Source organism: Peribacillus sp. NPDC101481 (assembly GCF_044767165.1).
GTDB lineage: Bacteria > Bacillota > Bacilli > Bacillales > DSM-1321 > Peribacillus.
Window position 1 is genome coordinate 286,495 of sequence record NZ_JBIWNJ010000002.1, and the last position, 115,343, is coordinate 401,837.

Annotated in this window: 108 protein-coding genes and 2 pseudogenes; 81 read left to right on the forward strand and 29 right to left on the reverse strand. The window is 40.3% G+C overall.

Annotated elements, in window-relative coordinates; translation table 11 throughout:
• The 4 genes from ACIROD_RS11365 to ACIROD_RS11380 form a co-directional block, all read left to right on the forward strand.
• A partial coding sequence (locus ACIROD_RS11365) for a PTS sugar transporter subunit IIB (protein WP_402940820.1) occupies positions 1-242 on the forward strand: 242 nt, incomplete at its 5' end.
• Between the two features lie 17 nt (positions 243-259).
• Complete coding sequence (locus tag ACIROD_RS11370; protein ID WP_048883161.1) at positions 260-526, forward strand: PTS sugar transporter subunit IIB; 267 nt, start codon at positions 260-262, stop codon at positions 524-526.
• A gap of 31 nt (positions 527-557) precedes the next feature.
• The gene (locus ACIROD_RS11375; RefSeq protein ID WP_230177169.1) at positions 558-1,826 is read left to right on the forward strand and encodes a PTS ascorbate transporter subunit IIC; all 1,269 of its coding nucleotides are present in this window, start codon (positions 558-560) and stop codon (positions 1,824-1,826) included.
• A gap of 119 nt (positions 1,827-1,945) precedes the next feature.
• Positions 1,946-2,791, forward strand: a complete 846-nt coding sequence (locus ACIROD_RS11380; RefSeq protein WP_402940825.1) for an HAD family hydrolase — start codon at positions 1,946-1,948, stop codon at positions 2,789-2,791.
• 292 nt (positions 2,792-3,083) lie between these two features.
• On the opposite strand, the gene ACIROD_RS11385 is transcribed toward ACIROD_RS11380, so the two are convergent.
• Complete coding sequence (locus tag ACIROD_RS11385) at positions 3,084-3,503, reverse strand: hypothetical protein (RefSeq protein ID WP_402940828.1); 420 nt, start codon at positions 3,501-3,503, stop codon at positions 3,084-3,086.
• Between the two features lie 541 nt (positions 3,504-4,044).
• On the opposite strand from ACIROD_RS11385, the gene ACIROD_RS11390 reads away from it, so the two are divergent.
• From ACIROD_RS11390 to ACIROD_RS11470, 17 genes are all read left to right on the forward strand, one after another.
• Positions 4,045-5,070 carry a LacI family DNA-binding transcriptional regulator gene (locus tag ACIROD_RS11390; RefSeq protein ID WP_101224356.1) on the forward strand — a complete coding sequence of 342 codons (1,026 nt, stop codon included), beginning with the start codon at positions 4,045-4,047 and terminating at the stop codon, positions 5,068-5,070.
• A 265-nt stretch (positions 5,071-5,335) separates the two neighbouring features.
• Complete coding sequence (locus ACIROD_RS11395; protein ID WP_101224355.1) at positions 5,336-6,103, forward strand: SDR family NAD(P)-dependent oxidoreductase; 768 nt, start codon at positions 5,336-5,338, stop codon at positions 6,101-6,103.
• Between the two features lie 34 nt (positions 6,104-6,137).
• Positions 6,138-7,325 carry an iron-containing alcohol dehydrogenase gene (locus ACIROD_RS11400; protein ID WP_402940833.1) on the forward strand — a complete coding sequence of 396 codons (1,188 nt, stop codon included), beginning with the start codon at positions 6,138-6,140 and terminating at the stop codon, positions 7,323-7,325.
• A gap of 3 nt (positions 7,326-7,328) precedes the next feature.
• On the forward strand, positions 7,329-8,762 hold the full coding sequence (locus ACIROD_RS11405; protein WP_402942881.1) for an aldehyde dehydrogenase family protein: 1,434 nt from the start codon (positions 7,329-7,331) through the stop codon (positions 8,760-8,762).
• A gap of 62 nt (positions 8,763-8,824) precedes the next feature.
• A complete protein-coding gene (locus ACIROD_RS11410; protein WP_402940836.1) occupies positions 8,825-9,448 on the forward strand; it encodes a cupin domain-containing protein in 624 nt (207 codons plus the stop codon).
• Between the two features lie 2 nt (positions 9,449-9,450).
• Positions 9,451-10,149, forward strand: a complete 699-nt coding sequence (locus ACIROD_RS11415) for an alpha/beta fold hydrolase (RefSeq protein ID WP_402940838.1) — start codon at positions 9,451-9,453, stop codon at positions 10,147-10,149.
• 54 nt (positions 10,150-10,203) lie between these two features.
• On the forward strand, positions 10,204-10,980 hold the full coding sequence (locus tag ACIROD_RS11420; RefSeq protein ID WP_402940841.1) for an HpcH/HpaI aldolase family protein: 777 nt from the start codon (positions 10,204-10,206) through the stop codon (positions 10,978-10,980).
• A gap of 56 nt (positions 10,981-11,036) precedes the next feature.
• On the forward strand, positions 11,037-12,275 hold the full coding sequence (locus ACIROD_RS11425) for an ester cyclase (protein WP_260356787.1): 1,239 nt from the start codon (positions 11,037-11,039) through the stop codon (positions 12,273-12,275).
• A 64-nt stretch (positions 12,276-12,339) separates the two neighbouring features.
• Positions 12,340-13,608, forward strand: a complete 1,269-nt coding sequence (gene hisD, locus ACIROD_RS11430; protein WP_402940844.1) for a histidinol dehydrogenase — start codon at positions 12,340-12,342, stop codon at positions 13,606-13,608.
• A 221-nt stretch (positions 13,609-13,829) separates the two neighbouring features.
• Positions 13,830-15,053: an MFS transporter gene (locus ACIROD_RS11435; protein WP_101224458.1), complete on the forward strand. Its 1,224-nt coding sequence runs from the start codon at positions 13,830-13,832 to the stop codon at positions 15,051-15,053.
• Between the two features lie 439 nt (positions 15,054-15,492).
• Entirely contained in the window at positions 15,493-16,461 is a 969-nt protein-coding gene (locus ACIROD_RS11440) for an ABC transporter substrate-binding protein (protein ID WP_101224349.1), read from the forward strand.
• Between the two features lie 85 nt (positions 16,462-16,546).
• Positions 16,547-17,551 (forward strand): FecCD family ABC transporter permease, encoded by a 1,005-nt coding sequence (locus tag ACIROD_RS11445; RefSeq protein ID WP_402940849.1) that lies wholly within the window; start codon positions 16,547-16,549, stop codon positions 17,549-17,551.
• A complete protein-coding gene (locus ACIROD_RS11450; protein WP_402940852.1) occupies positions 17,548-18,561 on the forward strand; it encodes a FecCD family ABC transporter permease in 1,014 nt (337 codons plus the stop codon). Before ACIROD_RS11445 ends, ACIROD_RS11450 begins: the two co-directional genes overlap by 4 nt.
• 15 nt (positions 18,562-18,576) lie before the next feature.
• A complete protein-coding gene (locus ACIROD_RS11455) occupies positions 18,577-19,368 on the forward strand; it encodes an ABC transporter ATP-binding protein (RefSeq protein WP_230177179.1) in 792 nt (263 codons plus the stop codon).
• Positions 19,369-19,538: 170 nt separating this feature from the next.
• On the forward strand, positions 19,539-20,516 hold the full coding sequence (locus ACIROD_RS11460) for a zinc-dependent alcohol dehydrogenase family protein (RefSeq protein WP_402940856.1): 978 nt from the start codon (positions 19,539-19,541) through the stop codon (positions 20,514-20,516).
• Between the two features lie 189 nt (positions 20,517-20,705).
• A complete protein-coding gene (locus ACIROD_RS11465) occupies positions 20,706-22,016 on the forward strand; it encodes an amidohydrolase family protein (protein ID WP_402940859.1) in 1,311 nt (436 codons plus the stop codon).
• 138 nt (positions 22,017-22,154) lie between these two features.
• On the forward strand, positions 22,155-22,421 hold the full coding sequence (locus tag ACIROD_RS11470; protein WP_402940862.1) for a hypothetical protein: 267 nt from the start codon (positions 22,155-22,157) through the stop codon (positions 22,419-22,421).
• Positions 22,422-22,472: 51 nt separating this feature from the next.
• On the opposite strand, the gene ACIROD_RS11475 is transcribed toward ACIROD_RS11470, so the two are convergent.
• Positions 22,473-23,426, reverse strand: coding sequence for a bile acid:sodium symporter family protein (locus ACIROD_RS11475; RefSeq protein WP_101224343.1), 954 nt, complete (start codon positions 23,424-23,426; stop codon positions 22,473-22,475).
• Between the two features lie 275 nt (positions 23,427-23,701).
• Here ACIROD_RS11475 and ACIROD_RS11480 point away from each other — a divergent pair, with 275 nt between their 5' ends.
• The 4 genes from ACIROD_RS11480 to cobT all read left to right on the forward strand — a co-directional run bounded on the left by ACIROD_RS11480 (position 23,702) and on the right by cobT (position 26,906).
• Entirely contained in the window at positions 23,702-24,118 is a 417-nt protein-coding gene (locus ACIROD_RS11480; protein ID WP_101224342.1) for an RrF2 family transcriptional regulator, read from the forward strand.
• A 114-nt stretch (positions 24,119-24,232) separates the two neighbouring features.
• On the forward strand, positions 24,233-24,940 hold the full coding sequence (locus ACIROD_RS11485; RefSeq protein WP_230177184.1) for a nitroreductase family protein: 708 nt from the start codon (positions 24,233-24,235) through the stop codon (positions 24,938-24,940).
• A gap of 251 nt (positions 24,941-25,191) precedes the next feature.
• Positions 25,192-25,728 (forward strand): signal peptidase I, encoded by a 537-nt coding sequence (lepB, locus tag ACIROD_RS11490; protein WP_402940867.1) that lies wholly within the window; start codon positions 25,192-25,194, stop codon positions 25,726-25,728.
• Between the two features lie 131 nt (positions 25,729-25,859).
• Positions 25,860-26,906, forward strand: a complete 1,047-nt coding sequence (gene cobT, locus ACIROD_RS11495; protein ID WP_402940870.1) for a nicotinate-nucleotide--dimethylbenzimidazole phosphoribosyltransferase — start codon at positions 25,860-25,862, stop codon at positions 26,904-26,906.
• Positions 26,907-26,993: 87 nt separating this feature from the next.
• On the opposite strand, the gene ACIROD_RS11500 is transcribed toward cobT, so the two are convergent.
• On the reverse strand, positions 26,994-28,394 hold the full coding sequence (locus ACIROD_RS11500; protein WP_402940873.1) for a sigma-54 interaction domain-containing protein: 1,401 nt from the start codon (positions 28,392-28,394) through the stop codon (positions 26,994-26,996).
• A 247-nt stretch (positions 28,395-28,641) separates the two neighbouring features.
• Between ACIROD_RS11500 and ACIROD_RS11505 the strand changes: the two genes are divergently transcribed.
• Complete coding sequence (locus ACIROD_RS11505; protein ID WP_402940876.1) at positions 28,642-30,315, forward strand: alpha-keto acid decarboxylase family protein; 1,674 nt, start codon at positions 28,642-28,644, stop codon at positions 30,313-30,315.
• 972 nt (positions 30,316-31,287) lie between these two features.
• Positions 31,288-31,491 (forward strand): hypothetical protein, encoded by a 204-nt coding sequence (locus tag ACIROD_RS11510; RefSeq protein WP_101224336.1) that lies wholly within the window; start codon positions 31,288-31,290, stop codon positions 31,489-31,491.
• A 673-nt stretch (positions 31,492-32,164) separates the two neighbouring features.
• Here ACIROD_RS11510 and ACIROD_RS11515 read toward each other — a convergent pair.
• The 5 genes from ACIROD_RS11515 to ACIROD_RS11535 all read right to left on the reverse strand — a co-directional run bounded on the left by ACIROD_RS11515 (position 32,165) and on the right by ACIROD_RS11535 (position 37,831).
• A complete protein-coding gene (locus tag ACIROD_RS11515) occupies positions 32,165-33,322 on the reverse strand; it encodes a C40 family peptidase (RefSeq protein WP_402940880.1) in 1,158 nt (385 codons plus the stop codon).
• 286 nt (positions 33,323-33,608) lie between these two features.
• Positions 33,609-34,445: a TIGR03943 family putative permease subunit gene (locus tag ACIROD_RS11520; RefSeq protein WP_402940883.1), complete on the reverse strand. Its 837-nt coding sequence runs from the start codon at positions 34,443-34,445 to the stop codon at positions 33,609-33,611.
• Between the two features lie 14 nt (positions 34,446-34,459).
• Positions 34,460-35,338 (reverse strand): permease, encoded by an 879-nt coding sequence (locus tag ACIROD_RS11525; RefSeq protein ID WP_241591564.1) that lies wholly within the window; start codon positions 35,336-35,338, stop codon positions 34,460-34,462.
• A 192-nt stretch (positions 35,339-35,530) separates the two neighbouring features.
• Positions 35,531-36,163, reverse strand: coding sequence for a DNA-3-methyladenine glycosylase (locus tag ACIROD_RS11530; protein ID WP_101224332.1), 633 nt, complete (start codon positions 36,161-36,163; stop codon positions 35,531-35,533).
• Positions 36,164-36,265: 102 nt separating this feature from the next.
• Positions 36,266-37,831 (reverse strand): MDR family MFS transporter, encoded by a 1,566-nt coding sequence (locus tag ACIROD_RS11535; RefSeq protein ID WP_402940887.1) that lies wholly within the window; start codon positions 37,829-37,831, stop codon positions 36,266-36,268.
• 284 nt (positions 37,832-38,115) lie between these two features.
• Between ACIROD_RS11535 and proC the strand changes: the two genes are divergently transcribed.
• A complete protein-coding gene (gene proC, locus ACIROD_RS11540) occupies positions 38,116-38,922 on the forward strand; it encodes a pyrroline-5-carboxylate reductase (protein ID WP_402940890.1) in 807 nt (268 codons plus the stop codon).
• Between the two features lie 84 nt (positions 38,923-39,006).
• Positions 39,007-40,374, forward strand: a complete 1,368-nt coding sequence (locus ACIROD_RS11545) for an FAD-binding oxidoreductase (RefSeq protein ID WP_402940893.1) — start codon at positions 39,007-39,009, stop codon at positions 40,372-40,374.
• A 261-nt stretch (positions 40,375-40,635) separates the two neighbouring features.
• On the opposite strand, the gene ald is transcribed toward ACIROD_RS11545, so the two are convergent.
• From ald to ACIROD_RS11575, 6 genes are all read right to left on the reverse strand, one after another.
• A complete protein-coding gene (ald, locus tag ACIROD_RS11550) occupies positions 40,636-41,769 on the reverse strand; it encodes an alanine dehydrogenase (RefSeq protein ID WP_053533925.1) in 1,134 nt (377 codons plus the stop codon).
• A 171-nt stretch (positions 41,770-41,940) separates the two neighbouring features.
• Positions 41,941-42,762 carry an EcsC family protein gene (locus ACIROD_RS11555; protein ID WP_402940896.1) on the reverse strand — a complete coding sequence of 274 codons (822 nt, stop codon included), beginning with the start codon at positions 42,760-42,762 and terminating at the stop codon, positions 41,941-41,943.
• Positions 42,763-42,811: 49 nt separating this feature from the next.
• Positions 42,812-44,068 (reverse strand): PucR family transcriptional regulator, encoded by a 1,257-nt coding sequence (locus tag ACIROD_RS11560; RefSeq protein ID WP_402940899.1) that lies wholly within the window; start codon positions 44,066-44,068, stop codon positions 42,812-42,814.
• Between the two features lie 129 nt (positions 44,069-44,197).
• Positions 44,198-45,196, reverse strand: coding sequence for an inorganic phosphate transporter (locus ACIROD_RS11565; RefSeq protein ID WP_101224327.1), 999 nt, complete (start codon positions 45,194-45,196; stop codon positions 44,198-44,200).
• A gap of 15 nt (positions 45,197-45,211) precedes the next feature.
• Positions 45,212-45,832: a DUF47 domain-containing protein gene (locus ACIROD_RS11570; protein ID WP_063235631.1), complete on the reverse strand. Its 621-nt coding sequence runs from the start codon at positions 45,830-45,832 to the stop codon at positions 45,212-45,214.
• Between the two features lie 238 nt (positions 45,833-46,070).
• Positions 46,071-47,069: an inorganic phosphate transporter gene (locus ACIROD_RS11575; protein WP_101224326.1), complete on the reverse strand. Its 999-nt coding sequence runs from the start codon at positions 47,067-47,069 to the stop codon at positions 46,071-46,073.
• 383 nt (positions 47,070-47,452) lie between these two features.
• Between ACIROD_RS11575 and ACIROD_RS11580 the strand changes: the two genes are divergently transcribed.
• Both ACIROD_RS11580 and ACIROD_RS11585 read left to right on the forward strand, forming a co-directional pair.
• Positions 47,453-48,283 carry an aldo/keto reductase gene (locus ACIROD_RS11580; RefSeq protein WP_230177197.1) on the forward strand — a complete coding sequence of 277 codons (831 nt, stop codon included), beginning with the start codon at positions 47,453-47,455 and terminating at the stop codon, positions 48,281-48,283.
• A 471-nt stretch (positions 48,284-48,754) separates the two neighbouring features.
• Positions 48,755-49,009, forward strand: a complete 255-nt coding sequence (locus tag ACIROD_RS11585; RefSeq protein WP_170946860.1) for a GlsB/YeaQ/YmgE family stress response membrane protein — start codon at positions 48,755-48,757, stop codon at positions 49,007-49,009.
• Between the two features lie 209 nt (positions 49,010-49,218).
• Here the strand turns inward: ACIROD_RS11585 and ACIROD_RS11590 are convergent, their stop codons facing one another.
• A complete protein-coding gene (locus ACIROD_RS11590) occupies positions 49,219-50,130 on the reverse strand; it encodes an RluA family pseudouridine synthase (protein ID WP_402940904.1) in 912 nt (303 codons plus the stop codon).
• Positions 50,131-50,362: 232 nt separating this feature from the next.
• Between ACIROD_RS11590 and ACIROD_RS11595 the strand changes: the two genes are divergently transcribed.
• Entirely contained in the window at positions 50,363-50,776 is a 414-nt protein-coding gene (locus ACIROD_RS11595) for a DUF5365 family protein (protein ID WP_048689759.1), read from the forward strand.
• Positions 50,777-50,844: 68 nt separating this feature from the next.
• On the opposite strand, the gene ACIROD_RS11600 is transcribed toward ACIROD_RS11595, so the two are convergent.
• On the reverse strand, positions 50,845-51,315 hold the full coding sequence (locus ACIROD_RS11600) for a thioredoxin family protein (RefSeq protein ID WP_048689755.1): 471 nt from the start codon (positions 51,313-51,315) through the stop codon (positions 50,845-50,847).
• Complete coding sequence (locus ACIROD_RS11605) at positions 51,315-51,752, reverse strand: disulfide oxidoreductase (protein ID WP_101224324.1); 438 nt, start codon at positions 51,750-51,752, stop codon at positions 51,315-51,317. The genes ACIROD_RS11600 and ACIROD_RS11605 overlap by 1 nt, the downstream gene beginning before the upstream one ends.
• Before the next feature lie 191 nt (positions 51,753-51,943).
• Here ACIROD_RS11605 and ACIROD_RS11610 point away from each other — a divergent pair, with 191 nt between their 5' ends.
• From ACIROD_RS11610 to ACIROD_RS11620, 3 genes are all read left to right on the forward strand, one after another.
• Complete coding sequence (locus tag ACIROD_RS11610; protein WP_137018058.1) at positions 51,944-53,491, forward strand: carbon-nitrogen hydrolase family protein; 1,548 nt, start codon at positions 51,944-51,946, stop codon at positions 53,489-53,491.
• A 150-nt stretch (positions 53,492-53,641) separates the two neighbouring features.
• Positions 53,642-55,372 (forward strand): phospho-sugar mutase, encoded by a 1,731-nt coding sequence (locus ACIROD_RS11615; protein ID WP_402940911.1) that lies wholly within the window; start codon positions 53,642-53,644, stop codon positions 55,370-55,372.
• Between the two features lie 160 nt (positions 55,373-55,532).
• The gene (locus ACIROD_RS11620; protein ID WP_101224321.1) at positions 55,533-56,060 is read left to right on the forward strand and encodes an NADPH-dependent FMN reductase; all 528 of its coding nucleotides are present in this window, start codon (positions 55,533-55,535) and stop codon (positions 56,058-56,060) included.
• Between the two features lie 131 nt (positions 56,061-56,191).
• Here the strand turns inward: ACIROD_RS11620 and ACIROD_RS11625 are convergent, their stop codons facing one another.
• Positions 56,192-56,434, reverse strand: coding sequence for a YhdB family protein (locus tag ACIROD_RS11625; protein ID WP_048689737.1), 243 nt, complete (start codon positions 56,432-56,434; stop codon positions 56,192-56,194).
• Between the two features lie 132 nt (positions 56,435-56,566).
• Between ACIROD_RS11625 and ACIROD_RS11630 the strand changes: the two genes are divergently transcribed.
• From ACIROD_RS11630 to arsC, 13 genes and pseudogenes are all read left to right on the forward strand, one after another.
• Positions 56,567-57,535 (forward strand): M14 family zinc carboxypeptidase, encoded by a 969-nt coding sequence (locus ACIROD_RS11630; RefSeq protein WP_402940915.1) that lies wholly within the window; start codon positions 56,567-56,569, stop codon positions 57,533-57,535.
• Between the two features lie 49 nt (positions 57,536-57,584).
• A complete protein-coding gene (locus ACIROD_RS11635; protein WP_230177204.1) occupies positions 57,585-57,905 on the forward strand; it encodes a DUF3889 domain-containing protein in 321 nt (106 codons plus the stop codon).
• A 238-nt stretch (positions 57,906-58,143) separates the two neighbouring features.
• Positions 58,144-59,025, forward strand: coding sequence for a radical SAM/SPASM domain-containing protein (locus ACIROD_RS11640; protein WP_101224318.1), 882 nt, complete (start codon positions 58,144-58,146; stop codon positions 59,023-59,025).
• Between the two features lie 466 nt (positions 59,026-59,491).
• Positions 59,492-60,334 carry a MurR/RpiR family transcriptional regulator gene (locus ACIROD_RS11645; RefSeq protein WP_101224317.1) on the forward strand — a complete coding sequence of 281 codons (843 nt, stop codon included), beginning with the start codon at positions 59,492-59,494 and terminating at the stop codon, positions 60,332-60,334.
• Positions 60,335-60,397: 63 nt separating this feature from the next.
• Positions 60,398-61,552 carry a M20 peptidase aminoacylase family protein gene (locus ACIROD_RS11650; RefSeq protein WP_402940920.1) on the forward strand — a complete coding sequence of 385 codons (1,155 nt, stop codon included), beginning with the start codon at positions 60,398-60,400 and terminating at the stop codon, positions 61,550-61,552.
• Positions 61,545-62,339 carry a GNAT family N-acetyltransferase gene (locus tag ACIROD_RS11655; RefSeq protein ID WP_402940923.1) on the forward strand — a complete coding sequence of 265 codons (795 nt, stop codon included), beginning with the start codon at positions 61,545-61,547 and terminating at the stop codon, positions 62,337-62,339. The genes ACIROD_RS11650 and ACIROD_RS11655 overlap by 8 nt, the downstream gene beginning before the upstream one ends.
• A gap of 13 nt (positions 62,340-62,352) precedes the next feature.
• Positions 62,353-63,465, forward strand: a complete 1,113-nt coding sequence (menC, locus tag ACIROD_RS11660) for an o-succinylbenzoate synthase (RefSeq protein ID WP_402940926.1) — start codon at positions 62,353-62,355, stop codon at positions 63,463-63,465.
• Positions 63,466-63,616: 151 nt separating this feature from the next.
• Positions 63,617-64,696, forward strand: a complete 1,080-nt coding sequence (locus ACIROD_RS11665; protein WP_402940929.1) for a YkvI family membrane protein — start codon at positions 63,617-63,619, stop codon at positions 64,694-64,696.
• Positions 64,697-64,858: 162 nt separating this feature from the next.
• Positions 64,859-66,274 carry a SpoVR family protein gene (locus ACIROD_RS11670; protein ID WP_101224313.1) on the forward strand — a complete coding sequence of 472 codons (1,416 nt, stop codon included), beginning with the start codon at positions 64,859-64,861 and terminating at the stop codon, positions 66,272-66,274.
• 50 nt (positions 66,275-66,324) lie between these two features.
• Positions 66,325-66,584: pseudogene (locus tag ACIROD_RS11675) on the forward strand (flavoprotein); the annotation flags it as partial.
• A gap of 236 nt (positions 66,585-66,820) precedes the next feature.
• Positions 66,821-67,162, forward strand: a complete 342-nt coding sequence (locus ACIROD_RS11680) for an ArsR/SmtB family transcription factor (protein ID WP_101224312.1) — start codon at positions 66,821-66,823, stop codon at positions 67,160-67,162.
• 18 nt (positions 67,163-67,180) lie between these two features.
• Entirely contained in the window at positions 67,181-68,479 is a 1,299-nt protein-coding gene (locus ACIROD_RS11685; RefSeq protein ID WP_230177208.1) for an arsenic transporter, read from the forward strand.
• A gap of 31 nt (positions 68,480-68,510) precedes the next feature.
• Positions 68,511-68,930 (forward strand): arsenate reductase (thioredoxin), encoded by a 420-nt coding sequence (gene arsC, locus ACIROD_RS11690; protein ID WP_402940934.1) that lies wholly within the window; start codon positions 68,511-68,513, stop codon positions 68,928-68,930.
• Positions 68,931-69,013: 83 nt separating this feature from the next.
• Here the strand turns inward: arsC and ACIROD_RS11695 are convergent, their stop codons facing one another.
• Positions 69,014-69,790, reverse strand: coding sequence for a SurA N-terminal domain-containing protein (locus ACIROD_RS11695; protein ID WP_402940937.1), 777 nt, complete (start codon positions 69,788-69,790; stop codon positions 69,014-69,016).
• A gap of 827 nt (positions 69,791-70,617) precedes the next feature.
• Between ACIROD_RS11695 and ACIROD_RS11700 the strand changes: the two genes are divergently transcribed.
• The 14 genes from ACIROD_RS11700 (at position 70,618) to ACIROD_RS11765 (ending at position 87,651) form a co-directional block, all read left to right on the forward strand.
• Entirely contained in the window at positions 70,618-71,610 is a 993-nt protein-coding gene (locus tag ACIROD_RS11700) for an alpha/beta hydrolase fold domain-containing protein (RefSeq protein ID WP_402940940.1), read from the forward strand.
• 696 nt (positions 71,611-72,306) lie between these two features.
• Positions 72,307-73,665, forward strand: coding sequence for an MFS transporter (locus tag ACIROD_RS11705; protein WP_340874911.1), 1,359 nt, complete (start codon positions 72,307-72,309; stop codon positions 73,663-73,665).
• 61 nt (positions 73,666-73,726) lie between these two features.
• Positions 73,727-74,182, forward strand: a complete 456-nt coding sequence (locus ACIROD_RS11710) for a DUF3237 domain-containing protein (RefSeq protein WP_402940944.1) — start codon at positions 73,727-73,729, stop codon at positions 74,180-74,182.
• 78 nt (positions 74,183-74,260) lie between these two features.
• On the forward strand, positions 74,261-76,471 hold the full coding sequence (locus ACIROD_RS11715; RefSeq protein ID WP_402940947.1) for a helix-turn-helix domain-containing protein: 2,211 nt from the start codon (positions 74,261-74,263) through the stop codon (positions 76,469-76,471).
• 150 nt (positions 76,472-76,621) lie between these two features.
• Positions 76,622-77,479: a 3-hydroxyacyl-CoA dehydrogenase family protein gene (locus ACIROD_RS11720; protein WP_402940950.1), complete on the forward strand. Its 858-nt coding sequence runs from the start codon at positions 76,622-76,624 to the stop codon at positions 77,477-77,479.
• Positions 77,480-77,496: 17 nt separating this feature from the next.
• Complete coding sequence (locus tag ACIROD_RS11725; protein ID WP_230177216.1) at positions 77,497-78,273, forward strand: enoyl-CoA hydratase/isomerase family protein; 777 nt, start codon at positions 77,497-77,499, stop codon at positions 78,271-78,273.
• A gap of 189 nt (positions 78,274-78,462) precedes the next feature.
• Positions 78,463-79,638, forward strand: a complete 1,176-nt coding sequence (locus tag ACIROD_RS11730) for an acetyl-CoA C-acetyltransferase (RefSeq protein WP_402940954.1) — start codon at positions 78,463-78,465, stop codon at positions 79,636-79,638.
• A 255-nt stretch (positions 79,639-79,893) separates the two neighbouring features.
• Positions 79,894-81,441 carry a class I adenylate-forming enzyme family protein gene (locus ACIROD_RS11735; RefSeq protein ID WP_402940957.1) on the forward strand — a complete coding sequence of 516 codons (1,548 nt, stop codon included), beginning with the start codon at positions 79,894-79,896 and terminating at the stop codon, positions 81,439-81,441.
• A 25-nt stretch (positions 81,442-81,466) separates the two neighbouring features.
• On the forward strand, positions 81,467-81,886 hold the full coding sequence (locus tag ACIROD_RS11740; protein WP_402942884.1) for an acyl-CoA thioesterase: 420 nt from the start codon (positions 81,467-81,469) through the stop codon (positions 81,884-81,886).
• Between the two features lie 4 nt (positions 81,887-81,890).
• Positions 81,891-83,597, forward strand: a complete 1,707-nt coding sequence (locus tag ACIROD_RS11745; RefSeq protein ID WP_402940960.1) for an acyl-CoA dehydrogenase family protein — start codon at positions 81,891-81,893, stop codon at positions 83,595-83,597.
• Positions 83,598-83,774: 177 nt separating this feature from the next.
• Positions 83,775-84,839 (forward strand): cupin domain-containing protein, encoded by a 1,065-nt coding sequence (locus ACIROD_RS11750; protein WP_402942887.1) that lies wholly within the window; start codon positions 83,775-83,777, stop codon positions 84,837-84,839.
• Positions 84,840-84,859: 20 nt separating this feature from the next.
• A complete protein-coding gene (locus tag ACIROD_RS11755; protein ID WP_340874923.1) occupies positions 84,860-85,708 on the forward strand; it encodes a fumarylacetoacetate hydrolase family protein in 849 nt (282 codons plus the stop codon).
• A gap of 86 nt (positions 85,709-85,794) precedes the next feature.
• Positions 85,795-87,024, forward strand: a complete 1,230-nt coding sequence (locus tag ACIROD_RS11760) for an FAD-dependent oxidoreductase (protein ID WP_260356816.1) — start codon at positions 85,795-85,797, stop codon at positions 87,022-87,024.
• A 69-nt stretch (positions 87,025-87,093) separates the two neighbouring features.
• On the forward strand, positions 87,094-87,651 hold the full coding sequence (locus ACIROD_RS11765) for a hypothetical protein (RefSeq protein ID WP_402940965.1): 558 nt from the start codon (positions 87,094-87,096) through the stop codon (positions 87,649-87,651).
• Between the two features lie 233 nt (positions 87,652-87,884).
• Here the strand turns inward: ACIROD_RS11765 and ACIROD_RS11770 are convergent, their stop codons facing one another.
• From ACIROD_RS11770 to ACIROD_RS11780, 3 genes are read right to left on the reverse strand one after another with little or no spacing between them, the layout of a single operon-like run.
• Complete coding sequence (locus ACIROD_RS11770; protein WP_402940967.1) at positions 87,885-88,427, reverse strand: TVP38/TMEM64 family protein; 543 nt, start codon at positions 88,425-88,427, stop codon at positions 87,885-87,887.
• A 1-nt stretch (position 88,428) separates the two neighbouring features.
• Entirely contained in the window at positions 88,429-89,106 is a 678-nt protein-coding gene (locus ACIROD_RS11775) for a response regulator transcription factor (RefSeq protein WP_402940969.1), read from the reverse strand.
• Positions 89,084-90,475: a HAMP domain-containing sensor histidine kinase gene (locus ACIROD_RS11780; protein WP_402940971.1), complete on the reverse strand. Its 1,392-nt coding sequence runs from the start codon at positions 90,473-90,475 to the stop codon at positions 89,084-89,086. The genes ACIROD_RS11775 and ACIROD_RS11780 overlap by 23 nt, the downstream gene beginning before the upstream one ends.
• A gap of 882 nt (positions 90,476-91,357) precedes the next feature.
• On the opposite strand from ACIROD_RS11780, the gene chrS reads away from it, so the two are divergent.
• Complete coding sequence (gene chrS / locus ACIROD_RS11785; RefSeq protein ID WP_034315019.1) at positions 91,358-91,834, forward strand: chromate efflux transcriptional regulator ChrS; 477 nt, start codon at positions 91,358-91,360, stop codon at positions 91,832-91,834.
• Positions 91,835-91,869: 35 nt separating this feature from the next.
• On the opposite strand, the gene chrA is transcribed toward chrS, so the two are convergent.
• The 6 genes and pseudogenes from chrA to ACIROD_RS11815 form a co-directional block, all read right to left on the reverse strand.
• Complete coding sequence (chrA, locus tag ACIROD_RS11790) at positions 91,870-92,421, reverse strand: chromate efflux transporter ChrA (RefSeq protein ID WP_101224305.1); 552 nt, start codon at positions 92,419-92,421, stop codon at positions 91,870-91,872.
• The gene (gene chrB, locus ACIROD_RS11795; protein ID WP_402940974.1) at positions 92,421-93,041 is read right to left on the reverse strand and encodes a chromate efflux transporter ChrB; all 621 of its coding nucleotides are present in this window, start codon (positions 93,039-93,041) and stop codon (positions 92,421-92,423) included. The genes chrA and chrB overlap by 1 nt, the downstream gene beginning before the upstream one ends.
• Before the next feature lie 371 nt (positions 93,042-93,412).
• Complete coding sequence (locus ACIROD_RS11800; RefSeq protein ID WP_402940977.1) at positions 93,413-94,285, reverse strand: DMT family transporter; 873 nt, start codon at positions 94,283-94,285, stop codon at positions 93,413-93,415.
• A 533-nt stretch (positions 94,286-94,818) separates the two neighbouring features.
• The gene (locus ACIROD_RS11805; protein ID WP_101224302.1) at positions 94,819-95,031 is read right to left on the reverse strand and encodes a hypothetical protein; all 213 of its coding nucleotides are present in this window, start codon (positions 95,029-95,031) and stop codon (positions 94,819-94,821) included.
• A 98-nt stretch (positions 95,032-95,129) separates the two neighbouring features.
• Positions 95,130-95,408, reverse strand: coding sequence for a hypothetical protein (locus ACIROD_RS11810; RefSeq protein WP_402940980.1), 279 nt, complete (start codon positions 95,406-95,408; stop codon positions 95,130-95,132).
• A pseudogene (locus ACIROD_RS11815) lies at positions 95,405-96,150 on the reverse strand (ABC transporter ATP-binding protein). The gene ACIROD_RS11810 and the pseudogene ACIROD_RS11815 overlap by 4 nt, the downstream one beginning before the upstream one ends.
• A 306-nt stretch (positions 96,151-96,456) precedes the next feature.
• Between ACIROD_RS11815 and ACIROD_RS11820 the strand changes: the two are divergent.
• The 3 genes from ACIROD_RS11820 to ACIROD_RS11830 all read left to right on the forward strand — a co-directional run bounded on the left by ACIROD_RS11820 (position 96,457) and on the right by ACIROD_RS11830 (position 98,040).
• A complete protein-coding gene (locus ACIROD_RS11820; RefSeq protein ID WP_402940983.1) occupies positions 96,457-96,819 on the forward strand; it encodes a group I truncated hemoglobin in 363 nt (120 codons plus the stop codon).
• 126 nt (positions 96,820-96,945) lie between these two features.
• Positions 96,946-97,329 (forward strand): cupredoxin domain-containing protein, encoded by a 384-nt coding sequence (locus ACIROD_RS11825; protein WP_402940986.1) that lies wholly within the window; start codon positions 96,946-96,948, stop codon positions 97,327-97,329.
• A 156-nt stretch (positions 97,330-97,485) separates the two neighbouring features.
• On the forward strand, positions 97,486-98,040 hold the full coding sequence (locus tag ACIROD_RS11830; protein WP_402940989.1) for a hypothetical protein: 555 nt from the start codon (positions 97,486-97,488) through the stop codon (positions 98,038-98,040).
• Between the two features lie 59 nt (positions 98,041-98,099).
• Here ACIROD_RS11830 and ACIROD_RS11835 read toward each other — a convergent pair whose 3' ends face one another.
• Entirely contained in the window at positions 98,100-99,512 is a 1,413-nt protein-coding gene (locus ACIROD_RS11835) for a PQQ-dependent sugar dehydrogenase (RefSeq protein WP_402940992.1), read from the reverse strand.
• Between the two features lie 352 nt (positions 99,513-99,864).
• Between ACIROD_RS11835 and ACIROD_RS11840 the strand changes: the two genes are divergently transcribed.
• The 15 genes from ACIROD_RS11840 (at position 99,865) to ACIROD_RS11910 (ending at position 115,307) form a co-directional block, all read left to right on the forward strand.
• A complete protein-coding gene (locus tag ACIROD_RS11840) occupies positions 99,865-100,443 on the forward strand; it encodes a metallophosphoesterase (RefSeq protein WP_402940995.1) in 579 nt (192 codons plus the stop codon).
• Positions 100,437-100,850 (forward strand): metallophosphoesterase family protein, encoded by a 414-nt coding sequence (locus ACIROD_RS11845; protein ID WP_402940998.1) that lies wholly within the window; start codon positions 100,437-100,439, stop codon positions 100,848-100,850. The genes ACIROD_RS11840 and ACIROD_RS11845 overlap by 7 nt, the downstream gene beginning before the upstream one ends.
• Positions 100,851-100,920: 70 nt before the next feature.
• Complete coding sequence (locus ACIROD_RS11850; RefSeq protein ID WP_402941001.1) at positions 100,921-101,463, forward strand: 5'-nucleotidase C-terminal domain-containing protein; 543 nt, start codon at positions 100,921-100,923, stop codon at positions 101,461-101,463.
• 281 nt (positions 101,464-101,744) lie between these two features.
• Positions 101,745-102,416, forward strand: a complete 672-nt coding sequence (locus ACIROD_RS11855) for a GntR family transcriptional regulator (RefSeq protein ID WP_230177238.1) — start codon at positions 101,745-101,747, stop codon at positions 102,414-102,416.
• Between the two features lie 483 nt (positions 102,417-102,899).
• Positions 102,900-104,366, forward strand: coding sequence for a 4-hydroxyphenylacetate 3-hydroxylase family protein (locus ACIROD_RS11860; protein WP_402941005.1), 1,467 nt, complete (start codon positions 102,900-102,902; stop codon positions 104,364-104,366).
• A 29-nt stretch (positions 104,367-104,395) separates the two neighbouring features.
• The gene (locus tag ACIROD_RS11865; RefSeq protein ID WP_101224293.1) at positions 104,396-105,187 is read left to right on the forward strand and encodes a carbon-nitrogen family hydrolase; all 792 of its coding nucleotides are present in this window, start codon (positions 104,396-104,398) and stop codon (positions 105,185-105,187) included.
• The gene (locus ACIROD_RS11870) at positions 105,184-105,861 is read left to right on the forward strand and encodes a DUF2848 family protein (RefSeq protein WP_230177244.1); all 678 of its coding nucleotides are present in this window, start codon (positions 105,184-105,186) and stop codon (positions 105,859-105,861) included. Before ACIROD_RS11865 ends, ACIROD_RS11870 begins: the two co-directional genes overlap by 4 nt.
• Before the next feature lies 1 nt (position 105,862).
• On the forward strand, positions 105,863-106,579 hold the full coding sequence (locus ACIROD_RS11875) for a cupin domain-containing protein (protein ID WP_101224292.1): 717 nt from the start codon (positions 105,863-105,865) through the stop codon (positions 106,577-106,579).
• 442 nt (positions 106,580-107,021) lie between these two features.
• Positions 107,022-107,843 carry an FAD synthetase family protein gene (locus ACIROD_RS11880; protein ID WP_101224291.1) on the forward strand — a complete coding sequence of 274 codons (822 nt, stop codon included), beginning with the start codon at positions 107,022-107,024 and terminating at the stop codon, positions 107,841-107,843.
• Positions 107,843-108,304 carry a flavin reductase family protein gene (locus tag ACIROD_RS11885; protein ID WP_402942890.1) on the forward strand — a complete coding sequence of 154 codons (462 nt, stop codon included), beginning with the start codon at positions 107,843-107,845 and terminating at the stop codon, positions 108,302-108,304. Before ACIROD_RS11880 ends, ACIROD_RS11885 begins: the two co-directional genes overlap by 1 nt.
• A 131-nt stretch (positions 108,305-108,435) precedes the next feature.
• On the forward strand, positions 108,436-109,209 hold the full coding sequence (locus tag ACIROD_RS11890) for an IclR family transcriptional regulator (RefSeq protein WP_402941011.1): 774 nt from the start codon (positions 108,436-108,438) through the stop codon (positions 109,207-109,209).
• Positions 109,210-109,526: 317 nt separating this feature from the next.
• Positions 109,527-110,870: an MFS transporter gene (locus ACIROD_RS11895; protein WP_402941013.1), complete on the forward strand. Its 1,344-nt coding sequence runs from the start codon at positions 109,527-109,529 to the stop codon at positions 110,868-110,870.
• A gap of 494 nt (positions 110,871-111,364) precedes the next feature.
• Positions 111,365-112,720: an APC family permease gene (locus ACIROD_RS11900; protein WP_101224289.1), complete on the forward strand. Its 1,356-nt coding sequence runs from the start codon at positions 111,365-111,367 to the stop codon at positions 112,718-112,720.
• Positions 112,721-112,747: 27 nt separating this feature from the next.
• The gene (locus ACIROD_RS11905) at positions 112,748-114,373 is read left to right on the forward strand and encodes an amidohydrolase (protein ID WP_402941017.1); all 1,626 of its coding nucleotides are present in this window, start codon (positions 112,748-112,750) and stop codon (positions 114,371-114,373) included.
• A gap of 34 nt (positions 114,374-114,407) precedes the next feature.
• Complete coding sequence (locus ACIROD_RS11910; protein ID WP_101224287.1) at positions 114,408-115,307, forward strand: carbon-nitrogen hydrolase; 900 nt, start codon at positions 114,408-114,410, stop codon at positions 115,305-115,307.
• The last annotated feature ends 36 nt before the right edge of the window (positions 115,308-115,343 follow it).

The window sequence follows — 115,343 nt, forward strand, 5'->3', positions numbered from 1 at the left end:
ATGGATTGGGAAGCAGCTTCATCATGGAGATGAATGTGAAGAAAGCATTGACGGAAATGGGGAAGACAGCCGAGGTGGATCATACGGATCTGGCATCTGCAAAAACGGTTCAGGCTGATATTTTCCTGGGAGCGGCAGATATTGTCGGTCAGCTGGATGATGGAACCCGGACGATCGTCACACTGGAGAACATGATGAGCATCCCTGAAATCAAATCAAAATTGGAAATGCACGTAGGATAAAAAAAGGAGAGATTGATATGAAGAAAATCATGGTAGTATGCGGTAATGGATTGGGAAGCAGCTTCATCATGGAGATGAATGTGAAGAAAGCATTGACGGAAATGGGGAAGACAGCCGAGGTGGATCATACGGATCTGGCATCCGCAAAAACGGTTCAGGCTGATATTTTCCTGGGAGCGGCGGATATTGTCGGTCAGCTGGATGATGGAACCCGGACGATCGTCACACTGGAAAACATGATGAGCATTCCTGAAATCACATCGAAATTGGCTTCACATCTATAAGAAGAAAACATAAAGAAGAGGGGGAGAGGCAATGCTGGAACTTATCATGAATGACATCTTGGGTACACCTTCCATACTTGTGGGGCTGTTTGCCCTCATCGGACTGCTGTTACAGCGGAAATCCAGTGCGGATGTCGTATCTGGAACGCTAAAAACTGTCATGGGCTTCATTATCATCGGAGCGGGAGCGGCGGTGCTCATTGGCGCCCTTGATATATTCAGTAAAATGTTCGATCATGCATTCAACGTACAAGGCGTCATACCGAATAACGAAGCCATTGTCGCAGCCGCCCAAAGTGATTTTGGGACTTCGACTGCACTTATCATGGTATTTGGTATGGTTGTCAATGTTTTGCTAGCTCGTTTCACGCCATTTAAATATATATTTTTAACGGGACACCATACCTTATTCATGGCTTGTTTACTTGCAGTCACCCTATCGGTCGGCGGGCTCAGCGGATTTCCGCTTATCTTGGTCGGCTCCATTCTATTAGGAGTATGCATGGTGATGTTCCCAGCCCTCCTTCAGCCATACGTACGGAAGATTACCGGCAGCGATGATTTTGCCATCGGCCATTTCGGCACAATCGGGTATTTCGTATCCGCGACTGTGGGAAAATGGTTTGGAAATAAGGAAAAAACGACAGAGCAAATCAAGGTTCCTAAATCTTTAGGATTCCTGAGGGATACATCTGTCGCTGTATCGCTTACGATGACGATGTTCTTCGTGATCGTCGCATTGTTTGCCGGACAGAACTATATTGAAACGGAATTATCCGGCGGTTCGAACTTCATCGTATTTTCTTTCATCCAGGCGATAACATTTGCTGCAGGAGTCTACATCATCCTTGCGGGGGTACGGATGTTAATTGCTGAAATCGTTCCTGCATTCAAAGGGATTGCCGATAAAGTGGCGCCGAATACAAAACCTGCATTGGACTGTCCGACCATCTTTCCATTCGCTCCAAATGCAGTGATCATCGGGTTCCTATTCAGTTTCCTTGCTGGACTATTATCCATGTTCCTCCTTCCGGTACTAGGATTGAAAGTAATCGTTCCGGGACTTGTACCGCATTTCTTCACCGGAGCTGCAGCAGGTGTTTTCGGAAATGCCACAGGAGGCAGACGAGGAGCGATGCTTGGATCATTTGCCAACGGACTCATCATCAGTTTCCTGCCGGCGATACTCCTGGTCTTCTTGGGGGATGTAGGGTTTGAAGGGACCACATTTGGTGATTCGGACTTCGGTGTGGTCGGTCTCTTGATCCTGAGTGTCATGAAACTTTTAGGATTATCCTAAACTGTTATACTAATAAGGTACAGAAATAAAAATATATGAATGAAACCAGCAGCCTAACATCTTCTAGATAATGGGCTGTTGGCATTTTCATCATCATTCTGATTTTTGAGGTGATTTTCATGACCAACAAGGCAATTGTGCTCGATTTGGATGGCACGACATTGAACGAAAGAAATAATGTGAATGAGACGCTGGAACAATACATAGGCGAACTCAGGAAAAGCGGTAAACTGATTTTCATTGCAACAGGAAGAACGCTGGAAGAAGTGAGGGACGTTTTGCCGTCCGGCATGGAAGCCGATGGAATGGTGACCGCCAATGGAATGTCCGTATTCATCGGAAAGGAACAAATAGTAGATCACGCCCTGTCGACGGAACTTGTGGAGGAATTGGTAGCAAAAGCAGGAGCAGAAGAGATTTTTTACGAAGTTCATCCGAATGATGGAACACGGATGGCATTACTTAAAGATAAAGACTATATGGTTAAACAAGGTTTGATACCAAAACCTGAGACAGTCGATGAAAATGAATGGCTATCAAGACAGGATGCAGTCGAAGACAAAATAAGATGGTCGGAACAATTGGATATAAGCAGTGTCGCCAAGATCTACTTTTTCAGCAATGAAATGAATACGATTCGAAAATGGAAAGAGGAGTTGGGGAAAATCAAGCAGTACGATGCCTTTACCACAGCTTCCTCCACCCATCATAATGTAGAAGTGACCGTGGAAGGCATCACAAAAGCAACAGGCGTTCAACTGCTGCTGAAACATTTTCAGCTAGCACCCGAAAATATCCTCGCGGTAGGCGATGGCGAAAATGACCTCCCGCTATTTAAACTCGCCGGACATTGCGTTGCCATGAAAAATGCCACTGACCTTGTCAAAGAACAAGCCGATGAAGTGACGGAGTATTCATATCGAGAAGATGGACTGTATCGCTTTTTAAAGGCTAAGTTTCACTGAAACCTGGAAGGCGAGTGCCTTACGTTCCAAACAACGTGTAAGTTTTGACAACTTAATTATGTCTACAAAAGGGGTTCGGAATGGTATCATTCCGGACCTTGATATTAAACAAGATTCCTTAATGGTTTTAAACTGTTTGAAACCCTCAAAGGATTGAAGAAATTTGCGACACTCCTGCCGAATAACTGGCTAGCCGAGACCCCACAGACGCTTACATCGAGGAGGCTTGGCAGACAGTCGGCGGAAAGGGAGCGGATTTCTGCAATCAACTCCGAACGTTTTTTATTTACTTCTACCTAATTTTAACAGTATCGGTATGAGTTTTACCATTATGTTCCCAAACTACGGACACAACTGTGCCTTTTGATGGCTTAGGTCCTAAGGAAAAATCATCTGAAAAAGGATGCAGAACAGTAATTTCGCCATCTTCCGCCCTTCCTTCTTCAAAACTATCGATACGTGTTTTAACTTTATCATTTACTTCAACCACAATGGCTTTTACAGTTGCATTATCGTTATTTCTTTGTTTTAAATGACCTTCCCATCCATATGGTTCGCTGGGATCTATATTTTTCGAATAAGTTACCTTCCACATCCCATTGTCTGAAGTTCCCGATATTACGATACTTGAGTAATACCAATAAACGCAGGCTACAATGAGAGCTAACGGTATTATAACTTTCAAATATTTATTTCTAATCATATAACCCAATGCTTTCCTCCAAATACTTGTTTTATCTATATTTTAACATATTACGGAAAAAATAAGATTTATTATACAAATCATTTTGCTTACTTGTTTACACAGATGAATTCAATGGATTTCTAAAATCAACTGGAACGTGTTTTAATTTGTCTATATTCTAGAAGTTACAGCAGTTTGTAGACAAAAGGAGATCCATCTAAGTTTTTAAGCAAAGTTGATTGGAACGGAAGGTACGAGACTCCCGTGGAAAGCGAGTACCCTACGTTCCACTTAATTAATATCGAGCTTGTCTCCAGTCTGAAGCCAATCATAAAGATCGGCTCTTTTTCCTATAGGATAAGAAAAGCTACAAAAGCTGCTTCATTCACTTTATTTTCCGAAAATTTTAACCTCACACAATCCAAAACCCAAAACTGTTCCTTAACTGGAAGTAAAATTTTAAATATTATGATATATTAAAGGGAAATCATAATGTTTATTTTGTATAAATACGTTAGTTTAGTTTCCTAGGATAACAATTACTAGACGTAGAAAGGATTAATGAAGCATGAAGAGAGTGACGACAGAAGATGTGGCAAAAATAGCGGGTGTTTCACAATCGACCGTTTCCAGGGTGTTGAATGATTACCCCTATATTAAGAAAAACACGCGTGACAAGGTTCTTGCTGTAATTAATGAGCTGGGTTTTACAAGGGATGAAATAGCCAGAAGCCTTGTTGAAAAAAGAACCAAATCAATAGGTTTGATATTAGGGAGCATTTCAAATCCATTCTTTGCTGAAACGGCGGAAGTCATTATAGAAAGGGCACAGGAATTAAAATATGATGTCATCGTTTATAACACGGGGCATAAAGATGAAAACTTGGAACAAGCCATTAATTTGCTGATTGGCAAAAGGGTAGAGGGAATCATTCTTACAAGCGTTAGTAAAAACTATACTGAAAAAATCAAAAAGTTACATGATAATGGATTTCCAGTATTATTATATAATAGTTTCCTCGATATCAAGGACGTTAACTTTATCGTAATGGACAATAATAAAGGTGCCAGGCTCGCTGTTCAGCATCTAATAAAATTAGGACATAAAAAAATTGCGAAAATATCCGGTCCATCCAAATACTTGGCAACATATGAGCGAACGGTAGGTTATAAAGAAGAGCTGATGGAGAACGGATATGAGATTGATGAAGGTTTGATTTTCAATAGCGAATTTTCCTATGACAAGATTTATTCATTTACAAAAAAACTGCTGAAAAAGAAGGACAGGCCGACTGCAATCATTGCCGCATCAGATCAGATGGCTCTCGCAGTCTTAGATGCAGCTTCAAGTCTGAATTTGAAAATCCCTGCTGATTTATCCGTTGTTGGGTTTGATAATATAAGATTGTCCTCTAATGAATTTATAGGGCTGACCACAGTATCTCAACAAATGGATCAAATGTCCTTAACAGCTTTGGAAAAACTAATCTTTCTCATAGAAAATAAAGAAACATCATCTTCATCTATACAAATTTTTCTTAAGCCTGAATTGATGGTCCGTAAAACAACAGGGCCTGCCCCCATGCAAGACTAAGGGTAAAGGCAGGTTTTGGGTTGGGCCTTAAGTGTATTTTTTATTAACACTCCTTATATAGAAATCGGTCACTTTTAATATATAAATTAAAGTTTTTTAGACTTAATATTATTTTTACTATTTACAAAAGTCAGAAAGTTGTTTATATTGTAATTTGTAATCGCTAACAAGTATTTTGCATAATTTTGAATACGTATTCAAAACCAAAATGCCAAATGCCTGAATGTAAAAAAATCGCCTCGATGAGGTAAAGATAGGTGATAGATTGGATATAAATCATTTATTTAATTTAAGCGGTAAAGTGGCTATCATAACAGGCGCAAGTAAAGGAATCGGTAAAGACTTAGCCCATTTGCTTGCGCAGGCCGGAGCCGATATAGCGATAGTTGCCCGCAATAAAGAGCAACTCGAAGAAGCTGCACATGAAATTGGGCAAACCGGTGCAAATGTTTTACCCGTTTCATTTGACTTAACAAAGGTTGAGGAAACGGCGGAAGTAATGGAAGGGATATACAAACACTTCGGTAAGATTGATATTTTAATAAATAATGCAGGAATTAACGTGGCAAAGCCAGCTGAAGTGCTGACATCGCAAGATTGGGATACAGTACTGGACATTAATTTAAAAAGTGTATTTTTTACGAGCCAAGCTGCAGGGAAGTATATGATCGACCAAAAAAAAGGCAAAATCATAAATATGTCTTCGCAAATGGCATTCGTCGGTTATTACAAACGGGCTGCATACTCCTCCAGTAAAGGCGGAATTACACAGCTGACAAAAGCGCTTGCGATAGAATGGGCACCATATCAGGTCAATGTCAATGCCATTGCTCCAACTTTCATTGAAACACCGATGACCAAGCCGATGTTTGAAGATGAAACGTTCAAAACTGAAGTATTGAGCAGAATTCCGCTTGGCAGACTTGCTAAAACGGAGGATTTATTTGGCGGCGTGGTCTATCTGGCATCGGATTGTTCAGATATGATGACAGGTCAAACATTGGTGGTTGATGGCGGTTGGACTGTCTGGTGAGTTTTTTGAATACGTATTCAAAGGAGGGGTAATCATGTCTATTGCTCAAAATATAATCCAAGATTTTCGAATGCCGACAGTTTTCCGGGTTGGTGTTGGGGCATTTACGACGTTAGTAAAGGAAATCGAAGAGCTGGGAGCCAAGAAGGTTGCGATTGTAAGTGACAAAGGTCTGGAAAAAGTTGGCGTTGTTCAAAAAGTGTTGGATCACATTAAGCCCCTATCCGTACCAACCATTACATATACGGAGATTTCGGGAGAGCCGACGTTTCAGCTATTGAAGGAGGCCGTACTAACGCTGGATGCCGAAAAATGTGATGTAATCATCGGAATCGGCGGGGGAAGTGCGCTGGATGTAGCAAAAGCAACAGCAGCTTTATGCGGGAAAGACGATATAACAACTTATCTAAACGGTGAAAAAGTGGTGAAATCGAGAACGGTCAAATGCATTCTTTTGCCGACAACTTCAGGAACAGGTTCGGAAGTGACGATGAATGCCATTTTCGGTGATGAAGAGCAGCAAGTAAAAAGAGGGATCGTAAGCCCGGTATTCCTTCCGGATGTAGCGATCATCGATCCGGAATTAACCATTTCCTGCCCGGCACGAGTAACCGCGGCATCAGGGGTGGACGCCTTTACACATGCCATCGAATCTTATATTGCCATCAAGGCTACACCGCTTACGAAAGTTTATTCAGAGAAAGCAATGAAACTATTTCCTTCGAACATTGCGAGAGCTGTCCATAACGGAACTGATTTGGCTGCACGGACAGGAATGAGCTGGGTAAGTTCGTTAGCGGGTGTGGCTCTAGCAAATGCAGGGGTTGGGGCGGTTCATGCACTGGCCTATCCGCTAGGAGGTAAATATCATATTGAGCATGGTGTTGCAAATGCCCTTTTAATGCCATTTGTTTTTGAAGTGATTGGGAAAACATGCACGGAAGAAATGATGGAGGTAGCGTCCTTTTTACAGCTTGGTGATTTCAAATCACAGCCAAGCGAAGCATTGAAGGCAGTTGTTGATTATATGTATCAGCTTCTGGAGGATCTTGATTTACCTACATCGTTATCAGAACTTGGGATTGAAGAGGACTCATTGCCGCTGCTGGCGGAACAGGCGGCAAAAATTGATCGCTTGCTATCCAATACTCCTTATAAGCTAAATGAACAAAAGATTCTCGGAATCTATCAAAGCGCCTTTAAAGGAAGAGGGGGAAACTAATTGATCACGACAAATTCCGATAAAAAGAGATTATATATTGGCGGCGAGTGGCTGGCAGGAAAGAATCATTACGATCTTCGGTCCCCTTATTCCGGCAAAGTGATCGCGCAAGTGCCTTTGGCAGAAAAGGAGACGGTACTAAAAGCGATAGAATGTGCAGAACAAGGTGCAAAAGAAATGAAAAAGCTAACAGCACTTGAGCGCTCCAATATCTTGGAACGTGCAGCAGGAATTTTCAAGGAAAGGCTTGAGGAGTGTGCATTAATACTCGCTAAGGAAAATGCTAAGCCATTGAAGGCGGCAAGAGGCGAAATTTTACGCACGATTGAAACATACAAGTTTGCAGCAGAAGAGGCAAAACGGATTCATGGTGAAACGATTCCGATGGATGCCGCTAAAAATGGCAAGGGCCGTTTTGCTTATACAAAGCGTGAACCGCTCGGCGTCATTGCTGCCATCACACCATTTAACTTTCCATTTAATTTAGCGGCACATAAGCTTGGTCCCGCGTTTGCTGCAGGCAACTCGGTCATTTTAAAACCGGCTTCACAAACACCGCTAAGTGCATTGGCCGCAGCCGAAATTTTTGAAGAAGCAGGTTTACCTCAAGGCGTCCTGAATGTTGTTACAGGTAAAGGAAGTGACGTCGGCGATGTATTGGTCACTGATCCGAGAATTAAAATGGTCACATTTACAGGAAGTGTCGAAGTCGGCTTGGGGATCAAAGAAAGAGCTGGCTTGAAAAAGGTGACATTGGAGCTTGGTTCCAATTCTGCTGTCATTATCGACAGTGCTGCTGACTTGGATGCCGTTGCACAGCGCTGTGTCGAAGGTTCCTTTGCCTATTCAGGTCAGGTTTGCATCTCTGTCCAACGAATTTATGTACAGGGAGATTTATATGAGTCATTTTTGCAAAAGTTTACCGAAAAGACGAAGCAGCTTAAATTTGGAGATCCGGAATCAGAAGATACAGATCTTTCCGCGTTGATCAGTATAAATGAAGCAAAACGAGTGGAAGGGTGGATCGAATCGGCTAGAAACGCTGGAACGGAAATCGCATATGGCGGTCAAAGAACAGGTGCAATCCTTCATCCAACCATTATCAAGAATGCGGGGTCAACACAGGAGGTAAGCTGCCAAGAAGCATTTGCCCCCATCGTTTCAGTGAATTCCTATAGCAAATGGGATGAAGCCATCGATCTTGTGAATGATTCTTTATACGGCCTTCAAGCAGGCGTCTATACAACTTCGATGCCAAAAGCTTTTGATGCTGTTGAACGGCTTGAGGTCGGAGGTGTCATCGTGAACGACATACCATCGTTCAGGGTTGACCAAATGCCATATGGCGGTGTGAAAAACAGCGGGACTGGTAGGGAAGGTGTTAAGTATTCAGTCGAGGAAATGACAGAATTAAAACTAGCCGTCTTTACCCTCTAAATAGATATGTCATGAAAATTGAGAAATGAAAAAAATCAACGAACACGGAAGGGGAAATTAAAATGTCAGTACAAGAGCCTAAAGTAAAAAAAGCGGTAACGAATGAGGAAATGGAAAACAATTGGATCGTCCGTTTTGATCAAATGAAATCAAAAGGAATACCGTTAATGTTCATTGATAGTATCATTCCGGGTCATCAACGTATCAACTATACATTAATTGGTGATACAGCAAGCGAAAATGATAATTTCACTCCTGAAATTACCGAGCCGCATGGTTTTCAAATCGGAATGGTGAAAGCCCAAAAAGGGAACGGTCCTGCTTACCATACGCATGATTACATTGAATCCTTCCTTCCTCTCTCAGGAAAATGGCGTTTTTACTGGGGGAAGGGCCCTGATGAAATTGATGGCGAAACGATCATCGATCAATGGGACTTAATTTCATTACCGCCAGGCTTATGGAGAGGTTTCGAAAACATCAGTGAAGAAGATGCTTGGATTTTCGCCGTTCTTGAACAACATAAAGTATTTGATGGAAAAGACCCTTACTGGTCGCCAAAAGTGATCAAGGATGCAGCTGAATATGGATTCTTTGCCAATGATTTAGGCAAAATGATTAAACCGGATAACTTTGAAGAAATTGAAAAGGAAATTGCCGATAAATTGAAAATGGGTGAAAAATAAGAATGGCTAAAGTCCCGCTCATTTTGCTTCCTGGTACGCTTTGTGATGAGCGTCTATGGGAAACGGTGAACCTATCAGATCTTGCTGATGTGAAAGTCTGTGATGTATCGAAGGCTGATACTATAGAAGGAATCGCAAAGTCGGTATTGGAAGAGGCACCTGATAAGTTTGCACTTGCAGGTTTATCCCTGGGTGGCATCATTTCTCTGGAAATCATGCGAATAGCACCAAAACGGGTCATAAAGCTAGCGTTGCTTGAAACGAATCCAAACCCTCCAAGCCTTGAACAAATCGAAGGTTGGGAGAGGTTCATCGATATGGCGAATAACGGTCAATTTCTGGATATTACTATCAATCACCTTCTGCCGGTGTTAATCCACCCAGACCGAAGAAATGATGAAGGATTAGTTTCAACGATCATCGATATGGCTGAAAAAGTCGGGATCGAAGGATATATCAATCAGTTAAAAGCAGTGATGACGCGCTCTGACCAACGTCCCATCCTTTCTACTATTTCATGCCCGACCATGATTTTGGTAGGAAGGGAAGACAGGGTGTGCCCCCTGCACATGTCCGAGTTTTTAACGGAAAACATCCCACGCGCGAATCTTGAAATCATAAGTCATTCAGGCCATTTAAGCCCTTTGGAACAGCCTGAAAAAGTAAGCGCTGCATTGAGGGAATGGCTGTCATGTAATTGAAATGCTGGGAACTGGATTGAACAAGATACAGTCTGTAGAAAGAGAGGGAAGACGATGAAGAATAATGCCATAAAGGAAAAAATCAAACGCGGGGAACAAGTTCTTGGTGCATTTTTAGGGATAAATTCCCCGCCATTAGTCGAAATGCTCGGTTATGCCGACTTTGATTTCGTCGTAATAGATGACGAGCATGGTGCATTCAGTGCATCAGAGCTTGAAAACATTATCCGTACGGCAGATTCTATTGGGCTTGTCCCGATCGTCCGGGTTTCATATGACCCTTCCAGTATTCAAAAGGCTTTAGATCGCGGAGCAAAAGGTGTACAAGTACCAATGGTCAATACAAAAGAAGAGGCACTTGAGGTAGTTAAGCGGGCTAAATTCCCTCCATATGGAAATAGAGGAGTATCGTATTCCACCAGACCGGCGCGTTACGGAAAAGATGGCGGAAAACCCTATTTAGATGAGAGTAATGAAAATGTTATGATAATTGTGCATATTGAAACGCTTGCTGCAGCAAACAATTTTGAAGACATTGCAACAGTTCCTGGTATTGATTTGGCATTTATCGGTTCTACAGACCTCTCGGTGAACATGGGATACCAACTAGAAGGGGCAAGTCATCCTGATGTGCAAAAGGTCATCGATGAACTGTTCATAAAAGGGAAAGAGCTCGATATGCCAATTGGTACCGTTGCCAGTAACAGCGCTGCCGCTAATGCGGCTTTTGACAAAGGCGCCCAATATGTCGGGGTCATATTGAATAATGTGATTACTACTGCGTTAAATGATGTTGTCTCTGTAAGCAAGGCCACTCAATCTGTTAAATGACTTTACAAGAAGTACAGCATTTCAACGAAACTATTTAAACGAAAAGGATGGTTATAATGGCAGACAAAAAGACAGGTTCAGTGCAAGTAGCTCCAAAAGAAGAAAAAACAGCAACGAATGCAAGCCAACCGGTCAAGAAAACACCGAACTTCATCTTCTATGCGGATGCTGAAGACGTTAATATGCTCGATACAAAAGATGATTATGATTACATTAATATAGAAGAAACGAATCAAAAGAAACAGAGGATGAACGGCTTTGACCCGGAATACAACAACATCGTTGATTATATTGTGAAAATCACACGTCAAATCTGGAAAGAGAAAGACATCGGACTTATATACGATACGTATAGCACAAGCATATCCGTTCATAAAGGGTTGATCAATAGCCATGGGGTTAACGAAGTCATCTCAGGTACGCTGCAAACCTTGCATGCTTTTCCGGATCGGAAAGGGCTTGGATGGAGTGTAATCTGGTCAGGGGATGATGAAGCAGGATTTTTCACTTCACACCGGGGGCGTTCAGTTGCAACGAACCTTGGAGATAGTTTATACGGTCCTGCCACCGGAAAGAAAGTGATGTTCAGAACAAGCGCTGATTGTATGATCTTAAATAATAAGATATACGAAGAATGGCTTGTGATGGATACATATCATCTTGTCCTGCAACTTGGCTTGGATCCGGTCGAGTTTGCTAAAAAAATGGCTAGAAGTACGCAGAAGCTTGCTCCTTCGATACAGTTTGGATTTAAAGAGACAGCAGAAACGGGGCTTCCTCCCAAACTATTCACTCCATCTTCTGATGAGTTTGAGATAGGGGAGTTCATGCAGCTAGTATTCAATCGAATTTGGGCTCGGCGCTCATTTAATTTTGTTCGGGAATATTATGAGGAAAATGCAGTCGTTCATTATGTCTGCAACAAGGATGTAATCGGAGTAAGTGAAATTCAAGGAATGTTCATGAGCCTCTTTGCCTCCATACCGAATGGGAAAGTGATTCTTGAGAGGGTAACTTGTAATAGACGCGGCTCTGACAGTGATTGGGATGTAGCTGTTCGCTGGAGAATACAAGGAGTGCACGAAGGAACGGGATACTTCGGAGCCCCTAGCGGAAAAGCCATTGATATTGCCGGTATCAGCCACTATAAAATCCGCAATCAAAAAATTTCGGAGGAATGGCTATTGTTTGATGGAATGGAAGTTTTGCGTCAGATCTATTTGCCTGATGAAAACGAATCACAACAAGATGGTGAATCCACAATCGATGACGGGAATTTTACCGGCGTATCATGATTGGCCAGTTGACGGCTGTTCTGCAGCCGTCACTTTACTAAACAACGATTAGGGGGAAAATAGGATGGAATATATGAAAAAAGCGGACGTAGTTGAACAGACCTCTTCACATGAAGTGGAACAAACGGTGAAGTCCATTATTGAAAATGTAAAAGCAGGCGGGGATGATGCCGTACGGGAATATGAAAAAAAATTCGGTGATTCCGATCGTCCTGTCCGGGTTAGTGAAGAAGAGATCGAGCGTTGCATCAATACTCTTCCTGAAGAGGTAAAAGTTCTGATTGATAGAGTCGTGGAAAGAGTATCCGATTTTGCAAAAGCACAGTTGAACTGCCTAACTCCATTCGAAAAGGACTTTGGCGAGGGTATTAAAATGGGTCATAGAATCGTACCGATCGAAAAGGTGGGGGCTTATGTTCCAGGCGGGAGATTCCCGTTATTATCATCAGGACCCATGGTCGTTGCCCCGGCAAAGGTAGCAGGAGCAAAAAGGATCGTTGCAGCAAGCCCGGCCAATTATGAAGGCGGCATCCATCCGGCCGTTTTATATGGCTTGATCCGCTCCGGTGCAACAGACATTTTTGCAATTGGCGGGGCGCAGGCCATTGCTGCCATGGCATATGGAACCGAATCCATCCCGGAAGTGGATATCATCGCTGGACCAGGTAACCGGTTTGTCGCAGAAGCAAAACGTCAGGTGTTCGGTAAAGTGGGCATAGACCTTATTGCCGGACCGAGTGAAGTGATGGTATTTGCTGATGATTCGGCTTCACCTCAGAAAATAGCGGCCGATTTACTTGCCCAGGCTGAACACGATCCGTACGCACGGGCCATTCTTGTCACAACGTCCAGAACGGTTGCCGAAGAAACAGAAAAAGCAATCGAAGGATTTTTGAAAACATTCTCACCATCTTCCCCTGCACACGAATCATGGGAAAAAAGAGGGGAAATCATTTATGCAGATTCATTACAAGAAGGACTGGATATTTGCAATGATTATGCCATTGAACATCTACATTTGCATATCAAAAATAGCCGCGAATTGATGGATAAACTAAATAATTATGGATCATTATTCCTTGATGAAGGAAGTTCCGTCGTCTTCTCTGACAAAGTATCTGGAACGAACCATACATTGCCGACTCAAAAGGCAGCAAGATATACAGGGGGACTTTGGGCAGGAAGTTATGTGAAAGTCATGACACATCAGGAAATCACAGGTCAAGGCATTCAATTCCTGGCATCCCATGCGGAAGATCAATCCGAAATCGAAGGCTTGGAAGGCCATAAATTATCGGCTACAGTCAGGTTGACAGAGTGTGCTTCTAAATGATTATGATTGCTGAAAACGCATTCGATTAAGGAGCATGCTTCTGGTGCAGCCCCTTGAAGAAATGGATACTACCATTCTGCCTGAAATAGTTTCAGGTGGATGGGCAGTATCTGCAGATTAGATCCTAACCCTGAAAAATATATGAGAATATGTGTAAATACTAATAGCATCGCCTTTCTGTCCAGTGGGACGAAAGGGAGGGGAATGAAAGGGTGGAATATATGGACAAAACTAAAATTAATAATCGGAAAGAAACCATCTTATTCTTTATCATTAGCTTGTTGTTCTTTGTCACCATTACCGCATTTGATCCATTTATCTCCTCTTATGCTAAGGATCTTGGGTTCGATTCAGTTATTATAGGCAGTATAATCGGAATTTCAGGGATTGTGGCCTTATTGACACGACTTCCGATCGGTGTATTTTCGGATATGCTGCATAAACGAAGATTGTTTATCCAAATGGGGTTGCTGATAACCATTGTAATGTGGACGCTAGCCTTTTTCATACCAAATGCTACCACATTGTACCTTGGGAAAATTTCGGATGGTTTAACTGGTTCCACCTGGGTTATTTACAATGTTATGTTCGCCTCTTATTTTGGTGTGAAGGAAGCTGCAAAAGCAGTGGCGATATTGGGTGTTGCATCGCCGGTTGGCTCCATACTAGGGACAACCATCGGTGCATTAGTGGCCAATAGTTATGGGTATCGGTATAGCTTTTTAGTAGCGGTGGCCGCCGCCATACTTGCGTTTGTTTTAACATTTTTCACAAAAGACCTCAGCATTAAAGGGGTAAAAGTAAAATACGATAAGAAAATACTTGTTGAGCAAATCACCGATAAAAAAATCTGGGTCATTTCCGTTTTGGCAACGATTGCTTTGATGGTCACCATTGGAACAAGGGATACGTTCACACCTTTAGTTGCTACCGACCTTGGAGCAAATCCGCTATTGATTGGCATGCTGGCAAACACACACCTGATCATATATGGCTTAGCCGCAGGATTATGCGGAGCCCTTTTTTATAAAAAAATCGGTTTAATGAATACGGCGATTTTGGGAGCGGTATTACAAGGGGTCATCATCATATTGATTCCTTATGCTGAAAATTTAACGATGCTTTTTCTATTGCAGGCATTCCAAGGTTTCGGTTACGGGCTGATCTTTACGGTCGTCACTTCCTGGGCTGTTGAAAATATCCCGGAGATTAAACAATCTACGAGAATGGGCCTGTTCCAAAGTTTATATTCGGCTGGAATGTTTTTGGGACCCGTCCTAATTGGCATCTTGATTGAAGTGTTTTCAAGATCCACAGGTTACCTGATCATGGGGGCATTATCAATTGCTTCAACCATTCTTATCAAAACCTCCATAAAACGCTCAAAAAAAGAAGCTTCTAATGAAGAATTTCCTCTTGAAGAGATGCTGATAAATAGAAAATGATTCATTGAAACAGGCAAGAGCAGACCTTAACGGGTTTGCTCTTTTTATTTTGAGTCGGATCCTAAAAACTACTATTTGTCATTTTAGTCTGAGCGTCAAACCAATATTAGTTAACATTTGAGTTTGTAGACAAAAAAGGTATTACCTAAAATTTCAAAACAAAGTTGATGGGAGCGAGTGCCAGCAGTGGAAATCTACGCTGGTAAATCTTGATAATCTAAGACTATCATAGGGTCCAATTTACTTCACGTTATCAATAAAATGCATGCAGATTGTCTTAATGGCCATAATGATTTTTATTCACAAAATTTCATTAATATTGACCGCATCAATCTATGACTTTATCATAACAACAGGATAATGATAATCATTTTCAATTATGAATGTATTCGTCGGATAAGAAGTTAAGTAGTTATAGATGACGGAAAGGGTGCAAAAAATGAGAGAATCTAGAAAAGTAAGAACATTTGGGGGAGGAGCATTCATCCTGTTATTTACGATTATGATGGTGTTAACAGGATGTAATAATTCTCAAAAAACAACGGAGGCAGAGAAGACATCTGCCGCAACAAAGAATCAAGAAGTAAGGACGATTAAGCATGAAATGGGAGAAACGGAAATTAAAAACACTCCTAAAAAAATAGTTACGCTTGAGTTATCTTTCGTTGATTCTTTAAATGCCCTAGGGATAAAACCTATCGGGATTTCAGATGACAACAAAAAAGATATGATTACAAAACTTGTTGGTCAAGAAATGGATTATACTTCCGTAGGAACACGTGAGCAGCCTAATTTAGAGGTTATCAGTTCTTTACAGCCGGATTTAATCATTGCAGATGCTGAGCGACATAAAGGGATTTATAAAGATTTACAGCAGATTGCTCCTACCGTTGTCTTAAAAAGTCGGGAATCTACATATCAAGAAAATCTGGATTCTTTTAAAACGATTGCAAAGGCAGTAAACCAGGAAGATGCTGCAGAAAAAAGATTGAGCGAGCATGAAAAAACGATTAAGGAACTTAAATCAAAGCTTACTGTTGATTCAAATATGACGGTTTTACCAGCAGTTGTACGAGATACTTCATTCCAAGCCCATACTTCATCTTCGTATGATGGAGAATTGCTTGAGCGCATGGGATTGAAAAATGCCATTCAGCAGGAACTGCCACATGCCGAAATGAATCTGGAGCAGCTTGTCGAGATTGATCCGGATGTGCTGCTTTTAGCGAACAATGAGGGTAAGTTACTTACTGATGAGTGGAAAGACAATCCTCTTTGGAAAGACTTGAAGGCTGTAAAAAACGGACAAGTGTATAGTGTTGATCGAGATTTATGGACGAGATACCGCGGTGTTGTATCCGCAGAGGCCATTGCTAAAGACACTTTAAAAATGCTTGGAGAAGAATAGACGAACAAAAGCGAAGTAAGAGATCCCATTCTTACTTCGCTTTCCATTAGGTTTAAATTTTGTCAGGAAGTGTGTTGTATAGAAAATGGAAACTGTAGGTAGAAGTAAACTGAAAGTGTTATGTACGGCTATAGCTGGGATCGTTTTGTTAATTTTAGGTATCCTGACGAGTATTTCTGTGGGAGCGTCCGATATTGATGCATCAATGGTTTTGAAGTCCTTTTTTGAGGCCGACTCGTCCAAGGAACAGACTATTATAAGGACTCTTCGATTGCCACGAGCTTTAGTTGGAGCGTTGGTCGGTGCTAATTTAGCGGTAGCGGGTGCTCTCATGCAGGCTATTACCCGGAATTCATTAGCTTCTCCACAAGTGTTTGGTGTTAATGCCGGTGCCTCATTTTTTATTGTGTCAGCTTTTGTTTTCTTTCCTAACCTTTCTTCCGTGTCTCTAGTTTGCGTTGCATTCATTGGTGCAGCAGTGGGAGGGATGGCAGTCTATTCTTTTGCTTCGGGGGGAGGAATGACCCAAGTGAAGCTGGCATTGGCTGGAATGGCTGTTCACTTTTTTTTATCTTCCTTAACGCAAGGCATGATCATCTTTAATGAACAAGCAAAAGATGTGCTCTATTGGTTAGTCGGGTCTATTAATGGAAAAACATGGGCTCACGTGAACATGATCCTTCCTTGGTCTCTTTTCGGTCTGCTTGTTGCTGCCATGTTCTCTCGATCTGTTTCGATCCTTGTCTTAGGAGAAAATATGGCGCAGGGACTTGGGCAGCGGGTGCATCGAATCCGTATTTTAGCAGGAATATTGGTGATCATTTTGGCAGGATCTTCGGTTGCCGTCGCAGGCCCAGTGGGATTTGTGGGATTGATCATTCCTCATATCGTCAGGAGACTGGTGGGCGGGGATTATCGAAGGATCATCCCTTTTTCTGCATTATTCGGCGCTTTACTCTTAGTTTACGCAGATATTCTCGCACGTTTCATTGCTTATCCTTTTGAGTCGCCGGTAGGCATCGTAACCGCTATGATCGGTGCGCCATTCTTCCTTTATTTAGCTAAGAATGGGAGGAATATTAAGCAATGAAATTAAAACGGACATTTGGGTTGAAATCAACTTTGCCCCCGTATTCTATTATCCTGTTGCTGACGGTTACCGTGCTGATTTTAGCAATGGTGAGCCTGGGCTTAGGGGCCATTTATATTTCACCTTTAGAAATTCTCCAAAATTTCCTTGGAAATGGCATGCAAAGTCAGACATTCATTTTGCACAACTATCGCATACCGCGCATTCTAATTGCCGTGATAGTGGGGGCCGGATTGGCAACGGCCGGAGCCATTCTGCAAGGAGTCCTTCGAAATCCGCTGGCTTCTCCAGATGTGATTGGGGTAACAAAAGGGGCCGGATTGGCAGCAGTTATCGTCATTGTTTTATTTCCGCAATCGCCCATTATCATACTGCCTCTTTCAGCTTTTATCGGCGCTGCGGTCATGGCGGCCATTTTGATGATATTTATTTATAAAAAAGGAGCTCAACCAAATACGATAGCTTTGGTCGGAATCGCTCTAGGGGCCATATGTCAAGCTGGCATAGAGTATTTCATGGTCAAGTTCCCGGATGATGTAAACACGACACTGCTGTGGTTGACTGGCAGTCTATGGGGAAGAGGATGGGAGCAAGTATTCATTTTGCTTCCATGTCTTGTGCTTGTACCTGTATTGATTGCATTGACGTCTAAAATGGATGTACTGAGTCTTGGAGACGATATAGCTACAGGTCTCGGTGAAAGATCAAAATCACTGCGTTATATTTTGTTAAGTGTTTCTGTCATATTAATCGGAGTCTGTGTAGCAGCGGTTGGTTCGATCGGGTTCATTGGTTTAATTGCCCCCCATATTGCACGGAGGATGGTAGGGTCAAAATTCAAGGTATTACTTCCTGCTTCAGCTCTTTTCGGTTCTATCTTTCTCCTCGTTGCCGATAGTCTTGGAAGAGGATTATTCCCTCCAATAGAAATACCCGCCGGAATCATCACTGCGGTGATTGGTGTACCATATTTTTTATATCTATTACGCCGTGAACGAAAAATAACATAAGGAAGGCTGGCGATCATGACAACATTATCAGCAGAGCATCTTTCTCTCTCTTATGGATCAACTCAAATCATTGAAAATATCGATTTAGAAATTCCCGAAGGCAAGATCAGTATAATCATTGGCTCCAATGGTTGTGGCAAATCAACCATTCTGAGGTCTCTAGCTAGATTATTGATGCCTCAGCAAGGCACGATCTATTTAGATGGAAAAGCAATTCATCAGCAGTCTTCCAAGGAAGTGGCGAAGAAATTGGCCATCTTACCCCAAGCTCCGGAAGCTCCGGAAGATATAACCGTTAAAGAACTATGCTATTATGGCAGGCATCCGCACAAGGGCTTATTTTCCAGACAAACCCCGGAAGATCATAGGATTGTCGACCGTGCATTATCAGCAACAAAAATGACGGAGTTTGCTGATCGGACATTGGATGCATTATCTGGAGGACAAAGGCAAAGAGCATGGATTTCGATGGCTTTAGTACAAGAAACCGACCTTTTACTGTTAGATGAACCGACAACCTATCTCGACTTAGCGCACCAAATTGAAATATTGGAATTACTGCGCGATTTAAACGTAACTTATGGACGCACGATTGTCATGGTTCTGCATGATTTGAATCAAGCGGCACAGTATGCCGATCACCTGATTAGCATCAAGAAGGGAAAAATCTATAAAGAGGGACCTCCTGAAACGGTATTCACAAAAGAGATGATCAAGGACGTCTTTAGACTGGAATGCTGTATTATTGAAAATCCAGTAGATCAAACGCCCCTATGCATTCCAATTGGTTTATCTAAAGAGTATTAGAAAAACTAACGACGATCGTGTCGGATGGAATAACGAATTACAGAAGTCAACATATTCATTGTTGGCTTTTTTGCTTATTTACGATGTTGAGAGGGATAGTTAAGATATTTTAGATCAAGAGTATAAATGATAGAATAGATAGACATATATATTAAAGGAGACTTAGTATCTTGGAAGCCAAATGTGTTAAATTCTATGAGTTTGGGAATCCGGAAAAGGTTTTAAAAGTTGAAAATAAACTTATTCAAAAACCTTTAAACGGGGAAGTCCTCGTTCGGATGACCACACGTCCCGTTAACCCGTCTGACTTGCTGCCCATTCGCGGTGCATATTCTCACCGAATTCCCTTGCCTTCCATACCTGGTTATGAAGGGGTCGGCATTGTCGAAGAGGTGGGTGCTTCGGTTTCGAAAGAACTGATAGGCAAGCGTGTTCTGCCTTTGCGCGGTGAAGGGACCTGGCAGGATTATGTTAAAACATCTGCGGAGCTGGCCATAGTCATTCCAGATTCACTTGAGGACCATATAGCAGCGCAATTATATATAAACCCGATAACCGCATGGCTAATCTGTACAGAAGTATTAACATTGAAACCGGATGATGTTTTACTAGTAAATGCCTGCGGATCTTCCATTGGCCGCATCTTTGCCCAGTTATCCAGAATTCTTGGATTTAAGCTGATTGCTGCAACGAGAAACAATAAGTATACGGAAGAACTGCTTAAACTTGGTGCTTCATATGTGATCGATACGTCAAGATCATCATTGCATGATACAGTGATGGAAATGACGGATGGGCGCGGAGCGAAAGCGGCCATAGATTCAGTGGGCGGCATCGATGGCTCAGAACTCGCTTTTTGCGTTCGGCCAAATGGCATCTTATTAACGATTGGCCTTTTATCGGGACAGTCTGTGAATTGGGCAAAAATTTCCGAAAGGACAAAAGTGAATGTTAAAATGTTTCATCTTCGGCATTGGAATCAGCAGGCTTCCGTTCAAACCTGGCATGAAACGTTTAATCTTTTGATGGGGTTCATCGCTGATAAAAGGTTGAAATTCATGATGCCGGATTCCTACTATGGTCTTCAAGATGTGAAAGAAGCCATGATTGTCACAGGCAATAGAGGGAAGATATTTTTAAGCAATTGATTTTGCAATAGGCATCCACTATGTGGTGGTAATTGAAGAAGCATTCATCTTGGAGCACTTCCAATAGGTTCCTAAGGTAAATGGAAATGTCCCTTGATAATATGGAATTACTTGATTACATGTAAGGTGCTAGTTTAGAATGCGGAATAGAACATGTTAATACATGTGACGACTTTGGAGGAAATACTTATGAAAACAATATATGTGAATGCTACATTTTTTACTATGGACAAGGAAAATCAAATCTTTGAAAACGGCATGATGATTGTACAAGATCATACCATATCCTACATCGGCCAGCATGATGAACAACAATTGGCAGATGCAGATCAAGTGGTCAACCTTGGCGGGAAATGGATTATGCCAGGCCTTGTGAATGCCCATTCGCATATTGTAATGACCCTTTTACGCGGTATCGGGGACGATATGCTGCTGAAGCCATGGCTTGAAACGAAAATATGGCCGATCGAAAGCCAGTTTACAACGGAAATCGCCTCTGTAAGTTCACAGCTTGGCATCATGGAAATGATGAAATCAGGAACCACGACATTTTCGGATATGTTTAATCCTAATGGAATAGATGCGGGTGCTGTCATGGAGACGATAGGCGAAACAGGAATGCGGGGAGCCTTTTCCTACACGATCTTCAGCTTGGGTACGGAAAAAGATCAAAAGGCGAACCTCATGGGAGCTGAGCAGTTTTCAAAAAACTATAAAACGTTTGCCGATGGCCGCCTGACTACAATGGTCGCACCACATAGCCCATATGCCTGCACACCTGAAGCGATTATGGAAAGTGCACGGATTGCAAAAGAGAATGATTTGATGGTGCACATTCACGTATCGGAAACGGACTTTGAAATCCTCGACATCGAAAAACGTTACGGATCCCGTCCTGTCGAGCACCTTCGCCGTCTAGGGCTGTTCGATCAGCCTACCGTGATGGCACATGGAGTGGTTCTCAATGATGAAGAGCGGGCAATCCTAAAACAGCATGATGTTCGCGTTGCCCATAATCCAATCAGTAACCTGAAGCTCGGATCTGGAATAGCAGATGTCGTCAGCCTTCTTGATGAAGGCATTAAAGTGGGAGTGGCAACAGATGGCGTTGCCTCCAATAACAACTTTGATATGTTCGAAGAAATGAGGACGGCTGCATTACTGCAAAAAGGAATGTATAAGGATGCCACAAAATTCCCTGCCCAAACGGCACTCGCCATGGCCACAAGAATGGGTGCCGAAGCAGTAGGCATGGGTCATACAGGATCACTGGAAGCTGGTAAAAAAGCAGATTTCATCACCATTTACCCATATGACAAAGAACATCTTCAGCCATTGAGTGAAGCCTATTCGCACCTGCTTTATGCAGCACGCGGAAATGATGTATGTGATGTATACATTGATGGCAAAAACGTCGTGAAAGATGGCCGCTGCTTAACGATCGATGAAGAAAAAGTAATCGCCGAAACAAATCGTCTGCAAGGTACCTTATCACGATAATGCAGATGTGAGAACAAAAAAAGGAGCTGCCATTTGCAGCTCCTTTTTTATGGATTAAGTTAAGCGACGAAAATTGGTTGTAGGTCAATTAATCTGGTTGCACGTCGGAATAAATTTGTAGGGGATAATTCGTGTCAAATGGCATTCAAAAAAATTTACCGCCAGTATTGTAGAATAAATAGATCTCAACACTTAGAAACCCGTCGTGAGTCAAGTTTCTTGGAAATATGGAAACAAAGGAAGCCGATAAAAAATATTAATAAGAAAATAGGTATGGCAAAAACGGTAAAAAACGAAAAGACGAAAAAAATGCTGCTGACCCCAAATATTAACCAACTGGTAATCAGCAAGCAGCTGGATAAAAAATCTTTGACAGCATGGATCATGAATTTCACCACCGTATGAAGATCTATGTAATGATTATACACTATCTTCCAATCATGTTGTTTCGACGGCTCACCCTTCATTCACATCACGATGGAAATGCCTTTCCATGACATAGCCAAAAAAGGAGGCAAGCATTTGTTGAAAAAGCATCCCAAGTACAACGGGTACCGCGACGGCAGCAGGGAAATAGGCGGTTGCAAGAACGGCTCCCGCACTGATGTTTCGCATGCCGCCTGTAAATGTCAAAGTGATGATATCCGCCTTATCCCATCTTAAATATGCCCCGACCATCCAAGAAATGGCATACCCAGAAGCAGCTATGAACAAAACCAAGAAGGCCATGATCATTAATTTCTTATCGAAATGGGTTAAGTAAGGCGCGATTTTTGAACTGTTCAATATGACTACGATTCCAACGCTTATCTTGGAAAATGGAGCTAAGCGGGGGGATAGTGTATATTGTATCTTCCCTTTTGTAGCTTGATTCAAGAACATGGCAAGCATGGAGGGAAGAACGACCATACCGATTAATCCTTTCACCATCGAACCTAAATCCATTTCGATCGAACCGCCTCCAAAAAGGGATACACTGTATGGAACGATGAATGGCGAGAGTAGGGTGTCGATCAAGATGATCGTTAGGGCAAGTACGGCATTCCCATTATAAATGGATACCCAGATCATACTGGTGACACCGGTTGGAATCACTACAGCCAGGACTAGGCCGGTTATCGTGAAAGCATCACCATGGAACACTAAATGGCCGAGTCCAAAAGCCCAAACAGGCATAAGCATATGAAGGATGATCAATACGATGAAAACAGGTAAAGGGTGGGTGACTGCCTGTTTAAGAGATTCAAAGTTGGAGCCTAAACTTCCGGAAAAGGTAATGAAGGCAAATATCCATGGGACAAGAAAGGTGTAATCCATTAGGTGTTCGGCCAATAATACCCCAATAACCACGCTTATCGGCGTGATAAGGGGCATAATTTTATCCATTTGTTCATTTATTGTTTTCAGCATGATTCATCCACTTCCTGAGTAAAGTAAATTCTATTAAGTAAGTTTACCATATTCCTAAAAATATAATTTGTAAGACAAGAAATTTGTCTATATCTTTTTTGGATTTTTAAAAAAGATTACTATCACTGCCCTGGAACTCGCATCGTTCCAAAAGGGCTTCAAGCTTTCCCCGACGAGGGAGGGTTCATTAAAAAGAGGTTTTAGGCAGGATTGTTCGATGCATCATTGTATATTCATTGAAAAATAGTTTAAAGTAGAGGAGAGAGGTGAAAGAAATGTCAGAAAAGGTTTCCAGTATTATGTGGTTTAGTCTTGCCGTACAAGCCCTGCTTGTTCTTGCTGATCATGATGGATTATGTAATAGTAATAAATTGGCCGATAAGCTTGATTCGGAGTCAGGTTTTCTTAGAAAAATATTAAGTAATTTAGTGAAGGCCGGGCTGATTCAAGCGAAGGAGGGCAGGGATGGGGGATATTCACTTGCCAAAAATCCCGAACAAATCATTCTTGCAGACATATACTCTGCGATTAAATCGGAACCTTTCTCAAAAGGCTTTCTTGATGTGAATGATAAAAAATGCTTTCATCCATCTTCTAGAGAAGCGTTATGCGGTTTGAAAAACGAGATGGAGAGCTGGATTATACACGGCTTGGAACAAAAGACGATTGCTGACTTACTATCAAAATCTTAATGTGAAAAACGAAACTGACAAGGTTTCGTTTTTATTAAACTGTATTTGACAAAAGAACAGTATGCATTATATACTGTTCCTGTATTAAATACAGTTAAATGGAGGTCATTATAAATGACAAAAAATATAATGAGTAAAGAAGAGTACCTAAATAAATCGAAAGAATTGAATATACCGGTCGAAAAGCCCAAAGTCCTTAATGATACGGATTTCATTACGGTAGCAAATGAACGGAGATCTGTTCGCCAGTACGATCCTGAATACGTGATGACTGAAGAAGAAATTCGTGAAATTCTGGATATTGCGATTCAAGCACCATCTTCTTCCAACTTGCAGCCATGGAGATTCCTTGTGATTCAAGATAAGCAAACCCAGCAAGAATTGCTTCCCATCGCAAATAACCAACAACAAATCGTCGACGCATCTGCTGTCATTGCCGTTTTAGCTGATATTGAAGGTTACAAAAATGCAGAGCGGATTTATGGTGAATTAGTCAATAAAGGGATCATGAAGAATGAAATCAAAGAGCCATATGTAGCCTCTATTCTGCATAATTACGGAAACTTTTCTGCTGAAAAGGCTTTAAGTGTAGCCATGATTGACGGTGGCTTGGTTTCCATGCAGATCATGTTGGCTGCAAAAGCAAAAGGATACGATACAGTACCAATGGGAGGCTTTGATGAAGCCAAATTTGTCGATGCATTCAATGTACCGGAAAACTTCAAGCCTGTCATGTTAATTTCCATTGGAAAAGGAACTAAAGCAGGGTTTGAAAAAGTTCGTTTGCCACTCGATACTATATTGACTTGGAATAAATACTGAGGAAAGAACGTAGTAAGAGGATAGCTGAAATTTGCTATCCTTTTTTTCATGGTTTGAGATTGGCATTGAAAATGATTTAATCTCGCAAGCGATAAATGGATATGTTACAATTTTTCCATATATTTCTTTGGAAAGTCACCTCGAAAGTCCCCGACCGCAAAAGGATATTTATGGGGATAAGCAGAGCTAAAGAATTGCGCTGAAAGCCAATAATTGGTTTAGCCGTTCACAATGGATGGGAGGGAGTCCTTATGAAAAGTGAAGTGTTTTCGTGGTTGAAAGCCATTTTATTCGCTTTAATGATCGTGTTCATTTGCCAACAGTTTTTATTTACGCCAGTCACAGTAAAAGGTGAATCAATGGAGCCGACTTATGAGAATGATGACCGGATCGTGGTAGCTAAAATCGGAAAGCCGGAGCGCTTCGATATGGTTGTATTTTATGCTCCGGACGCTGAAGAGAATTATATAAAAAGGGTGATCGGTTTACCAGGTGACAGTGTCGAAATGAAAGATGATGTCTTATATATCAATGGGAAAAAGTATACGGAACCATATTTGAAAACAAAAAAAGGGGAAATTCCGCCTGAAGAAAATCTGACGGAGAATTTCAGCCTGAGTGATTTACTTGGGAAATCCAAGGTACCTGCGGGTCATTTATTTGTCATGGGGGATAATCGGAGGAACAGTTGGGATGGAAGAAGATTTGGTTTTATTTCTGAAGAATCACTTGTGGGCAAAGTGAAATTTCGTATTTACCCACTTAATGAAATGGGAGTGCCGAAGTGAATTGAACACAGTAAGTACAAGTGAAAGCTTAGAGGATAATTATGTGGACTAAGTTGTATTTATAGCAGATGATGGATAAGAACCTTTTCCTGTGGTTAAGGTTTTTCATTTTGGATTGTGGGGGTATTAATATGACGAATGGGTTAGCTGCCATCTCCATCCCGATGCTGGATGAAGAAATGGGACGGCAGGTTAAAGGACATGTCGATTCGCTGACGGTTCCTAAGGGAAGTTTAGGCCGGCTTGAAGAATGGATAATCGAACTGGCCAAGATGACAGGAGAGGCATTTCCAGACATTTCGAAACCGGGGGTTATCGTGTTTGCGGCCGACCATGGAATTACGGAAGAAGGGGTTTCGGCTTATCCAAAAGAAGTGACGGAACAAATGGCTCTCAACTTCCTGAATGACGGTGCCGCAATCAATGTATTAAGCCGGGCGATAGACGCTTACTTGGATATTGTCGATATAGGGATCGATGCAGATATCGAGGCACCAGGGTTAACTTCGAGAAAAGTCCGCAATGGAACTAGAAACTTTTATAAGGAAGAGGCGATGACAAAGGAAGAAGTAATTCAAGCGCTTGAAATTGGATATGAGCGTGCAGAGAAAATGATTGCCCATGGTGTGAACTGCCTGATTCTTGGTGAAATGGGAATCGGAAATACGACATCCAGTACCGCCATCATCTCCATCGTAAGCGGGAAAAGCGTCGAATCACTAGTGGGGCAGGGAACAGGATTGAATTCAGAAGGCATTTTACATAAGCGAAGAATAATTGAGGAAGCGATTTCATTAAGAAATCCCAATCCTGATGATCCAATCAACATTTTAATGAATATCGGTGGATTCGAAATTGCAGGTATGGCAGGGGCCATGCTTGCTGCAGCGAATAACCGTATACCGATTCTTGTTGATGGTTTCATTACAACCACGGCTGCTGTATTGGCAAACCTGATTTCCGGACGTGCAGTCGATTATATGTTTGTTGGACATCGATCTGCAGAACCTGGTCATAGAACGGCCATAGAACTGCTTGGCAAGGAGCCGATCCTCGACCTGGGAATGAGAATCGGGGAAGGAACAGGGGCTGCCCTGTCATACCCCATCCTTAAGGCAGCGACATTGGTCATTAAAGAAATGGCAACATTTGAATCTGCAGGCGTGTCAAATAAATAAGAAACAGGAGACCTTCGATACGCTGGTCTCCTATTTATACAGGTTAAAAAGGTGGATACTGCATTGAAATATACACTCATCCCGCTGTTACTTAATGGGCAGGTGTTCTTTATATTTCTTCATTTTCCTGACGACGGAAGGCTGGCTGATACCTAAGAATTTAGCCATTTCATATGTGGACTTGCATTGTTTATTCGCTTTCATCATCATCCATTTTTCGACTTGTTCGAGGGCGGTATTGAGATCACTATCATCAACCATCATATTGTCGATTATTAGGGTATCATCTATTTTCTCCAAAGATTCTTGTCCATGGAAATGGGAGGGGAGAAAGCCTGGGAAAATGATGGAGTCTTCCGAGGTCAAAATGAGCCGTTCAATCAGGTTTTCCAATTCACGAACGTTTCCTGACCATTTATGCTGAATCAGTATTTCATAAGTGGAAGGGTGCAACTTCTTATCTGTCTTGTATTTCTTGTTGATAATTTCGAGATTATGATTGATTAAGATGGCAATGTCTTCTTTTCTTTCGCGTAATGGAGGTATTTGGATCGGAATCACATTTAAGCGGTAATACAAATCTAGCCTGAATGTTCCCTTTTCCACCATTTCTTCAAGGTTTTGATTGGTTGCAGTCACAAGCCGAAAATCTATCCTATACTCTTTTTTCCCGCCCACTCTTTTAAAGGTCTTCTCTTGCAGGACATTTAATAATTTCACTTGCATATCCAGGGGAAGCTCCCCGATTTCATCCAGAAATAAGGTTCCGTTATCTGCTTGCTCCACCAGCCCCTGCTTCCCCTGCTTCTGCGCACCGGTGAAAGATCCCGCTTCATATCCAAACATTTCGGATTCAAAGAGACTTTCTGGGATGGTACTGCAGTTGACTTCGATGAATGGCTCTTTGCTGCGGTAACTCTGATTGTGCAGCCGCCGGGCAAATACGCTTTTTCCTACACCGGATTCCCCAAGAAGCATGACTGTCGCATCCGTTTTGGAAACACGGTGTATCGTTTTGGCGATTTGCCGCATTTCCTTACTGCGATAGATCAGCTCCTCCTGTTCCCTAAGTTCCTCGACCTCCGATTGGTATTCTTGAATCTTTTTCTCCAATTGACCGTACTGATCCTGGAGGTTCCTTATTTCAGTTTGATCTTGGGCATAGCTGACGACACGAATCAATTCACCATCCTCATCAAAGATGGGGTAGGCAGTCGACATGACGATTTTTCCCGTCTTCGTTTGCTGCATGATCTGGACAGGTGTTTTCTCTTTCAATACCATGGCGGAAATCGACGGTGAAAGGATTCCTTCCGTTTCGAGCTGGTAAACGGATTTCCCAAGATAATGTTCTGGTTCGATTCCATATATCCACCAATGGTTAGGATTCGTGAATAAAATGAATCCTTTTTCATCGGTCACGGTAATATTGTTATTGGAAGTGTTGATGATGCATTCCAAAACTCTTTTAACATTGTTATCACTCATCATTTTCCCCCTTATCCACTTTCCAGTGATTCAAATATAAATCAAAATCAGAGGTGAATCAAGAATTTTCAGATATTTTGATTTGGAATTGAATCATTTATGAAAGCATGCCTGCGATAATCACTCACTTCATACATCAAAGCTAAAACTAGAGTAATAGAGTAGCGAACTGCCTTACTTACGGTTAACCTACATATGTTTGGGTATAAATAAAGTATAGAGTAATCGATTTGAAGGAGTGATTGAATTGGCTTTGAAGAGAACCTTGGGACAATTTTTATACGACTGCTTAAAAGCAGAAGGCATTACAGAGATTTTTGGTGTGCCTGGAGACTATAATTTCTCATTGCTAGATACTTTGGAAGATTACGATGGGATTGAGTTTATTAATGGACGAAATGAACTCAATGCTGGATATGCAGCGGACGCATATGCCCGGGTGAAGGGCATGTCGGCACTGATCACCACCTTTGGTGTCGGTGAAATGAGCGCATGTAATGCAATCGCTGGCGCGTACAGTGAAAATGTGCCGCTCATACATATTGTCGGCTCGCCAAAGTCCATGATGCAACAGGAGAAGGAGCTTGCCCATCATACGTTAATGGACGGAGATTTTGATGTTTTCCGTAAGGTTTATGAGCATATCACCGGTTATACGGCGATCCTTACACCGGAAAACGCGGCTAGGGAGATACCGGCTGCAATCCGAATCGCGAAAGAAAAGAAAAAGCCGGTTTATTTGGTAGTGGCTATCGATCTCGTTGAAAAACCGTTGATTTCCCACAGTGAGGCTTATGAGAATGCGGCCAAACCGAATGTCAATGCGTTGCAGTCAGCAGTAAAGCATATAAAGGGTATGTTAGAACATGTAAATAAAGCGGTTCTGCTTGTCGACGTAAAAACACTTCGCTATAACTTGCAGAAACCTGTACTTCAGCTCGCTGAGAGATTAAATGTTCCAGTTGCTTCATTAATGCAGGGGAAAAGCGGGTTTGATGAGAGCCACCCCCAGTATATTGGTGTATACGGCGGAGCTTTCGGAAGTAAGGATGTAACTCGGACTGTTGAAGAAGCGGATTTCATCATAGCCGTTGGTGCTGTTTGGTCAGACGTCAATACTTCCAAAGGTACAGCAAAGCTTGACCCGTTGAAAATGGTGGAAATTCAACCTGACACTTTAAAAGTGGGGGAAGCCAGTTATATGAATGTCATGGCGGAGGAAATTCTAAGTGCGCTCCAGGACATTGGCTACCGGCAGAACGAATCTGTCGGAAACATCTCGTTTCCGTATGACACAATGGTGGAAGACCCGTCAGCACCACTGAAAGCGGCTTCCTATTATCCTCGAATTCAGCAAATGTTGAAGGAAAATGACATTGTGGTCACGGAAACAGGAACATTCTCTTATGGCATGTCACAGGTCAGATTGCCGAAAGGGGCGACCTATATTGCTCAGGGAGGCTGGCAAAGCATCGGTTATGCGACGCCCGCAGCTTTCGGAGCTTGTATAGCGGATAGAAACCGGCGTGTTCTTTTGTTTACCGGGGACGGCTCGATTCAGCTGACAGTACAGGAAATAAGCTCGATGCTGGAGAACGGCTGCAAGCCCATCGTGTTCATCCTCAACAATAACGGCTATACGATTGAAAAATTCTTAAACGTAAAAGTCGATATAGAAAAACAGAAATACAACGAAATACCAGAGTGGGATTATACAAAACTGGCTGAAGCGTTTGGTCAAGAGGCATTTACAGCAAGAGTCGAGACGAATGGTGAACTGGATGATGCCATTACAAATGCTCAGGACATGAACGCCGATAAACTTTGCCTTATAGAGCTGGTCGTGAAAGATCAAATGGATGCACCGGATTATTTGAAAAAAATAAGGCAGTACCTTGAAGAGCAAGAGAAACTAAAGTAATTCATGTACGAAATTCCCTCACTCCTGATTTAAACACTAGAATATATACTTTATGTTTTGTTTATGAATCTCACTAGATAGAAGAATTATGCGACACTCCTGCCGAATAACTGCTGGCCGAGACACCACAGGCGCTTGCTTTGAGGTAGCTTGGCATACAGCCGGCGGAAAGGGAGCGGATTTCTGAAATGAAGCTGGAACGTTTTTTTAGTAGAAACTGTAGGCGAACTTGCTCTTCATCGAGTGTGGAGACAAAATGGGTTTCGGAGTCCGAATAATGAGGTGAAAGTCGAAAAAAATTCGTGAACGGTCGAATAAAGTGCGGGGTAGGTCGAATAAAGTGCCTCAACGGTCGAATAAAGTGCGGGGTAGGTCGAATAAAGTGCCTCAACGGTCGAATACTGTCCGGGATAGGTCGAATCCAGTGCATGTACGACCGAATACAGTGAGGCTTAGGCCGATAAACTGTGTCAACGGCCCAAGACAGTGCAGATGTTCGAATACCTTGCTCCGGCCTTGATGGTTTTTACTGTAACCGTTATTGGATAGAAGAATTATGCGACACACCTGCCGAATAACTGGCTGGCCGAGACACCACAGGCGCTTGCTTAGATGTAGCTTGGCAGACAGTCAGCGGAAAGGGAGCGGATTCTTAAATGAAGCTGGAACGTTTTTTTAGTAGAAACAGTAGGCGAACTTGCTCTTCTTATTAATATACAGTCTTAAAAGGTCTTCTGTGATGAAGGCCTTTTTTTGTTGGTAATCTAGATACTGCACGGCCCGATCAAGGACAAGAATGGCAAGTTCCAGAGTGACAATACCAGTATTGGTACTTGTCATTTCAAAATTGAAACCAAGAATTTTTAAACTAATAGTATTATGAAAATGTCACTAAGTAATAGGGAAAATATTTCTCCTAAGTAGAGAAAACCATTCTTTTTAACAATTTCTGTAGAGAAGGAGGCACAAAAAATGCGTAAAAATGTATCATTAGCGCGGTTAATAGAGTCGAATAAAGAAAATCTCAACAATAATCAGCCGTTCATAGATCTTATAGAAGAAAAAGTCCATAGAAAGCAAGTTGAAATGCAGGAAAGGCATTTAACAAAACAGGCAGGTGAGGAAAATGTTATTAAGAAAGGCTTGGTTATTACAACAAACGATTACCTTTCATAGAAAAAAGAAGGATGAAATAGCCCAACGAAAGGAATTATCCAGCTTTGAAGGAGTCCGTATCAGTAATCAACTGAATTATGCGATTGTGGAAATGCAAAGGTTAATGCGCGAGGTATGAGGAAAGAGGGGATAAAAAAGGTTAGCTTAAATTTGTATATTATTAAGTGAAGAGTTTTAACTAAAACTACCTATTCAGATTATTAAAATGAAAAAAGAGGTGATGATACTTAGTAAGTATTGGTCTTATAAAATGCTTTTAACTGGTGTGTTTATCATTGCTACGATTATCTTTTATAAATTTGGGTTTACTAGTGAAGGTTTAGTTTATTTTGTATGTCTTGCAATAACTTTTAAGTGTGTTGAGTATTTTTAATCGTAAAATCAATTATAAAAAAAGACTTAATACTTTAACGAATAAAAAATAATAACATTTCATTTCCAGTTATGAATAACAAACCACATTTGGATTATCCAGCTTGGAAGGAGTCCGTATCAATAAACAACTTAATTATGCGATTATGGGATGCAAAGGTTAATGCGCTAGTGAGGATGAGAAGGGGTATAAGCCATAACACCAGTTGGCGGCTATTTGACATTATCATACACAAAAAGCGTGTTTGATCTTTTTTATCAAAACACGCTTTTTGCTCTTTATCGTTTACTGCCATCACATTTAGTTAAGAACTCGGACTGCCTTCACAAAGCTAGGTCCCCAGTAAGAATTGTTAATGTTAGCGTAGGATACTCCTTTAGATGTAGAAGCATTCAGCATTTGACCGTTACCGGCATAAATTCCTACATGGTTGATTACTCCATCATTATTGGTATCAAAAAATACTAAATCCCCTTTTTGAAGGGCTTTTGAAGATACAGCTGTACCAACGTGTGATTGTGCCACTGAATTTCTAGGCAAGGAAATACCTGCACTTTTGAATGCCCTTAATGTGAACGAAGAGCAATCAAATATGTCAGTCCGCGAAGTGCTCGCACCGTAAACATACTTGGCTCCCATGTATTTAGCACCAGCTGCCAGAACTTGATCCGCTTTGGTCGATTTGGACGGTTTATTAATTGAAGAAGCCGAGGCTTTCCCTGAAACACGGATGGTTTGGCCTATACGAATACGATCTGAATTAGAAATATTAGGGTTTATTTTAAGTAAGGCACTAAGGGAAAGGTTATATCTTTTAGCGATGGTTGATAAGGAATCCCCTAATTTAACCACATAAACGTCTGTTGTATTTTTATTATTATCCGGAGTGCTGGTAAGGGTATTAACCTTCAGGACCTGACCGGGAAAAATAAGGCTACCAGTCAAATGGTTTTTAGACTTTAATTGTTGGACAGTCATATTGTTGACTCTTGCAATTTTGTCCAGGGTGTCTCCGGATTTGACTGTATATGTAGCATTTGTTTTGGCCGTAGAGCTGGATGCAGGAGCTTGTCCGGAAACACGGATGGATTGGCCAATATAAATGCGATCCGAATTAGAAATATTAGTGTTTAATTTAAGCAGGGCACTAAGTGAAAGGTTGTATCTTTTAGCAATTTTAGATAAAGTATCCCCCAGTTTAACTACATATTTTTCGGTTTTATCTATATTCTTAGTGTTAAGAGTATTAAATTTCAAGATTTGGCCGGGAAAAATAAGGTTACTAGTCAAATGGTTTTGAGATTTTAATTGTTGGACAGTTGTATTATTAGCTTTAGAGATTTTATCAAGGGTGTCCCCTGATTTAACTTGATAAGAACCAGCATAGGCAGAAGTGCCGGCGATAAGGGTACCTATAATGGTTCCTGCAAGAATGAAAGAGTTTTTCGAATTGTTCATTTAGGAAAGTTCCTCCTGATGTGGTAAAAAAATATGTAGCATTTATATTATAAAGGTAAGGCATATAAAAAACATGACCCATTTAAATAAAATTCAACTTTTTCGTCATTTCTCAGGTTATTTTGCAGATCTGTCACATTGAGTGGAATCAAGTGGATGGGCAGGATCCTTAATATCGCATAAAGAGATAACTAGGCTAAAAGAGATTTCATAAATGGAAGCTTTGAGGTAATTAAAAAGAAAGGTAAGAATAATATAATATCTTTACCTTTCCATGATTAATTTTTTAATATTGTCTATAAACATAGGGATCGTCAGGTTCTGCGATCTTACTATGTGATGATACTTTGAGCAGGGGAATGGTTTTCTTGAATGGCTGATAATAAATGGATTCCAATTCTCCTGTCACGGAATACCACTCATCATTTTTTGGATGCATACCTTCGGGAAATTCGATCAGCATACCGAATACCCCAGAGTCTGCGACACAGTGAATGACTCCAAAACGAAACAGGAATACCTGGTTTTTGGCTAGCTCATCCGAATTGTACGAAAACCCGGTTAACGTAATTTGTTTGCCCGTGAATTTTCCAGGAGAGTAATAGATGGCCTCTAAGTCATTTAGATAGTTTTCATCGGTTAAATGAAGACTATCATGGTCAACTAAGTCTTTGAGCGAGTGATCCATTAAAGTTAAATAGTCATCCTTGCCATAATAAAGACTCGTATCCGGCTGCAGAAATTGATGCTGGCTATATTCATCTGAGTCATCATATACCGGGAAATGAAATCCTTTTTTTTCTACGATATTCGAGTCCATAGTGGCAACAGGCAAAAAGAGACCGGTTAAAATGGGAATGACGTAAAGGAAGTAAGTAAGGTTCTTTTTCCATTTCTTGTTTTCCTGGGAGTGATCATGTCCGCACTGACAATCAACACATTCTTCTTGATTATCTTCTTTAAAATATAAGTAGGATCCCATTAACGTGAAAATAGCCAATATATAGATGGCAATTTGTGAAATATAAGAATATTCCATATTGATGTATTTCGATATATTCCCTGAGGCGTGTAAATGCACGAATAAAAAAGTAAGTCCAAGTAATATGAATAATCTTCCCATATAAAACACCCTCTTTAAGAAATAAACAATAAAGTTAGGCCTAAGACGGAAATAAATATATAGGCCATCAAACATAAAACGAATTTTGTTTTGAAGGTACCTAAAAGCATGATTGTATTTTTAATATCAAACATGGCCCCAAATACAAGAAAAGCAACTAGTGAAGAGGGCGAGAAGGTACTTCTAAAAGAACTTGCAACAAAGGCGTCCGCTTGGGAACACAAGGACATGACATAGGACAAAGCCATCATGACTGCATTCCCGGATAGTTTTCCTTGCCCTATTTCAAGCAATAGGGATGTTTTCAAAAAGGTTTGAATGGCAGCTGCCAGCAGTGCACCAATGATTAAGTATTTACCAACAGAAAAGAACTCTTCAATCGAGTGTTTAAACATACCCGTTATTTTTCCTTTAAATGTAAGTTTATGGTGGTGGATATGTTCGATATGTTCGTGTTTAAGCTGATTTGTCTTGAATTGAAAAGACAAGATGCATGCAATGATAAGAACGACCGCGAATGCAATTCCGCCACGATAGAAAACCATGCTCCAGCTATTTCCAAACGCGATATAAGTTGAAAACAGGACGATCGGATTGAGAATAGGTGCCGAAAGCATAAAGGCGATGGCCGCTGAAAGAGGAACCCCTTTAGCAATCAAACGGCGGGTAATCGGGACGATTCCGCACTCGCAAGCAAGAAAAAAGACCCCTGCACCTATTGCCGATAGAACAGATAAAATCGGATTTTTCGGTATAATCTTTGCAATCATCTCTTCTGACACAAACATTTGGATGATTCCAGATATAAGGACTCCCAGTAAAATGAAGGGAAGGGACTCAATTAGGATACTAATAAAAATCGTATTCATTTGTAAAAGTGCCTGAACGTTCATCATAAACCACCTTCCATATTGCTGACTTAACTATAGTAGGTTTGTAATGGAAGGAAGTCAATTTAATATTACTGGGGTAATAGGCTGGAAGTTAAATAGGGAGGGGGATTAAGAAAATTGAATAAAGTAAACTCCCCTCAAAGTTGTGTAACATCCAAAGGATTTACACTATTCAACATAGAGGGGATAAAATCATGGTTTATTTTTCGGTACAGCTTTATTAATTAGGTTTTTACGCGATACAAACTGATTGTCGGTAACCCAAAAACGCCAAGGGTAATCTTTTGCTACCCCGGAGTTGTCGATTCCGACGCGGGGGCCGCTGGATATGTGTTCAGGCTGTTTTCCGACAGCTAGATATAGCGGGGGATCCGTAAAAGATCGACCATAATCATCCATGGTGATGCCCAGTGCCTTTGTTAGCTTCCCTGGTCCATCGGTCCATTTACGAATATCGGCAATTCCTCGTCTTTCATGCATTAACTCGAGCCCCGAATAGGGTTCAACCGCACGGATTAAAATGGCTTCCGGATTTTCAGGCCCTCCGCTTACGACATTGACCAGTGTATGTGTGTGCATGACGTATGTATAGATCAAACCTGAATTTCCGAACATCACTTCCGTCCGTTTTGTCCTTCTATTTCCAAAGCTATGTGCGGCCCTGTCTCCAGGTCCAATATAGGCCTCTGTTTCAACAATGAATCCAGAAGCGGTTCCATCCGCTGTTTCTTTTATAATCAGGCAGCCAAGAAGGGATTTTGCCAGTTCAAGGGTAGGCTGCTGATAAAAATCCGCAGGTAAAATTGAATCGTATATCTTGTTCATGATATCACTCCATTTAGTCTCATACAGGTAAAATTCCCTTATCAATGAAAAAGAAACATGAAGGGAAAAAAAGACCGGCTGATTATATCAGCCGACCTTTTTTTAGCCTAATTCCTTCTCCGTTTCTTGATCTTTTTTGATTCGGCCCGAACCCACGGAAAGTGCCACTAATATCCCTGCGGAAACAAAAAAGATACCGGTGATGAAAACACTGGAGAATGCATCGATCCAAGCATTTTCAATCGTTTTTACAAGGACAGTGCTGACTTCTGCGGGCATTTTAAGGTTTTCAGGATAAAGCATGATGTTGAATAACGCATCCGTTTTATCTGCTAATGCTTTCAGTGCCTCATGCAATATAGGGTCCTTTTGACTTACGACCGCATCATCCATATTTTGCTGGAGATTGTGATTCATGACAGCATTCAAAATCGTGATGCCCATCGTTCCTCCTATTGATCGGAAGAATGTCGAAGCCGCTGTAACCGACCCGAGCTGCGATTTTGGAAATTCGTTTTGAACGGCAATCATCAATGTCGGCATGACAAGACCCATGCCTATCCCAAGGATGGCCATGAATGAGTACGCAGTGAATATAGTCGTACTGCCGTCCATCATGCTCATTAGGAAAAAGCCAAGCGTCGCAAAGACCATTCCAAAGGTAAGCACGGTACGAAAACGGAATTTCAAAAGTAACCGCCCGCCAATGATGCTGGAAAGAATCATACCGATCATCATCGGAGTCATGGTCGACCCTGCTTTTGTTGGTGAAACTCCCAATACGCCTTGCATGAACAGCGGGACAAACATGATTGCCCCGAACATGCCAAGGCCAAGCAAGAATCCCAAAATATTCGTGGTGGTAAAAACTCTATTTTTAAAAAGGGATAAATCAAGGATCGGTTCGACCGCTCTTCTTTCAAAAAAGATGAATAGTGCAATGAAGACAATGGTGCTGCCGAAAATCAAGAAAGATTCTAATGATAACCATTCGAATTTATCACCACCGAAGGTCAAGCCAAGCAGTAACAGGACAATACCAGGAATCAAGGTGAAAATCCCTAGATAATCGATATTCACTTTCTCTGTTTTCCTTATCGCTTCATGTTTCAATCCTACATAAATCAAAATGGCAGATAGTAAGCCCGTCGGTACATTGATCAAAAAGATCCAATGCCAGCTGATATGGTCAACGATCAGGCCGCCCAGAAAAGGGCCGATGACAGAACTTAAACCAAAAAGGGCTCCGAATACACCCTGCCATTTGGCTCTTTGTTCCGCAGAGAATATATCACCGATTATCGTTTGGGATAAAGGCATGATCATCCCGCCGCCGATTCCCTGCAGGCCCCTGTAGATGATCAATTGCTCCATCGAAGTGGCTGTGGCACATAAAAACGAACCGATCGTAAATATGATCGTGCCAAGCAGATAAAGGGAACGTCTGCCATATAAATCAGATAGCTTTCCAACAATGGGTACAACAGTCGTTGAGGCTATTAAATAGGCAGTCGTTACCCATGCAAAGATGGTAAATCCATTCAATTCCCCGATAATTGTCGGCATGGCCGTACCGACGATCGTCTGTTCCAATGAACTGAAAAACATTCCAATGATCAATCCTGTTAAGACAAGCTTGGTATTGACCGCTTTTTTTTCCATTTGCATAGCATTTCTCCATTCCTATAACTGTATTCCTTATTCGTTTTTTGACTAATAGGTCAAAATTATAAATCTCTAATGACCATTTAGTCAACATTTTTTTTGCTAAAAAATTCAATTGCATGACTATATTGCGTAAAGGTGGATTTAAGGATACATCCATATCACTAAAGTAATTCGACCAGAAACCACCAAATCCTTCCTTATTAATGTCTCCAACGTGTTTCCATTTATCATATCCGATATAATAAGAAGGAATATAGATGAACTTATGATTGGAAGTGTAAGATATGAATAAAAAAATAGGATTTATTGGATGCGGCAAAATGGGTGAGGCGATGCTTGAGGGCATGCTGCTTGCAGAGGTCATTTCACCTGAAGGGATCATGGTCAGTACTGCGAGTGTGGAGACCAAAACTAAAATCACCACGAAATATAAGGTTAAAGGTACTTTGGATAATAAAGAGGTTGCCGGTTTTGCTGATTTTCTCTTTCTAGGAATCCAACCTGCCATGCATAAGCAAGTGCTAGAAGAAGTGAAGAATCATGTTAAAGAAGACGCTGTGATCATTACTATGGCAGCAGGCATCACTGTATCACTAGTTGAGAACAGCATCGGAAAAAAAGTGAAGGTTGTCCGGACGATGCCAAACACTCCTTCGCTTGTCGGTGAAGGCATGACTGCCATGAGCATTAATGATCAAATTACCGATGCTGATATAGAGGATGTGACTGCACTGCTGAATAGTTTCGGTAAAACGGAAATCCTGCATGAAGATTTGATGGACGCAGTACCTGCCATCAGCGGTTCGTCGCCTGCTTATGTATATATGTTCATCGAGGCGCTGGCTGATGGAGGGGTCCGTGACGGCATTCCACGAAAACAAGCATACCGAATGGCAGCACAAGCTGTAATGGGAGCTGCTAAAATGGTACTGGAAACGGAAAGACATCCTGCTGCTTTAAAGGATGATGTCTGCACGCCGGGCGGTTCAACGATAGCTGCGGTAGCGTCTCTAGAAGAAAATCAGCTAAGATCCAGCATTCTGCAAGCAATGAAGGCCTGCACGGATAAAACGAAAGGTTTAAGTAAATGAAGAAAGATGGATTGCCTTTTTGAGGGCAATCTTGTCCGTTTTCCATTTTCAGAATGTTTTGTGAAAAGAAGAGGAGGATGCATAATGAATGGTTATATAGAAGAATTAAGGAAGATTCTGACGGAAGAACAAGTAACGGTGAATGAAACATTATTGGAGCAGCACAGCCATGATGAATCATATCATACTCCGCACCTTCCGGATATGGTCATATATCCAAGGGATACTGCGGAAGTAAGTTCAGTCATGCGTTATGCGAATGAGCATGAAATACCGGTCATTCCTTTTGGATTAGGATCAAGTTTGGAGGGGCATGTCGTTCCAGTCAAAGGGGGAATTTCCCTGGATCTGTCCTTGATGAATCGAGTATTGGAAGTCAGGGAAAATGACTTCCTTGTGAAGGTGCAACCAGGTGTGACTAGGACGCAGCTCAATAAAGAATTAAAAAAATACGGTTTGTTCTTTTCCGTCGACCCTGGTGCCGATGCTACATTGGGAGGGATGGCAGCTACGAATGCAAGTGGGACGACCTCGGTCAAATATGGGATAATGCGCGATCAAGTAAGGGATTTGGAAATAGTTTTAGCAAACGGTGAAGTGATTCACTCCGGAAGCTTAGCGACAAAATCATCTTCAGGCATCCATTTGAATGGCTTGTTTGTTGGCTCTGAAGGTACTCTAGGTGTATTTACTGAACTGACATTAAAGGTGTATGGCATTCCTGAAGTCACAATGGCAGGGAGAGCATCATTTCCAACCGTCGAACAGGCAGTATCTGCGGTTAATGGGATCATGCTTGCTGGTATTCCGATTGCACGAATTGAATTGGTTGATGCCGAGTCCATAAAAAAAGTTAATCAATTCATGGACAAATCCTATGAAGTCAAACCAACTTTATTCCTCGAGTTTCATGGGAACTTTGCCGGACTGGAACAGGACGTCAAATTTGCCAAGGAAATCGTAAGTGATTTTGGCTGTGGGGATATCCAGTTTGAAACCGATTCAAAAGCACGGAATGCCTTATGGGAAGCGCGCCATAATCTCGCGTACGCATTCATTCACAGCGCACCGGGGAAGAAGCTGATGGTGACCGACGTTAGTGTGCCCCTTCATGAATTATCGAATGCCATACTGGATACAAGGAAGAAAGTCGAACAATCCAAAGTGGAGGGGGCGATTGTAGGTCATGTAGGTGACGGGAATTATCACGTATTGTTCATGATCGATCTGAAAAATCCTGAAGAAGTTAAAGAAGCGAAGAGGTTAAATGAAGAAATCGTCGAATATGCATTAACCAGAGGCGGTACATGTACGGGTGAACATGGAGTGGGCCTTGGAAAATCGAAGTATCAGCGAAGGGAGCATGGAGGAGCTTACGAAGTGATGAAAACGATCAAACAGGCATTGGATCCGAAAGGAATAATGAATCCCGGGAAGATCTTCATAGATTAAGAGGAATATTCTATTTTGATAGATCAGTAATAACATTAACTGGGAAAAGGGCAGAGTAGTGGCCTTTCCGGAAAAATAGTCCGTCATAGCAGATAATTCAATCTAACTCTGGATAATTCGACCGATCTCGAGCAGAAAATCGGACCTAACCCCAAATAATTCGACCTAAAGGCCGGATTCGTATGAAGACATACAGCTTCATCGAGATTCTCGTCCAAAAAAAATAAGACTCCAGACATGATTCTGGAGTCTTATTTTTTATTAAGCGTTAATGTTATTTGGGTTTAAGGCGTTTTCAACACTTACGTAGTTGTAGCCAAGGTCTGTGGCAACTGCTTCGAATGTGATTTCACCGTTCGCCACATTGACGCCTTTTGCAAGGGCATCATTTTCAAGGATTGCTTTGATGGCACCTTTGTTTGCAATTTGAAGTGCAAATGGTACAGTTACGTTAGTTAAAGCAACTGTAGAAGTTTGAGGCACTGCTCCTGGCATATTCGCCACTGCATAATGCACTACTCCATGTTTAACATAAGTAGGGTTATCATGTGTTGTTATGTGGTCGACCGTTTCAAAGATACCGCCTTGGTCGATTGCAACATCGACAATGACTGAACCTGGAGACATCGATTTAACCATTTCTTCAGTAACGAGCTTAGGAGCTTTAGCACCTGGAATCAATACAGCACCGATAACCAAATCGGCATCTTTGACTGCTTCTGCAATATTATAAGGGTTGGAGATGAGTGTAGTCAGTTCATTTCCGAAAATATCATCAAGTTGACGAAGGCGGTCCGGGCTTAAGTCAAGAATGGTAACATCTGCGCCTAATCCAATAGCGATTTTAGCAGCATTCGTTCCAACCATGCCTCCGCCGATAACAGCGACTTTACCGCGTTTAACTCCAGGAACTCCGCTTAAGAGTATTCCTTTACCGCCGTTATTTTTTTCAAGGAACTGAGCACCGATTTGTGCAGCCATGCGTCCTGCAACTTCACTCATTGGTGTCAATAAAGGAAGTGTGCGGTTTACTGCAACCGTTTCATAAGCAATGGCCAAGACACCGCTTTCTTTTAGGGCCTGAGCTAGTGCCGGTTCTGCCGCAAGATGTAAATATGTGAAAAGGATTAAATCTTTTCGGAAATATTTATATTCAGATGAGATAGGTTCTTTTACTTTCATGATCATTTCTGTGCTTGCCCAAACGCTAGCAGCGTCCTCGACTATAACAGCTCCAGCTTCTTGATATGCTTCATTTGTAAAACTGCTTCCTAGACCTGCGTTCATTTCGATTAATACTTCATGTCCTGCATTGACTAATGCTACGACCCCAGCTGGAGTGATAGCTACACGATTTTCATTGTTCTTAATCTCTTTTGGAATTCCTATTCTCATCTTAATCCCTCCAATAATATGTTTTACTATTTGTATCACAAGTATAGTTGGAAAAAGAAACAGTTAGTATGTGGAAATCAGAAAAATGAAAAAGGTGTATTTGTGGAATTCCACAAACGCAGTTTCAAAAAACATGGACTTGCCAGGATCAAAACCTATTTAAAGCTGAATTCAATTCTTTACAATTGGTTCTTGAATGCGCTCTAGAATCCTTCTTTTCTTATAAAGCATGATTCCCGTATCGGCTATGTCGGCAATCATGGAACGATTTGTAAGGGCGCCGAATATTATTCCGGCAACAGGAACCATTTGCAAAAGCTTTTTCCAGCCAAACTGATCACGGTATGTATAAACTACTTCTCGCCATCCTTGCAGTTCTGAGGCTATTTCCCTTTTTGATTGGGAATCAGTCTGGGTCATTTTCGACAATTCATTTAATATAGCCTTTTTGCCGACTACATCCGATGTTGTGAATTGCAGGCATTTGACGATGAATATACGTTCTTGGCGGTCCCTAGGATTGAAGCCATATGTGATGGCGATATCCTGAAGGGTTTTGATCGACATGCCGAGAAGAAGGGGGATGTCAATTGCCAAGGTGAAGATTCCGCCAATCCCGGTAGTGGCACCTTGAACCGTTGCCAATTTGCTCCCTGAATTTTTAATATCCTGACTCACGCTATCCATGATATGGAGGGGGATGCTTGAAACATCTTCCAGGGCAGTAATATTCAACTCGGGATTCTTGGCTTGCAGCTGATTTAGAATATGAGCTTCTTTCGTTAAATATTTTCCGCCATTCTGAATGTAGCTGCCGATTTCATCAAGCATGACACCCAATTTTTTCTGAATGAAATCCGGTGTCAACTTATCCAATAGCTTGAAAGGGATCCGCCCAATACGTTCCCAAAACCATAGTCCTTTCTGATCCTTCTCCCATTTATCTATGATTGCTAATTCTTTTTCAAGTTCTTCTTTTGTTTCAAGTTTCATAAGATCAACCTTTCCACACCTCTAGTATTCCATATCAGGGAATATATCATTAATTTTTCTTGAAGAATTCATTATATTGATTAAGTTTAATGTTAAGAAAGAGGGACATTTTTTGAATCGGGTCTTTTAACCGGATATTTCCCACTTCCGAGATCCTTTTTAATCGGTAATTCAATGTATTCACATGGATATGAAGGTTTCTTGAAGCTTCGTTTGGGTTGCAGTCTTTCTCTAGATAGACAGTTAGTGTTTGCAGCAATTCCGTCTGGTTTTTCATGTCGTATGCTTTTAGTTTAAGGATGGAAGGGTGAACACGACGCTGTTTGTTGCTTGCGAGTGATTCAATCATTTGAAACATGCCAAGTTCTTCATAATGTAAAATGAGTTTCATGTCATCAGGGAATATATTCTTCATTTTTAGGGTGTATTGAGCTTCTTCGTAACTTGATTTTACGTCCATTAAGTTTTTATACATATTGCCAGCCGTTCCAAGGATATGCTCAACACCGAAACGCCGTTTCATCTCCAGAATGAAAAAAGGAATGAACTCATAAATGGATGAAGTGAAAGAAGGGCTGTTTTCCTGGTTGGCTCCCGCGAAAAGAATGAGTTTGTTATGGTCAATGGCAAATAATGAACTGTTTATCTTTTGAGTGGTCGTTAACATGTATGAAATATAGCGCTCCACTTCGCGATTGATTTCTTTAGGGAATTCAAATACCAATATGGAAAAAACAACTGGAACATGGATGGAGAATTTCTGATAATTTTCAATTATTTCCGATTCTTCTTGATAATGCCCGGTCAACATGCGCCAAAGAAACTCTTGATGACCGGCTTCTTTCCTTTTCTTTTTCAATTGCAATTGCTGTAACTGGTTCTTCGCTTCCTTGGCAGCGAATTGCAGAAATTTCATATCTTCTTCGGAGAAAGGTTCATTTACTTCCAAAGCCCAAATGAAACCAAGTACTTCATTATTTTTCCGGATGGAAACCGCAACCCTGTTACCGAGCCCGACATCATTGATGGCCCCGATTTTAATGGGGGCATCTTCTTTCAATAACGCGGGTATGAAGCCATCTTTCCATAAACTGTTGATGACCTTCTCAGGGACACGTCTTCCGATTATGGTCATGATACGAGCCTGATCCGTAGTATCATCGTGTGTGCTATAAGCAAGTAAGCGATGGTTACCGTCCTCGATTGTAATGGGGCAACCTAAAACAGAACTGATTCTATCGGCAAACTCCATCATATCTCCATAAAGGTCTTTAAAAATATCTCTATTTTTTTCGAATTCCTTCATTATTATTTTGCCCCTCGCTAAAAAAATTCCTTCTCCTTGAATTTTAAACGATTTTCTATTAATAAGCATAGATAAATCCTTTGTTAATACAAAAAATCCCTACCTATGGTTACCGGTAGGGATTTTATTTTAGAATAGGAAGTTAATTAAAAGATAAAACAAACCAGCTAATGTTGCCGAGATGGGAATGGTAATGAACCAAGTGATGATCATTCTCTTTGCCGTTCCCCATTTTACGCCCTTGACACGATGCGCAGATCCAACACCAAGGATTGAAGACGAAATAACATGGGTTGTACTGACGGGCATGTGTATTACAGTCGCGCCAAAAATAATGAAAGCGCCGGTTAAATCCGCTGCAACACCATTGACCGGACGGATTTTCATGATTTTGCCGCCAACGGTTTTAATGATTTTCCATCCGCCGACGGAAGTTCCAAGTCCCATTGCCAGTGCACATGAGAATTGAACCCAGAAGGGGATATCGGTACTTGATGCATAACCATTTGCAATAAGGGCCATCGTGATGATACCCATCGCTTTTTGAGCGTCGTTCGTTCCGTGTGTATACGATTGAAGTGCCGCAGTAGCAATCTGTATAGTCCGGAATTTTTGGTTTGTTTTTGTCAGGTTATTGTTTTTAAAGACTACTTTAAAAATGCTGTATACGATAAACCCGATTGCAAAAGCAATTAGCGGGGAGAAGATCAAAGCTTGAAGAATTTTCATGAACCCTTCCCATTTAATGCCGGCGAAGCCTGCTGCAGCAATGGCTGCACCTGCAATCGAACCAATCAATGCATGGGAGGAACTGCTTGGTATTCCGTAATACCAGGTAAGAAGATTCCATATGATAGCGGCAAGCAGAGCAGCCAGAATTACATATGAACCATTCGGAAGCGTGAACGGATCCACGATATCCTTCGTTATGGTCTTCGCCACTCCAGTAAATGTCATAGCTCCGACGAAATTCATGATTGCTGCCATGATGATGGCATGCCTAGGCTTCATGGCCTTTGTTGAAACAGCAGTAGCTATTGCATTGGCTGTATCATGAAAACCATTGATGAAGTCAAATGCTAAAGCAAAGAAAACGATTAATATTGTTAAAATTAATAAAGTATCCATTTATTGGGGTACTCCTTAGGCGTTTTTCATTATGATTGTTTCAAGTGTATTGGCCACCGCTTGACAGTGATCGGCGATCTCTTCAAGGCTTTCGTAAATTTCTTTATATTGAATGATCCTGATTGGATCTTTTTCAACTGTAAACAAGTTTTTGATTGATTGACGTTGGATTCCGTCACAAACTGATTCAAGATCTTTAATTTTGATTGCATTTTCACGAATCATTGGTAATTTTTTAGTGGATAGTGTATCGACAGCATTTTCAATCTCATACGTACACTGTTTGATTGCATCCACAAATTTAAGCATATACTCATCTGCATTGACAATTGAGTACATTTCGAATAATGCCGCACAGTGTTCCAAACCGTCTATGACATCATCCATTCTCATGGTTAATTCAAGGATATCCTCCCGTTCGATAGGAGTGATGAAAGCATTGTTCAGCTCTTTGATCACATTATGAACCATTGAATCGCCTTTATGCTCATAGTCTTTCATCGTATCTGAAAATACTTTTAGATCGGAGATATTTTTGAGTTTATAATCCGCGAAATAGTCAGCACCTTCTTTAAGGTTTTGAGCGATGTTAAAAAGCATTACAGCGAATTTGTCTTTTTTTGATTTAAAAGCCATGTTAAAGCCTCCCAATTAGTCATGCAAATTTACGCACTTTAGTCGTACGCTTAGTATTAACAAATTGATTGTAACGAATTCATGTAGTATCCGGGAAGGTTTTTCGACGAAAATTTACAAAATCTTAATAAAACTTTACATAAAAAAACAAGGAAAATTAAAAAAAGGGAAAAACCTGCAATTATAAGGGGGTATTTGTAAAAAAAAAAGCCTTTCCGATATGGAAAGGCAAAAGTTTCTATAAAAATAAAGCAATCAAATAGTAAATGATTCCAGATAAGGAAGCGGAAATTGGTAATGTAATGAACCAAGTGACCAACATGTTTTTAGCGGTTCCCCATTTTACCCCTTTGATGCGGTGTGCAGAACCGACCCCTAGTATTGAAGAAGAAATGACATGAGTCGTGCTGACAGGCATATGCAGGAAGGTTGCACCGAAAATGATCGCTGCACCAGTCATATCTGCAGCAACGCCATTAACCGGACGGATTTTCATGATTTTACCGCCAACGGTTTTGATGATCTTCCAACCTCCGATAGATGTACCAAGCGCCATGGCAATGGCACATGATAATTGTACCCAGAATGGAACTTCAGAGGTAGAGGCATATCCGTTAGCGATCAAAGCCATCGTGATGATACCCATGGATTTTTGAGCATCATTCGTTCCATGTGTATAAGACTGGATGGCCGCCGTGAGAATTTGTATTCTCCTGAATCGCTTATTAGTTTTTCCTAAATTATTATTTTTGAATACTACCTTGAAAATACTGTATACAATGAATCCAAGCGTAAAGGCAAGGATGGGAGATAGAATCAATGCTTGTACAATTTTAGTGAATCCACTCCATTTAATCGCATCGAATCCACTGGCCACGATGGCAGCTCCTGCTATTGAACCAATGATCGCATGGGAGGAACTGCTTGGAATTCCAAAATACCAGGTGATTAAATTCCATATTATGGCCGAAATTAGTGCAGCAAGGATTACATAAGAACCATTGTTCAATGTGAAAGGATCCACGATATCCTTCGTAATGGTATGCGCAACACCAGTAAAGGTAAGTGCTCCTAATAAATTCATGACCGCAGCCATGATGATTGCATGACGTGGTTTAAGCGCCTTGGTTGATACTGCTGTTGCGATGGCGTTAGCCGTATCATGGAAACCATTGATAAAGTCAAAGACCAAAGCAAAAATAATAATTAGCACTGTTAAGATGAGTATGCTATTCATACATGGAGGACTCCCTTGATTTCAAGTGTAAAGTGTATATGGATTTTGGCTAATGAATGGGCGCAAAACAGTTTGCAACTCCTCAATATTTAGGATGGGAGTTTTACGTTTGATTATTCTATAAAAGCTGACACCTTCTTTTTTACTTAGTTTTAAGTCGAACTATTCAATTGTAACGAATTTCATATCTATAAGGATAGATGTTTCGTCATTTTTTTACAAAATATTTATCTTAGTGAATGATTAAAAAGATAAAATGTTTCCTTTTATATATAAATGGGTGCGTTTTCGTTTAAGAACTCTGTAAATCCCGAGGCTTATGGTTAGAAATAGAAGGTGGAGGGATGTATAATTGGTAAATAAAAGTAAGGGGGAATGATGGAATGATTTCAAATATTGGGGAAACGATCACCTTACATAATGGAGTTAAAATGCCACAGTTGGGTTTTGGTGTATTTAAAGTGAAAAATGGCAATGAAACGGTTGAGTCTGTCAAGAAAGCCATCGAAGTTGGATATCGTGCGATCGATACGGCTGCCATTTATGAAAATGAAGAAGGTGTTGGTCAGGCGATTCGTGAATGCGGCGTGCCCCGTGAAGAATTGTTCATAACATCTAAAGTGTGGAATACAGAGCAAGGATACGAAACGACGCTCCAGGCATTTGATGATAGTTTAAATCGCCTTGGCTTGGAATACTTGGATTTATACTTGATCCACTGGCCGGGAAAAGATAAATATCTGGAAACCTGGAGGGCTTTGGAAAAGCTTTATAAGGATGGAAAGGTGAAATCAATCGGTGTAAGTAATTTCCATGTTCATCATTTGGAAAATTTACTTGCAAACAGTGAAGTGAAGCCGGTCGTCAATCAAATTGAATTGCATCCACTTTTGACTCAAGTCGAAATTCGTGATTACTGTGCAAAACATGAAATAAAGGTAGAATCTTGGAGCCCGCTAGGAAGAGGAAACCTATTGGAAGAGCCGACAATTAATCATATAGCGAAGAAGCATGGGAAAAGTTCAGCGCAAGTGTTGATTAGATGGCATCTGCAACATGATCTAGTTGTAATACCTAAATCGATTACGCCGTCCCGCATTGAGGAAAATGCACATGTATTTGACTTTTCATTAAGCTTGAATGAAATGAATCAAATAGATGCCTTGAACAAAAATGAACGGTTCGGCAGCAATCCCGATGAACTTTTGTTCTAAAGCATGCTGAAAATATAGAAGGGTGTCCCGAAATTGGGGCATCCTTTTTCTTTTTCCTTTATGAACATATTTGAGACGGTTACTGCTTATACTAACAATGTGACAAAGTTTAAGCCTATGGTATACCCGTTTAATATGTCTGATAATCCTGTTTTCGTTGCCAAATATTTTTAAAAAAAATTAGGTTTTAGATTATTTAAACGGGGAAAATAATGAGTACAGCGGCAAACAAAAAGAAAAAAATCACTAACATGAGGATTGTCCAATCAGTTACTCAAGGGCTATAGCTAGCTAACTCTACCCAATAACTAAAGCATTCACATTCATTAGATATCGTGCTAATCGGCATCATACCATTTGAATGTAAAAGTTAAAATAACTGAAAAAAGCATGACAAAATGGAAGTGATTTGATTTCTTGGAGTCTGCTGCAGAAATGAAAAAATAACTAATTTGAAGGAGGAAATATATTATGGGATTTTTATGGTCATTAATTATCGGAGGTATCATTGGTTGGTTAGCAGGTATGATCGTTGGACGTGACGTACCATTTGGAATTATCGGTAACATTATCGCTGGTTTTGTTGGTGCATGGTTAGGTTCATTAATTCTTGGGAACTGGGGACCTTCAGTAGCAGATTTCGCTATAATTCCAGCATTGATTGGTGCAATCGTATTTGTCTTCATCTTAAGCCTTATCTTAAAAGGCATGAGAAAAGCTTCATAAATAAAAAAATAAAGCTGGCCCAAGTGGCCAGCTATTTTTTATGCCAAAATGAACGGATTTCGTCCCGACATGCGTATATTTCGGCCGTATAGCGGAAAAATTCGACCCAACATGCAGAAGATCCGTCCGTGAAAGAATATGAGCGACAATTCGGATAATATTAATGAAGAAATAAGAACACCGTCCGAAATGGAACGGTGTTTTTTTGTTTAAATGGTGATATCGAATATATCAGGTTCATCAATGAAAGGAGCTTCAACGATCATTTTTTCTTCTGATATGGGATGGATGAATTCAATTTTCCTTGCATGAAGGGCTTGACGTGGAAATGTCCTTTTTCCGCCATATAAGGTATCTCCGGCCAATGGGTGGTTTAAATGACTGAAATGCACCCTGATTTGATGGGTTCGGCCGCTTTCCAAGGTGCAGCTGACGAGCGTCAAGTTTTTCTTGGGATCTCGGTTGAGCACCCGATAGTGGGTGACTGCTGTCTGGCCTGTAGGGGAAACCCTTCTTCTCGTCGCATGGTGGCGGTCGCGGCCAATTTTTTCTTTGATTTCTCCTTCATTCTTTTTAATGTTTCCTTCGACTAAAGCTAGGTAAGTCCGCTTGATTTCCCTTTCTTCCAACATTCTGTCCAGCATGGACCCAATAAGGCGGTTTTTGGCAAAAAGGACGGCACCGGTAGTATCTTTATCAAGCCTATGAATATGCTTGATCATACAGGTCTGGCCGGTTTTTTGAAGATGGTGCGCGACACCATTGAGGAGGGAGTGTGCTTCACTGGGCTGAGAAGGATGGGTATCCATTCCAGCCGGTTTATTGGCTATCAACAACACATCATCTTCATATAAGATGGAAATTCCTAAGTCTGCCGCTTGTACTGTTTCATTTTCAGCGTGATCCAATAAGGGGATGCTGATCGAATCTCCTTCATTAAGGATAGCTGACCATGCGACGGAATTCCCGTTCACTGTAACTTCTTTACTCATTCTCCATTCATGCACTAATTTTTTTGGGGCCTGCCAACGCTCCCTAAAAAGCTTTTCAATTGTTAATCCATTCCAACTTTGGAGAACATCAATTATTAAATGTTGGTTAGTTATTCTGAAATTTTCCAATAAAAACCCCTACTTTCGACTGCTTTGGTTTTGATTAAATGAAAAAAATATATAATAATTAAGAATTAGTCATGAAAAAGTAACCTTGGACCTATTGATGAAATTCCCGTGGTGGAAATTACCACATATTTTTTACAATATTTATGTTATTCTAGTGAGAAAGAAATCGCTTGTCCTAGAATATACATATAATAGATAGGTCTAACGGATCTGAAAAAAGGTGGTTTTTTTAGTGAAGACGGTCTTTTCTTCAACGGAAGAACAAGAGCAAGAAATAGCGAGTCTCGTTTCTCGTTTCTACGAATCTGTATTTCCCAAATACTTTACGGAAAGTGAAATCCTTCATTTTCGCGAGATTGGCGTTTTAAAGCCCAATCAAAGTTCTGTTACTTACTTGGCAACATTAAGAGACGCATTTCAAGTAATGACATGTCTTCAAGTCCTTATGTCGATATTAGACAAACAAAAGAGAGAAGATTTTATGGAATCTGAATCTGAAGAATTGTTCCAACATAACATCACTCTATTGAATGAATGCGGAATATTCTTCCCCTTTTATTATGACCATTTTTCAAGTATAAACCATGAAGCGAATAATGAGATGCAGATGATGGACATCCAGGTGGCGAATCAATATTTAGTATAAGGCAAAAAAAATGAGCCGGCTATAACGGGAGAAGCATTTCCGTTAGGGCCGGCTCATTTTTTCCATCCTTAATTAATATCGTGGTCCTTGAACCATTTCTCGAACGTTTCCTCATCATTATAGCCAACGATCCGTTCTTGTTCTTTGCCATTATTATAGTGAACGATGGTCGGTGTGCTTTTGATGCCATAATCGCTCCATCCTTGTTCAAACTCCAAAAGATTGTATTGAACTAGATCGATTCCCAGCTTTTCTGCCAAAGGAGCCACGATTGGCGTGGTTTTTTGACAATGCGGGCACTCAGGACTATAGAAGTAAACGGTCACATCTTCATTATCCTGGAGGTCCTGCTCCAATTCTTCCGGCAGGATCAAGTTTTGATAATTGGGGTCATCCAGCTGATCGACAGTAGCGGGTTTAAGCTTATCCTTACCGTATGGATTTCCTTTTGATTTTTCTTCTTTTTTCAAGTTTGTAAAAACGCCCAGCAGGACAAATATCGCGACGATTATCACTAAAAATATAGCCATTTTCTTCATTAAGCTGCAACCTCCTTGGATCTTGTCCATATGATGTAACTGCATATGAAAATAATGATGAATGCAGTCAAGGCTAGGAACGGGATGGTGATGAAACCAAATACGTTTATATATTGACCTGTACATGGAACCCTTCCACATGCAAGGGTGTGGTCAGAAAAGAATGAAACCTTTTGTATCAAGTAATGGTAAGTGGAAATGAATGCACCGATAGCGGATAATATCATCGTATAAAAGCTGATCCAATAATCTTTTCGAATGATTGCAATTCCTAAAATGATCGTAAAGGGATACATGATGATCCGCTGATACCAACAGAGGACACAAGGTTCATATTGCTTGATTTCAGAAAAATATAAGCTTCCAAACATAGCAATGATGGAAGCAGCCCAGGCTACAAATAATAAGTTTTCCACACTGCGTTTTGTATTGTTCATGGTTCCTCTTCCCCATCTCTTTTTACTCTCATGAAAAGTATAGTATGTAAGGACCGCGTATGTAAAATATATATTCTTTTAACGGACATTCAGAATGTTTTTATTTGTAATCCATGGGTAGGTTCAGTTGTTTTAATTTTTGAATAAGGGGTATAATTCTTATGGAAGAGATTAAAGGAGTCTGAGGAAAAATGCCCAATTTGGACCTGCATAAATATGAAAAAATAATGGAAATACGTAATATGAGGCTAGGAGACATAGATGAAATAATTGCTTTGCAGTCGAGTTGCTTTCCTGGAATGGTTCCCTGGAAGCGAGATCAGCTTGAGAGCCATCTGGCGATTTTTCCAGAAGGACAGTTTGTGGCTGAATATGATGGAAAAGTGATTGGCTCATGTTCCAGTCTCATTATTAATTTTGACGAATATGATGACCGCCATACATGGGATGATGTAACCGATAATGGGTACATCACGAATCATAATCCAGACGGTTATAATTTATATGGAATCGAGGTCATGGTCCATCCTGAATTCCGCAGGATGAAAATTGGCCAAAGATTATATGATTCAAGGAAAGAGCTTGTTGCCCATTTGAATTTAAAAAGCATCATTATCGGGGGAAGGATCCCCAATTACCATAAACATGCGGAAGAACTATTACCAAGGGAATATGTGAAAGAAGTGCAATTGCATAAAATATATGATCCGGTTCTTTCATTCCAGCTTTTAAATGGGTTCACGCTTATGAGGATCAATCCGAATTACTTGCCTGATGATCTGCAATCGAATAAGTATGCTACTCTCATGGAGTGGAATAACGTCGATTATCAGCCGAAAACAAAACGTTATTATAAAACATCAGAGCCGGTACGTATCTGCGTCGTGCAATACATGCTGCGTAAAATCGATTCATTCGAAGATTTCGCTAACCAAGTCGAATATTTCACCGATGTTGCTTCGGATGCTAATGCGGATTTCGCCGTGTTCCCGGAATTGTTCACCACCCAGCTGATGTCTTTCTTGAATGAAAGATCACCAAGCTTGGCTGTCCGGAAACTGTCGGATTTCACGGAGCAATACATTGAATTGTTTACCACTTTAGCTGTAAGGTATAACGTCAATATCATCGGCGGTTCCCACTTCGTTAAAGAAGATGATGACAATATCTATAATATCGCTTATTTATTCCGTCGCGATGGGACGATTGAAAAGCAATATAAAATTCATATCACACCGAATGAAAGAAAATGGTGGGGTATTAACGCAGGTGACCGCGTTCGTGTCTTTGATACGGATTGTGGAAAAATTGCGATACAAATTTGTTATGATATTGAGTTTCCGGAACTCGCCCGGATTGCTACCGACATGGGAGCCAAAATCATATTCACTCCATTTTGTACAGAAGACAGGCAAGGCTATCTGCGAGTTCGTTATTGTGCCCAGGCCCGTGCAGTCGAAAACCAAATCTATACTGTCATTTCCGGAACGGTCGGAAATCTTCCGCAAACGGAAAATATGGATATCCAATATGCCCAATCGGGAATCTTCTCTCCATCGGATTTCGAATTTGCGCGTGACGGCATAGTCGGGGAAACCAGCCCGAACCTTGAGATGGTCCTGATTGGCGATGTCGATTTGGAAATCTTAAGGCGGGAGCGTCAGTCTGGTACTGTAAAGCAATTGAAAGATCGCCGCCATGATATTTACCATCTGCATTACAAAGATGGCCAAAAATAAAGAGGTAAACGAGCTCGTGATGTGAAGAATGCTGGATTCGGTTCTTTTCATTACGAGCTTCATTTATTGGAATAAATGTGATAATTTTGTATATGTAAGGTAGATACATAATAATTACAAATATGAGGCGTTTGGGAGGAGATGTTGGAGATGGATTGGAAATCTTTATACACCACTTGGGCAGGGTACCAGAATTTAAATGGGGAATTACGTGTCCTCCTTGAGGAAATGCAGCGGGATGAAGCACAACTCGAAGATGCCTTTTATAAAAATTTAGAGTTTGGAACAGGCGGAATGCGCGGGGAAATCGGAGCGGGAACGAACCGGATGAATGTTTATACGGTAAGGAAGGCAACGGTTGGGTTGGCTCAGTATATCTCTTCGTTTGGGGAAGAAGCGAAAGGAAGAGGGGCTGTGATCGCTTATGATTCAAGACATAAGTCCCCGGAATTTGCACTGGAAGCAGCTAAGACCTTGGCAACATTTGGGGTGAAAGCTTATTTATTCGATGAATTGCGTCCAACTCCAGAATTGTCATTTGCGGTTCGCGAGCTGAATGCTTTTGCTGGCATCGTCATCACGGCAAGCCACAATCCGCCTGAATATAATGGTTACAAGGTTTATGGGTCAGATGGGGCACAATTGCCACCGGATGCGGCGGATCAAGTGATCAGCTACGTGAATGCCATTGAAAACGAGCTTGAAATTCAGGTTGAAGAAGCTGAAGTCCTTAAACTGCAGGGCCTCATCGAAATGGTTGGGGAGGAAGTGGATGCAGCGTATAATCGCGCGTTGCTTACAGTTCCAGAGAACCCGCAGCTTGCCGAGGAAATAGATGTGTCAATCGTCTTTACGCCGCTTCATGGAACGGCAAATAAATCCGTCAGGCGGGCACTGCAAAGCTTAGGTTATCAAAATTTGCATATCGTTAAGGAGCAGGAATTGCCAGATCCGGATTTTTCGACAGTTCAGTCTCCAAACCCGGAGGAACCTGCTGCATTTGAAATGGCCATCGAGCTTGGTAACAAGGTGGAAGCGGATCTATTGATAGCAACGGACCCGGATGCCGACCGGCTTGGAATTGCCGTGAGAGACGAGATGGGCCAATATGTTGTCCTGACTGGTAATCAAACAGGTGCCCTTTTCCTGGATTATTTACTCTCCCAGAAAAAAGAAAAAGGGAAGATTCCTCAAAATGGAGTCATCTTAAAAACGATCGTCACTTCAGAAATCGGGCGTACGATTGCCGAGTCATATGGCTTGAAGACGGTTGATGTACTTACCGGATTTAAGTTCATTGCCGAGAAAATAAATCAGTACCATGAAAGCGGGGAAAGCAGCTTTTTGTTCGGATATGAAGAAAGCTACGGTTATCTGATTAAAGACTTTGCACGTGATAAGGATGCCATTCAAGCTGCGGTGCTTGCTGTCGAGGTCTGTGCCCATTATAAAAAGCAGGGATTGACCTTATATGAAGGGTTGCTGAATGTGTTTGAAAAGTACGGCTTTTACTTGGAAGGTTTGCGTTCATTGACTTTGAAGGGCATTGAGGGAGCGAAACAGATTCAAGGAATATTGAATCAATTCCGTCAAAATCCTCCTTCCCGAATAGCTGGCATTCCGGTAGTCGTTGAAGAAGATTACCAAAGCAGCAAGAAGCGTACATTACTTTCAAATGATGAAGAATTGATCGAGCTTCCGAAATCAAATGTATTGAAGTATTTCCTTGAGGATGGTACATGGGTTTGCCTGCGTCCTTCAGGCACTGAACCGAAAATTAAATTCTATTTCGGTGTCCAAGGTAAATCAATGCAAGAAGCTGAGTCCAAGTTATCGGGAGTCATGGAAGATTTCATGAGCAAGATTGAAGCATTGGTTTAAATTTATGAAAGCTAAACGAAAGACTTCTTCAGGTCTTTCGTTTTTTTTTGATTTTTAGTTGCATGAAAAATCAAAATTCTAGGAAATTCCGTTGCGGTTTTGGTATACTGTATTGGCGACTGATCTCGGAAAACATCAGGGAATAATGGAGGTTTAATTCATGAAATTAGTAATCATTAATGGTTCACCACGTAAACAAGGGCGTACGGGGATTGCCTCACGCTACATATCCAAGAAATACGGAGCGGAACTTATTGATTTAAGCAATAGCGAAATCCCTTTATATTCAGGTGAAGGTGAACAATATCAACTGGAAGTTATTCAAGGACTTCGGAAAAGCATCGAGGAAGCAGATGGCGTAATTCTGACAACTCCGGAGTATCATGGTTCCATGAGCGGAGCCTTGAAAAATGCCTTGGATTTTCTAAGCAGCGAACAATTCACGCATAAACCAGTCGCTCTATTGGCTGTTTCCGGCGGAGGAAAAGGCGGGATCAATGCCTTGAATTCCATGAGGACAGTGGGTCGAAGCCTTTATGCAAATGTGATCGCCAAACAATTGGTTCTGGATCCGCATTGCTTCGATTACGAAAATGATGGTTTATTTGAAGAATCTGCAGTACTTGTAGAAGGTATGATTGAAGAGCTTAAAATGTATGCAACGGCATATGCTACAATCAAAAAATGATGAAATGAGGGTCAGGTATTTACATACCTGACCCTTCCTTGTTTTTATAGGGTTTCACCAGCCAAAGTTATATCCCCGAAAATCGATCCTCTTGTATAATTTTTCCCGTTTTGCAAAAACTATAGTTGATTTTAGCTTGGAAGTTCACTTAAATAATCACTTGTTTTTTCTGCTGCATGATCCAGATAACGAAGCAGTGCATACAGCTGGGATTGAACGATTTGATAATCATGCTCAAACCTGTAAGCGTGCAGAAAATGTTCTATTTTTTTTGAAAGAAAGTGATCTTTCGTTCGAACCATCAATACTAACAAGCTGTCCCAATCAGAACGGTGCGTGTGAAACAATGCCTGATCATAATCAGCAATCCTCATGTTCTTCTCCCCCTTATTAAGGAGCTATTTGTATTTTGTTCAGATATGACAGAACATTTCCTTACAATAAGTGGCGATGTATTTGGAACGCGGTTGTTGCTTTTTACCTGAATAAAAATAAAAGGTGAGTACATGAGAAAAATAATGGTAATTGGAATACTGGTGCTTCTTTTTTTTCCTGAACCATCGCTGGCGGCAAAAGTGTATTCCCCTGAACAGATGGAAATGGATCTGCAAGGAATCCAAAAGCAGTATGAATTGGACGTTCAAATTATCGGACAAACTGAAAAGGGAAAAAATATAAAGGCAGTTAGGTTAGGAAAAGGAAAAAGATCGATTTTGCTGGTGGGATCACATCATGGTCGGGAATGGCTCAGCTCCAAACTTTTAATGCGCATGCTTGAAGAATATGCAGCCGCATATCGAGCGGGCAAACCTGTTGGGGAATATTTGACGGAATCATTGGATGAGGTGAGCATCTGGTTCATCCCGATGCTGAATCCAGATGGCGTCAGCATCCAGCAAGGAGATTTATCCAACTTAAATGTTCTTGAGAAGGCTGCGGTATGGAAAATGAATCGATATAGCAGGAATTGGTCCCGGTGGAAAGCCAACGCTAATGGCATTGATTTAAATAGGCAGTATCCGGCTGGATGGAAAGAAGTCATGAGTCATGAAACAAAACCGACGTATCAATTTTATAAGGGCCGACAACCACTTGAAGCAGCTGAAGCTATAGCGCTTACGGATTTCACGAAAAAGATCGATCCCCTTATTGCCGTTTCCTATCATACCTCAGGAAGGGAAATCTTTTGGCATTACAATAATAAACGGAAAAATATGGCAAGGGATTATGGCATTGCGAAAAAGGCTGCCGAATTGACTGGATATGAACTGACCTTTCCGGACAAAGAAGCGGTAGGAAGCGGATATACGGATTGGTTCATAACTGAATTCCGCCGCCCGGGAATGACGATTGAACTTAGTTATTTAGTGGATGAAACCAATCCGCCATTGACTGTGTTTCCTGAGGAGTGGGAGAGGAATCGATTAGTTGGAATCATGCTTGTAAAAGAAGCAAAGCAGCTGCATAACAACTGAACAATTTTACATAATAATACTAACCGGAAAGTATGAGGAGGAAAAGATTTTGAAAAAAGTCATCGTGATGCTAATGGGGATTTTTTTGATTATGCAAGCAGGGGCCATTTCAGCACAAGCCCAAAAACCCGATTACGAAAAATACGGAAAGATTGCGATTACAATAGTTCAGGCAGATTATCCTGAAGTTGAGATTACCGATTACGAATATAAGGGCAGAAAAACAGTAGCGAAAAATTTAGTCGAAGACGATTTCAGATTTTTGGTCGAGAATAAAGGTCAGAAGTTTAATGTCATCGTGACTGTACAACATGATTTGAAAAATGAAAAATTACTTAGTTTGAAGGTCACGGAACAAAAAGGAAAGTGAGATCGGAACAACCGGAAAACTTAAGGGATGCATTACAGACATCTTCACCTCGAGAAGATGTTTTTTTCTGATTTTGTTTAAAGGTTGTTCGGGAAATGGTGGATATCGGATTAGCTGCCAGTGGGGAATGATGGCAGCCGTTCAGCTTCCATGAAGTTTTCATTGCATTTAGGAGCAGCTAACAAGTATAGTTAGTATCAGAATGAAAGAATAAGCTTGATTGTAGGGGTATTAGAAAATGAGAAAGTTTAAGAAAGTTTATGTGGAAATTACGAATATATGTAATTTGAAGTGTAATTTTTGTCCAAGCTCCAGTCTGCAAAGGACCCTGAAATTCATGGATCCTGAAGGGTTTACGGATGTTATCAAGAAAATCAAACCACACACCGATCATATTTATTTTCATCTGATGGGTGAACCGTTTTTAAATAAAAATTTGGGTACATTCCTGGATATCAGTGCTGAAAATGACCTGAAGGTTAATATTACAACGAACGGTACCTTGATTCAAAAGGTCAAAGACAAGCTGCTCTCCAAAAAAGCCCTTCGGCAGGTGAATATTTCACTTCATAGCTTTGAGGCAAACGATACGAGCAATAGTCTTGACTCTTATGTCAGTAATATTGCCGATTTTATTAATGAAGCAAATGAAAAAAGCGAAGTGATTTGTGCCATTCGTTTATGGAATATGGATACGGATGAATTAAAAGCGAGTAATGGCCTGAACGATGATATTCTGAGCATGCTGGAGGAGAAGCTTTCATTGGATATTCGCTTAAGTGAAGCTCTTCAGCAAAAGAATAATATAAAGTTGAGGGACAGGGTTTATATAAACATGGCCGAAAAATTCGAGTGGCCGGAATTGGACCGTGACATTATCGATGAAAATATTTTCTGCTATGCCCTTAGAGATCAATTAGGCATCTTGGTGGATGGTACAGTCGTACCTTGTTGCTTGGATAGTGAAGGCAAAATACCGCTGGGAAATATATTTGAAACATCACTTGAAGACATTTTAAATGGCGAACGGGCGAAAAATATGTATGATGGTTTTTCAAGAAGATGTGCAGTTGAAGAATTATGCAAACGATGTGGCTATGCAAAGCGTCATAAAAAATAAATGAAGGAAAACCACCGGTACATTTCGTGGTTTCAGACTGTAGACAAACTCGATGAAAACTCAGTTTGCCTACAGTTTTTTATTTTAAAATGTTCAGTTGATTTCAGAAATCCGCTCCCTTTCCGCCGACTGTCTTGGGCCGTTGACGCAGTTTATCGACCTAAACCACACCGTATTCGACCGTTGAGGCACAGTATTCGACCTACCCCGCACTGTATTCGGCCGTTTAAGTTCACCTCACTATTCGGACTCTGAACCCCATTTTGCCGCCAAACTGAAACCACGGAGTCCATCTCCGTGGTTTTTTGTGCTTGAAGCATTTTCTTCTTTTTTATTAAAAATTCAGAATATTATTGTTTTATTAAAAGTCCTGTGATAAAATACTCTCTATTATTGTTGAAGCGAAAACTTCATATTGTCATATAAAAAGTTTTGGATTCATATCTTGTTTCAGAGGGGATGTTTTATGGATTTACAGCAAAAAGTTAAAGAAGTATTCCCTGGTTTATCTACTGGTCAAAAAAAGGTAGCAAAATACTTGTTGGTGCATTCACATACATTTGCAGTCACTTCAGCTCAAAAGCTCGGAAAGGATATTGGGGTGAGTGAAACGACCATCATCCGCTTTTGCTATTCATTAGGGTTAAGTGGATATGCTGAGCTTCAAAAGCTTATTCGCAATCAGTTGATATACGAGAGCAGCAGTTTGAATGAATATCATTCTTCAAAACTTGAAGCCGCGAGTCAGCCAAACTTCATGGCTCAGGTGATGGGGCAGGATATCATCAGCATCGAAAAGACAATGAAAAATTTATCAAATGAAGATTTCTCCAAAACAGTCGATAAATTGGCGGCAGCTGACAATGTTTTAATATCCGGACACCGTTTATCATTTTCGGCAGCACATTGGTTAACCTTTACGCTTAGGCTTGTTAGGGAAGAGGTTCATTTATATCGCCCTGATACTGATGATATATTTTTACTGTTGAATAAAATGACTGAAAATTCCGTTTTTGTGGCCATTTCATTTCACCGCTATGTTAAAGAGACTGTGAAAATAACGGAAATGGCCAAAAAAGCGGGTGCATTTGTAATTGGGGTTACGGATTCCGAACTGGCTCCGATTGCTGAATACACTGACATTTTACTGCCCATTTCAACACCAAGGACTTCCACGATCGATACCGCACCGGTTTTATTCTCATTATTGAATAGTTTAGTAGCTGGTGTATCGATTAAGGACGAACAGGGTTTCAAAGAAAGAAAAGCTATATATGATGCGTTTAATCAAGACGATTATTTCTTTTAAGGTAAAACTTCCACCAGTTTGGGGAACAAGCCGATTAAACCGGGATACAAGGGGGAGACAGAGATGGATATCACACAATCTATCGAAAAATTAAGGCCGCGTATACTCGATATCTTTGACCATTTACACGCAAATCCTGAAACGAGTTGGAATGAAGTGAATACGACAGCTTTCATTTCAAATATCTTAACGGAGAATCAGTGTACGGTGAAAACATTCGAGGACTGTACAGGAGTGATTGGGGAAATCGGGGATGGGAATTTTACGGTCGGGTTACGATCGGATATCGATGCACTTTGGCAGGAGGTGCATGGCACGTTTCAAGCCAATCATTCGTGTGGACACGATGGTCATATGACCTTGGCACTTGGAGTATTCCTGGTATTGAGGGAAATGGACTTCCATCCTAGCGGGAAGCTGAAGTTCATTTTTCAACCTGCCGAAGAAAAAGGCACGGGCGCCTTGAAGATGATTGAAGAAAAGGTATTGGATGATGTCGATTTCCTTTATGGAGTGCACTTAAGACCGGTTGAGGAAGTGAAGGATGGGCAAGCGGCACCAGCCATTGTGCATGGAGCCGCTCAGTTCATTAAAGGTGAAATAGCGGGAACTGATGCGCATGGAGCCAGACCGCATCAAGGGCAAAATGCCATCGAGATAGGAGCGGCATTCATTACTTTGTTAAATGGTATCCATCTCAATCCGTCCATCCCTTATTCCGTAAAAATGACGCAGTTTTTTGCTGGCGGCGAAAGTTCCAATATCATCCCGGGGAGAGCCACTTTTTCCTTGGATTTAAGGGCACAGGATAATGCAGTGATGGAAGAGCTCACCAAAAAGGTGGAAAAGGTTGCAGAATCTTTGGCCATTGTCCATGGAGTCGAAATGAAACTCGAACCGGGAACCTGTGTTGCTGCAGCAACCGTGAACAATCAAGCCCAGGAAATAATGTCTGAAGCGATAGCCGATACACTCGGGGAAAAAAATCTGGTAGCGCCTGTCATTACAACCGGGGGAGAGGATTTTCATTTTTATACGTTGAAAAGACCTGAACTCAAAGCGACGATGCTTGGATTGGGCTGTGATTTGGCACCAGGGCTCCATCATCCGAACATGACTTTCAACAAAGATGCTTTGTTATCGGGAATTGAAATCCTGGCCAAAGCCATCATACTGACTTTCGAGAAATATGGGGATGGGGGCCACTTACATGACTGATGAATTAATTGTTAAATCCCTATCCACATTAGAGGATTTACAAGAAGTGCAGCGACTGGAAGCCCTCGTATGGGGTATGGATTGCGTTCCCATCCATCAGACGATTACGGCAGTCAAAAATGGCGGGCTTGTTTTAGGCGGCTATATCAATGGCCAGTTAGTCGGGTTTCAATACAGTTTCCCGGGATTCAAAGACGGAAGGGTATATCTTTGTTCACATATGTTAGCCATCCATCCGGACCATCAAAAGAAGGGCTATGGCAGATTACTTAAACTTGCACAAAAAGAAGAAGCACTAAAAAAAGGCTACGACTTGATCACATGGACGTATGATCCATTGGAAAGTGTGAATGCAAACTTGAATATCGGTAAGCTAAAAGCTGTTTGCTCTACATATATGGAAGATTGTTATGGAAATATGAAGGATACCCTCAATGAAGGACTGTCCACTGATCGATTCATGGTGGAATGGAATATACGGCAGGAAGCAAAGGAAGAGACTCCGCTTCCTGATGAAGCCATACACCTCGTAACGACAGCAATGAATGACCAAGGCTTTCCTTACATCAAGGATTATCATTTCGAAACCAATGCCGAGGTGATCGCCATACCCATTCCGACAGATATTCAACAAATCAAAAAAGCTGATCTTCGCCTTGCGATTGATTGGCGGTTAAAAACCGGTGAATTATTCAAAGCCTTTTTTGCCAAAGGATATGTTGCAACCGGGATCGAACGGGAAAAAGGTAAAAACATTCAAAACTATTTATTAAAAATACAAGAATAAGAGGGGATTTGGGATGAAAATAACAGAAGTGCGTTTACGTCATTTAAATATGGATTTGGTAGCTCCCTTTACAACAAGCTTTGGAACGTTTGTGGATAAGGAGTTCATTCTTGTGGAAGTGAAAAATGGAGAAGGGCTTTCGGGCTGGGCTGAATCTGTGGCGTTTTCAGCACCTTGGTATAACGAAGAAACCATAAAAACCAATTGGACCATGCTGGAGGATTTCCTGATTCCGCTTGTATTGGATAAAGAAATAGAGCATCCTCGTGATGTATCGGATATGTTCTCGCATATTCGTAAAAATAATATGTCAAAATCGGCAATCGAGGGAGCCATCTGGGATTTATATGCGAAAGAAAAGAATATTCCATTAAGTATGGCTTTAGGCGGAAAACTGGAAAAAATCGATGTTGGAATCAGCATCGGCATCCAAAAAACGGTACCTGAATTACTGGCGAAGATAGAAGCTGGATTGAGGGATGGGTATAAAAGAATCAAAATGAAAATACAACCAGGATGGGATGTAGATGTAATCAGGGAAGTACGCAATCGTTATCCCGATGTTCCGATCATGGCAGATGCAAACTCCGCTTACCGGCTGAAAGACATCGAATTACTGAAACAACTTGATCAATTTGATTTAATGATGATCGAGCAGCCCTTGTCATCAGATGATATTGTCGATCATGCCACATTACAAGCGGAAATCAAAACACCGATTTGCTTGGATGAAAGTATACATTCCGTCGAAGATGCAAGAAAAGCCCTTGAATTGGGAAGCTGTAAAATCATTAATATTAAAATCGGCAGGGTTGGCGGTTTAACGGAAGCAATGAAAATACATGAATTATGTAAAGAAAGGAATGTACCTGTTTGGTGTGGAGGCATGTTGGAATCTGGTGTCGGGCGTGCTCATAATATCGCTTTGACAACACTTGATAACTTCACGATGCCTGGTGATACGGCAGCATCCGCGAATTATTGGCATAAAGACATCATCCAACCAGAGGTTACAGTGGAAGATGGTGTCATAAACGTCCCAAAGGCGGCAGGCATTGGCTATGAAGTCGATTATGCTGCGATCGATGAATTCACTTCCTATAGTAAAAGATATCCTAATAAATAAGAGTAAGAATAAAAGAACTCCCGGCTTCATGGACATCGGCCCGTTAACTTGAAGCTGGGAGGCTATTAAAGAACAGGATCATGATGAAGGGGAAGATATTTCTTTTAACTTAAATTGTCAGAATAATCATATAATTAGGGTGGTATTTGATATGAAAAATAGTATAAATCTAGCAGGAGCATATATTGGAATCATCATTGGAGCAGGTTTCGCTTCAGGACAAGAAGTATTACAGTTCTTCACGAGTTTTGGAATCTACAGTGTATTGGGAATTGTGGTGGCGACAGCTTTATTCGCGTTTTTAGGCATGCAAGTTACCCAGCTGGGGAGCACTCTCCAAACACGCTCCCATAAAAGCATCATCGATCATATTTGTGGCCGCTATATAGGCAGGGTGGTCGATATTATCATCACATTTTTCTTGTTTGGCGTTACAGTCATCATGATTGCCGGTTCCGGAACGATTTTTGAGGAACAATTCGGGATTCCAAGCATTGTCGGTGCAATCGTCATGACGGTACTCACGATTGGTACGCTTTTACTTAATGTTAATAAAATAATGTCCATCATTAGTGCCGTCACACCGTTTTTATTTGTTATCATGATCATTATTTCAGGTTATTCATTTTTTACATCCGATCTAAGTTTCAATCAAATCATTTCATCTTCAAGTAAAGGAACGGCTGCAACCGAGAATTGGATGATGGGTTCATTACTTTATGTTTCATATAATATGACTGCCGGAATAGCCATGCTAGCCGTAATGGGTGGGACCTTCAAGAATAAGAAAGAGGCTGGTATGGGAGGAATTCTAGGAGGGATCGGTTTAGGGATCCTGCTATTCTTGATCAATTTGGGGATGATGTCCGACTTGAAGGGCATAGAAGGCTCAGGAATGCCTACCCTTCATTTAGCGAATCAGATTTCACCATGGTTGGGATATATCCTATCAATCATCCTTTTAGGAATGATTTATAATACCGCTGTCGGGATGCTGTATGCGTTCACCGCCAGGTTGGTGCCTGCCGAAACAAAACGCTTTAAAATATCCGTGATTATAGTCGGCATCCTCGCTTTCCTTGCAAGTTTCGTTGGCTTTATTAAATTGGTTGGGACGGTATACCCTGTCACAGGATACTTAGGTTTTGTCATCATTGCAGCGCTCATCATTTCCTGGATCCGTTCAAGAACGAAAAAAGAGGCTGTGAAGACGGAATTCGCGAAATTTTAATTTCAAAGGGATTAAGTGCAGAACTGCACGAAACTTTTGGCCTGGCATCTTCTATATGGAGGTGTTTTTTTTCTGTTATCGAGGACCTTTCTCATGATCACGGCATTTTTCCTCCTTTTTTTCATACATTAGTTTAAAGGCGAAAGACAAGGGGGATATCGGATGAATGAAGCGGAGCAAAAGGCTCTGGAATATGCCATTAGTGAAATTACCGAAATAGCAACAGGGTTCGGGTTGGATTTTTACCCGATGCGTTATGAAATTTGCCCTTCAGAAATCATTTATACATTTGGTGCCTATGGGATGCCTACCCGTTTTTCTCATTGGAGCTTTGGGAAGCAATTTCATAAAATGAAGCTGCAGTATGACTTTGGATTAAGTAAGATCTATGAACTGGTCATTAACTCTGATCCTTGTTACGCTTTTCTGCTGGACTCCAATTCACTTGTACAAAATAAATTGATTGTTGCCCACGTTTTGGCGCATTGTGATTTCTTTAAGAATAATATACGTTTCAATAATACTAAGAGAGATATGGTAGAAAGTATGTCGGCAACGGCAGAAAGAATCCGTGAATATGAAATCCTGCATGGCAAAAAGGAAGTGGAAACCTTCCTTGATGCACTTTTAGCCATTGAAGAACATATCGATCCGTCGCTGATGAGACCAAAGCTTGCCTGGACGATGGAGGATGAGGAAGAAGAAGAGGAAATAAAACCGACAGCCACACAATATGATGATTTATGGGACCTTGATAATAAAGATAAACCGAAGAAATCCAACATTAAAAAAAGAAAAAAATTCCCGCCAAGGCCTGAAAAGGATATTATGCTTTTCATAGAACAGTACAGCAGGGATTTAACCGATTGGCAACGGGATATCATGACGATGATCAGGGAAGAGATGCTGTATTTCTGGCCGCAGCTGGAAACGAAAATCATGAACGAAGGCTGGGCATCCTACTGGCATCAGCGCATAATCCGTGAATTGGATCTATCCTCAGGGGAAGCCATTGAATTCGCGAAACTGAACGCAGGGGTCGTTCAGCCATCACGGACCAGTATCAATCCTTATTATCTCGGCTTGAAAGTGCTTGAAGATATTGAAGAACGCTATGATAATCCAACCGAAGAAATGATCAGGCTGGGCGTCAAGCCTGGATCTGGCCGGGAAAAGATGTTCGAAGTCAGGGAAATCGAATCTGATATTTCCTTTCTCCGCAATTATTTGACGAAAGATCTGGTCATGCGGGAGGATATGTACTTATTCCAAAAGCAGGGCAAGGATTATAAAATCGTCGATAAGGCATGGGAACATGTTCGTGATCAACTCGTCAGTATGAGGGTTAACGGCGGTTTCCCCTATATCACAGTAAACGATGGGGACTTCATGCGCAATGGGGAACTTTATCTAAAGCATTGGTATGAAGATATTGAACTGGATCTGAAATATCTCGAAAAAGTCATGCCATATATCTATCAGCTCTGGGGCCGCCCCGTGCATATGGAATCAGTCATGGAAGGAAAAGAAGTCCTGTTTTCCTATGATGGAAAAGGTATTCACCGGAAATATTTATAAAGCTGAAAAAACTGCCGGTCACTCGGCAGTTTTCTTGTTTTTGTCTCATAAAGATATACGGAAGAGCGCCTACTTCTTACTGGCAACAGGCTACGAACAAGTCCGTTCCGTGGTGGCTTATCTGACAGGGGATGTCGAGGGGGCAAAGGAAGTGCGCTTGCAACTTCCTGAAACAGGAGTTTGCAGTGTGAATCTGGCATCTAGTTCCTACGATTCTGATATTCCTCCAACTGAAACAAACAATAGTTCTTGCTGTGGCAGTCCTGTTTCAGTGAGATTGGAAATAAAAATTAATTCCTGTTGTAAATAAAATAGAAGACCAGTCTGAAACCAGGCTGGTCTTTTTATAATTTCTTCGGGTACTATTCAGGGCTGCCGTTGCAATCGCTTTATTCGGAGTTATTGTGAAGCCCGTTTTTAAGAAGAGTATGAAAATTATTGCTGAATAGTTAATGCTTGATTAAATAAGAATATGCTTATACAATGATGGTGAATAATCACATAAGCATATACTTATTTACTTTGTGCTAGGAGGGATGAAAAGCTATGAATGAAGCGTTGGATTTGGAAACCACGGCAAACATTCTTAAATTACTAGGTGATAAAACCCGTTTGACCATGATTAAGATCATGGCTGAGCATGAATGCTGTGTCTGTGAATTTGTGGACCTATTCGAGATGAGCCAGCCCGCTATCAGCCAGCATTTACGAAAGTTGAAAGATAGCGGGATCGTGAATGAAGCGAGGAGGGGACAATGGGTTTTTTACTCGTTAAACCCGTCTTCTTCCCATTACACATTTATTCAGACGGTCATCAAGGACTTGCCAAGTCAAAACTTTAAATTAGAAAACTTAACAGCACAAGGAAAACGGATTTGTTGTGACTAACTAGGAGGTACTACTTCAGTGGGATCAGTTATTTTGGCAGTTATCATCTTTTTATTAACACTCATTCTCGTCATCTGGCAGCCGAAGGGATTGTCAATCGGATGGTCAGCTTGTGGCGGTGCGGTTTTGGCCTTACTTGTTGGAGTGGTGGACTTTACTGATGTCATGGACGTGACATCGATAGTCTGGAACGCGACACTCGCCTTCATCGCGATCATCATCATCTCGCTTATTTTGGACGAGATAGGATTTTTTGAATGGGCAGCGCTGCATATGGCGAGAGCCGCCAAGGGAAATGGAGTAAGGATGTTTGTCTATGTAAGTATCCTTGGTGCTCTTGTGGCTGCCTTTTTTGCAAATGACGGAGCCGCCCTTATCCTCACACCAATCGTATTAGCAATGGTTCGGGCATTGAAATTTAGTGATAAAATGATTTTCCCTTTTATAATGGCAAGTGGGTTCATTGCTGATACAACCTCACTGCCTTTAGTGGTGAGTAATCTTGTAAACATTGTATCTGCAGACTTTTTCAATATCGGTTTTGCCGAGTTTGCTTCTAGAATGATCGTACCGGACATCTTTGCACTTATTGCAAGCATCTTGGTTTTATATATATTTTTCCGTAAAAGCATACCGAAAAATTATGATGTATCACAGCTTAAAAAACCAGCGGAAGCCATTCAAGACCACAGGATGTTTAGGCTGTCCTGGATCGTATTAGGAATATTGTTGGTTGGTTATTTTTCCAGTGAATTCATTGGGGTTCCTGTATCCATCATTGCAGGCATTGTCGCCATCTTCTTCCTCATGATGGCTAGAAGGAGTCCAGCGGTCAACACAAAAACCGTTATCAAAGGCGCACCATGGGCAATCGTCTTTTTCTCAATTGGTATGTATGTAGTGGTTTATAGCCTGCGAAATGTTGGCTTGACGAATGTATTAACGGATTTAATCCAAGTTACCGCCGATCAAGGATTATTTGTAGCAACGATTGGGATGGGCTTCATCGCCGCCATTCTGTCATCACTTATGAATAACATGCCAACCGTTATGATTGATGCCCTTGCCATTTCCGACACCCATACAACAGGCGCAATCAGGGAGGCCCTTATTTATGCAAATGTCATCGGTTCGGACTTGGGCCCGAAAATCACTCCTATCGGTTCTTTGGCTACGTTATTGTGGCTGCATGTCCTTTCATTAAAAGGCGTGAAAATCTCATGGGGAACTTATTTTAAAACGGGAATCATCTTAACCATCCCAACATTGTTCATCACATTGGTCGGCTTATATATATGGCTGCAAATCATTCATTAAACATTTACTACAAACAAAGGAGAGAAACAGCATGGCTAAAAAAACACTTTACTTCCTATGTACAGGGAACTCTTGCAGAAGCCAAATGGCTGAAGCATGGGGGAAGAAATATCTAGGTGACGAATGGCAAGTGATTAGCGCAGGAATCGAGGCCCATGGGTTAAATCAAAAAGCTGTAAAAGCGATGAATGAAGTTGGATTGGACATCTCCAATCAAACATCGGATATCATCGACCCTGACATATTGAATAATGCCGATTTTGTCGTTACATTATGTGGTGATGCGGCAGACAAATGTCCAATGACGCCAAAGCATGTGAGACGTGAACATTGGGGCTTTGATGACCCGGCAAGAGCGGAAGGAACAGATGAAGAAAAATGGGCTACCTTCCAACGTGTACGTGATGAAATAGGAGAAAGAATTGCACGTTTCTCTAAAACGGGTGAATAAATAAAAATGAAACGCCTTGGGTGTTATAGGCGAACCAAAGACCATAAAGAAAGAGCTGCCATAATTGGCAGCTCTTTTCATCATTAAATCTTAATATCGACATTGGCATTTTTCTGAAGTTCTTCCACATGCTTCACAAGCTTTTCTTGTTTCTTTTGCTGCTCTAGTTGTTCCTTGATTTGCGGCTTCATTTCCTCGAGTTTCTGTACCTTCTGCCCGCTTGTTTTAGCTTGCTCTGCAACCTGGTCATAATACTTTTGGATTTCTTCATCAGTTGCTTCTTCCACTTTAATCTCTTTTTCAACGTACTTCGTATATGGGATGTTCTCTGCAATCTGAGCATTCAGCGTTTCCGAATTCAGGCCTGCTTGCTTTATCGCTTCCTTGAATTTCTCTTCACTCTCATATTGCTTTTTGATTTCGGCAAGTTGCTTATCAATTTCGGCCTTGGAAGCTGTGTAGCCCTTTTTATCAGCTGCTTGAAGCAGTAATTTTTGCCCCACTAAAGAGTTGAGCGTTTGCTCTTTAGTTTGTTTGGCTCCCTCCTTGGTTGTCGGGTCTTGTCCGAATTGCTGCATCTGCATTTGTGTGGTGGACAACACGGTATTATATTCCGCACCTAAAATTTTTTCGTCATTGACGATGGCCACCGTTTTCTTTTCATCCACCTTTTGCTTGTCTAGTTTCTTCTGCATTTCTTCCATCTGTTTTTGCTGTTCCTCAGTTGCTTTAGCCGTTTCTTTCTCAGTTGTTTTAGTCTCTTTCTCGTCATTTTTCTTATCAGCTTCATCGTTCGAACCACAAGCCGTCAGAACAACTGCCAATAATCCAATGATGATTGGGTACAATAGTTTCTTCATATTTCAGTCTCCTTTCGTATTCAATGCTAAAAAATCATCTAATGCGCATTATAAAGGAATTTCCCATTAAAACACAATAAATTCATTCTTTTTTTCCAGAAAACAGGAAGATAGTATAGGCATCATCTCATTATATAAGTGTAACATTCGCGGAAATGAACCAATTTACCCTTCGACATGAAATAAGCTTAAAAAATGCGAAGGCTGATACCTGGTGCAGTCAGCTTGAATTCATTCTCTTAATCACAAAACGTAACTACTGTAAATTGGTTTAGTAAAAAGAAAGAATCGTCAGAAGATTCTTGGATACTCTTCTAGGAATTAAGCGGTTTAAATCTCTACTTAATTTCCACAAATGTGTTTTCTTCATCGATAGATATCATCGGTTCCACCAGCATTTTGACAAAAAACTTAGTCGACAGAACCCTTGTAATAAGTAGTTTATTATAAATATACATTTGATTGAAAGCTTCCTGTAGGAGATTTTAGAGATATGTAAATCCCTCGATGAATCTCTTTTGAAAAGAAGTGAATATTTTCTCTTCCAGGTTAGTATTCAAAACATACAAAAACACATTTCCTTTTTCCTACAGAAAGCGGCTAACAATTTTACACGCAAGTTATTAATATAAAGACAAGGAAAAAATTCCCAAGAGACTAACTGATGATTTGTCAGCGCTCCATTACAGTTTGGTCCAAATAAAGGAGGATACAATTCATGGACGTGGTTGAGTAAGAGTGTAGATTATGTAAGCGCTCAAATAAATCAATACATCCTATGGGTTATTATCATTAATCTTTAAAATATATTCTAGGAGGACAATTGAATGAAAATAAAAAAGGCTCCCTTTCTTTCTTTATTAATGGTTGGTATTCTTGCTGTTGCTACTCCACTTGCTAGTGCAGCTGACAACAAGGCTAAAATGTTAGAAGTCCCTATTAAGGAACCTTCTGTTAATTTAATTTCAGATGTTGTTTACTCTCAGCAACCTATTTATGGTGATTCCAATGTTCCGCTAGAAATGGATATATTACAGCCTGAAGGTAAAAAACCACTTCCTGCAGTTGTATTTGTACCAGGAGGTGGATTCATGTCAGCTAATAACGATAAGTCTGTACAACAAAGAATGACCATTTCAGAGGCAGGTTACGTTGTCGCTAGTATTGAATATCGGGTTACGCCTCAGAGTACCTTCCCTTCACCACTTGAAGATGTGAAAGCGGGCATTCGCTACCTGCGAGCCAATGCTGAAAAATTTAATATCGACCCTAAGAATATCGTTGTAATGGGTAGTTCAGCTGGCGGATATCTTGCTGCGTTTGCTGGAATAACTAATGGTTTGGCGGAATTCGATAAAGGGGAAAATCTAGATCAAAGCAGTGATGTGAAAGCGGTTATCGATTTATATGGGCTTTCTGACTTAACGAGAGTTGGAGATGGCTTTTCAGAAGAGATTCAGGCCCTTCACAAATCTCCTTCCGCACCAGAAGGTATGTGGGTAAATGGACCTTCCGTAATGAGCCCTGGTGGTTCGATTTTTGATAATCTTGAAAAAGCAGCCAAAGCAAACCCCATCACATATATCACTAAGGATGCACCTCCGTTCTTAATCATGCACGGAGATAAAGATACACTTGTTTCACCAAACCAAACTGAAATATTACACGAAAATTTAATTAACAAAGGGGTTGATTCCACTTATTATGTTGTAAAAGGTGCTGGCCATGGTGGAACTCACTGGGTGCAACCAAAAGTCATGAAAATCTTGATTAACTTCTTAGATAAACACGTAAAAGGTAAAGAAAATAAAAAGAACTAAAGAGAGAAAAAAGAATTGAAGCTAAATCCTTCCGTGAATCATACGGAAGGGTTTCTTAGTGTGCAGTGGATTCCAATGGAAATCCGAAATTTTTATCTCAGTAAAACAAGAAACAAAAAGTCTGCAAAGGTCTTCTTCCAGAAAAGCTTTGCAGTCTATTTGAAATCAAACGAAAAAGTAGAAAGAAAAAACTCTACATAAACATTAATACGAAACTAACAAGCAATTTTCTAATGATTAGTAGACTCGGTAGAAGATACTGATAAGGCCATAACAAACAAGGCTAGTAGCCATAGGGGCTCGCCCTTTATAAATTGTTTAGAAATCGAAAGAGATTAGGATCAAGGGAGATTTGAAAACGGAGTTCCCTGCTTTTCTAAAACACTATAAATATTAGTCGAATGAAAACTGTGCAAATTAAATTAGCGAACGTCTTCTTTCTTATATATCACTAAGCTGTTTTACTAGTTGGATAGGTTGCACTATCCGAATAGACTACATAATAACTGAAAATAAACTTCTTTTTTCCTACATTAAGTGGCTAACAATCCTTACCGCCAGCTAATAAAATTAGATTACGGAAAAGTCAGTTACTTAAAAGGAGGGAAATGAGGTTACAAAAAAATGAAAGCGTTTCCTATTGGTGCAGGGTACGATTTGTTAAATGAAATCTAAATTTAAAGGGGGGCAATAATAATGAAGTTGATTAATCCAATGAAAGTAATTGACGGAAGCCGCATCCATTCATTCCATATTTGGCTTGTTTTCTGGCTTTTTCTCGTCATTTTGTTTGATGGATATGATGTTGTCATATACGGGGCTGTCGTTCCATCCCTTATTAAGGAATGGGGAATATCGGATGTTACAGCAGGTGCAATTGGTAGTTATACGGTAATGGGTACAGCGGCCGGCGCAATCGTATTCGGGTTACTTGCAGACAAATTGGGCAGGAAGAAAATTATCTTGTTGACCATTTTCCTCTTCAGCTTTTTCACACTGCTATCTGGGTTCGCGAATGGACCGACAATGTTTATAATTTTTCGGGTCATTGCAGGTATTGGCCTAGGGGGAGTCATGCCAAATGTTATTGCCTTGACCACTGAATTTGCACCTAAGCACATCCGTTCTGCTCTCGTGTCATTCGTTTTTTGTGGTTATTCGGTTGGAGCTATAGCAGCTGCACTTACAAGCCGGTCGCTTCTGCCGACTGTTGGCTGGGAGCCCGTTTTCTGGCTCGCGGGAATCCCTCTTTTGTTCTTTCCATTGTTAATCAAAGTCATACCGGAATCTGTTAGCTTTCTAATTCAAACTGGTAGAGTGGAAGAAGCCAAGAGAGTTCTTGCCAAGATTGATCCTACAATAAACGTGAAAGAGGCAATAGAACTTAAGAAACCTGATGAGAGAACACCAGGTTCACCTGTTATAAAATTGTTTGAACAAAAACGTGCAATAAGCACCGTAATGTTCTGGATTTCCTGCTTCAGTGCATTTATTTTGATTTACTCGATGAATACATGGCTTCCACGCCTTATGATGCAGGCTGGTTATGACCTTAAATCAAGCCTCACCTTTATTGCGGTCATGCAAATCGGAGCTATTGTAGGGACCATCGTATTTGGCCGATTGGTGGATAAACTGGGCTTTAAGAAAGTACTTGTTCCCCTGTTTTTCTGTGGTGCGATTGCCCTGTCGCTCATTGGCTTCACGAACAGTCCATTTATCGCATATGGCCTGATTTCAGTAATAGGTGCTGCATCGGTGGGTGTACAGAATATGTCAAATGCATTTGTTTCACAGTATTATCCTACTGAAATGCGTTCTACGGCCCTAGGCAGTACCATGGCTTTTGGACGTATGGGGGGGATAGTGGCTCCAACATTCGTAGGTATTCTTCTTACAATGAACTTGCAGCCCCAGTATAACTTTGCAGCAATTGCAAGCGCCGCTGTGCTTGGGGGATTCGCGATGCTGTTCGTTCAGGAGAAGCATGGTAATTATAATAAGGAAGCGGACAAACCTGAATCGGCAGAAGATCGTTTGAATGCCGCTAAATAATATTAAATCCCGATGAGATACTCTCTTCGGGATTTACGACTGAGAGGAAGGAGAAGAGGAAATGAGCATAAACCTGAAGCATATTTTTACGGCAAACATACATGTGGACGATCCTATTGAAGTAGGGGATGTGGGAACGGGTATAAGAAGAATCATTCCTATAACGGGTGGAACGTTTTCCGGACCTGGGATAAAAGGAATTGTTTTACCTGGTGGCGCGGATTACCAGATGATTCGATATGACGGCATGACGGAGGCGCTTGCCCATTATACGATTCAAACAGAGGAGGGGGTGCTAATTTATGTTGTGAACAAAGGTTACCGGCATGGCCCCAAAGAAATTATTGACCGTATCATCCAAGGGGAAGAGGTTCCAATTGGATCTTATTATTTTAAAACGGCTCCCTTGTTTGAGACCGGGAGTGAAGAATATGCTTTTTTAAATCGAAATATTTTTGTAGGAGAAGGCATAAGAAGACCTTCTGATGTGCAGATGGAATTTTATCAGGTACTATGATTTTTGGTTTTCCCTCTTTCATTATGTGTTTCTTCATTTACAATAGGATTAGGGAGAATTAGGAAGGAGGGAAGGGTTTTGTCTAGCAGTAAAAGAGAGAAATTAATGAGAAAAGTAGATAACCATTTGCGAAAGACATCACGTTATCTGATTAAGATTGACACCGAAGAAGAGGCACTGCAGTACTTGACCGATTCCTTTCGTTCTGAACTATACTGCGATTTTGTTGGTGTCGTGTTAGAAGAGGGCGGGCAGCTTTTACCGAAAGCGTGGAGCGGCAACATACCTTCTGTAACCGAGGCATTTCCATTTTCCACAGATGACTGTTCCTCCAAATTATTTCGTCAAAGTATGACGTATAAAACAGCGGAAGTGCCGGAAAAATGCCATATGGCAAAAGTATTGAAGAAGGCCAACATTAAAACATGGTTTACTGTCCCCCTCAAAGACGACATTCACCATTTTGGCTTCTGCATAGTTGGTTTCTTAAGCTTCGTCCCGCTTTTGGATATGGAAGTTCACTTTGAGGAATTTGGAAAGGACATGGCAGTTGCCATGGCAATGGCGAGGGAAAAGGAAACACAGCTGAAAAAAATAGAAGGCATTGAATGGATTAGCAAAAACCTCTCACTCGATGCGCCTCTTGAACAGCATATCGCCGAACTGACGTCTAGGGCAGGAAAAGGGACCAATGCCGATTTTGCGTGCATTTATTTATATAATGAAAAAGAAAACTGTTTTGTTTTCCAACAACCTGCTTACGGGAAGATGGAATACGCACACAAAATCATGATCCAAGACAATTATATGCTGAAAGACTACTTTCCCTTTCTGGAAACACCTGGTGGGAATCAGCTAACGATTCCTCTTTTCAATGATCTGAAACCAATAGGAGTCCTGCATGTTGGGAACGAAGGGACAGGTGTATTCTCAGAAGATGATTTGAGAATGTTGGAGCTGTTGTCCAAACACGTTGCTGCTTTGCTCGAAAATGCTCGTTTATATCATAGCGAAAGAGATCATAAACACAGGCTTCAATTTCTTTTGGATTCTCAGCAAGCGCTTGTAAAAGAAACCGTTGAAGTTGACAATTTTGATGGCATCACAACCATGCTCGGCGGAATATTTCAAAGTTCGGTCATCTTATTTGACCGGTTTATGCGGGAGTTATCAGTTCTCGACTATGGACATGAAGGTGGTCCGCTATATACACATCAGTTGGCTGAAAGAGCAAAGGAGGAACTTGGTAACCAAAAAGGGAACGAGCTTATCACTATGCAAGATCCCACTAGCGCAGACTATTATTTTTCATTCTGGCCAGTTAGTGGCGGTGGCAATTTACTTGGCTACCTAGCCATTCGCAGGTCTGGTGTAGAGATGGATGAGTTCGACCGTCTGACGGTAGATTTAGCTCGGAATATTTGCTCAATCCAGTTTATAAAGCAAAAGCTCGTCCTAGATGCAAAAGAACAGGCAAAGGATAGCTTCATTAGCAAATTGCTGACAGAAAAAATTGATAATGAAGAAAGCATTATCCAATATGCAAACTTATTTCAATGGGACCTGTTCAGCCGCCATCGGTTGGCTGTTTTGTCCATAGAGCTTGATGGAAGTGAAATGGAAGGAAGCAATCTTCTTGAACAGCAGACGAAAAAAACGCTTGTTTGGGATTCAATAAAATCTCATCTGTCGGAGCTCGATCGTACTTTTATATCTGCATCACATGACGAAAAGTTTGTTCTACTTGTTTCAACTGAAATGGAAGGGGATAAGCCGAAAGAGTTTTGGGCCACGCTATTTGAAAGTATTCAGCGCTGGGCCGCGAAGGGATCTATCGAATGTAAAGTACTGATGGGGATCGGGAGTGAAACGGAGAATATCCAGGATTATTATGTGAGCTATCAGCAGGCCGTTCAGGCATTGAATATAGTAAGTAGTAGGTTTGAAAACACTGGTTATTCACTTTTTAAAGACCTCGGTTCCTATACCATTCTCCATCACTTGGGTCATTCAACTGCCATTGATTTATTTGTGAAGAGTCAACTAGGGCCTCTTATCAAATATTCAGAAGGGAAAAACATCGATTTGTTCAATACTCTCCATGTTTTCCTTCAAAATAACGGGAATGTAAAAGGCACGGCTGAAGAACTCTATATTCATCGGAGTTCCCTCATATATCGGCTTGAAAGGATCGAATTGCTTCTGGATGCCGAATTAAATGACGCTGAAGTCCGGTTCAATTTGATGATGGCATTAAAGCTTTATGATATGAATGGTGGACTTATCTAAAACAGCCTTTATAGGCTGTTTTTTTATCCTACAAAATAGCCGAAGTAATTATAGTTTTTTCCCTCATTTTGTAGGTACAAACCTAAGATTACCAAGGTTATAATTAATTTACAGAATATTGATAATTTTATATAGTCGGGAGATGGAGAGATGGCAATTCAAACAATTGGGGTAGTTGGTGCAGGTTCAATGGGTTCAGGCATAGCTAATCTAGCGGCAATGAATGGGTTTACCGTTATCTTGTGTGACATTGAAGACAGCTATTTAGAAAATGCAATAAAACGTATTGGAAAGTTTATGGATAAAAGTGTTGCAAGGGGAAAAATGACCGAAAACCAAAAACAGGAAACGCTTGGACGCATCCAAACCACGACGCTCCTCGAAGAAATGAAAGACGCGGACGTGGTGATTGAAGCCGTTCTGGAAGACCTTAATCTAAAAAAGGAAGTGTTCTCTGCACTCGACCAAATCGTTCGTGAAGGCGTGATTCTGGCAACTAATACATCATCGATGTCGATTACAGAAATTGCAGCAGCGACACAACACCCGGAACGGGTGGCTGGTATGCATTTTTTTAATCCGGCACAATTAATGAAACTTGTAGAGGTGGTTCGTGGATATCAGACAAGCGATGAAACTGTAGAGGAATTGAAAGCGCTCTCTAAACAGCTGACCAAAGAGCCGGTCGAGGTGAAAAAAGATACGCCGGGATTCATTGTCAATCGGATCATGATTCCACAGTTTATCGAGGCGATCAAGCTGCTTGAAGAAGGCGTGGCTTCTGCTGAAGATATCGATAAGGCCGTTACGCTAGGCCTGAACTATCCTATGGGTCCATTCACACTGCAGGACTTTGCGGGTGTGGATATTGGGTACCATGTGATGGAGTATTTCAAAGAGGAATTCAACGATGATCATTTTGCTCCCCCTCTTCTTCTGAAACAGCTAGTCAGGGCGGGGAGACACGGTAAGAAGACAGGCGCTGGGTTTTACGACTATGAATACTAAGAATGGGGTTGAATTGAATGTATAAATTTTTATTGTGTGAAATCGAAGATAAAATCGCGGTTGTAACCATTAACCGGCCGCCCGTCAATCCATTGAATACAAAGGTATTCCAAGAGCTTTCAATCGTATTTGATGAGCTTGAAGCCAATGAAGATGTTCGAGCGATTGTCCTTACTGGCAGCGGAGAGAAAGCATTCGTTGCAGGAGCTGACATCAATGAAATGGCAAGTCTTGATCTTGTCGGAATCAATATGATGAACAAGACATCCAGAACGGTATTTACGAAAATTGAGAATGTGACAAAGCCGGTCATTGCCGCGTTGAATGGAATGGCGCTGGGTGGGGGTCTCGAGCTCGCGCTTGCCTGTGACCTGCGTATAAGTTCCGATCGTGCGAAGTTTGCTTTCCCGGAAGTTGGCCTCGGTATCATTCCAGGGGGAGGCGGTACCCAGCGGCTACAGAAGATCGTCGGACAGGGTGTTGCCAAAGAACTGCTTTATTTCGGCGATATGATCGATGCGCAACGGGCATTGGATTTGCATATCGTCAATAAATTGGTCGCAGCTGGTGAGGTGCTGGAGACAGCGAAGGAATGGGCCGGGAACTTGGCAAAAAAACCACCAGTTGCTCTTCAAATGGTGAAGACTGCAGTCAATGCAGGAGGCAATACTGACCTTGAATCGGGTTTGATTATCGAAAGCGTTTGCTTTGGCAATGCATTTTCAACGGAAGATCGGAAAGAAGGGCTTAAGGCTTTCGTTGAAAAAAGAGAACCAATTTATTCAGGAAGATAAACAATGAAGCAACACTAGATAAGTAAAACCCATAAACGTAGATATGAAGGCAATTAAAGAGGTTTTCAACTGTAGATTCCAGGACATTTAATGGTGGTAGCTAGGAACATGAGGCAAAATGATACGCCCAAAACTACGAGTATTGATTATCAGGTTTAAAAAATAAAAAATTAAAATGAGGTGAATGAAGTGAAGGAAATCTTATTGTTAGAAGGAGCAAGGACGCCATTTGCTGAAATTTCCGGATCATTCCGTGATATCACAGCAACGGACTTAGGCGTCTTTGCCGCAAAAGAAGCCATACGGCGAGCCAAAATTTCTGGTGAAGATATCGATCAAGTTGTATTCGGGAATGTGCAGCAATCAAGCAAAGATGCCCATTTGCTGGCAAGACATGTTGGGTTAAAAGCTGGTACCCCGATTCACGTCCCTGCATTGACCATTAATAGACTGTGTGGAACGGGTGTTGAATCTATTTTAACAGCGGCGCGTTACATTTTAACAGGAGAAGCGAATGTCATATTAGCAGGTGGAACTGAAAGCATGAGTCAGGTACCGCATGTAATTCGCGGAATGAGATGGGGAAGTCAACTAGGGGCGCCTGTTGTAGAAGACTGGGTATGGGACGGGCTATACGATACTTATGGAGAATGTACAATGGGTGAAACCGCTGAAAATTTGGCTGCCAAATATAGTCTGTCCAGGGAAGAAGTCGACCAGCACGCTCTCGCAAGCCATGAACGTGCCCTTGCTGCAAGAGAAAAAGGCTATTTAATTGAAGAAATTGTACCTGTTAAAGTGAAAGGCAGAAAAGGCGATAAAGTCATAGAAGACGATGAACACATTCGGGAAACTAGCATGGAACAGCTTGGGAAACTGAAGGCGAGATTTGTTGAAAACGGAGTAGTTACACCAGGTAATGCGAGTGGCATGGTTGACGGAGCGGCGGCAGTCATTGTCGCCTCAAGTGACTATGCGGAAGTAAAAGGACTGAAGCCGATTGCTCGACTTGTTTCCTGGGACGTAGTCGGAGTAGAGCCAAAGTACATGGGGATTGGACCTGTTCCGGCCATTCAAAGTGCATTAAAAAAAGCTAGCTTAACAATCGCAGACTTAGATCTGATTGAAATCAATGAAGCATTCTCAGCTCAGTACCTTGCTTGTCAAAAAGAATTAGGCTTTGACCTTGAAATAGGAAATGTAAACGGTGGGGCAGTTGCAATGGGGCATCCGCTAGCAGCGAGCGGAACAAGAATCGTAACCGCACTCATTTATGAATTGAGAAGACGCAATAAAAAATATGGGGCAACAGCTGTTTGCATTGGCGGAGGTCAGGGAATTGCGGCAATTTGGGAAGCGTTATAAAGTTGTGATTTATAGAACCGTATAATCAAAGTTTAAGGCAGTCCTTTTCCAGGGATTGAAAGGATTTTGTGTACAAATGACGAAATAACTGATGAAAATGCGGATTCCATAACGAGGCGTTCATGCTGAAAATAGAAGTTAATGTAGGCTAAATGGTTCAGTTAAAAGGGAAAACAAGTTTCTGGTTAGAAAAATCACATTTAGTGGCAGGAAAAATGGCGAGATTTTTAGAACCATACGGGAGCGAGTGAGTATATGGAAAAGGATCAGAATCTTTTGACAGTTTACGGCTTATTGGAGCGTGCTGTTTCAGCTAATGGGGATAAAGAAGCGATATATGATTTGAAGAGACGGGTCTCCTACCATGAAATGAAAAAGGATGTGGAACGGTTTGCCGGGACTCTCTACAATCTGGGCATAAAAAAAATGGACCGGATTGCTGTGTCATTGCCCAACTGGTATGAAACAGCGGTTATATTTTTTGCTGCAGCCAAAATTGGGGCGGTGATCGTCCCCTTTAACCATAAATATCGAACACATGAAGTCGAATACATCTTAAAGAATTCCGAGCCGAAAGCGTTGATAGTGACGGAAGAATTTGATCAAAACTTTGGGTTAAAAGAAGCGCAGTCGATTGTGCCGTCATTGATCTCTGTACGGTTTACACGGGATGGCCTCCATCCATATGAGGACCAAACCTATGGTGATGTCATGGAAGCGGAAATTGATGTAAATAACGATCTATTTTGTATTTTATATACGTCCGGGACAACCGGCGTGCCAAAAGGCGTTATGATCACGCATAGAGGTGTGGTACAATCCGCGAATACATTGGCAGGGGAACTTAGATGTACTGAAGAGGACGTTTTTGTTGTATCAGCGCCGCTGTTTCATATCTTTGGCATGGCATGCAACTTGTTTTGCGGCGTATCCGCCGGGGCACGAATGGTGTTACAGGAAAAATATCATCCCCGTGAAACTCTTAAACTGATTGAACAAGAAAAAGTTACGATAAAGATGGGTGTACCGACAATGTTCATTAAAGAAATGGAACTGGATGATTTTGATAGTTACGACTTGTCGACATTGCGTACAGGCATGGTGGGATCTGCTCCAATTCCACCAAGTAAAGTCAAGGAAATACGAGATCGCATGGGCATAAAACTTTGTCAATCATTTGGGATAACGGAAACGGTTACGGTTACATTGACTCCTTATTATGATGATGAACAGAAAATAACGAAGACACTAGGAAAACCGATTCCTGGGGTTGAGTTGAAAATTGTTGATGAAAACCGGCTTGAAATCCCATTAGGGGAAACAGGAGAGATAGCCCTCAAAAGCTTTGGGATAATGAAAGGCTATTACAAAATGCAAGAACATACGGACGATGTTCTAGATCGGGAAGGATGGTTCTATACCGGTGATCTAGGTGTGCAGGATGAAGAAGGATATCTGCATTTTGTAGGCAGAAAAAAAGAAATGATAATCCGTGGGGGCTATAACATATATCCTCAGGAAATTGAAAGTGTGCTGACCAAACATCCAAACATAATGGTTGCTGCAGTCGTGGGCATTCCAGATGAAGTGCTTGGTGAAGTGGTGTGCGCGTTCATTCAGCTAAAAAAAGGAACAGAAATTTCAGAAGGTGAAATTAAAGCCTTTGTAAAGAAACAAATAGCAAATTATAAAGTCCCGGAAAAACTCATGTTCATTGAGGATTTTCCAATGACGGCTAGCGGAAAAATCCAAAAATCGAGACTTCTTGATCAGATGGATGCGAAGGTCAGTCGTCCAGTCTGAAATTGAAAGGAGCATATCTAACATGATAGCAGAATATTCGTTCCAGGTAAGATGGGGTGACACGGACGCAGCAGGAATAGTGTTTTATCCCAACTTTTATAAATGGATGGATGAAGCCACTCATGAATATTTGTCAGTCCTAGGGTATCCATCCTCCAAACTTTATGCAGAACAGCAAATTGGTGTCCCTTTATTAGAAGCTAACTGCATTTTCAAATGTCCTCTTTTCTTTGAGGATAGCGTGGTTGTGCAAAGTACAGTTGAAGAATTACAAAACAAAGTATTTAAATTGCGACATGCTTTTATTAGAGGCGAACAAATAGTAGCTGAAGGGTATGAATTACGTGCCTGGACATCATTTGAGGGTAAGCCGAAGGCGCTACCGGTTCCTGAAGATATCCGAAAAAAAATGATGCCAAAAACCCACCAGTCTATGAAGAGGTGAATACATGCTTACGGAAAAAAAGGAAATCAAACATTTTTTGAATACTGACATCCTTCCTGACGAAATTTTCACACCCGAAGACTTTAGTGATGAACATATTATGCTGGAAGAGATGACTGGGAAATTTGTGAAGAACAGAGTTTATCCGGCATTAGGAAAGATAGAAAATCAGGAGTTTGATGAAACAGTGCGTCTTATCAAAGAGGCAGGTGAACTCGGGCTGATCAGCGCAGATATTCCAGAGCAAGATGGAGGGCTAGAGCTTGGCAAAGTCAGTGCGTCCATCATATCTGAAAAAATGGCGCTTGGCCGTTCGTTTTCCATTACATTTGGAGGGCAAACCGGAATTGGGGCGTTGCCAATTGCCTATTTTGGAACTGTGAAACAAAAGGCGATGTATCTCCCAAAAATGTTATCTGGTGAGACTATAGCTGCATATGCATTAACCGAACCTTCATCCGGCACGGATGCAATGAGTGCAAAGACAACAGCGGTACTCTCTAAATGTGGGAAATATTACATTTTAAATGGAGAAAAACAGTGGATTACCAACTCTTCTATCGCTGGCCTATTTATTGTATATGCAAAAGTGAACGGTGAAAAGTTTACTGCTTTCATTATTGAAAAAGATTACGAAGGAGTCTCCATTAGTCCTGAAGAAAAGAAAATGGGGTTACGGGGGTCTTCCACATGTTCTCTTATTTTGGATAATGTAAGAGTACCTTCTGAAAATGTTATTGGTGAAGTAGGGCGTGGGCATATTATTGCGTTTAACGTATTGAATATCGGCCGCCATAAGCTTTCAGCCACTTCATTGGGAACTGCAAAGAGATCGATTGAGCTAGCCGTTAGCTACGCCAATGAAAGGAAGCAATTTGGCGAGCCTATTTCCAGCTTCAACTTAATCAAAAATAAACTGGCTGATATGGCTATAAAAACATACGCTAATGAAAGTTCCGTGTATAGAACTGCAGGCGCGATGCAGGAAGGGTTTGCAAATCTGAAACAAACGGGCTCCGATGACTTTTGTGAAACGATTTCCCGTTATGCTTTAGCATGTTCGATCAACAAAGTTATGTCCACGGAAGTTCTTGACTTTATCGTAGATGAAGCTTTGCAGATCCACGGTGGATATGGATATATGGAAGAATATGAAATAGAGTCACTATATCGTGATTCCAGGGTTAATCGGATTTTTGAAGGTACTAATGAAATTAATAGAACCCTGATTGCTTCAACATTACTGAAAACCTATGAATTGCCTAGTAAGAAAGGAAATGTTGACGAAGGTACGCTGCTACGTGAAAAGCAGACACTTCAGCTGATGAAAAAGCTTTATCATTCTACAATAGAGTCTGTTCGGAAGAACGACCTGATAAATCTAAATCAAGAACAGGAAACAGCTGCATTTATCGCGGACCTAGTCATCGGAATTTATTCGGCGGAAAGCTCCATTTTACGAACGGAAAAAGCAGTACAGATAACAGGGAAAGATGAAAACAGCCAAAAAATTGCTTATACGAAAGTATTTATACATGAAACATCCCAAATGGTCGCCATCAGAGCCTTAAATATTCTAAATCATCTCGGTGATGATGAAGCATTTTCGCGGATTGCTGGACGTCTTATCATGAGTTGCCCGGAAAATATTGTGGAAGTGAAGCGTAAAATTGCGGATGTAATTATTGAATCTGAAAAATATGTTTCTTAGTTATTAGTGCAGATACTTGATCAGCTACCGAGATAATTGGGAATGGTAAATAAAGTTCAATTATTAGATTTAATTATGGAATCGCTTTCAAATCATGAATTTATTTTAAAAGGAGTGAATTGAGTGGCTAAAAGTGAAGTTTATACACAGGAAAAGCTAGATCAGTATTATGAAGGAATGAAGAAAAGAAATCTTGGCCCTCTATGGTACGACCTTGGCCATATGGTAACCAAAGAGCCGGTACATGATGTAGAGCCGTATTTATGGAAGTGGAAATCCATTCGTGAATATGTGCTGACTGCAGGGGAATTGCTGGAGCCGGGGAAAGACGCAGAACGCCGTGTAGTGTATCTTCAAAATCCGAGCCTGCTGAAGCGAGGTCTTGTTGGCTATGGGACACATACTTTATATGCTGGCATTCAGCTACTGTTACCTGGTGAGAGCGCCCCCTCCCATCATCACTCACAATCTGCGATCCGTTTTGTTATTGAAGGGGACGGGGCATACACGGCGGTTAATGGAGAGAAAACGTATATGGAACGTGGAGACATGATTTTGACGCCGGCCTGGACTTGGCATGAACACAAGCATGAAGGAACAGAGCCGATGTTTTGGATGGATGGGCTAGATGTAGGTCTCGTCCGCACGATGGCTGCATCGTTTTTTGAGCCGTATGAGGAAGAGTCTTACCCGATGGAAGCACCAGAAAACTATGCTAATCAGCAATTTTCAATGGGAGCGTTTAAAAAGCTAAATGAAAAATCAAATCCTGATTATCCATCACCAATTTTCGGTTATAAATTCGATCGTGTTAAATATTTGCTTAATCAGATGACAGAAGCAGATTTTGACCCGTTTGACGGATACGCGATTGAATATATTAATCCAACCACAGGTGGCTCTGCTGATTCCCGCATTGGCACAATGATGCAAAAGCTGAAACCAGGTCAGCAAACGAAAGCGCACCGACATGTTCACAGCGCAATTTTTCATGTTCTTGAAGGTACAGGCTATACGGTCATTGATGGTCAGAAGTTTGAATGGGAAAAAGGGGATTTCTTTATTCTACCACCATGGAGCAATCATGAGCATGTGAACACGGGATCAGAAGATGTGTTCCTATTCTCCTTCAATGACAAACCCGTCATGGAAAAATTAGAGCTTGAATTCAGCGAGGGATACCAAGAAAATGATGGACACCAGGTAGTGGAAAAAGTCTTTATACCTGACGGAACCGTTTGAGAAGAGAAGGGGGAGGCATTGTGAAGATTGCTATTTTTAATGACGATTTACTTGGAGTGGTAATGGGAGACCGTGTAACAGATGTATCAAAAGTAGCAGGATGGGATAAAGCTGACCCGAATTCTTCTTTCCTCAAGCTCGTTGAAAATTTTAATGAACTAAAAGAGGAAATGAATCGGGAAGCGGAAACAGGAACTTCTTATTCATTGAATGAGGTGACATTGAAGTCCCCCGTACCAAGTACACGGAAAATTTGGGCTGCACCTGTGAACTATCGAAAACATCAAGAAGAAATGAATGAAATATTCAACAACGCACCTAGGACAATCGAAGAAATTGCCTTGTTTCTGAAATCACCTGAGTCCTTATCTGGCCCCTCCGATCCCATTTTACTTCCTTATAAGGATCGTCGTACGGACCATGAGGCTGAGCTTGGATATGTGGTCGGTAAAAAGGCGAAAAATATAAAGGAGGAAGAGGCAAAAGATTATATCTTTGGTTACTTTGCCTTATTGGATATTTCCATTCGGGGCAATGAAGAGCGGACCTGGCGAAAGTCGTTTGATTCATTTACTCCGATCGGACCATGGATTGTGACTTCCGATGAAATCGAAGATCCAAATGACTTGGCCATGACATTATGGGTGAACGATGAAGTGCGTCAGGATGGAAGTACAAAACATCTCATTTACGATTGTTACAAATGTTTTGAAGTGGCATGCGATAATATGACGCTCCTTCCTGGAGATATTGTGGCAACGGGTACCCCTGAAGGAGTTGGTCCGATTGAAGAGGGGGATTGTGTCCGCATTAAAATTGACAAAATTGGTGAATTCACCGTAGATGTTAAACTGGCCGGTGAAGTTTAAGGAATTGTAAAACTGAAAATGTCTATTTTGCCTTATAAATCTAACTACAAATAATTATAAAATATTAAATAAGGAGAATCTCATCTATGGAAAAAATAAATAAATGCGATGTAATAGTTGTTGGCGCTGGCCCGGTTGGTTTAGTTGCAGGTCTTGCATTGAAGCAAAAAGGAATTTCTTCTGTAGTTATAGAAGCGGATCCGCACGGACGTCCTCGTCCGGGTAGCCGGGCGATCTATATGCATAGTGCAACTCTAAAACTTTTGGAAGAAATTTCGAAAGGACTGGGGTTCACACTGGGGCGCAATGGGATCATTTGGCCTGTTAAGCGAACACTTTATAAAGGAAAAGAAGTATATGTCCGTAATTATGGATTTACGGATAATACCGATCAAAAAAAATTACCCCATTTCACGGCATTGCACCAAGATGATATCGAAAATCACATTTATGATGCCTGTCTTGACGCTGGTGTTGAGTTCGTTTGGGATTCACCAGTGAAAAAATTGGATATAACCGGTGCTGGGGTGAGATTGACTACAAAATCCGGTGAAGTGTGGGAAGCACAATACATTATTGGCAGTGACGGATCACATTCAGTTGTAAGAGAACAGGCTGGTTTAAAATTTGAAGGACCGCGAACGGCAGATACATTCCTTGTAGTTGATGTAAAAGAGGATGAGGAAAATCCCCTGCCGCTTGAGCGTACATTTCATTATCAACATCCAGCAATGGGAGGAAGGAATGTGATGTTTGTTCCGTTTAAAGGTGGCTGGCGGGTGGACCTTCAGCTTTTAGAAGGTGACAATCCGGATGACTATACAAATATTGAGGGTGTCAAAAAGTGGCTTCCAAAAGTGATGGATGCTAAATATGCTGAGCGTATTACATGGGTATCAACATACCGTTTCCATCAGGTCGTTGCCAATTCTTTTACAGATGAAAAAAGGCGAGTTCTTCTCGCCGGTGAAGCAGCCCATTTATTTGCACCTTTTGGTGCCCGTGGATTGAACTCCGGAGTTCCGGATGCAATTATTTCTGTACGGGGGATTAAGAAAGCGCTTCAATCTAACTCGGAAACGGAGCGAAAAGAAGCAATTGATGCAGCTGCCACCGAAAGACGTATTGCCGCAAAGTGGAACCGTGACGGATCAACCACTGCATTACATCACCTTCAAGGAGATGCCCCTGAAATGAACCTAAAGCGTGAACTTGCAGCATCCCTCGTATCCATAGTTCCAAGACTGGGACGCTGGCTCGATGAAGGCCCATATGGACCGAAATTTGGTCCTCCAGAACTGACAACAAAATATTAACAGACATTGGTCGACAGGGAAATCCCAGTCAGCCTGATAAAACGGAAGGTATGAAAGGAGTGGACTAATATGGCTTTAGTCGGAATAATCAATGAAGAAAAGTACGGTACGGACGCACGGCCTGCCAATGAAATGATTGTGCGACTTACTTCCATAGACTGGTATTCACAAGTCGGGGTGAAGTGTAATGAAGCAGAGAGAAAAGTAGATCAGTTTATGAACGCAATTGGCGTCAGTGAATATAAAATAAAGTGGCTTTCGGCAACTCAGGTTTCAGAGGCAATCAGCTGTCTTTCGTTTGAAAGAAGTACACTTTGGGAAGTTCTAAAGGAATTACCAGATCAACTTAAGGAAAAGATCGATGCCGCTGGAAATGAAAAACTGCTTGCAGATATCGTGGACAAAGTGCCGCAGGCCGTTTTTCATGGAGCATATAAACATGCATTCAACGCATTTAGGGATGAAAAAGCAATAAAGTTCCTCGTTGGACATGCCATGTATATAAGTGTTCTTGCTTGTACAGCTGAACTTGCTGGTGAAGAAAACCCATTTTCCTTTATTGTAGAATTGCTTGAAGATGGACATCTGCCGCTCGGTCCTGAAGGAAATACATTTTATCTTCTATAATTTAAGAAGCAAACATGATAGGATGTTTGCTTGCTAATATCACCTACTCACACATACCGGATAACACATATAGTAGTGTTAAGATACTATTGCAAACAGAGACTTTTGAAGACTACCATCTTCCAATAAGAAAACAAGGTAGCCAGAAACGGAAAATCTGGTGCAGCCTTGTTTTCGTTTCAGTTTTATATACGAATAGTTATTTGCCTAAGAACAACTTGTTAGATTTCGGATTATAACTTATTTCTATTAAAGTAATAAACGACTGTGATTACCAGAATCAACAGTACCAAAACAATCCTTACATCATCCGAGGCCTTCAATACTTGTGTCACCGAATACGCCTCGACAAGGAGGGCAGGCAGTTTTCCGATGGATGTGGCGAGGAAGAAAATCATCATTCCCGTCTTGCTTAATGCTGCTGTAAGGTTAATCACGCCGGATGGTATAAAAGGAAGGAGCCTAAGCATCAGGATCATCCAAAATGCATGAAACCCTTGTGACTTTTGCAGCTTCATGACCCACCGGTTCTTCATGAACTTGGGTTGGAATGTTTGAAAGCCCTTTCGATATAACCAAAAGCTGACCAATGCACCGGCAATTTCCCCCATGTAAGAAAGGATCAATCCCTTTTCAAATCCAAATACGGTGATATTGGCGGCCGTGATGAATACGCTTGGAACAAAACCAAGCACGCTAATCAATATATTGAATACTAAACTTACAGCAATGGAAAAAGGGCCGCTGGATAGTAATGCCTCAGAAATGAAATTCATATCAATCCACAGAACTCCATTTATACCCGATGCCCCAGACCGTTTTCAAGTGTTGATCTACAGGAAAACCGACATGACGCAATTTCTCTCTAATATTTCGAATATGGGAATCGATTGTCCGATCTTCCGTATCCGTTTTAAATCCCCAAATGGTCGAAAGCAGGTGGTCTCTGGAATACACTTGATCTGTAGATTTTAAAAACAAGCATAACAGTGAGAACTCTTTTGGTGTCAATGGGATTGTTTTTGTATCATAATGTGCTTCATAAGCGGATTCATTTAATTTTAGCCCTCTAAATATCACAGTATCATCCTGATTATGCACTCGCCGCGTCACTGCTTCGATTCTGGCAAGTAAAACTTCTTCATTAAACGGTTTCGTAATATAATCGTCTGCGCCCTTTTTCAACCCTTTCACCATTTCTTGTGCAGCATCCCGGGCGGTGAGCATGATTATGGGAATGTTGGTAAACGCACGGATCCTTTCACATGTTTCCCACCCATCCAAATTAGGCATCATTACATCAAGAAGTACTATGTCCGCATGTTTATGCGCTAAGAACTGTAAGGCTTCATGTCCAGATTTCATCTTCATGCATGTATATCCGTGAGGTTTAATGTATAGCTCTAATAGATCAAGCATTCTCTGTTCATCATCAACCAGAACTATTGTCTTCATTTGTAATCTCCTTAAATGTGATAGTGAAGCACGTTCCTTGCTCCAAGTTGCTTTTAACCGAAATGATCCCTCCTTGTATCTCCACTAATTGCTTGACGATGGAGAGCCCCAATCCGAATCCACCGGTATCTCTGGCGCGTGATTTCTCGACACGATATAAACGGTCAAAGATATGGGGGATATCTTCAGGGGGAATGCCAACACCTTGATCGATTATGGAGACGGAAATCCTGCCAAGGCATTCAGTTGCTTTGATGGTGGTGACTGTATATTCGTTCGAGTACTTCAGCGCATTATCGAGCAGGTTAAGAATGACTTGCTCAAACCGTGAGGGATCTATATCTATAAATAAATCATCCTTACATTCCAGATTCAATTGAATTCTTTCATTTGTAAAAGCCGGCAGCACTTTTTCATGAATGTTTTGCAGGAATGAAGAGAGCTGGACGGTTTCTTTTGATATGGTGAATGTATTCACATCCATTCTAGCCATATTGAATAGTTCGTCCAATAATCTGTTTAATCTTTTAGATTCATCATGGATGATCTCTAAGTATCGTGTTCGTTCGGCAGCATTCAAGTCTTTCCGGCGGGCAATATCAGCGTATCCCTTGATATAAGTTAGCGGCGTTCGCAGTTCATGTGAGATACTTGCCAAAAATTCATTGCGTTCCTTCTTTAAATAGTTCAATTCATTAGCCAAGCTTTGAATGGATTGGGCAAGCTCCCCGAGTTCATCATGAGATCGTACTGGCACTGCCACTGAAAAATTCCCTTTGCTGAGTTTGGTTGTCGCTTCCTTCATTGAAATAAGCGGTCTAGTCAAAGCTTTTGATAGAAAATAAATGGTGATAAGCATGAAGAAAAGGAGCAATGCAGTCGCAAAAAGGAAATGCTTATTCAATTGTGCAATTAAATCCTCAACTTCCCTAGTATCTTTGAACATATAAACATAGCCTTTTTTTTCTTTATCACTGATAAATGGCGTAATGGTCGCTATATATCTTTCATCCTTCCAACTTGATTGGATGACCATACCTTTTCGGGGAACTTGCGGGATGTTTTTTGCCAAGAGTTTTTTCATTCCCCCATTTACCTTTTCGGAAGATATCAGAATATCGCCCCTTGTGTTCGTAATTACGACATCTGTATCGGTATGGTACTCCATCAGGCCGATATGCTTAAGAGTAGAGTCGGAATACGTGATTTCCAACACATCACGATGACTATTGCCACGGGCCTTCAGTGATTCCAATTCTTGATTGATACGGGAATGGATTACTTTATTATGCAAGTAAATCATCGAAACGGTTTCCATCAAAAAAATGCAAACAAATATAGATAGTCCGAGCTTAAAGGAGATTTTCATGAGCATTCACCTTCTTATGGAATAAAGTCAGTTTAGCGAAAAAGTATGAAGAAAGTATGCAGTATTTTCAATTTCTTCGCATCTCTTAAACAACGATAATCCGAATGAAGACTTGTTGCAAGAAGGACAATAACTTTAATGGACCCAAACTGCATTTTTTCAGTCTTGTATATGGTAATGCGGGAATAAGTTTTTTTAATTCTATTGGAAGTTGTTATTTAAAAAATAGATGATGATTCTTGAATTTATGTAGACTGCTTTTATTTTATTTAAACCTATAATAAATTGAAACTGCCGGAAAAATGGACAATTTTTTTATTTAGTCTATTCAAAATGTTTTGTATTAAGGAAACATTTTGTCGTAAATGAATACTATATAAAAAAGGAGCTGATCCATATGAATTGTACAAACCGTACGCAGAAAAAAATAATGGCTTATTCCGCATTATTCAAAAAAATGGGCATTCTCAATGATGAGGAATACAAAAATATCGCAAAAACCTTACAAACAAAGGATTGAGGAAGTGTCCATTGGAAATTCATAAACTATTATCCTGCATTAAACGGGCTGTAAAACCCCCGCCTTCCAATTTTCGAAGTAGGAGGGGGACTTCAGTCTGGAACTCAAGGAGGTGCCGTCATTTGTCCGGCCCTGAGTCTATCGAATTCCATCTTTTTGGCGGCTGCACTCAGCTGGATAAAATACTGCATCTTAAGTTTGAAAAGCTACATATATGATGGACATTCAAATGGAAGTAGGAGAGGGAACATTAGGGCTTCCCAAAAATTTCTGCCTTTATTAGAAGTGAAAGGAAGATTGTTGTGATCCGGTGGTGTTCTCTGCGATAATGGAATAAAGAAATCGAAAAGGAGTTACGTAGGATGGCAGAGGACTTTAAGATTCCCAGCTTGAAAGTTGATGAGATCGATAAGAAAATCATATCGGTTTTACATGAAGATGCACGAATTTCATATACCGACTTAGCGAAGAAAGTGGAGCTTTCCAGAGTTGCGGTACAGATGAGAATTAATCATCTTGTTGAAAACGGGGTGATCGAGAGGTTTACTGCGGTCATAAATCCAGCTAAGGTCGGTATCCATGTCTCGGCATTCTTTAACGTTGAGGTTGAGCCAAAATATCTGGAATCGGTCGCACAGCAATTAGAAAGTGAACCGGCTGTAACGAGTTTATATCATATGACCGGTCCGAGTAAACTCCATATGCACGGAATCTTTACTGATAATCAAGAGATGGAACGTTTTCTCAATGAGAAGCTGTATGCGGTCGTCGGTGTTGTCAGCGTTGATTGCCAAATTCTCATTAAACGCTATAAAAGCCGGATGGGCATGAAGCTTTAAATAAAAAAATCCCCCTATATAGGTGGATTTTTTTATTATGTGAGCGGGATGATAAAGCCGCCATACGCAAAGGCAAGAATGATTACGAATGCGGGGTGAATCTTGAATTTACCTAAAGCCAAGAATGCCAATCCAGCGATGACGATTGAATGGATGTAGCCGATGGATCCGACCGCATCCGCTGCCATATTCCAGGTGAGCAATAACATCATGATCGCAATCACGGGCTGTACAAGCAGTGACATGCCTTTTACGATAGGCGATTGCTTGTATTTTCGCAGGATTTTTAATAAATATATCAAAGCCACGGCTGAAGGGATGATCGTGCCTGCCAAGGCAGCTAGAAATCCTGGCCAGCCATATACATCATATCCGACATATGCGGCTATTTTCGTGGCGATCGGTCCTGGGAGTGAATTTCCTAACGCCAGCATTTGTGAGAACTCGGTATTATCAAGCCAGCCATAACGGGTTACGATTTGATCATACATTAGCGGAATCGAGGCTGGACCTCCGCCGTAACCAAGCATATTGGCTATGAAAAACGCCAGAAAAACAGCAACTCCTATTGGGATAATAAGACCCATTAAGCGGATTCCTCCTTCCTATCCGTCTTTTTGTTTTTCAATCTATCCTTTAATTTAAAATGAAACGCTCCATATATAAGAAAAATCATGATGACGATACCCGGATGCAGGGAAATGACCCGCAGAAGCAAAAAGGAAATCGCAAAAAAGGTGATTCCGAGCACCTTCCCTAACCCTTTTACCGCCTTTTCGCCAAACTCATAAGCCATTTGACCAAGCATGACGGCAACCACCGGCATTACAGCAGCTATCATATTGCTGATCATTGCTGAATTACTTAAAACATTAATGAATGCAATCAAGAAAACCATCGCAAAGCATGAAGGTAAAACGTGAGCGGCCACACTTACGAGGGCTCCCGGCCAGCCTTTTAATTTATAACCAAGATATGCTGCCATCTTCGTGGCAATCGGTCCTGGGAGTGTATTGGCAATCGCCAAAGTTTCCCCGAATTCATCATCGTCGAGCCAGTGATAACGGGAAACTGCTTCGTGGCGGATGAGCGGGATGACTGATGGTCCGCCGCCGAAACCTAATATCCCCGTTCTCATCATCCCAATCGTCAATTCCATATATGGTTTTTTCAAGAACGATTCCTCCTTCGTTATAAAATTTAGCATTCATTTCCAAAATATTATGAATTAATGATAACAAAAACTCTTTCGAAATGTACATAAAATAATAATTATTATTACGTAATGATTGTATATTTGGGATTTTTCAATATAATAGGCTGAAAAAAATATAATAATACATCTTTTTGTCTTAAGAATCTAGAAACCGTTGGGACGGTGTGGAGCTGAGTACTTGGATTCTGCCTTATTATTAACATAAAGGGGTATTAATAAGGAGAAATTACAAATAAAAAAACAACTTTTTCTGCATTCCCCTTTTTAAAACCAAAAAAGAACCCTATAGACAGCCTTTTTTAAAGAGACCGCTCTATAGGGTACATTTTAATATATAACTCTAATAAACTTATTAATGTGGGTTATTCTTCCCGAATGACTAATAATACCCCGATAAAAATTAATATTGTGCCGATCCAAAAAGACAAGCCGATTTTTTCCCCTAGTATTAACCAACCTAAAAAAGTACCGACTATAGGCTGTAAAAAGAAAAATAATCCACCACTTGAAGCGGTAAGCATTTGCAGTCCGCGATTCCAAAGTAAAAAGGCACATGCTGTGGAAATAACGCCCAAGTATAATAGGCCGCCCCATATGGATGGATGCATGATTGCTTGAAAATCAAGCTCATCCAATCGACTGATCGTAATAGGTGTTAAAAAGACAATTGCCACTAGCACTGCATAGGTCGTTATAACAATTTGTGAATATTGCCCAGGGACACGTTTAATTAGAACAGACATAAGTGCCCAAGTTAAGGCAGCAATAAGCAGTGATAGGCCCCCAAGTTGGTGAGATGAGCCGATATGGGCATTCCCGACAATGATACCGACTCCGATTGTCGCTAAAATTACAGAAATTGATTTCTTGATAGTGATCTTTTCTTTTAAAATGATACGTGCAAATATCACCATGAATGCAGGTGTTGTGGAAGTAATGATGGCTCCCATTTGTGCAGTGGATAGCAGTGTACCGACTTCCTGGGTTACGATGGAAATTGTGTTTCCAACAAGTCCTATAATGAAAACCAAAAGCCAATCCCGTTTTTCAATCCGCCAAGATTGTTTTGTTATAAAACCAATTGTCAGCAATGCTAAAATCGCAATTACATATCGTAATAATACTAATTCAAGTGGCGGAACAACGTCTACCACAACTTTTACCACAACATACATCCCGCCCCAAATGCTAGCAGCGAGTGATAAATATAAAGAACCTAATATAGTGTTTTTCATCTTGTACCCTCCGTTTTAACTAAACATTTCCAGTCCTTAACGGAGATGCAATTTTTCTGCCGTTAAGGAAGAATAACTGCAGGTACATCATTTTCGAATAGTGGTGACCACATCATAAGCTTTCAGCTCACTTTCAAAAAATATTATTTTCAATGATTCTAGTATTCCGAGCTGTTTCAAGCATCAGTAAGTTATAAAATATACTCATTTAAATATACAAGATTTTAGATTGATAAAACAACAAATAATAGTATTAAGCTAGCGTACAATTAAGATTATCCGTCAATCAAGATAGTATACTAAAACTTGAAACACATGAAAAAACCCCACCTGATCTATTAACAACTGGTGGGGTTTCTATTTGGCTTAATGGATTCTAGTTGGGATAAAAAGAGGGATTTATAGGGAAGGGATGCAAATGGTACAGTAATAAAGCTGGAAAGAAAAGGTGGATTAGGATTAAAGAGCTCCCTTAAGAGTTTAAACCTAATCCACCGTTACGTTATATTTGGTGCATGACCTTTCCGGAAGCATCACAATCCGTTATATTTTCTTTCAATTTTCCTGAACTCATCTGATAGTTCAAATAGCGTGTGTAATACGGCTGTTTGAATATATAGATTCATATAATTATCATTGCTCTTCTTTTGAAAGGATAAATCATGTTTTTCATTTATTTTCCTAGTAATACATGCATTAATTTCGCTCCACATTTCTTTCGTTCCTTCTTTAATTTTAGTCTCCATAATCTCCCACTCCTTTTTTATTAGTTTATCCAATCTATTACATTCTTATACTTATTATTTGGCCAATCTGGTAACTTTTTTTATCTTAAAATTAATGTCTACAGTTTTATGGGTATCCTTCTTTTTCTTTGCTTCATAAAGAAAGAGTTAGCATAAAGAATAAAGAAAATGATAAAGAGGAAGATGACCACTGAGGCAATCGACACCCCCGTTTGAAAACTCTCCTTATTATTGAGTACATCCAATATATCCTGGTTATACATCAGTGATGAGAAGGTGAAATGGACCATCACACCAGTCATCATGGCAAACAGATAAATCGTATAAACACGGAAATTGCGCTGAACGTTCCGGACCGTCATATTCAGTAAGTTCACCTTTGATTCCCTCCCATGGCACTCTGGATGTGAAGGATTCGATCAAAGAAGTCACTTTGACTTTGGTCACCTTTATAAAGCTCGTTTACGATTCCTCCATCACGCAAGAAGATAACTCGTTTACAGAAGCTTGCTGCATAGGAGTCGTGTGTAATCATGAGAATGGTCGTTCGAAACGTTTCATTTAAACTCGATAACTGTTCCAATAATTGTGTTGCCGATCTCGAATCAAGTGCGCCTGTAGGTTCATCTGCAAAGACAATCGCAGGGTTTGCAATAATTGCGCGCGCGGATGAAGCCCGTTGTTTTTGACCGCCTGAAACTTCTGTAGGGTATTTATCCTGGATTTCTTCAATATTCAATGCCTGAATGACTGGTCTCAGCCGTCTTTCCATCTCATCCGTAGAAAATTTCCTCAATGAAAGGGGAAGGAGAATGTTCTCTTTAATCGTTAAAGTATCAAGCAAATTGTAATCTTGAAAGATGAACCCCATGCGTTCTTGGCGAAATGTACGCAATGCTTTTTTGTTTAAATCCAACAGGCCTGTTCTTCAAGCCAGACCTCCCCGCCAGAAAATTTATCAATTGTCGAGAGCACATTCATCAGTGTGGTTTTTCCCGAACCGGATGGCCCCATACTAGCCGTAAATTCACCCGAAGTAATGGTAAGGTCAATATTTTTTAAAACCTGTGCTTTTCCATAGGATTTTGATAAGTTTTTAGTTTGTAATACTTTTTTCAACGTAAATCTCCTCCTCATGCTACATACTATAAAATTCATCCCTTTTCCCACCATAGATGTAACAGGAAGTAAGATTACAATTTTGTCACATTACAATTTGAATATGTAAAATAAAAGTGTGAACAGTGAATGTAATAAATGGATTTCCCTATAACAATTATTCATTTTCAGCAACTTGGTAGCAACAAGTGGAAATAAAGAGGGATTAGTGAATCTTAGCAAAAGGGGATTAAATTGTAAGATAAAGAATAAAAACAAATTTACTACAAAGAATACTTCTATTAATTACAAGTTAGGAGTGTATATATGGAACAAACACTTTATGAAAAAGTCGGCGGGGAAGAAGCGATAGCAAAAGTTGTGGACTATTTTTACTCCGAATTGGTTCTTAAGGATGAGACAGTTAATCATTTTTTTAAAAAAACGGATATGGAAAAGCAACGCCGTCATCAAACAAAGTTCATTAGTTTTGCATTAGGTGGTCCAAAACAATATTCTGGACAATCCATGGCAAAAGCACACCAAGGATTGAATCTGCAACCAGAACATTTTAATGCCATTGTAAAACATCTTAACGATGCACTAGCTCACTTTGGAGTGAATGAAGCTGACATAAATACAGCTCTATCTAAAGTTGCTACACTAAGAGATGATATCTTGTATAAATGATTGTTATTGAGCTATCAGGTGCTTTGCAAAGGAGAGCTGACTAGCAGCTCTTCTTTGCAACCAAATTAATAGTAATAATATATTAATGGATTAGAAAAAATAGTGTTAAGGAAGGAGGGATTGCGAATGTCTATGAAAAAGCGGGTAACAGGATTGGCCGTTGTGCTTGCAATGTTTGTAGTTGTGACAAGTCTAGGCTCACTCGGCGTATTTGCCGAATCCGGTGTTGTAGCTCAGCCTACGGTGAAATCGATTGAGGTAGAGTTGAACGACGATTACTTTAATCCGGAAGTCATCACTATTCCGAATGGAACAGCCACAACGTTGATATTGAAAAACAAAGGTACAAAAGAACACACCTTCACAGTGGAGAAGCTCGGAATTGACGCCGAGGTCCAGCCAGGTAAAGAAAAAACCATTACCGTGCAACCGAAACAGCCCGGTACATATGAACTGACATGCCGGTACCATTTCCAGGAAGGAATGGTTGGGAAAGTATTAGTCAAATAAAAGGCAGGGCCAATAAGGCCTTGTTTTTTTTATTTATTAAGCTATTTTTTCATTACACAGGAAATTGATGTTTGGATGATTAATAATTGTTCCACCTCTAATAAATGGTAATATAATGTATCGTAACGTATAAACCAAATGGAAGGAGGTGGAAAGGTGTATTTTTTTAAACTTATTTCTGATGAGGTTCGTTTATCTCAAATAGTATTCAATAAACATAAAAAAACGATGAAGCTCATTTTAGGGTCTATTTTTGCCTGTATCGCTGCTATTCTACAGGCTGCTGCTGGCTTTTTACCAGGTATAGGATATTTTATAAGTCCGCTAGCCACTGCACCTATTCTGTTATGTTCCATGTTTTCCATTCCATATGGAGTGATGACCTACCTTCTGACAATTATGTTGTTATGCATCCTACAGCCCACTGAACTGATTGTATTTCCTTTTACAACAGGATTGTTAGGACTTGGCATAGGGGCATCTTTTTACTTCTTTAGGAAGAGATTAAGTATTATCGCTGCTGGCGCAATTCTTTTAATGTTAGGGATTATGAGTCTAATATTTATTTTTCACTTTCCAGTTTTAGGTCCAGCAGTCTCTGTTTCCTTTTCATTTCTTATTACTGGCTTCTTATTTGCTTTTCTTTATAGCTGGTTATGGGTTGAAATTGCTTTAATCATTTTTAAAAGATTAAAAATGATTATAATTTAGTGATTCCCCATCACTCACTTGATTAATTTGGATTCATAAGAGAATTATCAAGAATTAATTCATGAAACAATTTCAAAAACAGTACCCTGGTTGAAATCAGTCACATTCATAGAGCCATAAACCCCTAAATATAATCTGCTTTGATCCAGGTTCGTTCCCAAATTAACATAATAAGCTGATTGAGACCCAAAATCATAATCGGTTTGTATCACACTAAAATCATTTTGTTCACCATTTGGTCTAATGGTGGTATAAGCTAGAGCCCCTCTAACCTGAGGTTGAGATTCTTTCCGGAAAAGATCCGTAAACACAACGCTTCCTGTTAAACCAGGGATGCTTTTCCCCCTATATGCTTGCACTCCTGTAAGTGCAGTTCCTTCAAACTTATCGTGTCTGTTATCTTTATGAAAATAACTAGTTAAAGGCTGAAGACGACTCCCTGAAAGTGATACTGCTTCATTGTAATAAGCAATTGTTTTTTCATCCGAATTCTGATTTTCAGTGCAGCCTTTTATAATCGAAGCAGGAAAAGCACCTTCCCAACCTCGCCAGCCAAAGTTAATGAATCCTTCTTTGTCAGGTTCAGAATTCATGAAAGAAGCTTGAATAAGCTGAGTAACCGGCATTGGTTTATAATGAACGAATGAAAAAATCGACTCGACCAAATTCTGGCCGACATTTCCCGCATATTTAATATACTGATTATAAAACCTTTGAAATGAAATGCCTGGTATATTGCGAACACCTTTGGCCATTACCATGAGCGCTTCCTGAATGGTTGTGTGAAGTTCATTGAAACGTGTGACAATGGGTGGATCATTGACGTACATATTCTTACCTACATCAATTTCAATTATTTTACCAGCGATTTCCAGATCATCCTGACTTAAGTTAAATGGATCATGGCCTGATCCACCATCTCCGGTTGTTAAAACAAGTTTTCCTGTTTCAGGTGAAAAGTTTAAACTATTGACCCCATTATGATTTGAAAATGGTCTTCTTAAGTTAAGTAATGTCCGTCGTTTTTGGGGTTGGCCATTCGATTGTAAAATCCATTCTTCAATTGTATCAATATGATCATATTGTGTTTCTCTATTTATCCACCGTAGGTTTAAAGTCTTGGGATCACATGGATCAGGCTTAAAAGATTCAGGAAGAGCACCTGGTCCTTGTGTTCCAGCCACTGAATAATGAAGATAAAACAGACCGTTATAATAAAAATCGGGATGAAACGCTAGCCCTAGCAATCCCCGTTCATCATATCCGCCACCAGAAGCACCTAGTTTCAGGATTCGCGGGCGAATATCCAAAAAAGTCCTTATATCTCCGTTTCCTATGTAAAAGATCTCTCCTACCTGGGTTGCAATAAATAATCTTTCAATTGAGTCACCTGGAAGTATGGTTGTTTTCAAAACAGTAGGTAAATTTATTTTACTTACGATGGGCCGTAAACCAACCTTGACTTTTATCAACTGACTTTGCACCCCTTCTTATTGTTTTCTTTTTATAAGAATATGATTAGAGCTGTCCATTAGTACCAAATTAGGCCGGGGAATCTGATAAGGCATTACACCATTTTCTCCACGAGCGTAATTAAATGGGTAGAAAAATGGGAGCCTTTTTAAATAAAACTGTATTTATTGCTAGTCAAAATCTTAACAGATTTCTAAATGTTAAGCCGTATGAGTATTTAAAAAAGCTATGCATGTACTGGGTTAATTTAATAATTATTATATGAAATATAACAAAAAATCACGGTCGCTTTATACGGATATAAAATTCAAGAGTTATTCTTAATTTACATCCAGAGGGAGGGATCGGATATTGTCAAAATTTCAGGCCATATCTTCTTTGTTCATCTTGGTATTCATCATCATTTTCGTAACTTATAAAATCTCAGCATACTCATCCAATCATTCAACGAACCATTCCACATCCAACCACTACATTCAAGTACATTTGTTAGGAGTTAATGATTTTCACGGCCAACTAAACAAATATCAAATGGTTTCAGGAACCATGGCAGGTGGGGCTGAATACCTGGCTGCCCATTTAAAAAAATATAAACAAGAAAACCCAAATACACTACTTGTTCATGCAGGTGATATGGTAGGAGGAAGTCCTCCAATCTCTTCTCAATTTAAAGACGAACCGACGATTGAATTTTTAAACCTTCTGCACTTTGATGTCGGGACACCCGGAAATCATGAATTGGATCAAGGCGTAAATGAAATGAAACGCCTTATTTATGGAGGATTCAATAAAAAAACAGGCTATTTTCAAGGTGCCAATACTTCTTACAGTTCTGCAAATATAATCGATGGAAAGTCGGGTACTCCCTTGTTACCACCGTATGTTATTAAACAAATTGACCGAATTAATATTGGATTATCGGGGTGGTAACAAAAGAGACCAACCTATATGTGACACCTGAAAATCGAAAAGAAGTAGAAATTACGGATGAAGTTACAGCAATTAACCGATCCGTTAAGATTTTAAAGGAAAAAGGGATTAAAATGATTGTTGTATTGGCACATGATTCAGCTAAATCAGATAAGGCAGGAGCAAATTCCAGTGGAGCTTTAGTGGAGATGGCTCCAAGAATCGATGATGAGGTCGATGTCATTTTTGCGGGTCACAGCCATGAATATGCCAATACCGTTGTAGCCGGTAAACTGATCGTTCAAGCTTATTCTAATGGGAAAGCCTTTTCTCAAGTAAATCTTGAAATTGACCCACATTCTAAAATTATCGTTAAGAAACAAGCAAAGATTATTTTCACTTCACATCATCATATAAAATTCGGATAAAGAAACGGTTGCCCTTCTAAATAAATACAGAAAAAGATTGGGGAGCCACTTTAATCAGGTAATAGGACAATTGCCTGAAAAAATCAAACGAAATCAAGATGCAAACGGTGAATCCCCATTAGCGAAATTGATTGCAGAATCTGAGCGGGAAGCCATGGGGGTAGATATAGCTTTTGTCCATCAAGGCGAAATGCGGAAAAGTTTTAAAAAAGGGGAGGTCACTGTAGAAGACCTTTATACAGTCTTGCCTATGGGTCATAGTGTCAGTAAGTTAATCTTAACAGGAGACCAAATAAAACTTGCTTTAGAACAGCAGTGGGCGAAAGATTATGAAAATAGGCTGCAAACGGTTGGTTTAACGTATAATTGGGACCCCGAAGCTCCAATTGGCAGCAAGGTTGTTGTGCTGAAAGACAAGAAGGGTCAAGAGATTCAGCCAAACAACGAATATGAAGTAGCGGTTAGTAATTATTTAGCTTCAGGCGGTGATAACTTCACTGCATTTGAACAAGGCAGACTCGTAGAATCCGGTCCGCAAGTTGTCACTGCATTAATACGCTATATCCAACAGAAGTACCCCCACGAAATTTTTTCCCCTTCATTGAAAGAATGAAGGGGAAAATACAAGGACTTGCATAAGTAAGTGAGCCCAAAAAATTATATTTTCGACTATTGTTAATTTACTCTTTCAAAGGAGTTGCTTTTGCAGCTCTTTTTCTTATGGAATAAAAAGGTGCTGTCCGGTTTGTAAAATTCAGAAAAATAAAAAATATATTATTGACTTATGTCTGAGGTATTATGTATTATGTATACATAACACATATGAGGTTTTAGCCAATCATGTAGATTTAAATTGTTCATATTGTAAAGACTTATCAAAAAGGACGGATTAATATGGCAGGAATTCATTTAAAACCAATCGAAAAGGAAAGAACAACACAAGATAAAGTTTATAATCAAATAAAAAAAGCGATTTTATTTGGTGGTATTACCAGTGATGAAATATTTACTGAAGTTCAATTAGCGGAAAGGTTAGATACTTCAAGAACTCCGGTAAGGGCAGCTATTCAAGATTTGGTGAAGGAAGGATTACTTGTTACCATACCAAGGAAGGGTTTAACTGTAAGAAAGATTACACCAGAGGAACAGGATGAAATCTTTTTACTAAGAAGTGCAATTGAAGTTGAATCGGTGAAAAAACTAACAAAAGAAATGACATCACCTGAAAAGCTGAGGTTACTTAAATTAATTCTGAAGCAACAAGAAGAAGCGTTGCAAAACGATGATGCTATTAGTTTTATCAGGCTAGACCATGAGTTTCATCTCTCGCTGACAAGGCTAGCAAACTTCACTATAATAGAGCAAGTTTTGAACAATCTTCATAACCTTACTCAGCTTATGGGTTTAAAAGCAGTCAGTAAACTTGGGAGAATGAAAAATGTTTTAATGGAACATACTCAGATTATCCAGGCTTTAGAGGAGAAAAATCCCGAACTGGCTTCACAGGCGATTTTAAACCATTTAGAAAAAACAAAAGAAACATTGATTATGGTTGATAATTCCTGATTTCTATCAAATGCTTGAAGGGGGGTGCTCCTAGTAAAAGGCAGTTTATTAATCTTTAGGAAAAAAAAGGGTTTAGAATCAACTTCAGACTATGAAGTTGAAGCAAGGTTAAACCGATTCTTTTTTTCACGTGTAGAGCAAAGCCTTGGAGAAATTCTTCCGAATGCTTTTTCCTGGGTTTTTGCTTAGATAGTAAGCCTTATTGTTGAAATAGTAAGAGAACAATCTATAATTCATTGGAAATGAAAGCGTTTACCAATCGATCCCGATGTTAATGTTCATAGGTAAAGAGTAAAGGTATAAAGGAATAATGATTCGATATGGAATGTCATTACCTACCTTAATTATAGATTGGAATTGGCAAAACCTTTAATGTATACACAATACATAATACATAACACGAAATACAATTAAGGTTCGCCTGTTAAATCGTTTCTTGTTTTTAAAACATGTACTTATTCAAACATATAGGAGGAATCAGGTATGGTTAGAACAGGTAAAGAATATTTACAGTCATTGAAAGATGATAGGGCAATCTACATAAATGGGGAACGAGTACAGGATGTGACGACCCACCCTGCTTTTACAGGAATTACACATACCATTGCAGGTTTATACGATTTAGCATGGGATGAATCTCAGAATATGACATACAAAACTGAGGACGGTACACTAGCAAATAAAATTTATATGATTCCAAGGAGTCGGGAAGAACTTAAAGATAGAAGATTGGCGATTTCTAAATGGTCTGAAGCAACATGTGGATTTGTCGGAAGAAGCCCTGATCACGTCGCCAGCTTTTTGGCTGCTTTTGCCAGTTCACCCGATGTGTTTGATCGTGGAGGAGAAGGCTATGGGAATAATGTTTTGAATTTCTATAAACATGTGCGAGATCAGGATCTATATGTAACATACGTTATTATTCCGCCACAAATCGATCGAAGTAAAGCAGCTCATGAGCAGGAAGATAAATTTCTTCCAGTTGGAGTTTACGAAGAAAGAGAGGACGGAATTATTGTTCGAGGTTCTCAAATGCTCGGTACTGCATCAGCAGTATCAGATTACTTATTTGTAAGTTGCCTTACACCACTCAGACCTGGTGATGAAGATTATGCTTTGTCTTTTGTACTGCCGATTGATGCAAAAGGATTAAAATTTTATGCGAGGCCTGGTTATGCTGAAAAATCTCCAAGCACATTTGATTACCCATTGTCCTCTCGTTTTGATGAAAGTGATTCATTAGTTGTTTTTGACGATGTATTCATTCCTTGGCAAGATATTTTTGTTTACAAAAATATTGACATCGTGAGAGCTCAGTTCCATGAAACACCAGCTCACGTATTAGGCAATAATCAGGCGCAAATAAGATTTAGCAATAAATTGAAATTTTTGATTGGGGCTGCTCGAAAAGTTTCTGCTATGAATGGAATTGATAAAATCCCTTCAGTCCAAGAGAAGTTAGGGGAACTTGCTTCTATTGCGGCTTCTGTAGAAGGTAATCTCTTAGCTTCTGAATATAATTGTATCATCGACAAAAACGGTGTGGCACGACCGAATCCACGTTTTCTCTATGGTGTAGTAGGTCAACAGGAAACTATATATGCTTCCACTATTAAAATTTTACGGGAGTTATGCGGTGGAGGTGTTTTACAATTACCATCTTCATATAAAGAACTCATCAATCCTGAAACGAAAGATGATATGTATCAATATATACGTTCTACGGGAGTTGGGGCTGAGGAGAAAATTAAACTATTTAAGTTAGTATGGGATATCATTGGTTCAGAATTCGGTGGCAGGCATCAACAGTATGAAATGTTCTATAATGGTGCACCTTTTGTCACGAAAGGCTTTTCATTTAGAAATTACGGCTATGATGAGCCGGTTCAAATGGTGGATAAATTTTTAGGAAGCTATTCACTTCCTACTCGGGTGGAAGAACTAATATAAAAAAATATAAATAAAAGGATGTTGCAGAAATGAAAATTGCATCAATACAATTAGAGATTAAAGATAGCGAATCTAAATCTGCTCGCATAGATCGTGTGGAGTCAATGATTGATGGATTAAAAGGACAAGATTTAATAGTTTTACCAGAAACGTGGGCAACAGGGTACTTTTCTTTTGATCGTTATATTGACGAATCAGAAGAATTGAATGGGGATTTTGTCCAACGATTCTCCTCAAAGGCTAAAGAAGTTAAGTCATATATATTTGCAGGTAGTTTTATAGAAAAAAATAATGGAAAATACTACAACACAAGTGTTCTGTTTTCTCCGGATGGGAAACTTATAGGAACCTATCGAAAAATGCATTTATTTCGTTATGGTTCAAGAGAAGGCCAAATATTGACGAGAGGAAATGAAACAACTGTAGTCGATACAGAATTCGGGAAAGTTGGCTTATCAACTTGCTATGATTTGCGATTTCCTGAATTGTATCGTGCTGAAGTGGATTTAGGAGCAGAGTTACTTCTTGTTACATCTGCTTGGCCGCATAGAAGGCTGGAGCATTGGAAATTATTCAATTCAGTTCGAGCATTGGAAAACCAGTGTTTCTTGATTTCGAGTAATTGTGTTGGTAATACTAATGACGTCCTTTTAGCTGGTCATAGTCAAGTGGTTGACCCATGGGGGATTGTTGTGGCTGCTGGAGGAGACGAAGAAACTATTATTAAAACAGAGATTGATCCATCTCAGGTTACTAAGATTCGAGATGTATTCCCTAATTTGAAGCACCGAGTTTTGGATAGAAAGGAGGAATTCAGTTGATAAATATTAATGTTTGTGGAAGAAATATTGTCGCAGACCCTAAACGATTACTTATTGCCGGCTATACGGGAAAAGACCAGGAATCTGTAAAAAAACATATTGATGAATTGAAGGAGATCGGCGTACCGGCTCCTCCACAAGTTCCGATGATTTACGATCTTTCAACAAATCTCATTACGACAAATAACTCAATTTCAGTTATTCAAGAAAGCAGCAGCGGAGAAGCAGAAGTGGTCATCATGAAAATTCAAGGGAAATGGTATTTAGGACTTGGCAGTGATCACACGGACCGCGGGCTTGAAAAAGTGTCTATTCAGAAATCCAAACAAGTATGCAGCAAACCTATTTCAACACAATTTTGGGCTTTGGATGAAGTAAAAGATCGATGGGATGACATTGAAATGAGAAGCTGGATGATTGTTGATGGGGTGAAAAAAGAGTACCAAACAGGCAAGCTGGGAGAATTCTTGCATCCTGAAGACTTGCTCAAAATAATCGAGGAACGTGGATATGATAGTGAGGATATGATTGTGTTTTGCGGAACATTACCGATTAAAAATGGTGAATTTATTTATGGGGAAGCATTTTCAGCAGAATTATATGATCGTTTAACGGATAACAAAATTCAATTGTATTATCAAGTTCATATTTTAGTGGATTCGGAGGTAGTTTGAAATGGAAAAATCAAAAATGAAAATTGATAGAAAACCAGAATTAGAATTTGTTGAGTATAAAACCTTTGAGGCTGTTCCTTCAAAAACTGTAAAAGGTGCATCTCAACGAATTATTGCACAGATTCCAGATACTAATGTAGCAACTCGAATTCTTGAACTGGAGGCAGGTACTGATACATCCCCTGATGGAGTCCAAGTCCATGATTTTTGGGAAGAATTATATATTATAGAAGGATCCTTAATTGATTTACGTCTAAATGAGGAATTTACAGCAGGAATGGTTGCATGCCGTCCTCCAGGGATGGAGCATGGTCCATGGAAATCAACTAATGGTTGCAGGATTTTCGAAGTTCGCTATTATGCAGATCAGAAAAAAGAAGAACATGAATTTGTCGATCATAACACTTTTGAAGCGCAGCCTTTTAGTAAGGTTAAGAGCCTTTCTGAAAGAATCATTGCTTCTGACCCTACTACAGGAGTCGCTACAAGAATTCTTCATAACGGTCCAGGGACAGATACTTCTCCTAATGGGGTGCAAGTCCATGATTTTTGGGAAGAATTATATATAATTGAAGGATCTTTAATTGATCTACGTTTAAATGAGGAATTTACAGCAGGAATGGTTGCTTGCCGTCCTCCTGGGATGGAGCATGGCCCATGGAAATCACCGGATGGCTGTAAGATTTTCGAGGTCCGTTACTACTCTAAGGTACAATAAACAGATATGTTTTGAAACGAATAAGCTCCTGCATATACGAATATGGTAATCCATCAAATGGCTTCTCGTGACATTAAACAACGAGGAGCCTTTTATCTCTGATACATTCTTACGCAGGAACCCAATGCGAATGCTCAAATTGATTATTGGGGTATTTAAGTATCTGAATATTCCGTGTAATAGATTATGTATACAGAGTTCATTACGAAGAAACTCTAATTGTTAAGCAATGAGTGCACATTCATGAAAAGTTCAATTGTTGACTTAAAATGTACGTCATTAATGGTTGATGGGTCCACCGTACACCAGTATTACACAAAATAATATCGGCTAAACATTTTAAAAATCATTATCTTGATGACGGAGAAGGTGAAGCAGGTTGGATGTTTTCCATTTAGCACATCCACTAGAGGGATCCCTATATCCAAGGGAGCCTCACGTAATGGCATTAGGTTTTTTTGACGGTGTTCATTTAGGTCATCAATCTCTGTTGAAGCAAACCAAGAGAATAGCCGAAAAGAAAAATCTTAAATTCACGGCGATGACCTTCGATCCACATCCAAATGAAGTAATCAAATTGGAGAAAGATTGGAGATATTTAACTCCCCTAGCTTTAAAGATTGAAAGAATGGCTGCTATTGGAGTGGACAAGCTTTTTGTCATAAAGTTTAATTTAGCATTTGCTTCCCTTCAGCCATCTGAGTTTATTAAACAATATGTTTTAGGTCTTCAAGCTAAACATATAGTGGTAGGATTTGATTTCACCTTTGGAAATAAAGCTCAGGGTACTGTTGATTATTTACAAAAAGTGAGTAAAAACAACCTCTTTGATGTAACCGTCATTTCAAAACAGGTACATAATGGCGAAAAAATAAGTTCAACTTTAATTAGAAAAATGGTAAGGGATGGAGATGTCCACCTCGTACCCTACTATTTGGGACATCATTTTGAAATTAATGGGGTCGTTTATAGTGCAAATAGACATAAACATGAGAAAGAGACAAATATGGAAATCTATATTGGGAATAAGTATATCCTGCCAGCACCAGGCTTATATCGTGTAGAAATCAAAAACGAGAACAAATCTTGTCATGGGAAATTTATAAGATATGGGTGCAGCAAGAGAAATGATGAAATAAGCGGTCAAATTATAGAAATGCTGAAGGGAGGTGTTGTGGAAGAATTGACTGTTAAATTCATAAAACAGATTCCTTTCGAATCAATGTTTAAGTATAGTTCAAATTTTAAGGAGGTTATAAAATGATGGATGATAGAAATTTTAGAAATGCGATGGGGAAATTTGCAACAGGAGTAACAGTCATTACAACACTTTTAGAAGATGAAGCACACGGTATGACGGCGAATGCTTTTATGTCAGTTTCACTTAATCCAAGAATGGTCTTAATATCCATAGGCGAAAAAGCTAAAATGCTAGATAAAATTAATGAATCTGGAAAATTTGCTGTAAATATATTGTCAGATGCTCAAAAAGAGTTATCCATGCATTTTGCGGGGCAGATTAAAGAAAAACGTCAGATTGAATTTGGCTGGATAAATGAACTGCCAGTAATTAAAAATGCTTTAGCAAATATCGTATGTAAGGTCCATAGTAAACAAATGGCTGGGGATCATACACTCTTTATTGGAGAAGTAACTGAACTCGTCGTTAGCGAAGGAGCACCACTAGCCTTTTATGAAGGGAAATACGCCGAAATACTCAGCTAATCTGTTTATATCAGGATTTTTGTAAAAGTTTGATCATTAAATTTGAAAACGATGATCCTGTTCCGTATTAGTTAAAAAGACCGTAAAGCATTCTTGAAAAAGCGCTTTTGTTTTGTTAAGGAGGGGAACTCATGCAAAGCAAAAATAAGACAGCCGTCAGATCAATGGATATCCTTAATCTTTTTTTAAAGCACTCAAAGTTAAGTTTTAATGAAATCGTACATTTTTCAGGGATACCGAAAACATCTGTTTATCGAATGGTAATGTCACTTGAAGAGATGGGTCTTCTCGCAAAAGATAGAGATGGAAAATATTCACTTGGCCTGTTATTTCTTCAGTTTGGCCATTTAGTAGCTGAACGTTTCGATATTCGGCAGGTAGCTTTGCCGATAATGCAAAAGCTTCATGATAAGGTAGGGGAAGCCGTTAATCTCATCGTACAAGACGGCAAAGAGGCAATCTGCATCGAAAAACAGGATACAAAACAGCGTGTAAGGCTTAATACGGCAATTGGCCGGAGAACACCGCTGTATGCCGGAGCGTGTTCTCGTGTCATTCTCGCTTTTCTGCCGCAGTATGAGCGGGAACAATATTTAGAGCAAATAGAACTGAAGTCGATTGCATCTGGAACAATTACTGATAAAGAGAGACTTCGTATTCTTCTAGAAGAGTCTCGAAAAATGCAATTTACGATCAGTCACTCGGAACTTGAAAATTATATATCTGCGGTAGCTGCTCCTATTTTTAATTACAAAGGTTATATCATTGCGGGCATTAGTGTTGCTGGTCTTGAAGTGAATTACCAAAACGAGTTGTTGCCTCCATTGGTTGAAAAGGTTAAGAGTGCAGCACTCGATATTTCACGGGAATTTGGGTATAACGATAAACATCTTTGTTTAGGCTAATATATCCACGGTTGATAGACAAATTGCGATTATAGGCTTTTTCACCAGAACAATTAGTGCCTTATTGAAGGTATTTATATAATGTATTGTGGATACACAACACATTATACTGAATACTTATGAGTCTGATTAACTGCATGTTCAAGATTAATATAAGGCACAAAGTAAACAAATAGCAGGAGATCAGACTCTCTTTATCGGGGAAGTAACATAGTACGTTATTAATGTTGGTGCACCATTAACCTATTAATAATCAGCAAGCCATCCACATCCAAGAACCCGCATCCAGGAAGTAACTAATCCGGAGGTGTGTTAAATTGAGTGGGAAAAAGAAACTGGACAAGAAATCACAAAAGATATTATTTGCAAGTTTACTTGGCAGTACCATTGAATTTTTTGATTTCTTTCTTTATGGAACCGTTGCTGCACTTGTATTTAATAAACTGTATTTTCCTAATGATGATCCGTTTGTAAGTTTATTGCTTGCTTATGCATCATTTGGCATTACATTTTTTATACGACCTCTTGGTGGGCTTGTTTTTAGTCATTTGGGAGACAAGTTTGGCAGGAAAAATACTCTTGTGCTTTCACTTTTATTAATGGGAATTTCTACTGTATGTATTGGACTACTTCCAACATATAGCATGATAGGGCTTTGGGCTCCAATCCTTCTGGTTTTTTTTCGTCTCGTTCAAGGGATTGGACTTGGCGGGGAATGGGGAGGAGCAATACTCTTAGCGGTTGAATCTGCACCTAAAGAAAGACGTGGCTTTTTTGGAAGCTTTCCTGCAATGGGTATCCCTCTTGGGATGTTACTTGGGACATTCTCCATTTCATTAATGAGTTTACTTCCTGAATCACAATTTCTTTCATGGGGATGGAGGGTTCCATTTGTCCTAAGTGCGATTTTAGTAGTTATTGGTATCTGGATAAGGAAAGGGATTGAGGAAACATCGGCCTTCAAGGAAGAGAAAGAAAAAGGAAACGTCGTAAAAATCCCACTATTTGAGACACTGCGATATCATTGGAAAGCTGTTTTAATTTCTTTAGGAGCAAAATGTGTTGAAGTGGGCCCATTCTACTTATTTTCCACATTTTTCATATCCTATGCTACAGAAACACAAGGTTTTTCAAGGACTACAGCTTTAAATGTAGTTACTGTTGCAACAATCGTTACAGCGATTTGCATGCCATTTATGGGAATGTTATCTGATAAAATTGGCCGTAAACGTGTTTTTCTTATTGGTACTATCGGAATAACGCTTTTTGCCTTTCCATACTTTTATTTATTTTCCTTACAATCCACTCCTTGGTTATACGTTATTTCAATAGTGGGCTTAGGAATACTGTGGCCTCCAATTGCGGCGACTATCGGGACAATGTTTACTGAAATGTTTAGTACGAATGTTGGTTATACAGGAATAACGCTTGGTTATCAAACAGGCTCTGCATTATTTGGTGGAACTGCCCCAATGATTGCGACTATATTAGTAGGCACCTACAATAATTCTTGGGTTCCGCTTGCTTCATTTTTAGTATTTCTTTGTATCGCATCTCTTATCTCAGTATTATTTGTCCGAAGTAGTCAAAGTAAAAGTAATCCTTTCTCTGAAAAAAGGACAATAGACGATAAGGATACAGATAATCAAATAAGCGGGTAATGAATAGTCTTTCTAAGAGGGAAAATAGATTGATCTTTAAAAATGGTGACGTTTAACAGTTAATGAAGAGCGAAGTTGTACGAGAGCGGTTGGGGTAGGGAAACCTTCCAATATCGCTCTCTTTCAATGAAGTCTCTTTGAAGTGTTTACGGTAGAAGGCACCAAGTAGACTATGTTCGGGCGATGGCATTATGATAACTTTGCCATTTGATTTTTCCTTTATAAATGACTTAATGAATAGATATTTCTTAGATATCGGAAGAGTGAGAGCCGAGGACGGCTAGCTGAAGAAGAAAAGTATTGAATAATGGGTTGCCATATCCCGTCCCTGACGACTGATTATGCAATATTAAATAAATGATGTAGAATTGCATAAACCTATTAATTCATTAAATAATCTGTATATTGCAATTGTTGGCAAAATACCATTAATACCCACTTGGTATGGTATTTGCATATAAATTAATTAATCACGAATAAGGGTGGAGTGATACATGGAGAATGCAAAATTAAGACGTTCGTTAACAGTATTTCCTTTAGTGCTATTTGGATTGGCTTATATGGCACCTACAACAGTTTTTTCTACATATGGGGTTGTTGCGGAGATAACGAAAGGGATGGTACCAGCTGCCTATATCATAGCTTTGGCTGGTATGTTGTTTACAGCCTATAGCTATGGTCAAATGGTTAAGGCCTACCCTGTTGCCGGTTCTGCCTATACATTTACTCAAAAGGCTCTTAATCCTCACCTTGGGTTCTTAGTGGGCTGGGTTATCCTATTGGACTATTTATTTTTGCCAATGATCAATGGATTACTGATCGCTATTTACTTAAACGCATATTTTCCATCCGTTCCTTTTTCCTTCTGGTTAATTGCCTTTGTCATTTTAATCACCACTGTAAATATAATTGGAGTGAAAATAGCAACAAAAATAAATGTTTTATTAGTTGCCTGTCAATTTCTTATAATAGTAATATTTTCATTCCTCTCGATTAAAGGGTTACTTAACGGAATGGGTTCAGGAACATTATTCATGAGTTCTCCATTTGTGAACGGAGATATACCACTATCTTTAGTATTAGCGGGATCATCTGTTTTGTGTTTATCTTTTTTAGGATTTGATGCTGTTACCACATTTTCAGAGGAGACCATTAATCCGAAAAAAATAATACCAAAAGCCATTTTCCTCGTCGCGTTAATAGGGGGAGGTCTGTTTGTCACCATCTCATACATCAGTCACCTTGTTTACCCAAATTTCCAAGCTTTTAAAGATCCGGATTCCGCTTCCTTGGAAATTGCCATGTACATAGGGGGTAATTTATTTCAATCTATTTTTCTAGCAGGATATATTACCGGAGGGCTGGCATCTGGTTTATCAGCTCATGCAAGTGTTTCGCGACTTTTGTATGCGATGGGGAGAGATGGAGTTCTTCCAAAGAAAATATTTGGTCACATTCATCCAAAATTTCAAACTCCAACACATAACATCATCTTAGTGGGTATTTTTGCTTTATCTGCTTTATTTGTTGATTTAGTGACAGCATCATCCTTTATTAACTTTGGGGCGCTTGTTGCCTTTACTTTTGTTAATCTTTCGGTTATTTCCCATTATTATATTAGAGAAAAACAGCGAAACGGAATGAACACACTAAAATACCTCATATTGCCGCTGATTGGTACTGGTTTCACAATTTGGTTATGGACTAGCCTTGATTCAAAGGCACTTTTACTCGGACTGGGATGGTTTGGAATTGGTTTCATCATGCTGCTTTCAAATACGAAATTGTTTAGTAAGCGGCCGCCTGAGCTTTCTATTGATAATGCGATTGAAAAAGAAATTCAGGCATAAAAGCTATATTCATCAAGGAGGATAAAAATGGTAAGTGCAGACATCATTCTTTCTGGTCAACATGTTTTTACTGGGTTACAAGATGAGCCAATAAAAGCAGCTATCGCCATTAAAGGTAATAAAATTATTAAAATCGGTTCTAAAGAAGATATAATGTCATTCCTTGGAGATGAAACAAAAGTGTATGACATGGAAGATGGACTAATTATTCCGGGTTTTCATGACTTTCATATGCACATTATGATGGGAAGCATTTTACAGAAGGATAGTGCTAAATTATTTGATGCAGCTTCAGAAGAAGATGCAGCCAAAATAGTAGGTGAATTTGCAGAAACGAGACCAAATGATGAGTGGATATTTGGCGTCGGCTGGGATCATACCAATTGGAAGAACAAAGTGCTGCCACATAGAACAACGCTAGATAAATATATTAGTGATCGCCCTGTTTTATTATTCAATGCAGAAGTGCATTACGCATGGATCAATAGTAAAGCAATGGAAATGATTCAATTAACGAAGGATACCCCAGATCCGGAATATGGGGAAATTGGAAAAGATGAAAATGGGGAACTGACAGGCCTTCTATTTGAACAGGCAATTGGCTATGCATCAGAACATGCATATAAATTACCGAAAGATAAACGTGTAAGCCTATTCCAAGGTTTTCTTAATGAAACAAAAAGATTGGGAATCACATCCGTTAATGATTTATATGGAGCTAAAATTGCGCCAAATCCATTAGACGATCTTGAAATTTTCAAGGAATTTGAGAGAGAAGGGTTACTTACAACCAGAATTCACTTTTCGCCGGAGTTAAAAATTGATTTAGCTGCCGCGAAGGAATTACAAACAAATTATCATTCAGACAAGCTCACCTTTTCTGGATTAAAACAATTTATAGATGGTGTTGTGACAAGTCATACTGCTTTTTTATTGGATCCTTACAAAGACCGTCCAGATACAAAAGGCGGAACAACTTATCCAGCTGAAACAATTAAACAATTAGTAAAAAAGGCAGATAAGGAAAATTTCCAAATTCGTTTCCATGCTATTGGTAACGGTGCAGTCCGCTTAGCTTTGGATGCATTTGAAGAAGCGAGAAACGTAAATGGACAAAGAGATGCTAGACATGTCATTGAACATGTGGAAGTATTGCATCCGGATGATGTTCATCGCTTTAAGGAATTAGATGTAATCGCTTCCTTTCAACCTAAACATATTGAATTAATGGAAAGTGAGGCATACACAGCCAGAATCAGTGAAAAACAACAACCTCTCTATTATCCTATCAAAACACTAGTGGATACTGGTGCTAAAATTGCCTTTGGTACAGATTTTCCTGTAGTGCCCTTAAATCCGATGATGGGTATTTATCAGGCAATCACCAGAAAAGATTTAACCGGGAAGGCGTGGCAAGAGTCGGAAGGAATAACATTAGCTGAAGCGTTAAAATATTACACGGCTACACCGGCATTCGGGTCTTTCAGAGATAATGAATTAGGCACCTTGGAAGCAGGGAAGATAGCGGATATCGCAGTATTAAATAAAAATTTATTTAGCATATCAACAGAGGAAATTCTTGAAACAGAAGTGAAGATGACGATTATGGATGGAAAGGTCGTATATGAAAACCAGGTCGTCCAAAAGGTATAAGATAAAACAATATTAAAAGGTAGGTAGTGAGAAAATGTCAAAAGTAAAAGTTGGACTTATTCAAATTCATTGCGGAGAATTCATTGAGCAAAATATCCAAAAAACGATAGAGAAAATAAAAGAAACAGTAAATAAAGGGGCACAAATCGTTTGCTTACAGGAATTATTTTCTTCGCAATATTTTCCGCAAACGGTCAGTGTGAAAAATTATGATTTAGCTGAAGATGTAAATAGCGGTACATTAGCCGAAATGGGTGAATTAGCAAAGGAATTAGCAATTGTCTTGATTGTCCCTTTTTACGAAAGAGCAGGTGCTGGAATTTATTTTAATAGTGCAGCTGTATTTGATGCTGATGGAGAATGTTTAGGGATTACAAGAAAAAATCATATTCCGGATGGTCCCCAGTATCATGAAAAATATTATTTCGTTCCAGGCAATACAGGCTATCCTGTCTATGAAACGGCTTATGGAAAAATAGGAGTCGGGATTTGTTGGGACGAGTGGTATCCAGAAGTTGCCCGAATTTTGAGCTTACAAGGTGCAGAGATATTATTCTATCCTTCCGCTATTGGTTCAGAGCCAGATCATCCCGAGATATCGACAAGATCATCCTGGGAAAAGGCAATTTCCGCTCATGGCATTTCTAATGGTGTATTCGTTGCTGCGACAAATCGAGTGGGCCAGGAAAAGGACATGAATTTTTACGGCGGTTCATTCATTAGCGATACATTCGGGAATATTCTAGCTTCACTTGATGAAGAAGAAGGAATTATTGTGCAAGAAATTGATTTAAATGAAATAGAAGAGACTAGAAAAATTCTTCAATTCTTTAGAGACCGTCGTGTCGATACATACGGCCCTATATTACAAAAAGAAATACTCCCAACCCCATCCCCTTCAAAAAAGGGAACAAACAAAGCGCTGTTTAGTTAATCATTAAAAAATAATGCATGGATTTTCTCTTAGGAA

Bases quoted from the DNA above. Each gene is read 5' to 3' on its own strand.
- proC (WP_402940890.1), top strand. From the start codon at position 38,116: ATGAATAAAAAAATAGGATTTATTGGATGCGGCAAAATGGGTGAGGCG.
- ACIROD_RS11565 (WP_101224327.1), bottom strand. From the start codon at position 45,196: ATGGATACTTTATTAATTTTAACAATATTAATCGTTTTCTTTGCTTTA.
- lepB (WP_402940867.1), top strand. From the start codon at position 25,192: ATGAAAAGTGAAGTGTTTTCGTGGTTGAAAGCCATTTTATTCGCTTTA.
- ACIROD_RS11655 (WP_402940923.1), top strand. From the start codon at position 61,545: ATGACTGATGAATTAATTGTTAAATCCCTATCCACATTAGAGGATTTA.
- ACIROD_RS11520 (WP_402940883.1), bottom strand. From the start codon at position 34,445: ATGGGAAGATTATTCATATTACTTGGACTTACTTTTTTATTCGTGCAT.
- ACIROD_RS11890 (WP_402941011.1), top strand. From the start codon at position 108,436: ATGCAAAGCAAAAATAAGACAGCCGTCAGATCAATGGATATCCTTAAT.
- ACIROD_RS11435 (WP_101224458.1), top strand. From the start codon at position 13,830: ATGGACAAAACTAAAATTAATAATCGGAAAGAAACCATCTTATTCTTT.
- ACIROD_RS11580 (WP_230177197.1), top strand. From the start codon at position 47,453: ATGATTTCAAATATTGGGGAAACGATCACCTTACATAATGGAGTTAAA.
- ACIROD_RS11555 (WP_402940896.1), bottom strand. From the start codon at position 42,762: ATGAAACTTGAAACAAAAGAAGAACTTGAAAAAGAATTAGCAATCATA.
- ACIROD_RS11910 (WP_101224287.1), top strand. From the start codon at position 114,408: ATGTCAAAAGTAAAAGTTGGACTTATTCAAATTCATTGCGGAGAATTC.
- ACIROD_RS11700 (WP_402940940.1), top strand. From the start codon at position 70,618: ATGAAAATAAAAAAGGCTCCCTTTCTTTCTTTATTAATGGTTGGTATT.
- ACIROD_RS11390 (WP_101224356.1), top strand. From the start codon at position 4,045: ATGAAGAGAGTGACGACAGAAGATGTGGCAAAAATAGCGGGTGTTTCA.
- menC (WP_402940926.1), top strand. From the start codon at position 62,353: ATGAAAATAACAGAAGTGCGTTTACGTCATTTAAATATGGATTTGGTA.
- ACIROD_RS11860 (WP_402941005.1), top strand. From the start codon at position 102,900: ATGGTTAGAACAGGTAAAGAATATTTACAGTCATTGAAAGATGATAGG.
- ACIROD_RS11575 (WP_101224326.1), bottom strand. From the start codon at position 47,069: ATGAATAGCATACTCATCTTAACAGTGCTAATTATTATTTTTGCTTTG.
- ACIROD_RS11820 (WP_402940983.1), top strand. From the start codon at position 96,457: ATGGAACAAACACTTTATGAAAAAGTCGGCGGGGAAGAAGCGATAGCA.
- ACIROD_RS11600 (WP_048689755.1), bottom strand. From the start codon at position 51,315: ATGAAGAAAATGGCTATATTTTTAGTGATAATCGTCGCGATATTTGTC.
- ACIROD_RS11615 (WP_402940911.1), top strand. From the start codon at position 53,642: ATGGATTGGAAATCTTTATACACCACTTGGGCAGGGTACCAGAATTTA.
- ACIROD_RS11445 (WP_402940849.1), top strand. From the start codon at position 16,547: ATGGAAACTGTAGGTAGAAGTAAACTGAAAGTGTTATGTACGGCTATA.
- ACIROD_RS11800 (WP_402940977.1), bottom strand. From the start codon at position 94,285: ATGAAAAACACTATATTAGGTTCTTTATATTTATCACTCGCTGCTAGC.
- ACIROD_RS11855 (WP_230177238.1), top strand. From the start codon at position 101,745: ATGGCAGGAATTCATTTAAAACCAATCGAAAAGGAAAGAACAACACAA.
- ACIROD_RS11530 (WP_101224332.1), bottom strand. From the start codon at position 36,163: ATGAACAAGATATACGATTCAATTTTACCTGCGGATTTTTATCAGCAG.
- ACIROD_RS11735 (WP_402940957.1), top strand. From the start codon at position 79,894: ATGGAAAAGGATCAGAATCTTTTGACAGTTTACGGCTTATTGGAGCGT.
- ACIROD_RS11470 (WP_402940862.1), top strand. From the start codon at position 22,155: ATGGCATTCAAAAAAATTTACCGCCAGTATTGTAGAATAAATAGATCT.
- ACIROD_RS11375 (WP_230177169.1), top strand. From the start codon at position 558: ATGCTGGAACTTATCATGAATGACATCTTGGGTACACCTTCCATACTT.
- ACIROD_RS11515 (WP_402940880.1), bottom strand. From the start codon at position 33,322: ATGAACAATTCGAAAAACTCTTTCATTCTTGCAGGAACCATTATAGGT.
- ACIROD_RS11625 (WP_048689737.1), bottom strand. From the start codon at position 56,434: ATGAGGATTGCTGATTATGATCAGGCATTGTTTCACACGCACCGTTCT.
- ACIROD_RS11585 (WP_170946860.1), top strand. From the start codon at position 48,755: ATGGGATTTTTATGGTCATTAATTATCGGAGGTATCATTGGTTGGTTA.
- ACIROD_RS11465 (WP_402940859.1), top strand. From the start codon at position 20,706: ATGAAAACAATATATGTGAATGCTACATTTTTTACTATGGACAAGGAA.
- ACIROD_RS11500 (WP_402940873.1), bottom strand. From the start codon at position 28,394: ATGAGTGATAACAATGTTAAAAGAGTTTTGGAATGCATCATCAACACT.
- ACIROD_RS11780 (WP_402940971.1), bottom strand. From the start codon at position 90,475: ATGAAAATCTCCTTTAAGCTCGGACTATCTATATTTGTTTGCATTTTT.
- ACIROD_RS11705 (WP_340874911.1), top strand. From the start codon at position 72,307: ATGAAGTTGATTAATCCAATGAAAGTAATTGACGGAAGCCGCATCCAT.
- ACIROD_RS11865 (WP_101224293.1), top strand. From the start codon at position 104,396: ATGAAAATTGCATCAATACAATTAGAGATTAAAGATAGCGAATCTAAA.
- ACIROD_RS11620 (WP_101224321.1), top strand. From the start codon at position 55,533: ATGAAATTAGTAATCATTAATGGTTCACCACGTAAACAAGGGCGTACG.
- ACIROD_RS11410 (WP_402940836.1), top strand. From the start codon at position 8,825: ATGTCAGTACAAGAGCCTAAAGTAAAAAAAGCGGTAACGAATGAGGAA.
- ACIROD_RS11370 (WP_048883161.1), top strand. From the start codon at position 260: ATGAAGAAAATCATGGTAGTATGCGGTAATGGATTGGGAAGCAGCTTC.
- ACIROD_RS11695 (WP_402940937.1), bottom strand. From the start codon at position 69,790: ATGAAGAAACTATTGTACCCAATCATCATTGGATTATTGGCAGTTGTT.
- ACIROD_RS11750 (WP_402942887.1), top strand. From the start codon at position 83,775: ATGAAGAAAAGAAATCTTGGCCCTCTATGGTACGACCTTGGCCATATG.
- ACIROD_RS11455 (WP_230177179.1), top strand. From the start codon at position 18,577: ATGACAACATTATCAGCAGAGCATCTTTCTCTCTCTTATGGATCAACT.
- chrB (WP_402940974.1), bottom strand. From the start codon at position 93,041: ATGCTAAATTTTATAACGAAGGAGGAATCGTTCTTGAAAAAACCATAT.
- ACIROD_RS11640 (WP_101224318.1), top strand. From the start codon at position 58,144: ATGAGAAAGTTTAAGAAAGTTTATGTGGAAATTACGAATATATGTAAT.
- ACIROD_RS11725 (WP_230177216.1), top strand. From the start codon at position 77,497: ATGTATAAATTTTTATTGTGTGAAATCGAAGATAAAATCGCGGTTGTA.
- ACIROD_RS11905 (WP_402941017.1), top strand. From the start codon at position 112,748: ATGGTAAGTGCAGACATCATTCTTTCTGGTCAACATGTTTTTACTGGG.
- ACIROD_RS11400 (WP_402940833.1), top strand. From the start codon at position 6,138: ATGTCTATTGCTCAAAATATAATCCAAGATTTTCGAATGCCGACAGTT.
- hisD (WP_402940844.1), top strand. From the start codon at position 12,340: ATGGAATATATGAAAAAAGCGGACGTAGTTGAACAGACCTCTTCACAT.
- ACIROD_RS11450 (WP_402940852.1), top strand. From the start codon at position 17,548: ATGAAATTAAAACGGACATTTGGGTTGAAATCAACTTTGCCCCCGTAT.
- ACIROD_RS11805 (WP_101224302.1), bottom strand. From the start codon at position 95,031: ATGGAGACTAAAATTAAAGAAGGAACGAAAGAAATGTGGAGCGAAATT.
- chrS (WP_034315019.1), top strand. From the start codon at position 91,358: ATGGCAGAGGACTTTAAGATTCCCAGCTTGAAAGTTGATGAGATCGAT.
- ACIROD_RS11825 (WP_402940986.1), top strand. From the start codon at position 96,946: ATGTCTATGAAAAAGCGGGTAACAGGATTGGCCGTTGTGCTTGCAATG.
- ACIROD_RS11680 (WP_101224312.1), top strand. From the start codon at position 66,821: ATGAATGAAGCGTTGGATTTGGAAACCACGGCAAACATTCTTAAATTA.
- ACIROD_RS11420 (WP_402940841.1), top strand. From the start codon at position 10,204: ATGAAGAATAATGCCATAAAGGAAAAAATCAAACGCGGGGAACAAGTT.
- ACIROD_RS11610 (WP_137018058.1), top strand. From the start codon at position 51,944: ATGCCCAATTTGGACCTGCATAAATATGAAAAAATAATGGAAATACGT.
- ACIROD_RS11570 (WP_063235631.1), bottom strand. From the start codon at position 45,832: ATGGCTTTTAAATCAAAAAAAGACAAATTCGCTGTAATGCTTTTTAAC.
- ACIROD_RS11650 (WP_402940920.1), top strand. From the start codon at position 60,398: ATGGATATCACACAATCTATCGAAAAATTAAGGCCGCGTATACTCGAT.
- cobT (WP_402940870.1), top strand. From the start codon at position 25,860: ATGACGAATGGGTTAGCTGCCATCTCCATCCCGATGCTGGATGAAGAA.
- ACIROD_RS11885 (WP_402942890.1), top strand. From the start codon at position 107,843: ATGGATGATAGAAATTTTAGAAATGCGATGGGGAAATTTGCAACAGGA.
- ACIROD_RS11770 (WP_402940967.1), bottom strand. From the start codon at position 88,427: ATGAATTTCATTTCTGAGGCATTACTATCCAGCGGCCCTTTTTCCATT.
- ACIROD_RS11560 (WP_402940899.1), bottom strand. From the start codon at position 44,068: ATGAAGGAATTCGAAAAAAATAGAGATATTTTTAAAGACCTTTATGGA.
- ACIROD_RS11380 (WP_402940825.1), top strand. From the start codon at position 1,946: ATGACCAACAAGGCAATTGTGCTCGATTTGGATGGCACGACATTGAAC.
- chrA (WP_101224305.1), bottom strand. From the start codon at position 92,421: ATGGGTCTTATTATCCCAATAGGAGTTGCTGTTTTTCTGGCGTTTTTC.
- ACIROD_RS11535 (WP_402940887.1), bottom strand. From the start codon at position 37,831: ATGCAAATGGAAAAAAAAGCGGTCAATACCAAGCTTGTCTTAACAGGA.
- ACIROD_RS11880 (WP_101224291.1), top strand. From the start codon at position 107,022: ATGGCATTAGGTTTTTTTGACGGTGTTCATTTAGGTCATCAATCTCTG.
- ACIROD_RS11545 (WP_402940893.1), top strand. From the start codon at position 39,007: ATGAATGGTTATATAGAAGAATTAAGGAAGATTCTGACGGAAGAACAA.
- ACIROD_RS11510 (WP_101224336.1), top strand. From the start codon at position 31,288: ATGCGTAAAAATGTATCATTAGCGCGGTTAATAGAGTCGAATAAAGAA.
- ACIROD_RS11745 (WP_402940960.1), top strand. From the start codon at position 81,891: ATGCTTACGGAAAAAAAGGAAATCAAACATTTTTTGAATACTGACATC.
- ACIROD_RS11760 (WP_260356816.1), top strand. From the start codon at position 85,795: ATGGAAAAAATAAATAAATGCGATGTAATAGTTGTTGGCGCTGGCCCG.
- ACIROD_RS11665 (WP_402940929.1), top strand. From the start codon at position 63,617: ATGAAAAATAGTATAAATCTAGCAGGAGCATATATTGGAATCATCATT.
- ACIROD_RS11525 (WP_241591564.1), bottom strand. From the start codon at position 35,338: ATGAACGTTCAGGCACTTTTACAAATGAATACGATTTTTATTAGTATC.
- ACIROD_RS11710 (WP_402940944.1), top strand. From the start codon at position 73,727: ATGAGCATAAACCTGAAGCATATTTTTACGGCAAACATACATGTGGAC.
- ACIROD_RS11765 (WP_402940965.1), top strand. From the start codon at position 87,094: ATGGCTTTAGTCGGAATAATCAATGAAGAAAAGTACGGTACGGACGCA.
- ACIROD_RS11645 (WP_101224317.1), top strand. From the start codon at position 59,492: ATGGATTTACAGCAAAAAGTTAAAGAAGTATTCCCTGGTTTATCTACT.
- ald (WP_053533925.1), bottom strand. From the start codon at position 41,769: ATGAGAATAGGAATTCCAAAAGAGATTAAGAACAATGAAAATCGTGTA.
- ACIROD_RS11440 (WP_101224349.1), top strand. From the start codon at position 15,493: ATGAGAGAATCTAGAAAAGTAAGAACATTTGGGGGAGGAGCATTCATC.
- ACIROD_RS11775 (WP_402940969.1), bottom strand. From the start codon at position 89,106: ATGAAGACAATAGTTCTGGTTGATGATGAACAGAGAATGCTTGATCTA.
- ACIROD_RS11900 (WP_101224289.1), top strand. From the start codon at position 111,365: ATGGAGAATGCAAAATTAAGACGTTCGTTAACAGTATTTCCTTTAGTG.
- ACIROD_RS11670 (WP_101224313.1), top strand. From the start codon at position 64,859: ATGAATGAAGCGGAGCAAAAGGCTCTGGAATATGCCATTAGTGAAATT.
- ACIROD_RS11480 (WP_101224342.1), top strand. From the start codon at position 23,702: ATGTCAGAAAAGGTTTCCAGTATTATGTGGTTTAGTCTTGCCGTACAA.
- ACIROD_RS11875 (WP_101224292.1), top strand. From the start codon at position 105,863: ATGGAAAAATCAAAAATGAAAATTGATAGAAAACCAGAATTAGAATTT.
- ACIROD_RS11720 (WP_402940950.1), top strand. From the start codon at position 76,622: ATGGCAATTCAAACAATTGGGGTAGTTGGTGCAGGTTCAATGGGTTCA.
- ACIROD_RS11630 (WP_402940915.1), top strand. From the start codon at position 56,567: ATGAGAAAAATAATGGTAATTGGAATACTGGTGCTTCTTTTTTTTCCT.
- arsC (WP_402940934.1), top strand. From the start codon at position 68,511: ATGGCTAAAAAAACACTTTACTTCCTATGTACAGGGAACTCTTGCAGA.
- ACIROD_RS11475 (WP_101224343.1), bottom strand. From the start codon at position 23,426: ATGCTGAAAACAATAAATGAACAAATGGATAAAATTATGCCCCTTATC.
- ACIROD_RS11485 (WP_230177184.1), top strand. From the start codon at position 24,233: ATGACAAAAAATATAATGAGTAAAGAAGAGTACCTAAATAAATCGAAA.
- ACIROD_RS11415 (WP_402940838.1), top strand. From the start codon at position 9,451: ATGGCTAAAGTCCCGCTCATTTTGCTTCCTGGTACGCTTTGTGATGAG.
- ACIROD_RS11605 (WP_101224324.1), bottom strand. From the start codon at position 51,752: ATGAACAATACAAAACGCAGTGTGGAAAACTTATTATTTGTAGCCTGG.
- ACIROD_RS11425 (WP_260356787.1), top strand. From the start codon at position 11,037: ATGGCAGACAAAAAGACAGGTTCAGTGCAAGTAGCTCCAAAAGAAGAA.